This is a genomic window from Stenotrophomonas sp. YJH_SMC_80, assembly GCF_059372495.1.
The window spans coordinates 112,867-228,209 of the sequence record NZ_JCAFVP010000004.1; the positions used below are offsets into that span (position 1 = coordinate 112,867).

The window sequence follows — 115,343 nt, forward strand, 5'->3', positions numbered from 1 at the left end:
TGCGAGCAGGCCGGCAGCGAGAAGAACTGCCGCCGCCGCCTGGCCGGGCAGAAGTACCGCGTGCTGATGCAGTTCGGCGACCAGCTGGGCGACTTCGTGGAAGTGACCGCCAACACCAACGAAGGCCGTGACGCCCTGCTGCAGCAGTACCACGACTGGTTCGGCGAGCGCTGGTGGATGCTGCCGAACCCGACCTACGGCGGTTTCGAGCCGGCGCAGTTCAACAATGACTACAGCCAGTCGCGCCAGGCCCGCCACGACGCCAAGCGCGCAGCCCTGGACTACGCGCCGTGAGCCGCGCGCCGCTGCCGCTGCGCGATGACGAGCGCCTGATCTTCGCGCTGGACGTGCCTGACCGCGCGCAGGCGCTGGAGTGGGTCGACCGCCTTGGCGACAGCGTGGCGTTCTACAAGATCGGCATGGAACTGCTGGCGTCGGGCGAGTACTTCCAGGTGCTGGACGAGCTGGCCCGCCGCGACAAGCGCGTGTTCGTCGACCTGAAGTTCTTCGATATCCCGGCCACTGCCGCGGCGGTGATCAAGCGCCTGTCGCAGTGGCCGGTCAGCTACGCCACCATCCACGGCTGGCACCCGGCGATGATGGAAGCCTGCGCCGCCGCCAACAGCAGCGACATGCGCCTGCTGGCGGTGACCGTGCTGACCTCGATGGGCCGCCCGGACCTGGCGCAGATGGGCATCGACCGTGAACCGGTGGACGTAGTGGTCGAACGCGCGCTGGCCGCGCAGGCGGCCGGTATCGCTGGCGTGATCGCCTCAGGCCAGGAAGCCGGCCCGATCCGCGCCGCTACCGGCGCCGGGTTCTCGATCGTCTGCCCGGGCATCCGCCCCGGTGGCCCGGTCGGCGATGACCAGAAGCGTACCGTTGGCGTGGCCCAGGCCTTTGCCGATGGCGCCGATGCCATCGTGGTTGGCCGTCCGATCCGCCTGGCCACCGATCCGCAGGCCGCGGCCCGGGCCATCCAGCAGGAAATCGCGTCGGCGCTGGCTGCGCGCTGAGATTCCGTTGCGCAGGCTGCAGGCCCGAACGCCATCCCGACCCGCGCGGGATGGCGTTTCTGCATCCGTCCAGCAAGCGGTTGTGCCCGAATCGCCGCAAAACCTGCCGTAGATTTCATGGTCTCCATGCCAGGCATCAGGACGATCAATAAAATCAATAATTTAGGCCGCACTACGTGAAGTGTTGCCTTAACTTGAACGCCAGCGTAGGATCGCCGCCATCCGGTCCTCGGACCGGACATGTGCCACAACACTGTCCACCGGCCCTGCGCCGGTTTGAAGAGCCTGTGATCCCCGTGATCCCGGCTCTTTTTTTATTCCCATCAGTGACTTGCACAAGCAACAGCGGAAACCGTGACGTCCCGGCTTGCCGCTGTCACGTCACAGGCCGCAAGATGCGGACCGGTCCGGGGAGTCCGAGTGCATGAGCGTGGCAGTGCGAGGAAGGTCTGCGCGTGGATGGGGGCTGGCAGCCATGCTGCTGCTGGCCGTGGCGGCGTGTCGTGAATCGGCCCAGGACCCGGCCAAGCCGGCGGCCGAGCCGGTCGCGGCGGTGCAGGCCATGGCGCTGCGCCTGGCCGAGGACGATCTGGTCGGCTATGCAAAGCTGTCGGTGCCGCCCAGCCAGTACCAGCGCCTGCAACAGGCCTGGACCGAAGGCCACAGCCAGTGGCCGCTGACCGAACTGCCGCTGGGCGACCAGCTGCTGCCGATGCTGGCCGCACTGCGCAAGCCCAACGCCAGCGCCGAACTGCAGCGCAGCTTCGATCGCCAGCTGGCCGGACAGGCCGGCGCGGTTCGCCAGGCCGCGCAATCGATGGGCAACTTCGGTGTGCAGTACCTGCGCCACCAGAAGGGCTATACGCCTGGCCAACAGGCGCATTACATCGCCCTGGTCGAAACCCTGGCCAGCTGGGCGCAGGGTGCCCCGATCAGTGACCGGGCCCGCGCACGCAGCACCATCGCCGCGCTGGTCGGCGCCGCCAACAAGGTCGGTTTCGACGACGAAGCCGGCCTGCAGGCCGCGGGCATGGAAGGCAGCCTGGCGCAGCTGGCGCCGTTCATCCACACCCTCAAGGCGGTGCTGGGCAGCTACGGGCTGGGCGTGGACGACGCGTTGCGCAGCGTGCGCGGCGAACTGCTGTCGGTGGAAGGTGACAACGCCCTGGTACGCCTGCACTACGACCTCGCCGGTCGTGAGATGAGCCTGCAGCTGCCGCTGAGCCGCCGCGAAGGCCATTGGTACCTGACCCGCACCCTGGCCGATACCGACGCGCTGCTGCGCAAGGCCGATGCGGCCCGCGCCGCTGCGTCGCCGTCACCGGCTGAAGCCCCCGCCGAGGGTGGGGAAGCGGCAACGCCGCCGCCTAAGCCATAATGGCGCCGATGTCGAAACAGAACCCGCTGCCGTTCCCCGGCGAAGAATCCCAGTCGACGCCCGCCGATACGGTGCCGGCGTCCCCCTCGACCGGTACCGGCCCGAACCCGGTACCGCCGCCCGCGCACGCGCGTCCGGCCGGCCGACGCCCACTGTGGGCACGGTTGCTGGGCCGCCTGGTCGAGCCGTGGCTGTCGCTGAAGATCGAGCCGGAAGACCCGGGCCAGTACAACGATGGCCGCCCGGTCATGTACGTGCTGGAAGACTACGGCCTGTCCAACGCGCTGATCCTGGACAAGGCCTGCCGCCAGGCCGGCCTGCCGTCGCCGCTGGTGCCGCTGGCCGGTGACCCGACCGGCCGCAAGCGCGCCTACCTGGCGCTGTCGCGGCGCAGCTCCAGCAATTCGCTGATCCCCGAGCAGCGCGGTGCCAAGACCCATTCCGACTCGCTGGCCAAGGTCCTGCAGGCACATCGCGTGCGCGATGACCTGGACGTGCACCTGGTGCCGGTGTCGATCTTCGTCGGCCGCGCGCCGGACAAGCAGAGCGGCTGGTTCGCGGTGCTGTTCTCGGAAAACTGGGCGCTGGTCGGCCGCTTCCGCCGCCTGCTGGCGGTGCTGCTCAATGGCCGCAGCACCATCGTCCGCTTCGCGCCGCCGATCTCGCTGCGTTCCATCATCGACGAAGGCCTGGAGCCGGAACGCACGGTACGCAAGCTGCAGCGCGTGCTGCGCACCCATTTCCGCCGCATCCGTGAATCGGTGATCGGCCCCGACCTGTCGACCCGTCGCCTGCTGGTGGACCAGGTGCTGGCCGCCGAACCGGTGCGCGAAGCGATCGCCGCGCAGGCCAAGCGCGACAATTCGAAGACGGCCGATGCCTGGAAGAAGGCACACGCCTACGCCTGGGAAATCGCCGCGGACTATTCCAGCCCGGTGGTGCGCTCGGCCAGCTTCATGCTCAGCCACGTGTGGAACCGCATCTATGCGGGCGTGCTGGTGCACCATCTGGACAAGTTCAAGGCCGCCGCGCCGGGTCACGAAGTGGTCTACGTGCCCAGCCACCGCAGCCACATGGACTACCTGCTGCTGTCCTACCTGCTGTACGACCGTGGCATCGTGCCGCCGCACATCGTGGCCGGCATCAACCTGAACCTGCCGGTGGTCGGCACCCTGCTGCGCAAGGGCGGTGCGTTCTTCATCCGCCGCTCAATCCGTGGCAACGCGCTGTACTCGGCCGTGCTCAGTGAGTACGTCGCGCAGCTGGTGGCCGGCGGCTACTCGCTGGAGTACTTCGTCGAAGGCGGCCGCTCGCGTACCGGCCGACTGCTGCAGCCCAAGGGCGGCATGATCTCGATGACGCTGCGTGCGTTCCTGCGCCAGCCGCGCAAGCCGGTGCTGTTCCAGCCCATCTACATCGGCTACGAGAAGCTGATGGAAGGCGGCAGCTACCTGGACGAACTGTCCGGCCGGCCGAAGGAAAAGGAATCGATCTGGTCGCTGCTGTGGGGCATCCCGAAGGTGCTCAAGCAGAACTACGGCCAGGTGGTGGTGAACTTCGGCGAACCGATCGCACTGAACGACGTACTGGCCGAGAAGGCGCCGGAGTGGAAGGGCGAGGCGGTGTCCGAGGACGAGAAGCCAGCCTGGCTGTCGACCACGGTGGACACGCTGGCCGAACGCATCCAGGTGCGCATCAACGGCGCAGCTGACGTCAATCCGATCAACCTGCTGGCGCTGGCGCTGCTGTCCACGCCGAAGCACGCGATGGGCGAGGCCGACCTGATCGCGCAGATCGAGCTGTGCAAGACGCTGCTGGTCGAGATGCCGTATTCGGACCGGGTGACGGTGACCCCGCACTCGCCGGAGCGGATCATCGCCCACGCCGAGGAAATCAACGTCCTCACCCGCATCAAGCACCCGCTGGGCGACGTGCTCAGCGTCAGCGGCGATACCGCGGTGCTGCTGAGCTACTTCCGCAACAACGTGCTGCACCTGTTCACCGCCTCGTCGTGGGTGGCCTGCTGCTTCCAGAACAACCGCCGCATGAGCCGTACCGGCCTGGTCCAGCTGGGCCGCACGGTGTACCCGTTCCTGCAGGCCGAGCTGTTCCTGCCGTGGAGCGAGGACGAATTCGCACAGCGCATCGACCAGACCATCAACGTGTTCGTGCGTGAGGGCCTGCTGCAGAACGTCAATGACGACGACGGCGGCATCCTGGCGCGCAACACCGGGCAGACCGACGAGGTGTTCCGCCTGCGTGCGATCGGCCACTCGCTGCAGCAGGCCTTCGAGCGCTACTACATCGCCATTTCGGTGCTGGTGAAGAACGGCCCGGGCGTGCTGGGTGCGGCCGAGCTGGAAAGCCTGTGCCAGCAGGCGGCGCAGCGTCTGAGCCTGCTCTATGCACCGGCCGCGCCGGAGTTCTTCGACCGAACCCTGTTCCGCGGCTTCATCCAGAAGCTGCGCGAACTGCGCCTGGTGTGGCCGGACGAGAACAGCAAGCTGCTGTTCGACGAGCGTCTGGATGCCTGGGCCAAGGACGCCAAGTTCATCCTTGGCCGCGAGCTGCGCCACACCATCGAACGGGTCAGCCCGGAAGCAGCGCGCCCGGACGAGCCGGCGCCGCAGGATTGAAGGCAGCGCCGGGCCATGCGGTGGGTGTGGACCTTGGTCCACACCTTCCAGCCGTGCCAACCAGGGTTGGCACCCACCAGGACGGTCTTTAGGCCGGTTCGTCGGGAATCTGCAGGCTTTCCAGCCTGGCAATGCAGTCCTTCAACTGCAGCTTGCGCCGCTTCAGGCGCTTGGATTCCAGCTCGTCCTCGCCGTTGGCGGCCATGCGGGTGATCTGTTCATCCAGCAGGCGGTGCTCGGCGCGCAGGACGGCGAGGCGTTCGACAATCTCGGCGGGGTCGTAGGTATCCACGGCTTCGAGGATACACAGCGATGATGACCGCCGGGAGAGGGGAATCCCGACCCCCGGCCGTGGCCGCTCCGAGCCGTTAGAATGGAGCCCATGAGTGCCGTGATTTCCCTCCCCGATCCCCAGCCGCGCGCCACCCGCGATCCGCGCGTGGCCGAGCGCGAGCAGCACAAGCTGGCCAAGCGCCTGCGCCGCCAGGTCGGCGAGGCGATTGCCGACTTCGGCATGATCGAGGCCGGCGACAAGGTGATGGTCTGCCTGTCCGGCGGCAAGGACAGCTACACCCTGCTGGACGTGCTGCTGCAGCTGCAGAAGAAGGCGCCGGTGCCGTTCGAGCTGGTGGCGGTGAACCTGGACCAGAAGCAGCCGGACTTCCCCGAGCACGTGCTGCCGGAGTACCTGGCCGGGCTGGGCGTGCCGTACCACATCATCGAGCAGGACACCTATTCGGTGGTCAGCCGGGTCATCCCGGAAGGCAAGACCATGTGTTCGCTGTGCTCGCGCCTGCGTCGTGGTGCGCTGTACAACTACGCCGAGACCCACGGCTTCACCAAGATCGCGCTGGGCCATCACCGCGACGACATGGTGGCCACGTTCTTCATGAACCTGTTCCACCACGCCAAGCTGTCGGGCATGCCGCCGAAGCTGCGCAGCGATGACGGCAAGCATGTGGTGATCCGGCCGCTGGCCTACGTGCGCGAGAGCGACATCGTCGACTACGCGCAGGCACGCCAGTTCCCGATCATTCCCTGCAACCTGTGCGGCAGCCAGGAGAACCTGCAGCGCCGCCAGGTCGGCCTGATGCTGAAGCAGTGGGAGAAGGACCACCCGGGCCGCATCGAGCAGATCGCGCGCGCCATGGGCGAAGTCCGGCCCTCGCAGCTGGCCGACACCACCCTGTTCGACTTCATGGCGCTGGGCCGTCGCGACGACGCGCCGCTGCCTGACGCCCATGCCTGGCTGGCCGGTTCCACGGCCGACGCCGACGCAGATCCCGAGACGCCCACCGTTTAAGGTCGGTCGCCCTTCCTCTTTGCCATCCGGAATTCCATGTTCTTTCGCAACCTGACGTTCTTCCGTTTCCCGACCACCACCGATTTTTCCGAAGTCGACACGCTGCTGCCGCACGCCCTGCTCAAGCCGGTCGGCGCACTGGAAATGAATTCACGCGGCTTCATCTCGCCGTTCGGCCGCGAGGAGAAGGAACTGCTCTCCCACCGTATCGCCGAACACCTGTGGCTGACCGTGGGCGGCGAGGACAAGATCCTGCCGGCGGCGGTGGTCAACGACCTGCTCGAGCGCAAGCTGGAGGAGATCGAGGAGAAGGAAGGCCGCCGCCCGGGTGGCCGCGAACGCAAGCGGATGAAGGACGACCTGCTGCATGAACTGCTGCCGCGCGCCTTCGTGAAGTCCTCGCGCAACGACGCCTTCATCGACCTGCAGCACGGTTACGTGGCGGTGGATACCTCCAGCCGCAAGACCGGCGAGTACTTCATGTCCGACATCCGCGGCCTGCTCGGCAGCTTCCCGGCGATGCCGCTGAACGCCGAAGTCGCGCCGCGTTCGATCCTGACCGGCTGGATCGCCGGCGAGCCGCTGCCGACCGGGCTGAGCCTGGGCGAAGAGTGCGAGATGAAGGACCCGGTGGAAGGCGGCGCGGTGGTCAAGTGCCAGCACCAGGAACTGCGCTGCGACGAGATCGACAAGCACCTGGACGCCGGCAAGCAGGTGACCAAGCTGGCGCTGATCTTCGAGGACAACCTGTCCTTCGTCATCGGCGACGACCTGATCGTGCGCAAGCTGAAGTTCCTCGACGGCGCCCTGGACCAGCTGGAGCATGCCGACGAAGACGGCCGCCGCGCCGAGTTCGACGCCCGCTTCGCCCTGCAGAGCGCCGAGATCCGCCGTCTGTTCCTGTTGCTGGAAGAAGCCTTCAAGCTCAGCAAGGCTGACTGAACAGGCAGCCCGACGGCCGCCGGTCATCCGGCGGCCCGAAGCGGCGCTATGCTGGGCGCATGAGCCGTCTGCTGCGCCGCCTGATCAGCCCGACCCCGCCCGCCACCGTACAGCGCGACACCGTTCGCCTGCGCCTGGAGGATGCCGAGATCGAGGTACTGCGCGTGCGCGATCCGCGTGCGCGCCGCATCAAGCTGAGCGTGGACGAACGCGGCGCGCGCCTGACCCTGCCGCCGCGCGCAAGCCTGGTGATGGGCGAACGCTTCCTGGAACAGCACCGCGACTGGCTGGCACTGCAGCTGCGCCAGTACCAGGGCCAGGGCCTGCCGTCACCGCTGCAGCCGGGCGAAGACGGCGTGCTGCCCCTGCGCGGCGAACTGTTGCCGCTGCGCTGGCAGGAAGGCCGCTACGCGCGCCTGGAGATCGACGCGCATGGTGCCTGCGTGCAGTGGCCGACACGTGGTGGTGACGCCACCCTGCGTCGCCTGCTGCGCGAGTTCTACGAAGCACAGACCCGCGCCGACGTCGGCCGCTGGCTGCCGAAGTACCTGCCCACACTGCCGCGCGCACCCAGCCGCCTGCGATTGAAGGTGATGTCCTCGCAATGGGGCTCGCTCGCCCCCGATGGCAGCATGGCACTGGACCTGGCCCTCGTGCTCGGTCGTTCGGAAGCGTTCGAGTACGTGCTGGTGCACGAGCTCTGCCACCTGATCCAGCCCAACCACTCGCCCGCGTTCTGGCACGAAGTGGAACAACGCTTCCCCGCCTGGCGCGAACAGCGCGATTACTTCCAGCTCGAAGGGCGCCGACTGAAGGCGATGCTGCGGCAACTGCTATAGCGCGCGGGCGCTACAGCAGTTGCCCGCGCATTCTTCCTCTACCCCCGCCTTCGGCGCGCCCCTTCAACAGAAGGGGCTTTCCTCCAGAGAGTGGGCTGGGCAGTCGGGCAGGCTCGACGCTGCACAGAGTCTGCGCAGAGGATGAGCATTCCCCGCCCTGGCAACGCGCCATGGAGCGCGCGCAGCGCGCGACCCGCGCCTGCTCTTCTTTTCTTTCTTCCGTGGTGGGCACACCGGAATCGGTCCGTGGCCGGGCGGGGTGGGTTGCGCAGGGGCGTGAGCCGCATGGATGCGGCGACCGAGCTTACAGGGGTGAAGGCGCTTTGCTTGCGAAGCACTGCTTCGCAAGCGCCTGAACGCACAGCCGCCAGCGGCTGGGCCGGGCCCCGGAGGGGTACTTGCAGCGACCCCTGCGCAATCCACCCCGCCCGGCCAAGCACGGCTTTGCCTTCGGATACCACCCATCACGAGGGGCTCAGCCGTTGGCCGAAATCCTCACCTCGCCCGCAACGCCGCCGCCGCCGCCCAGCGCGCCGCCACCCGCGGCGCCGTAATGCACACCGCCTGGTCGGTCACCGTCGTCACCGCGCGCTCCAGCAGCTGGATATCCGCCTCATGCTGGCGCGCCACGTGCGGATCCTCGAAGAAGATCGCGCGCTGGCAGCGCCCTTCCAGTACCCGGTCGGCAATCTGCGCATCGCCGCCCATCGGGCCGCTCTGGTAGCGCGTCACCCAGGGCATATCGCTGGGCCAGCCACGGCTCCACGCCAGCTCGTTCAAGCGCTGGCCGGTGGTTCCGGTTGCCACCCGCTCACCGAACCGCGCCAGCACATCGAAGTGCTCATCGGCGAAGGCCAGCATCGCCGGCTTCATCGCGTCGTGCGCGATCAGCGCCAGCGTCTGTCCTTCGAACGCATGCAGGTCGTCGGCGCCAGCATCGGCAACCAGTCCGGCATGGATGCGTTCCACCTCGATCCAGTCGCGCGCGGTGGCCACGGTGGAAATGAAAGGCTTGCCGTGGATCACGCACTGCCGCTTCAGCGCCGTGGCTTCCGGAAACACCGAGGATGGATCGACCGGATCGATCAGGTAGACCGCGCCATCCAGTGTCCGATCCGGCCCCATGCCAACCACCTCGGCCACCAGCTTCATCAAGCCACCCTCGCGACCGTAGGGGTAGCGATGCAGGCCCGCGTATCCGGTCAGGAAGCCCTGACGCTGTATCGCGTCATGGGTGCGGCCGACCGCGTGCAGCGACACGCCCAGCTCGCGCAGGCCGGGTTCGCTGACGCGCAGCCAGCGGAACAGGGCGGCGCGCGCGTCGTGGTGATGGAGACGGTTGGCAGCCAGGCCGATGCGCATCGAATGCTCCGCAGATACGGGTGAAAGCGGCAGTGTATGTCGCCATTCACCTATCTTGGTGTTTTTACAACTTTCTTCATTGCGCCTCGTCCACGCGCCGCTAGCGTAAGAGGCAGCGGTACCGCTGCGCGGCCGTTCATTCCGCCCGCCAGAAGAGGATGCCCATCGTGAACGCCGCTGGCCTGCGTGCCGCCACCGCGGTCGTGGCCGGCCTGCTGTTGCCTGCCCTGGCCGCCGCTGCGGGTTGCAGGACGCCGCTGCGCATTGCCTGGCCCGCCGACCGCGCGCCGTTGTCCTCCAGCGAGCAGGGCCAGCCGCGCGGGCTCAGCGCGCAGTACCTGAAGCTGCTGGGCGCGCAGCGACCACTGCAGATGCAGCCATTGCCAACCGCCGCCATCGCTGAGGGAACGGTGCCGCCCGACGTCCAGGCACTGCTGGGCTGGTCGCGCTCGCAGTTGCCGACGGGGTGGGTGGCCAGTGCGCCCTACGTGCAGCTGCCACAGGTCATCGTGCGGCGCCGGGATGCATCGCCGGTGCTGGGCCTGGAGGCGTTGCGCGGAGGCACCGTGGCCAGTCCCGACCCGCTGTCGCTGGTCGGGGCGCTGACCGAACAGGCGTCTGGCGTGCAGCTGTTGCCCCCCGCCCCCATCGACGACGCCCTGTCACTGCTGGGCACGGGCCTGGTCGATGCCGTGGTCGCCAATCTTGGGGAGGTCGAGGCCGCGTTGCGCCACTATCGGGGCGAGCCGCTGGTAATCGCTGCGCCGGCCGGAATCGACGACGCGCCGGTGCTGGCCACCGTGCCCGCCTGCGCCGACGTCATCCCGGTGTTCGAGCGGGCCGTGTCGCAGCTGACCGCGAACGAACGCGAGGCGATCCGCACGTCCTGGCTGCCGAACCAGCCGCGACACCCGCCCTCTGCGTCCCCCCTGCGCTGGCTGGTGCCGGCCTCGCTGACCCTGCTGGCGCTCATGCTGGTGTACGCCTTCGGCTACTGGCGCGTGCATCGCGAGAGCGAGCGTCGCCGCGTGGCTGCGCAACGCCTGCAGGAGGTGACCTCGAACCTGCCAGCGGTGGTCTATCAGGTGCGTCGCTCTGCCACCGGCCACTACAGCTTTCCCCAGATCGCAGGCGACGTGCAGGCGTTGTTCGGAATCAGCGTGGAAACCGCCCTGATCGATCATCAGCGCCTGCTGGCTGCGGTTCATCCCGATGATCGCTCGCGGCTGATGGATACCGTCGACGCCGCTGCCCTGGCGCGGGGCCCGATCGATGTCACCTTCCGCACGCGCTCGCCACAAGGCTGGCGCTGGGTCCACTCGCATGGACGGCCGCTGTCCCTGGACAGCGGCGACGTCGAGTGGAGTGGCTACTGGATCGACGTAAGCGGAGTGCAGGCGCGCACCCATGCGCTGGCCGAGGCGCGCCGTGCGGCCGAGCAGGCAGCGCTGGCCAAGGCCCACTTCCTGGCAACCATGAGCCACGAGATCCGCACGCCGATGAGCACCCTGCTGGGCATGCTCGAGCGGTTGGAGGGCAGCGATCTGGATCATCGCCAGCAACAGGTGCTGGTGACCGTGGGTGATGCTGCCCAGATGCTGCGGCAGATCCTGGACGACGTGCTGCACAGCCAACGGCTGCAGGCACTGCCGCTGCAGCTGCGACCCACGAGCGTGGCGGCACTGGTGCGCGCGGTACAGCAGTTGCTGATGCCGGTGGCGGCCAGCCGGGGCCTGCATCTGCGGATCGAACTTGATCCGGAATTGCAGGCCGGATCGCTGGCCGATGGCCTGCGCCTGCGCCAGATCCTGTTCAACCTTGCCGGCAACGCGCTCAAGTTCACCGAGCATGGCGGCGTGGATCTGCAGGTGCAGGTGCTGCAGCAGCACGATCGCGGCCAACGTCTTCGCCTGCAGGTCAGTGACAGCGGGGTGGGCATCAGCCCGGAACGGCAACAGGCGGTGTTCGCTGCCTACACCCAGGCCGAGGCATCGACAACGCGCCGTTTCGGCGGCAGCGGCCTGGGCCTGGCGATCTGCCGTGAACTGGCTGCATCGATGGAAGCAGAACTGTGCCTGCGCAGCGCGCCAGGCAAGGGCACCACCGTGTGGCTGGAACTGGATCTGGACGCCTGTGAGTTGCCTGCCGAGGCATTGCCGCTTCCGGCAGAGGCGGCGCGGCCACTGTCGTCGGCCCGGGTGCTGGTAGCTGAAGATCACCCCACCAACCTGCACCTGCTGGAGCAGCGCCTGCATGATCTGGGTCTGCAGGTGCACGCCTGCGCCGATGGTCGCCAGGCCTTCGAGGCCTGGCAGGCGCGGGCGTTCGACCTGGTCATCACCGACTGCCACATGCCGCACATGGATGGCTTTGCCTTGGCACGGGCCATCCGCGCCGACGCCTGCGCGGTTCGCGCGCAGGTCCCGATCATCGCGCTCACGGCCAGCGCGCTGGATCGCACCCGCGAGGCCTGCCGCGAAGCGGGCATCGATCATTTCCTGGCCAAGCCGGTGGCGGCGCAGGAACTGCGGGGCTTGCTGGCCGTGCTGCTGGCGCCGGAATCAGTGCGCCAATAGGCGGATGATGCTGGCGGCGGCGTCGCGGCCTTCGGCCACGGCGGTCACCACCAGGTCGGCGCCACGCACTGCGTCACCGCCGGCGAACAGGCGCGGGTGCGCAGTCTGGAATGGCAGGCGGTCCTTGCCGCCAGCCACGATGCGGCCGTTGGACCGGCCTTCCACGCCGTGCTCGGCCAGCCACGCCGGCACGGTTGGCGAGAAGCCGAAGGCGATGATCACCACATCGGCCTCCAGCAGCGATTCGCTGCCGTCGATCGGCACCGCATTCTGGCGGCCATTGGCGTCGGGCTCACCCAGCCGGGTTTCGACCACGGTCACGCCGATCACCTCATCGTCGGCGCCGGCTTCGATCGACAGCGGCTGGCGGTTGAACAGGAAGCGCACGCCTTCCTCGCGCGCATTGGCCACTTCGCGCGCGCTGCCGGGCATGTTGGCTTCGTCGCGGCGGTAGGCACAGGTGACCTTGGCCGCGCCCAGCCGCACCGCGCTGCGCACGCAGTCCATGCCGGTATCACCGCCACCGAGCACCACCACGCGCTTGCCGTTGAGGTCGGGCAGGGCGATGCTGTCTTCCCAGCCGGCAATGGGCCGGCCCTTCGGATCATCGCCGCCGACGATGCGGCTGTTCTGCACCAGGAACGGCAGTGCCGGCAGCACGCCCTTCAGGTCCTGGCCGTCGAGGCCACCGTCGGTATAGCGGTAGGCACCGGTACCGACGAACACCGCATCGTGGCTGTCCAGCAGCTGCTGCACGCTGAGGTCACGGCCGATCTCCACACCGAGGCGGAACTGCACACCCATGCCCTCGAGCACTTCGCGGCGGCGGTGGATCACATCCTTGTCCAGCTTGAAGCTGGGAATGCCGAACTGCAGCAGGCCGCCGATCTGCTCGTAGCGGTCGTAGACCACGGCGGCAATGCCGGCGCGCGCCAGACGGTCGGCACAGGCCAGCCCGGCCGGGCCAGCGCCGATCACCGCCACGCTGTGGCCGGTCGGCTGCACCGCGCCCAGGTCCGGGCGCCAGCCCGTGGCCAGCGCGGTATCAACGATGTACTTCTCGACCGCGCCGATGGTGACTGCGCCGAATTCCTCCAGTGTGCAGCTGCCTTCGCACAGCCGGTCCTGCGGGCAGACCCGGCCGCACACTTCCGGCAGCGGGTTGGTGCTGTGGCACAGCGTGGCCGCTTCGTGGATGCGGTTTTCCTGCACCAGCTGCAGCCACTGCGGAATGGCGTTGTGCACCGGGCACTTCCAGCTGCAGTAGGGGTTGCCGCAGTCCAGGCAACGGCCGGCCTGGTACTGGGCGTCCTCCTTGCCGAACTTGCCGTACAACTCGCCCCAGTCGCCGGACGTGCGCAGTTCCACCGGAATGCGCTGCGGCATGGTGCGGGGCAGGTCGAGGAACTGGAAGGCGTGCTTGCGGCTCATGGCGGGCTCTGTGGTGTTTTGCGGTTGCCGGCCAGCGGCCGGCACTACGTGGTCCTGGGTTGCCGGCCAGCGGCCGGCACTACCGTTACGCGGCGCGTCGCAGGGTTTCGGTCAGCGACTCGATGCTGGCGGCCTTCGGTTTGACCAGCCAGAACTTGCCGATGTAATCGCGGAACTCGTCCAGGATCTGCTGCGCCCAGATGCTGCCGGTCAGCTCGCGGTGGCGGCCGATCAGGCGGTGCAGGTGCTGGCGGTAGTTCTCGAAGCCCTCGGCGGAGACGCGATGGATGTCGATCAGCTCGTGGTTGTAGCGGTCGACGAAATCGCGGTCCACGTCCAGCACGTAGGCCAGGCCGCCGGTGAAGCCGGCACCGAAGTTCAGGCCGACCTTGCCCAGTACCAGCACCACGCCATCGGTCATGTATTCGCAGCAGTGGTCACCGGCGCCTTCCACCACCGCCAGCGCGCCGGAATTGCGCACCGCGAAACGTTCGCCGGCACGACCGGCAGCGAACAGCTCGCCCCCGGTGGCGCCATACAGGCAGGTGTTGCCGATGATCGCAGTGCTGCGTGCCTCGAAACGGGCACCACGCGGCGGGCGCACCACCAAGCGGCCGCCGGCCATGCCCTTGCCGACGTAGTCGTTGGCTTCACCCTCCACTTCCAGGTGCAGGCCACCGACATTGAAGGCACCAAAGCTCTGCCCGGCGCTGCCGCGGAAGCGCAGTTCCAGCGGTGCCTCGGCCATGCCCTGGTTGCCGTGCGCGCGTGCCACCGCACCGGCCAGCCGGGTGCCGATGCTGCGGTCGGTGTTGTGGATCAGGAACCGATGCTCGCCACCGCGCTTGTGCTCGATGGCCGGCGCCAGCAGGCCATCCATCTGCGTGGCCAGGCTGTCCGGCGATTCGTACAGCCGCTGCGCGGCGCAGTGGCTGCCCTCGTAGCGGCTGTCGGCCAGCAGGCGCGACAGGTCCACGCGCACGCCGTCGCGCGGCGCAGCATCGATCTGGCGCAGCAGGTCGGTACGGCCGACGATCTCTTCCAGCGAGCGCGCGCCCAGGTAGGACAGCCAACCGCGCACTTCCTCGGCCAGCAGCCGGAAGAAGTTCTCCACGCGCTCAGGCTGGCCGGTGAAGTGGTTCTCGCGCAGGCGCTCGTCCTGGGTGGCCACGCCGGTGGCGCAGTTGTTGAGGTGGCAGATACGCAGGTACTTGCAGCCCAGCACGATCATCGGCGCGGTGCCGAAGCCGAAGCTGTCCGCGCCCAGCAGCGCGGCCTTGACCACGTCCAGGCCGGTCTTCAGGCCACCATCGGTCTGCAGCAGGGTGCGCCCGCGCAGGTCGTTCGCCAGCAGCGCCTGGTGCGCTTCGGCCACGCCCAGTTCCCACGGCACGCCGGCATAGCGGATCGAACTGACCGGCGAGGCTCCGGTGCCACCGTCTTGGCCGGAGATGGTGATCAGGTCCGCACCGGCCTTGACCACGCCGGCGGCGATCGTGCCCACGCCGGCATGGCTGACCAGCTTTACCGACACCAGCGCGGTCGGGTTGACCTGCTTGAGGTCGTAGATCAGCTGGGCCAGGTCTTCGATCGAATAGATGTCGTGGTGCGGCGGCGGCGAGATCAGGCCGATCCCGGGCCGGGCATAGCGCAGGCGCGCGATCAGTTCGTTCACCTTGTGGCCCGGCAGCTGGCCGCCCTCGCCGGGCTTGGCGCCCTGCGCGACCTTGATCTGCAGCACTTCGGCGTTGACTAGGTACTCAGCGGTGACGCCGAAGCGGCCCGAGGCGACCTGCTTGATCTTGCTGCGCTTTGCGGTGCCATAGCGGGCGGGATCCTCACCGCCTTCGCCGGAATTGCTGCGGCCGCCGAGGCGGTTCATGGCAATGGCCAATGCTTCATGTGCTTCCGGCGACAGTGCGCCCAGGCTGATCGCCGCGGTATCGAAGCGCGGGAACAGGGTACTGGCCGGAGCCACCTCGTCCAGCGCTACCGGCGTGGCCGCCGGCACCAGTTCCAGCAGGTCGCGCAGCGCCGACGGCGGCCGTGCATGCACGGCATCGCAGTACTGCTGCCAGGCACGCGGGTCACCGCTGCGCGCCGCGCGCTGCAGGGTGGTGACCACGTCCGGGTTGTACATGTGGTACTCGCCGCCGTGCACGTACTTCAGCAGGCCGCCCACGTCCACGTCCTGCTGCGCGTCCCAGGCCTGCGCGCACAGCTCGCGTGCGTCGGCATCCAGGCGCGCGAAGCCAGCGCCACCGATGCGCGAGGCCGTATCCGGGAAGCACAGGTCCACCACTTCCGGTTCCAGGCCGATGATCTCGAACAGCTGCGCGCCGCGGTAGCTGGCCACGGTACAGATGCCCATCTTCGAGATGATCTTCGACAGGCCCTTGTAGACACCCTTGCGGTAGCGGCGGCCGATCTGCGACTGCTCACCGCCCTTGCTCAGCTTGAGGATGCCACGGCGGCCCAGGTCGAACAGGGTCTGGTAGGCCAGGTACGGGTATACCGCGGTGGCACCGAAGCCGAGCAGGCAGGCCATGTGGTGCGGGTCGCGCGCGGTGCCGGTCTCGACGATGAGATTCACGTCGCAGCGCAGGCCCAGCCGCGACAGGTGGTGGTGGATGGCACTGGTGGCCAGCAGCGCGTGCACCATCGGCCGCCCGGCCACCGGGTAGCGGTCGGACAGCAGCAGCATCACCATGCCATCGCGCGCGGCCTGTTCGGCTTCGCTGCAGATGCGCTCGATGCCGGCGCGCAGGCCCTCGTCCTCGCTGTAGGACAGGTCGAGCAGACGGTTGGCCTGCACGTACTGCTCCATCTTCAGCAGCTGGCGCAGCTTGCGCTGGCTCAGCACCGGCGAGTTGAGGATGACGTGGTTCACCGTCTCCGGGCCGGCATGGAAGATGTTGGTCTCCTTGCCGAGCTGGGTGGACAGGGACATCGCGCAGTCTTCGCGCAGCGGATCGATCGGCGGGTTGGTGACCTGCGCGAAGGCCTGGCGGAAATAGTCGTACAGCGGGCGGCTGCGCTGGCTCAGCACGGCCATCGGCGTGTCATCGCCCATCGAGCCAGTGGCTTCCTGCTCGGTCTCGGCCAGCGGCCGCAGCACCTGCTCCACTTCCTCGCTGCTGAGCTGGTAGAGCTTGTGGTAGCTGCGCAGGGTCGCTTCGTCGAACGGCTCTTCCACCAGCGACGGGTCGATCAGTTCGGTCTGCAGGTAGGTCACGCCCTGCTGCAGCCACTGCTTGTACGGCGCACGGCCACGGTTGATGCGGTCCACCGCGTCGGAGTCGAGCAGGTCGCCGCGCTTGAGGTCGATCGCGATCATCTCGCCGGGGCCGAGCTTGCCCTTGCGCACCACGCGCTCGGTCGGCACTTCCCACACGCCGGCCTCGGAGGCGACCAGGAAGTGGCGGTCGGCGGTCAGCATCCAGCGCGCCGGGCGCAGGCCGTTGCGGTCGAGGGTGCAGACGGCGTAGCGGCTGTCGCAGGCAACGATGCCGGCCGGGCCATCCCACGGCTCGCTGTTGAGGCCGTGGAACTCGTAGAACGCGGCCAGGTCCGGGTCCTTGAACTCCAGCGACTGGGTGGCGGGCGGCACCAGGATGCGCAGCGCCTGGATCAGCTCCATGCCACCGGCGACCATCAGCTCCAGCATGTTGTCCAGGCTCTGCGAATCCGAACCGTGCATGGAGATGACCGGGTCGAATTCACCAATATCGAAGCGCGGCGTCTTCCACACCTTGCTGCGCGCCTGCGCCCAGCGACGATTGCCCTCGATGGTGTTGATCTCGCCGTTGTGGGCGAGCATGCGGAACGGGTGGGCGAGCGGCCAGCGCGGCAGCGTGTTGGTCGAGAAGCGCTGGTGGAACACGATCGCGCTGGAGGCCAGCTCGCGGCGCTGCAGGTCCGGGAAGAAGCGGCTGAGCTTGTCCGGCAGCACCATGCCCTTGTAGCTGATCGCATCCGGGGTGAGGGTGGCGACGTAGAAGTCGGCGTGTTCGCGCAGCTGCTGTTCGCTGCGGCGACGGGCCAGGAACAGCGCCAGTGCGAAGCCGGCATCATCCTGGCCAACCCCGGCATCGACGAACACCTGCTCGATGCGCGGCAGCGTGTCGCGCGCCAGTTGGCCGCAGACGCTGTCGTCGGTCGGTACCTCGCGCCAGCCAGCGACCTTGCAGCCCACCGCTTCCACCTGCGCCTGCAGCTGCGCGCGGCAGGCCTGCGCCGCGTCGGCGTCATGCGGCAGGAATACCAGGCCGGCGGCGAAACGCGCGGCGGTGGTGATGCCGGCTTCGCTGGCCAGCAGTTTCAGGAACGCATCGGGGCGGCGCAGCAGCAGGCCGCAGCCATCACCGGTCAGGCCATCGGCGGCGACACCGCCACGGTGGGTCATGCGCGAAAGCGCGGCGATGGCGGTATCAACCAACAGGCGCGATGGTTGATCGTCGAGCTGGGCGACCATGCCAAATCCACAGGCATCGCGCTCGGAGCGCGGGTCGTAAAGCCCTTGGCGGTTGCGGGGGGCCATCTCTACCTCGATGCGTATAGGGTTGGCGGCGACACTCGTCCCCGCTCATTCCCTGGAGCGCATCGTGAGGCCACCGGATGCCTCGACTAGATCACAGGTTGCTGCAACGCCGCAATACACGGTTGCAGGTGCAACGGAACGCGCCGGCAACCCAGTGCCGGCGCGGGGTCGAACTCAGCCGCAGCGCACGCCGCTGACGGCGCCCTTGTCGTCCACTTCGATGTTCAGGCGGTCGCCGAGGAACTCCATCGTGGCCACATCATTGGGCTTGAGCACGCGCACCTGGCTGGCACCTGCATCTTCCTGTGCCTGCTTGCCGAGGGCATCGGTGTAGGCCTGGCCGACCAGGCTCTGTACCTGGCTGGCATCGCAGGTGCCGACCGGCGGAGCCTCGGTGGCCTTGCCGGCGTCGTCGGCCGGCGCCTTGGCTGCTTCGGCGGCCTGCTGGGCGTGGGCGGTGGCCGAATCCTGTTCATCCAGCGCCGGTGCCTGGCAGGCGGTCAGGGCCAGCACGGCCGGCAGCAACAGGGCGGAGAGCGAACGGGCGCGAATCGGGAACGACATCATGACTCCGGAAGGGGTTGTGAAGACCCGAGCATAGCGGCGAACCGGCCCTCACGTGTTTGTCTTGTGTTATCGACAGGATCGCGGCATGGCGACGGCGACACTGGAGACATGCCAACTCCCTCCACCCCCGAACGACAGGCAGCGCGCGCGGCCGGCCTGCGCTATGTCGACGACACCCAGCCGGGCATCAGCCGGCGCCGCGCCGGCAAGGGCTTCAGCTACCGCGATGCTGATGGCCACGCGATACGCGACGCCACCACCCTGCAACGCATCCGCGCACTGGCGATCCCACCGGCCTACACCGCGGTGTGGATCTGCGCCCATGCCAACGGCCACCTGCAGGCCACCGGTCGTGATGCGCGCGGTCGCAAGCAGTACCGTTACCACCCCGATTGGGCCAGGGAGCGCGATGCCGGCAAGTTCGACCGCATCATCGCCTTTGGCGAGGCGTTGCCTACGCTGCGGCGGCGGCTGTCGCGGGATCTCAAGCGCCCCGGTTTCCCGAAGGAAAAGGTGCTGGCCATGGTGGTCGCGCTGTTGGCGGACACGCTGGTGCGGGTCGGCAATGAGACCTATGTGCAGCAGAACCGTTCGTTTGGACTGACCACACTGCGAAACCGGCATCTGGAGCTGCTGCGCGGTGGCCGCGTGCGCATGCGCTTCCGTGGCAAGTCCGGGCAGCTGCAGGAGGTCACCGTGGGCGACCGCAGGCTGGGGCTGCTGGTGCGGCGCCTGCAGCAGCTGCCGGGGCAGGCGCTGTTCCAGTACCGCGATGACGACGGTGCGCTGCAGCCGGTCGACTCCGGCGCGGTGAACGACTACCTGCGCGAGGTGATGGGCGAGGACTTCACTGCCAAGGATTTCCGCACCTGGGGCGGGACGGTTGCGGCGGTGCAGGCGTTTGCCGCCACCGAACTGCCGGAACCGGCCAGCCAGCGCGCGCTGGCGCAGGCGCAGCGTGCGGTGGTGTGCGAAGTGGCGTCGCTGTTGGGCAATACCCCGGCGGTGTGCCGCAAGGCCTATATCGACCCCTGCGTGTTCGCCGGCTGGGAGCGCGGCGAACTGGCCACGCTCGCCGGCCTGCGTGGGCCGCGCCAGTGGGAACAGGCGACCCTGCGCGTGCTGCGCAGGGCGCGCCGGCTCAGCCGCAGTAGATCGCGGTGATGTTGTTGGTACGGCCCTTTTCGATGGTCAGGCGGTCGCCGCCTTCGCTGGCCGGCGGCACCCGCGGGCCGTCGTGGCGCAGTACCCGTACGTGCAGGCTGTCGCTGTCCACCCGTGCGCGTGCGACGGTGGCGTCCGACGCGGCCAGGCCAAGTGCGCCGCGCACCCTGTCGCTGTGGCACTGGCCGGAAATCACACCGTCGATCGGCTGTACCTGGGCCACCGGTGTGCTGCTGCAGGCGGCGAGGGCAAAGCAGACGGCGGCGGTGGCGATGGCGTGTTTCATGGAGGCGTTCCTTGTGTGATTGCGTGCAGGGTGCGACGGCGCACGTGGTGGCGGAATGAATGCCGTGCACATCATGGACACGGCGCGCTCACTGCCGCTAACAGCAGGGGTGGAGACACTGCAGGAGCGGCGGATGCCGCCCCCGGTACTGCGGCGCATGCGCCCGGTAGTGCCGGCCGCTGGCCGGCAATCCCATTCCCCCCCGAGGAGACCTGCATGGCCACCACCAGGAAAACCCCCGCCCGCCGCAAAGCCTCACCCAAGGTGCGCAAAGGCAGCACTGCAACCAGGACCATCGCCGACCCCGCTCGCCCGCGCGTGGTGAAGACTGCAACCCGCAAGGCCGCCGCCAGCGATCCCCGCGCCGCCCGCGTTGCGGCACGGCAGCGGCGCCTGCAGGACCAGGAGAAGGCCAAGGACGCCCGCGCGGCCAAGAAGGCAACCAAGAAGGCAACAAAGAAGACCGCGACCCAGGCCGGAGCACGACGCCAGCCGGAGGCGATGCCGGCGCAGCAGCTGGCCAAGCCCGGGCACGAACACGAACTGGAGCTGGCGCCGCGTTTCCTTGCACCCGACTACACCGGCAGCGGCAAACTGCAGGGCATGCGTGCGATCGTCACCGGTGGCGATTCCGGCATCGGCCGCGCGGTGGCGGTGCTGTTCGCACGCGAAGGTGCCGACGTGGCCGTGCTGCACCTGGACGAGGCCGAGGACGCGGACATCACCCGCCAGCACGTGGAGCGCGAAGGCGGTCGCTGCGTGGTGATCGCCGGTGACGTGCGCGATCCGCGCTTCTGCGACAAAGCGGTGAAGCAGGTGGCCAAGGCGTTCGGCGGCATCGATATCCTGGTCAACAACGCCGCGTTCCAGCTGCACTGCGAGCGGCTGGAAGACCTGGAAGACGCGCACCTGCAGGAGACCCTGCAGACCAACATCGGCGGGTACATCCAGATGGCGCGCGCGGTGCTGCCGCATCTGGGCGAGGGCGCCAGCATCATCAACACCGGTTCGGAAACGGGAATCTTCGGCAGCAAGGCGCTGATCGATTACTCGGCGACCAAGGGCGCGATCCACGCGTTCACCAAATCGCTGGCCAGCCAGCTGCTGCCGCGCGGCATCCGGGTCAACTGCGTGGCGCCGGGGCCGGTATGGACGCCGCTCAACCCGGCCGACAAGCCGGCGCAGGACGTGGCGGAATTTGGCAAGGACAGCGACATGGGCCGGCCTGCACAGCCCGAGGAACTGTCGCCGGCCTACGTGTTCCTGGCCTCGCCGGCCTGTGCCAGTTACATCAGCGGGGTGATCCTGCCGGTGATGGGCGGGCCACGAGGGTGAACAGCACTACGGCGTGGCGTCTGCTGAACGGGGCTTCGCGCAGGTGTGTGGCGTGTGTCAACGGCTGCGCCGGTGCGGTGGGGTAGTCTGGACTCCCATACCGATCACGTTCAGGGAAAGATCATGCCGGAGATGGATATCAACGCAGCGGCCGATGAAGTCGTCGCCCTGTTGCGGCAGAACGATGCCCGTGGCGCGGCCGCCCGCCTAGAGGCCCTGCACAACGGCCAGAGTGCGGTGGTGCAGGAATCGCTGGATCGCTACATCGCGGCGCGGGGCGCCACCGAGCTTGAGGCGCTGCGACGGAGCGGTGGCGTATCCGCCACCGACGCGGCCACGGTCAACCCGATGCTGGATCGCCTGAGCGACGCGACGCGCCCACCGCGCATGCCCGACGCCGCGGAGACTGCGGGCCTGAGCCAGGCCCAGCAGTACGACGTGTATGGCAGCATCGTGGCCCAGCGCGGCAACGCCGCGGCGAACGATGCGATGGCCACGCAGGATCGCGTGGTGCTGGGGCTGCGCGACGAGAACCGCACCACCGAGGCGCGAGGGCGTGGTGTCTACGACGACCGCATCGTGGTGCTGTGGAAGGATGCGCAGGGCCACGGCCATGTGCGCGAGTTCAACCAGGCCACGACAGAACCGACCGCCCAGTACGACGGACACGCCAAGACCACGCCACGCAGCCCTGGCTTCGGCAACGTGGCGCCGCGTACCAAGACCGAGGGCGAGGACGTCAACGGCGACCGGGTCAAGGATCTTGGACGGTTGGGCGAAGGCACCACCGAGATGCGCGCGACCACGCATCCGCGCAACGGCCATCCCGATGAATTCGCGTTGCGCCCTTCGCAGGCGGCCATCACCGCTGGCGCTGGACGGGTGGAGCGCGACAGCAATGGCGATGGCTGGTTCGATGCGCGCGATACCCAGGGCGTGCAGGACCTCAACGACACCTTCAAGATCCATCGTGGCAGCCGGTCCAATACCGATTCGGCGGGCTGCCAGACCATCGGCGGCGGTGAGTACGACGACTTCGTGGCGACGGTACGCGGCACCCCCGGGCAGAACCGCTGGCAGTATGTGCTGACCTCGGTTGCGCCGGGCCAGGCGCGCGGGCTGGGACAGGACACGCCGCTCGCGGCCAATGACGATCCCCGGCAGCCGCAGCATCGCGACCATGCCCTGCAGCAGCAGATCAGCACGCACCTGCAGGCCTTGGGCGGGCGCTACGCCGAGCACGCCGATGACTACAGCCTGGTGATGCTGCGCGAAGCGAAGGCCGCAGGCATCACCCGGGTCGACCAGATCGTGGCCAGCAATCCCAGTGGCGGCCGCGCTGCGGGTGAGACACTGTTCCTGGTGCAGGGCAGTCCGGGCGATCCGGCGGCCGTGCGCGCAGGCGTCAACGCAGCCGAGGTGCGCGAGACTGCGGTGGAAACCAGCCTGCGCCAGCTGCAGCAGCAAGCGCGCGAACAGGGTGCGCCCGTGCCCGCGCCGGCACAGCAGCACGAAGCACCCGCGATGGGAGGACGTTGAAGGATGGTCCGTCTACCCTTGATGTCCGGTTTGCCGTGGGTGTTGCTGCTGGCGTGCAGCGCATGCGCACCCGCCGGGGAGCACACCGTGCCGGTCGCACCCGCTGCGAAGCCTGAGGCGAAACCGGAGACCTTGCCTGCGCAGGCAGGACCCACTGAACGCGGATTGCCTGCGTTACCGGAAGCTTCCGGCAGCGCCCATTCCGGCGGCCGCTACGCTGCGCTGCCCGAACCGGCCAGGCGGGTGCTGGCGCAGTTGAAGTGCAACGTGGAGAGTGCCGGCAATGCGCAGGTGCTTTCCATTCCCGCGCAGGGTGGCCAGCAGGATTTCATGGTCACCGATCGCAGCGGACCGCGTTTCCGCTACTGGATGCGCTCGTTCTCCAGCAGTGGCGGTACCACCGGGTATCTCGTGCAGCTGCAGGACTGCCCAGCAACCACCACGGGCATGCGCGCCTACATCGCGCAGGGAGCCGCACCGCTGCAGGATGTCACCGCGTCGTTGCTGGCGCAGGCCGAGCTGCCTGATGCGGCGACGATGACGGCTTACCAGGACAGGGGCGCGGGCGATCTGTTCGCCTTCATCGGGCAGCTGGACAAGGTGCCGGTGGTGCGCTGGGTGGCCGAAGCCGACCCCGAGCAGCCATTGGCCGACGCTGCGCGCAGCTTCGACCATGGCAATGCCATCCACGGCGGTTTCCTGCGCTGGAACCAGGATCACTTCGAAGTGGCCAGGACCGTGCCGGCCGGGCTATGGCCCTGCGATGACAGCCCGTTATTGCCGTGCAGGGGCGACCCGTTCGTGACTGGGCGTTGAGGCATCGCGCGCATAGAAATCGGCAATGCGTGGAATGAACTGCTGCGGATTGGCACCGACAAGATTGGTCAGCACCACCACCGCCACGCCGCGCTCGGGATAGACCACGAACGCCGAGCGCGCACCGCCGATACCGGCCACCTGAAGGTCGGGCGATGCGCGCAGTACCGGCCAGCCCCCCGCCCACGGGCCGGCACGGCCATCCGCCAGGCGCTCCGCGCTCCACATCCGCCGCAGGGCGGTCTCCGGCAGCAGGCGGCCTTCGGTCAGCGCGACCAGCCAGCGCGCGGTGTCGTCGGCGGTGGTGAGGATGCCGCCACCGGCCCACAGCGAAGGCGGTATGTCGTAGAACCAGTGCGACAGGCGGGACGGTGCATCCGCAGCGTCGGTGGCACGCGGGGCCAGGCTGTACATCGTCGCCGCATCGGGAATCAGGTCGTAGCTGTCGCCGAAGGTGGTGCGGGCCATGTGCGCGCTGCTGAACTGGCCGGTGGCGAGGAAACGTTCGTAGGGCATGCCGGATTGCTTCGCGATGATTCGTGCCAGCAGTACGTAGTTGGTCTGGTTGTAGGCGAAGCGCTGCCCGGGTTCGGCTTCGAGCGGCTGCGCAGTGACGGCCGCCCACGCCTGCGCTTCCGAGCCACCGCCCAGCAGTCCCTTCGCATCAAGGATGTCCGGAAGGCCGGAGGTATGCGCCAGCAGCTGGTGTATGCGTACGTCTCTCCACGCTGGCGGAAGGTCATCCAGGTAGCGCGAGGCCGGTGCGTCCAGATCCAGCTGCCCCTGCTGGGCCAGCTGCGCGGCGGCCACGCCGGTGAACGCCTTGGTGGCCGAATTGAGCGGGAAACGGGTGTCGCGCGAGGCAAGCACACCGTTCTCCACGTTGGCCAGCCCGTAGGCCTCGGACAACACCGTCTGCCCGTCCTTGACCACCGCGATCTGCAATCCCGGGATGCGCTGCTCCAGCATGATCTGGCGGATCAGGCGGCGGGTCTGGTCGTTGGCCTGGTCCTGGCTGGCAGAGACGGCGGCGAAGGGCAGTGCACTGATGAGCATGAGCAGGACTCGGAGCATTGGGCGGGACATGCGGAATTCCAGCGGGGCGTTGCGGATCGGATGCAGCGGGCGGGTCAAAGGTTTAAGCGCTCGGTGGTGCCTACCGTTCGTCGGCCCATGACTTCCGGGGGGTTGACTACAGCTGTCGTCAAGCTGACAGTGACGACACGTGTAGTCAAGGGAGTGGTGTCATGCGTGGCAAGACCATCGGGGACCAGGAACTGGCCCTGCTGCAGTACATCGATGAACATGCGCCGGCCACGGTCGGCGAGGTCGCCAGTGGCTACGGCGAGGCCCGCGGCCTGGCCCGTTCCACCGTGCTGACGATGATGGAGCGGCTGCGGGCGAAGGGGTATCTTCAGCGCCGGCAGCAGGACGGCGTCTACCGCTACCAGGCCACCCGTGGCCCGCAGAGCGTGCTGCAGGGTGCCGTGGCCCAGTTCGTCGACAACACCCTGCAGGGCTCGGTGTCGCCGTTCGTGGCCTACCTGTCGCAGCGCCAGCAGGTCAGCGACAACGAACTGGCCGAGCTGGAAGCGCTGGTCGCCCAACTCCAATCGCGTCGCCACGAGGGCTGAGCCATGGACACCACGATGCTGATTCCGATGCTGGAACGGTTGGGCTGGACCAGCCTGCAGACCGTGCTGCTGGTGGCGCTGGTGTACGGCCTGTGCCGCGCGCTGCCGTCGCTGTCGGCGGCGACCCGCTGCCGCCTGTGGTGGCTGGTCTCGCTGCAGGCCGTGCTCGGCCTGTTCTGGAGCCAGCCGTTGCAGTTGGCCTGGCTGCCGGCGCCGCAGGCGGTGGCGATGACCGCGACCGACGTGGCCGCTGACATCGTCTACCCGCTGGCCCCGGAGGCCTCCGCACAGTTGCTGGCCGCGATGCCGCTGCCCGCGGCCGAAGTACCGGCAGTTGCGTGGTGGGCAGTCGCACTGTCCGCGCTGTGGCTGTCCGGCGTGCTGGTGATGGCGCTGCGCACCTTCGGTGAGTGGCGCCGCTGCCGCGCACTGCTGGCTGCGGCGTATCCCTGCGAGGACGAAGCGCTGGTGCAGGCCCTGCAGCTGGCCTCCGATGCCCACGGCGTGCGCCGTGCGCCGCGGCTGTGGATGAGCACGCAGGTGGACGCACCGCAGCTGGTCGGGCCGTTCCGCCCGGTGCTGCTGCTGCCGGCCGGCGACAACGTCCTGCAGGGCGATGCGCTGGACCTGGCACTGACCCACGAACTGCAGCACCTGCAGCGCCGTGACCTGCAATGGGGCCTGCTGCCCGCGCTGGCCCAGCACCTGTTCTTCTTCCACCCGCTGCTGCGCCTGTCGGTGCGCGAATACGCGCAGGCCCGCGAGGAAGCCGTGGATGCGGCGGTGGTCGGCCAGCATGGCGCCAGCCGCCAGGCCTATGGCCGCCTGTTGCTGCAGCTGGGCGTGGCCCCGCAGCCGCATCTGGGCGTGGCCAGCGCCGCACCGAGCACCACCAGCCTCAAGCGTCGCCTGCTTTCGCTGCAGTCGCACCGGTCCTGCCCGCGTCTGCTGGCGGTGGCGCTGACCGCTGTGGTGGTGGTGGTGGGCGTGGCGCCGATGCGGCTGGTCGCAGCGCCGGTGCCGCCGGCCCCGCCGGCCCCGCCCGCACCTCCGGCCGCCCCGAAGGCCGTGGTGCCGCCCCCGCCGAAGGCTCCGGAAGCCCCGCCCGCACCAGCCTCGGCCGCGCGCGTTCCGGCCGAGCCGGTGGCTCCCGCACCGCCCGCAGAACCGGCCGATATGGAAGAACCCTCCGGTCCTGACGATGCCGATGTGGCCGATGTCGACGATGCCGCTGGCATGGATGAGGACCATGACGGCACGACCACCACCTCCTCCATCACGACCTACGGTCGCCTCGATCTGGGCAAGTCGCCCCGGGAGGCCTTCGTGCTGGTCGATGGTGATTCGACCTTCGCCAACGGCGGCATGGACGATGTGAGGGTGGCCCGCAGGCAGCTCGGCAAGGGCCCGGCGCTGTGGTTCCGCCAGGGCGACAAGCGCTATGTGGTGCGCGACCGGATGTTGATCCAGTCGCTGCAGCGCGCCTATGCCGGTGCGGCGGACCTTGGTCGCCAGCAGAGCGAACTGGGCCGCCAGCAGAGTGCGCTGGGCCGCCAGCAGGGCGACCTGGGCAAGCAGATGGGTGAGATGGGGCGTCTGCAGGGTGAAGAGGCGCGCCGCCTGGCACTGGCCGCAGCGGAGGCCGCGCGCAGTGCGATGGCCGCGCATGACATCAACCGCGAAGCGGCGGCCGAAGCGGCGAAGGCGGCGCGGGGCGCGACCAACGACGCGGCGGTTGCACGTGAGGCCGCACGTGAGGCTGCCGCCGAGGCGCGTCGTGCGATGCAGGAAGTGGACAACGAAACCGCGCGTGCCAGCCGCACCCGCGCCATGCAGCGCCTGGCCAGCCAGCAGTCTGAACTGGCCAGCCGCCAGGCGGCGCTGGGCAGCCAACAGGCCGCGTTGGGCGAGCGCCAGGCACGCGTGCACGCGCAGGCATCGCAGCAGGCGCAGCAGGTGATCGCGCGCGCACTGGCCAGTGGCAAGGCCGAGCGACTCTGATCGGTAGTGCCGGCCGCTGGCCGGCAATGGGGGGTGCCGGCAAGCGGCCGGCACTACCCTGGGAACATCAACCGCAGCTGGCGCGCTCGATGCGGTTCTGCGCATCCACCTGCACGGTCACGCGGTCCTGGCGGAAGTCCATGGTCACCGCCATGCCCGGCTTGACCACCCGTGCATTGCGCGCGCCGCTGTCAGCCACCAGTTTCTTGATCGTGGCTTCGTCGGCGGTCCTGCCGGTGAAGGCGTCCAGCGCCTCCGGTTTGCATTCGTGCGCGGCATCGGCCACGGGCGCTGGCGCGGGATCATGGGAGGTGCTGCTGCCGGCATGACTGCAGGCGGCCAAGGGCAGGATGGCGAGCAGGACCAGGGGATTGAGGCGCATCGTCGGGCTCCAGGCGTGGATGGTGGCGGCAGTGTCGCCGCTGCCACCGTCAGGCCGCGTCAAGGCCTATTGCCCGACCAGCGCCAGCGTCTCGCGCTCGCGCTGCTCCTCGTGCACCAATCGTTGCAGCAGCAGGGCCAGCGTCACCACATCCTGATGGTTGTGGTCGGCCACCCGGCGCAGGTTCACCGCGTCGCCGCCGCGCAGGAAGCGCAGCCATGCGCCCGGCGCTTCCGAGCCGGGCAGGTCGTCCTCGCGCACTACGCGCAGCAGCTGGCGCTCGATGGTGGACAGCCTGCAGTTCTCCCAGGTGCCGCGATAGCGGCGACGGGTGGGGTAGAGCAGGTCCACATGGTCCAGCGCGGTGATCGGATCGCGTTGGCGCGCCAGCCGGTAGCGCGCCTTCAGCAGCGGCGCATCGTAGCTGCGGCCGTTGTAGCTGCAGAACACGGTGGAGGGCTGCAGCCAGCTGGCGAAGGTGGCCAGCATCGCGTCCTCGGCGGCCATGGTCGACATCAACAATTGGCGGATGCGCAGGCCTTGGCCACGTTGCGGGCACACGTGCCAGTCGGCGGCGCCGATCATGAAGGCACGCGTGCCGGTGCCACCGGCCAGGCCGGTGGTCTCGGTATCGAAGAACAGCAGGTCGCGCGCAGCTACGTGCTGGTCCTCGCGCTTGGCGAAGGCCAATGACAGCGGGGCGGTCGGGATTGGTTGCGGCTGCAGCGATTCGATCAGGAACAGGCCCGGCGCGATCTCCTCGCCGGGCAGCTGACGATCCCGCGCGCTGGCGCGCGCCGGCGCGGCTCCACCGCGCGAACGCAGGCCGAGCAGGCGATGCAGACCGCCCACTTCCGGCCGACGCAGCGGTGCGGGTGCCGGTGTGGAGACCGCAGCGCCGGTCGGCTTGTGGCGGATCTCCTGTTCGACCCAGGCGAACACCGAACGTTCGGCCGGTGGTTGCCGCGCATCGTTCGCGGCCACGGGTGCCGGTGGCGCAGGGGGCAGGTCCGGCGCGGCCGGTGTGCTCGCCTTCGGGTCGCCGGCCTGCCGGCGCAGCAGGCGCAGCTTGTCCAGGCTCAGGCTCACGGTGCCAGCAGCTCCATCGGGTCGCGCGTGGTCACCACCACGTCGGGCACGTGCTGGCAGGCGTCGGCATCGAACAGGTCGAGCACACGCAGCGCCAGCGCGCGCGGCGAAGTCTCATCGTCTTCCTGCGCGGCCAGCACCGGGCCCACGCAGGCCGGGCAGCCGGCCCTGCAGTCGCAGCGCTGCACCAGTTCGCGCGCGCGCTGCACCAGTTCGGCCTGGCGCTGCCACAGCGGTTCGCTGAGGCCGACGCCGCCGGGGAAGTTGTCGTACAGGTACACGGTGGGCACGAACTCCTGCAGCAGCTCCACCCCACCGGGATCGCCCTCGCTGCCGCGCAGCTGGCCGCGGCCGCTCTGGTCGGCGATCGCGAACCAGGAACCATCGCCGTTGCCCACCGACTTCTGCAGGTCGCGCGCATCGGCCATCACCGCCACGGTGGCGACGATGTGCAGTGCATACGCGGCGCCGAGGAAGCCATCCAGCGCATCCTGCTTGCTGGCGAACGCGCGCAGCAGCAGCGCCTGCGGCAGCTGCCACCACACCGCAGTGGTGTGCAGTTCCTGGTCGGGCAGGTTCACCGGTCCGTAGCCGATGTTCTCGTGGGTGTAATAGCGGATCTTCTTGTAGCCGGCCACGCGGCGCACCACGTGCACTTCGCCATGATGCGAATCGCCACGGCCGGCCACGCCGCCATCGAAACGGTCCAGCACCTTGAGCTTGGTGAAGTCGATGCTGTCGGTGTAGTAGTCCACATGCGTGCGGGTGACGTAGGCCTTGCGGCCGTCCCAGTCCAGCGTCTCCACCTGGTACGGCGTGGACTGCACCATGTGGATGGCGCCCTCGTACAGGGTGAGCGCGGCGGCGGAATAATCGACCTCGGCGATGATCTGCTGGCGGCCATCGCTGCGGTCGACCACCACGAAGTTGCCGTCGGCCACCGCACGCAGGCTGACCGCGTTGGCCGGATAGCTGTCGGCGATCCATTCCCAGCGCTCGCCTTCGCGGTGGATCACTTCTGTCTCTGCCAGCGCTTCCAGGAACACTTCCGGATCGATCGGGCCGAAGCCATCGCCGACCCGGAACGGCAGCTCGAAGGCCGCGCAGCGGATATGGTCGAACAGGATCAGCGGCTGGTCCGGCGCGATGCGCGCGTGCTCGGGCGAGGCCTCGGCGAAGAAGTCCGGGTGGCGAACCACATACTGGTCCAGCGGCTGCGAGCTGGCCACCATCACTCCCAGTGCGGGTTGCTGGCGGCGGCCGGCGCGGCCGAAGCGCTGCCAGGTGGCCGCCACGCTGCCGGGGTAGCCGTTGAGGATGACCACGTCCAGGCTGCCGATATCCACGCCCAGTTCCAGTGCCGACGTGCTGACGATGCCGTCGATGTTGCCGGCACGCATCGCGCGCTCGGTCTCGCGCCGCTCGGTGGGCAGGTAGCCACCGCGGTAGGCGCGGATGCGCGGCGGCTTGCGCGGGTCGTGGTCGAAGATGTCCTTCAGGTACTTGGTCAGCACTTCCACCATCAAACGTGTCTGCGCGAACACCAGGGTCTTCAGCCCGGACTTGATCGCGATGCGCGCGATGCGGTTGCTCTGTGAGCGCGCCGAGGCGCGCAGGCCCAGGTCCGGATTGATCACCGGCGGGTTCCACAGCAGCACCTGTTTCGGCCCGCTGGGCGCACCGGATTCAGTGATGGCAGTCACCGGGGCCTCGATCAGCGCCTCGGCATGCGCCTGTGGGTTGCCGATGGTGGCCGAGCACAGGATGAACTGCGGTTGCACGCCGTAGAACGCGCAGATGCGCTTGAGCCGGCGCAGCACGTTGGTGACGTGGCTGCCGAACACGCCACGGTAGGTGTGTACCTCGTCGATGACGATGTAGCGCAGGTTCTCGAAGAACTGCGCCCACTTGGTGTGATGCGGCAGGATGGCCTGGTGCAGCATGTCCGGGTTGGACACCACGATGTCGCCATGCAGGCGGATGGCCTGTCGTGCATCGCCGGGCGTGTCGCCATCGAAGGTGAAGGCCTTTACGCCCAGATCGCCGGCGCGGTTGAGTTCCAGCAGCTCGGCCACCTGGTCCTGGGCCAGTGCCTTGGTCGGGAACAGGTACAGCGCCTTGGCCTTGTCCTGCATTGCCGCGCTGACCACCGGCAGGGTGTAGCACAGCGACTTGCCGCTGGCGGTGGGGGTGACGATGGCCACGTGCTCGCCGCGCTGGCTGGCCTCCCAGGCTTCGGCCTGGTGGCTGTAGAGCTGTTCGATGCCACGCGCCTTCAGGGCGGCGGCCAGGGCCGGCGGTACCGACCCGGGAATGGGCGCATAGCGGCCTTCGCGGCCGGGAATGGCAAAGCTGCCGGTGATGCGGTCCTGGTAGCGGCGCTGCAGGCGCGCGCTGAGCAGGGCGCCGTCGCGGGCGGGCAGGCCGTCGCGCGTGGCGAGCTTCTGCTCGGCATCGGCGGTGCGCTTGGCGAGTTCGTAGGCCATGGAAGATGGAGCCGGGACGGATTGCGAGGGGTCACATGGCACCACACTCACGTCTCAGGATGTGAGACACCGCACACGGAGGGCGTGAACCGTTCAGTGCCCGCGTCCCGTAGCGTCGCCGCATCTCCCCTGGCTGAACAGCTGCCGGTGCAGCAACGAAATCTGAAGCCGGCATCCGTATCCTTGGGCGCTGGACGCAACCAACAGGTGGATGGCTGTGGCACGACGTGGAACGCAGGGAGCCCTCCTGGCCGGCATGCTGCTGGCCGGCATCGCGCAGGCGCAGCAGGCCACGCCGGTGGCGGTGCCCGATCCGGCGCCCGTTCCCCCGGTGGATGCTTCGGCGGCAACCACCGCACCGATCTCCACCGCTCTGCCGCAGGACAACGTCACCACCCTCGGCGAAGTGCGTGCGCTCAAGCCGGAAGACGAGCCGCTGGATCTCTACCGCTTCAAGAACCCGGTGAAGTTCGGCGACAACCGCTTCAGCCGTGACTGGAGCGAACCGCCATCGCCGGAGCAGGTGAGCATGGGCGGCGGCTACATCATGATGGGCGTGGTCAAGGGTGTGATGGCGGCGGCCAAGGGGATCAACAAACTCACCGGCGGGCCTTCGCAGATCCAGGCCGCGGTGGCGCGGCCACCGCCGGAGCTGAGTGCCGAACAGCAGCAGCGTGCGCTGCGGTTCTCCCAGGAGCAAGGTGCGGGTGATGCGTCGCCGGTGAAGTAGGCCGGTATATCCTGCCGGCTTCCCCACCAATAGTGCTGCCATGTTCCTGCGTTCGATCTGCCTGATGGCCGCGTTGCTGCCGGCCTCCGCCTTCGCTTCCGGCATCGCCGATGACGGCGCCTGCCGCAATGGCGCGTTCCCGTCCGAACAGAGCCGATTCGCACTGGCGCGGGTGGTCGATGCACCGCGCCTGTACCTGCTTGGCGACATGGACGGCTGCCCGGCCAAGGGCGAACCGGCCTGCCGACAGCGCAGCTATGTGGTCAACGGCGATACGGTGGTGACCGGGCGCGACCTGGGCGCTTATCGCTGCGCGTTCTTCCCGAACAGGGTGGGTGGCAGTGCCGGCTGGGTGGACCGCAGCAAGCTGCAGCCATTGCCGGTGGCCGTGCCGTCGCTGCAGGACTGGGCGGGCAACTGGAAGGACGGCGACAACGGCCTGCGCATCACCGTGCAGGGTGGGCAACTGCATGTGGAGGGGGACGCCTACTGGCCCTCCGCCAACCCCACGCCGGAGCAGCGTCCCTACGGACCGAACATGGGCCAGGTGGAAGCGCGCGCCGCGCCGCGCGGTGCCGACGTCGAGTTCGTCGAGGATACCTGCAAGGTGCGCGTGCATTCGCTGGGCGAGGTGCTGATCGTGGCCGACAACAGCGAATGCGGTGGCATGAACGTGCGCTTCAACGGCGTGTACCGGCGCGCCAGCAAGCGTTGAAGGACGCCTGACGGAGGGGGTCAGAGCCCTTTCGCGGGCGAAAGGGATCCGACCCCGGGTCAGCGCCGCCGTTCCAGCCACCACAGCAGCGATGCACAAAACACGAACGCCAGCCACCACGGCCAGCGCGAGCCCGGCACGGGCTGCATCACCGACGCGTTCGCCGACGTGCTGGAGGCCAACGCCTGCGTGGTCGCATCGAGCATTGCCTGCCGATGCAGTGCAGGTGCGTCCTTCGGGTCGAATGCATAGCGCCAGACGATACTGTCGCCATGCTGCAGGCGCTGCCAGCCTGCCTCACGTGGCCACCAGCCGGCGCAGCGCAGCGCCGACGTTGCACCATCGGCGATCAGCGGCACGCTGTCGCCACGCGGGTTGAAGGCCTGCAGCGGCGCCTGCACGCCGCACAGCGCCTGCCGTTCGCCTGCCCAGCTGATGGGCTGTGGTGACCACAGCGCATCACCGCTGCCCTGCGCGCGTGCCAGCGTGGCAACCACGTCGCTCCACAGTTCGCCGTGGCGGTCATCGCGGCCTGCCAGCACCCAGCGCCAGCTGTCGGTCAGCGGCAGCTGGCCGATGCGGCCCTTGCCGACCGCGCGCCAGCCGCCGACGGCCTGGCCGCCCCGATCGTGCAGCAGCGCGTTGCTGCCCGGCGCCTGCAACGCCAGTGCTTCCAGCGAAGGCAGCGCGGCACTGTGCGAGCTGCGGTCGGCCTCTTCGCCGTAGCCGGTCGGCAATGTGCCAGCGGCGAGCGGGCCACGGCGTGCGGCGAGGACCGCGCTTTCGCCATCGCCGGGAAGTTTGAGGGGGTGGCTGCTGCCATCACCCTGCACTGGCAGGCCCAGATCGCGAAGGCGTTGCCGCGCGCTGGCCGAAGGTGCGCCCGCACTGCGCACCAGCACGCCCAGTCCATCGCGCAGCGCCTGGCGCACGGCGGCCAGCTGGCCCGCACTCAATGCCGCCAGGCTGCGCTCGTCCAGCAGCAACAGATCGCTGCGCGTGAGCGATGCTGCATCGATCGACACCGCGCCATCGCCGATGCTGAGTCCGGCCCCGGTATCCGCCTGCACCTGCACACGGATGCCTGCATCGGCTGCCCAGCGCCGTAGGTACTTCAGCTCTGGACCCGGCGCGCCGGCGCGCACCAGCAGGCGCAGCGGTGCGGACGGCAGGGTCTGCTGCGGCACCGGTACGCTGTCCACCACATGGCCGTCGGCATCGAGCAGGCGCAGCTGGAACACGCTGCGGCCTTCGGCGCGGGCGACACCACTCAGCTGCACGCGGCCGTCGTCGGCAACCTCCGTGCGATCGACCACGCTGTCGGCCGGGTCGAGCAGTTCGGCCTTCGCCTTGGCCGCGCCACGCGCCTGTGCCTGCACGTCGAAGCGGGCACCGGGTGCGACATCGGCCGGCGGCTGCAGCGCGATCCAGCCGCGCGGCTCCGGTGCAGCCTGCCAACGCACATCCGGCGGCAGCAACGCGTCGCGGTCACGTGCGACCAGGCCCGCACCGACCAGCGTCAGCGTGGCGGCCGGATGCTGGCGCAGCGCGGTGGCCAGGTCGGGTACGCGCTGTGCGCCGGGCACATCGGCAGCTTCCGGCAACAGCAACAGCGGGCCTTCGCTGGCCGGGAGTGCGCCGGCCTTGCCCGCATCGACGCCAAGCACGACCAGCCCGCCTGCGGGCTGCTGGCGGGTGGGGGGCGCCAGACAGAAATACAGCAGCGTGGCGACGACGATCTGCAGTGCGATCACGACCCACCGGCGGCCGGGGTGCGCAGTGTCCGCACGCAGCTGGCGCACGCTGGCGATGACCACGATCAGAGCGAGTACCGGTGCAATCCACAGGTTCACAGCGGAGGCGTTCATGGCTGCGCCTCCAGCGCGTCGAGGTAGCGCTGGCCCATCGCATCGGCGGCACTGCGCCGCATCGCCTGTGGCAGCGGACGCTGCAGCGCCCGCCACAACTGTGCGCGCAGGCGCTGGCGGCAGTCGCCGCAGTCGGGCTCGATGCGCATCTGCTCGATGGCCGCAGCCAGATCGAGTGCATCGGGCAGGTAGGCGGCGTTGCGCTGCTGCCAGGCCGCCAGCGCATCGAGATCCGGTGCGCCGTTGTCATCACCGAGGCGTTGCCAGGCTTCAACGATGGCCGGATCCGGCGGGGTTCGCGCGGCCAACGGCAGTTCACGACTGGCCAGTCCGGCGCGATCACCGCCCAGCCGGCGGCTTTCATCGATGGGTGGCAGCTCCGGCCCGACCCGGGCCAGGTAGATGCGCTCGGCCTGCTGCACCTGCTTGATGAAGCCCAGCGCCTTGTAGGCAAATGGCAGCGCCTGCTCCGGGCGGCCCTGGCGCAGCTCGCCTTCGGCCGACCACATCTGGTCCAGCGCGGCCTTCAACGTGGCGCGGGTCTGCGGATCGAGCAGGGTGGTCGCCTCGGCGTGGTCATGGGTGTGCCCGTATTCGGAAAGCACGTCGGTCTCGCTGCCGAACACCGGCGGGATATCTGCGTTGGCTGTACTGCCATGATCGTGGCCATGGTCGTCTTGCGCGCCGGCCTGCGCGCCATGGTCGTGTTCGTGATCGTCGTTGTGGCCGTCTGCGGTCGGCGCATCGCTGGTGGGCAGGTCGCTGGTCGGCGGCGGCTTCGGCGCACCTTCGCTTTCCTCGCCCAGGAACTGGCCGTAGCGCAGGCGCAGGATGCGCTGGTCGACACCGATCGCATCGCTGCGCTTCACGAAGTCCTCGGCGGCCAGGCTGCGTCGCTGCCGGATCAGCGCTTCGGCATCGATGATGATCTGCCGCTGGCTGCGGAAGTACGCAGGCAGGGTCTTCTTGATGCGGCCCTCGAGCTCTGCACCGAGCGCGACTTCGGCGCTGGGCAGGCGCAGGATCACGCTGCTGCTGCGCCCGGTCTGCGGGGTGGGTGCATGATTGTCGCGTACCTCCAGCTGGGCGATCACATCGTTGCCAGGCTGCGCGCCCAGCGCAGCCAGATCAAGGGTGTGGGCGAAACGCCGCGCGGTGGCTTCGCCGCTGCCGGCAAGCGTGACGCTGCGCTTCACGAAGGTGATGTTCTCACCGCTGCCCTGGGTAGTGGTGATCGACAGCGTTGCCTGCGCCGCGACACCGTAATCGTCGCTGGCCTCGAAGCGCAGTGCCCACTGCCGTTGCCCCGGCGTGCCCAGCACCAGGCTGGCCGTGGGCTCCAGTACGCGCACGCTGGGTGCACGGTCGGCCACCACATCGAGCCGATGCAGGCGGGTCTCTGCCAGCGCCGGTTCGCTCACCACGCGGTACAGCAGCGGCATACGTGCCACATCCTGCGCCTGCCACTGTCCTTCGCGCTCGCTCAGTGGCAAGCGGCGACCATCGTGGAACTGCAGCCACGCCTTGTCCGGGGCGCGGTCGAAGCGCAGGGACCAGGACAGCCGGCTGTCGGCGGCAACCTTCGCATCCAGCGCATTCTGGGTGAGCGTGGCCTGGCCGGTATAGGCCGGCGCGTCGATGCGCAGGCGGGTGGACTGCAGGCGCAGCGGGCCCGCAGCAGCAGCGCTGCCAGGCACCGGCGTGCGGACAGGCACGGAGCCGGGGCCGGAACGTGGCCAGCCGAATGCCAGCACAACAATGGCCAGGCCTGCGATCCAGCACAGCGCCAATGCCCCACGCGGCCAGCGTGGACGCAGCTCCGGCATCGCGCGTTCCAGCATGGCCAGCACATGCACACGCTGGCGCTGCTGCAGCGGATTGAGCGTGGCGGCGTCGGCGAACAGCAGATCGGCACTGTCCTCGCTGGCACCGCTGCCATCGAGCTGGCGCTGCAGCCACTGCCGGTCCAGTTGGCGGGCACGCGCAGTGGCGAAGGCCGCACACGCGAGCAGACTGACCGTGCCGACGACGCAGGCGATATCGAAGCCTGCAAGACGCAGGGCCAGCACCGTGGCGGCCAGCGCCCATGGCAGGCCCAACAGCAGGGTGATGAGCGCACGGCGGCGGCGTGCGCGTTGCCAGGCGTGCTGCAGGGTGTTCATGCGGCCACCCTGCGCCGGGCGCTGCTGGCCATCCAGCGTTCCAGCGCGAACAGCAGCACGACGGCCAGCAACAGCCAAGGCGTGGGCTCACGCAGCGGTGGTGGTGCAGCAGGCAATGCAGCCCGCTGCGGTGCCTGGTCACGTGCATCGCCCAGGCGCGGGGCCGTAGGCGGCTGCAGCGCCAGCAGCAGGGCACGTGGCAGGCGCGGATCGCGCAGCGCAGGGTTGCTGGCGGCATTCCAGCCACCCGGCAGCGCCAGCAGATAGCCGTGGCCGATGCGTTGCTGCCACAGCAGCGGTGCGCCCTCGGCATCGCGCAGCAGGATGCTGGCGCTGGCAGCAGGCTTGCCGGCAGTCAAGACACGACCGCCGCCGCGCAGCCACGCCTGCCAGTTCGCCGGCAGTGCATCGCTGCGGCTCCATACGCCGATCTCACCGCGCTCCGGCAGGGCATCCGCCGGCAGCGGAGCAAGCGGTGCCTGCACGCCCCACGCGCGCTGCAGTGCGTTCAACCAGCGCTGGGCAGTGGCCGAAGCATCGCTGTGCACGCGCAGGCGCGGCGACGTCGCGGCACTCGGTTGCGCAGTGACCGGCATCGGCTGCGTGTGCCACTGCACGTCGCGCGACAGCTGCAGGCGGGCACCATCCAGGCCGGGCAGGGGATCGGGAACGTGCACGGTCAATGCGGTGCCGACGGGCAGCTGCGCGTCCAGTTCGCGCAGCAGGCTGGGCAGGGAGGCGGTTGATGCAGGGGGTGCCTGATCAATGGCGGGGAAGCCGGGTGCCAGCCAGTGCCAGTTGCCATCCTCGGCCGTTCCACGCAGGGTCGTAGCATCCAGTCCCGGCGCTACCACGGTCCATGCAGCGGGAGGCGCCGTCGGGCCAGTCAACACAGGTCGTGCCAGCAGCAGGGCCAGTGCGGCCAGCAACAGCAGGCGCACCAGCAGCAACGGCCAGTCATCGAAGCGGATGCGCTGGCGTGGCCGGATCTGCGCGCGCAGCCAGCGCAGCGCGGCGAAATCCAGTGGCGTGTACGGATGGCGGCGGGCCAGGTGGATCAGCAGCGGCAGCAACCCTGCAGCGAGCGCGGCCAGGCCGAGCGGGAACAGCAGGGTCATGCATCGCCCCCACGGCCAAACAGCGCCTGCAGCGCCTGGTCCAGCGGCTGGTCGAGCCAGCCGGTGGCACTGGCAATCCCGTTGGCCTGCAGGCGCGCATGCAATGCGCTGCGTGCGTCGGCGAAGCGCTGCAGGTAGTCAGCGCGGATCGCCGCGCCATCGCCCAGCAGTTCCTCGCCGGTCTCCGGGTCGCGGAAGCGGTGGCCGGCGTCGAACGGGAAGTCGCGCTCGTCGGCGGTGAGGATCTGCAGCAGTGCCACTTCGCGGCGCGCGCTGGCCAGTTGTTCCAGCAGCACGATGCCGGCATCGTCGAAGCCATCGCCGATTGCCAGCAGCAGGTCGCCCGGGCGCACGCGCTCCCACAGCGGCCGAAGGCGATCGGCCGCAGGCCAGGCGCCGCGCGCCTGCAGGGCATGCAGTTGCAGATGCACGCGATCACGCTGGCGTGCGCCGTTCGCCGCGGGGACCAGCTGCAGGCCATCGCCATTGATTGCCAGCAGGCCGAAACGGTCACCCTGCTGCAAGGCCAGCTCAACCAGGCACGCGGCCACGCCGCGCATATGGTCCAGACGCGAGTGCTGCGGTGCCGCGCGATCCGCCTGATTGGCCGAAGCGGTGGCGTCTAGCAGCAGCCAGACCGTGATCGGGCTTTCCCGTTCGGACTCGCGCACGAAGAAGCGGTCCGAGCGTGCATACAGCTTCCAGTCGATCTGGCGGAGTTCGTCTCCCGGTTCGTAGGCACGGTACTGGGCGAATTCGAGGCCGGCACCGCGGCTGCGGCTGGCGTGCTGGCCGATGCCACTGGCACCGCTGGCCAGGCGCGGCCGCAACCGCAGCAGGCGCAGGCGCGCACGCAGTTCCGGCGGCAGGGTCAACGGCGTACCTGCGTTCACGCGTGGCTCAACCCGGGAAGGGCACGGCCTGCAGCAGCGCGGCGACCACGTCGTCGGCACGCTTCTGCTCGGCCTCGGCGGCGAACGACAGCAGCAGGCGATGGCGCATCACCGGCGCGGCCAGCACCTGCACGTCCTCGCGGGTGGCGGCGAAACGGCCCTGCAGCAGTGCGCGTGCCTTCGCTGCCAGCACCAGCGACTGGCCGGCACGCGGGCCGGCGCCCCACTTCACCCATTGGTTGATCGCCGCCGGAGCACCGTCGCCGGGCCGGCTGGCGCGCACCAGGCGGGTGATCCAGGCCAGCACATCCGGGCTGACATGCACCTGGCGCACCGCGGCCTGCAGCGCGATCACCGCGTCGGCATCCATCACCTTCGGCACCGCGTCGGTGGCACCGCCGGTAGTCTGTTCCAGGATCTGCCGTTCCTCGTCTTCGCTGGGGTAATCCACCAGCACGTGAAGCAGGAAGCGGTCCAGCTGCGCTTCCGGCAGCGGGTAGGTTCCGGCCTGCTCGATCGGGTTCTGCGTGGCCAGCACGAAGAACGGCGCGGGCAGCGCGTAGGTGGTACCAGCGTAGCTGACCGTGCGTTCCTGCATCGCTTCCAGCAGTGCGGCCTGGGTCTTGGGCGGGGTGCGGTTGAGTTCGTCGGCCAGCAGCAGGTGGGTGAAGATCGGGCCCTGCTGGAAGCGGAAGTGGCGATGGCCGGTGCCGTGGTCTTCCTCCAGCAGCTCGGTACCGAGGATGTCGCTGGGCATCAGGTCGGGGGTGAACTGCACGCGCCGGAACTGCAGCTCCAGTGCCTGGCCGAGCGAGCGCACCAGCAGGGTCTTGCCGAGCCCGGGTGCGCCTTCCAGCAGGCAGTGGCCGCCGGCCAGCAGGCCGATCAGCAGCTGCTCGACCACGGCGTTCTGGCCCACCACGGCGCGTGCGAGCGCGGCGCGCAGCTCATCCAGGCGCGGCAGCAGGGAATCGAGGTCGGGGGAGGTCATGGGCGTGCAGGTCCTATCAGTTGTTCAACGCGTACATCACGATGTTGACGCCGAAGCGGGTGTTGTCTTCGGCCAGGAAGCGCTTGTTGCGCCAGTCGTAGTCCCACTCGCAGCCGTAGTCCTTGTTGCTGTACAGCAGGCCCAGGCGGCCGTCGACCTCGATGCCCTTCAGGTAGTCGTGCACCAGGTCGTCGCCCCAGCCGTTGAGTTCGAAGCTGGTGGCAGGCGGGCCATCCGGGAAGCGGAAGAAACTGCGGTACAGCGGGTGGCTGTTGGGCAGCTTCTGCAATGCCCTGGGCCCGAACAGGCGACCCATCTGCGCCTCGAACGAGGTAGCGAACAGGCCGTCGATATCGTGGTTGCAGTCGTCGACGAAGACGAAGCCGCCATTGCGCACGTAGCGCACGAAGTTCTGCCGCTCGGCGGCGTTGAACTCCACCAGCGTGTGCCCGGCCAGGTAGCAGAACGGCGCTTCCAGCATGCGTGGGTCGGCCAGCGCCACCACGTGTTCCTGCGGGTCCACGCGCAGCGAGGTGTAGTCGATCAGCGAGGTGATCAGGTTGGACGGCATGCGCGCGTCCACATCCCAGTCACCGGAGTCGTACTGAAGGCGGGTGAACCAGAAGTCGTAGCGCGAACTGCGCGGGCCTGCCTGTGCCCAGGCTGGCAGCGCCGCCGCCGAAGCGGCAGCGGCCAACCAGCGCAGGCAGGCCCGGCGATCCATCAGACCGCGTCGGACAGCGAAGTGAAGGTGAAATCGCGCAGCTTCATCGGCGGGATCATCATCACGTAGCTGGATTCATCACCGGCCACGCGCACCGGCTTGCCCAGCTCTTCGATGTTGTTGAGCATGATCACCGGCGATTCGTTGAAGCGGAAGTTCTTCACCGGATGCTTGATCTGGCCGTTCTCGATGTAGAAGGTGCCGTCGCGGGTCAGGCCGGTCAGCAGCACGGTCTGCGGATCGACCATGCGGATGTACCAGGTGCGGGTGACCAGGATGCCCTTCTGGGTGCCGCGAACCAGTTCGGCGGTGCTCTTGTCGCCACCGCTCATCAGCAGGTTGCCCGGCGACGCCTTGGCGGTCTTGCCCTGCTTCTGCGCCCAGAAGCGCGAGTAGTCCAGGTTGGCGATCCTGCCGTTCTCGATGATCGCCATGCGCTCGCGGGGCAGGCCCTCGTTGTCCCAGGGCAGCACCGGTGCGTCCGGGTGCCACGGGTCGGCGATCATGGTCACGCGCGGGTCGTAGACCTGCTCGCCCAGCTTGTTGCCGCCGCCCTTCTTGGACAGGAAGCTGCGGCCCTCATCGGCCGAGCGTGCGCTGAAGAAATTCATCATGAAGCTGATCAGGCCGGCCGCCGCAGCCGGCTCCAGGATCACCGTGTACTTGCCCGGTTCCAGCGCTTTGGCTTCGGCCGACTCGGTGGCCTTGCGCATGGCGATGCGGATGTCCTGGTCCGCCTTGAAGTCAGCCGCATCCTTCAGGTTGCGGCCGACCCAGCCCGAACCACGGCCATCCTCGGTGCGCACGGTGCAGGTGTAATTGAAGTTGGTGGTGCGCTGGTAGGCGAAGTTGCCGTTGCTGTTGGCGGTGGCCTGGAAGCCCTGGCCGTCTTCGAGGAAGCCGGCGGCGATCAGGCCATGGCCACGGCACGGCGCGATTGAATCTGCGGCAACCTTGGCACGGAACGCCGGATCGATCGCGGCAGTGGATTCGCTGAAGGTGGGGCTGGCGCGGTAGCTCTGCTTGCCGATGGCCGGCATGAACTCCGGGTTTTCCGGGGCCAGGCGGGCCAGGTCTTCGGCACGGCGCACCACGCGTTCCAGCGCGGCATCGTCGAACTCGTTGATCGAGGCCGTGCCGACGCGCTTGCCGAAGGCAACGGTGACCGCCAGTTCGGTGTTGTCGACGATGCCGCTGGTGGAGACATTGTTCAGTGCGAAACGGATGTTGCCGTCGATCGCGCCGGCCAGCACGGCGGTGCATTCGTCGGCCTTGGACAGGGCGATGACCTTGTCGAGGATGGCCTTGGCCTGGGCTTCGGTGAAGATACTCATGGTGTAAGGGCTCCTGACCGATCAGCCGAGGCTGCGTGCGGTGTTGATGACGTTGATGCCGTTGAAGCGCGCGGTGGACGAACCGTGCGAGACCGCCGAGACCTGGCCCGGCTGGCCCTTGCCGTCGAAGAACGAACCGCCCAGGCGGTAGTCACGCTCGTCGGCCACGGCGGTGCAGGCGTTCCAGAACTCCGGCGTGCGGATCTGGTAGGCCACGTCTTCCAGCATGCGGGTGATCTGGCCGTTCTTGATCTCGTAGAACAGCTGGCCGCCGAACTGCGCGTTGTAGCGCTGCTGGTCGATCGAGAACGAACCATCACCGATGATGTAGATGCCGTTCTCCACGTCCTTGATCAGGTCCGGCACGCTCAATGGCTTCTTGCCCGGTGCCATCGACACGTTGGCCATGCGCTGGAACTGCACGCTGGACCACGAGTCGGCATAGCAGCAGCCGTCGGATTCGGTCTTGCCGAGGATGTGGGCCTGGTCGCGGATGGTCTGGTAGTCCACCAGCTTGCCGTTGCTGATCAGGTCCCAGCGCTTGCACTTCACGCCTTCATCGTCGTACGCCACCGCGCCGAGGCTGCCCGGCTGGGTCTTGTCGGCGAAGATGTTGACCAGTTCGCTGCCGTACTGGAAATGCTGTTCGCGCTTGTCCAGGGTGGCGAAGCTGGTGCCGGCGTAGTTGGCTTCGTAGCCGAGCACGCGGTCCAGTTCCAGCGGATGGCCGATCGATTCGTGGATGGTCAGCCAGGTATGCGACGGGTCGAGCACCAAGTCGTACTTGCCCGGCTTCACCGACGGTGCCTTCAGCTTTTCCTGCGCCTGCCTGGCAGCGGCGATGGCGTCTTCCTTCATGTCGTAGGAAGAACTGTAGTTGACCACGCCATTGGGGCCGACCACCTTGCCTGCGGCGGCGCCATCCAGGTACTCGTAGCCCAGGCCCATCGGCGAGGACAGGCCCGAACGGGTGCGGAACTTGCCGCTGGACTTGTCGATGGCGGTGACCGTCATCGGCGCCCAGATACGGTGCACGTCCTGGTCGATGTAGGAGCCGTCGGTGGAGGCAAAGTACTTCTGCTCGTTGACCAGGAACAGCATCGAGTTGACGAAGCTGGCACCGGCGCCCATTGCGGCGGCGTTGACGTCCAGCAGCAGGCCGACCTTGTCCTTGATCGGCACCTCCATCGCATTCTTGCGGATCGGCGTGCGCCAGCTCACCTCACCGACGCCCGGCGCCTTGGCCAGCTGCACCGGCGCGGTCTGCACGCCGGCATTGGCCTTGGCGATCGCCGCCGCCTGCTGCGCGGCCTTGGCCACATCGCCCGTACCCAGCGCATTGGTGGCGGCAAAGCCCCAGGCACCGTTGACGATCACGCGGATGCCCACGCCGGTGGACTCGGTGTTCACCACGTTCTGCACCTTGTCCTCGCGGGTGATCACGAACTGGCGCAGGTAACGGCCGATGCGCACGTCGCAGTAGGTGGCGCCGGCCTGGCGGGCGGCGGCCAGCGCCGCATCGGCCAGGCGCTTCTTCAGCCCCAGGTCCAGCGAGCTCTGCAGCTGTTCGGCGGCGATCACCTTGCCGAAGAAGGAGGGCACGATCAGCCCGCCCGCGGTAAGCCCGGTCAGGGCCAGGAAGTCACGTCTTTGCAAGGCTGCTCTCCATGTCGAAGGATGGGTGGCTCAAGCGCCGAGACTGCGCGCGGTGTTGATGATGTTGATGCCGTTGAAGCGGGTGGTGGACGAACCGTGCGAGACCGCCGAGACCTGGCCGGGCTGGCCCTTGCCGTCGAAGAAGGAACCGCCCAGGCGGAAGTCGCGTTCATCGCAGATGGCGGTGCAGGCATTCCAGAATTCCGGCGTTCGGATCTGGTAGGCCGCATCCTCGACCATGCCGGCGATCTTTCCGTCCTTGATCTGGTAGTACAGCTGGCCGCCGAACTGCGCGTTGTAGCGCTGCTGGTCGATCGAATACGAACCGCGGCCGTGGATCCAGATGCCGTTCTCCACGTCCTTGATCATGTCCTCGACGCTGAGCGGCTGCTTGCCCGGCGCCAGCGAGACATTGGCCATGCGCTGGAACTGCACGCTGGACCAGGAATCGGCGTAGCTGCAGCCATGCGATGCATCGCGGCCGAGGATATGGGCTTCATCGCGGGTGGCCTGGTAATCGACCAGGATGCCGTCGCGCACCAGGTCCCAGCGCTGGGTCTTTACGCCTTCGTCGTCGTAGCCGACCGCACCGAGGCTGCCCGGCTGGGTCTTGTCGGCGAAGAAGGTGACGATGTCGCTGCCCCAGCGGAAGCCGGCATCGCGCTTGTCCAGTGTGGCGAAGCTGGTGCCGGCGTAGTTGGCTTCGTAGCCGAGCACGCGGTCCAGCTCCAGCGGGTGGCCGACGTTCTCGTGGATGGTCAGGAACAGGTTGGACGGGTCCAGCACCAGGTCGTACTTGCCGGGCTTTACCGACGGCGCCTTCAGCTTCTCGCGCGCGTGGCGGGCGGCCGCGATGGCGTCCTCGACCGGGTCGTAGGAATCGCGGTAGGCGGTGATGCCGCCGGGCAGCTGCACCTTGCCACTCGCATCGCCATCGAGGAACTCGTAGCCCATGCCCATCGGCGAGGACAGGCCGGCGCGGGTACGGAACCTGCCGCTGGCCTTGTCGATGGCGGTGGCGGTGAACGGTAGCCAGATGCGGTGGATGTCCTGGTCGATGAACGAGCCGTCGCTGGAGGCGAAGTACTTCTGTTCGTTGACCAGGAACAGGGTGGAATTGATGTAGTCGGCACCCGCATTCAGCGCGGCGGCGTTGAGCGCCAGAAGCAGTTCGACCTTGTCCTGGATCGGCACCGCCATTGCGTTCCTGCGGATCGGGGTCTGCCAGCGCACCTCGCCGACCGACGGCGTCGGCGCCAGCTGCACCGGCCGGGTCTGGATGCTGGCGTTGGCGCGTGCGATCGCGGCCGCCTGCTCGACTGCGGCGCGCACGGCGGCCTCGGTCTGCTGATGGGTGGCGGCGAAGCCCCAGGCGCCGTTGACGATCACGCGCACGCCCACGCCGGACGACTCGCGGTTGGTCACATTGCCGACCTGGTGTTCGCGGGTGATGACCGACTGGTTGAGATAGCGGCCGATGCGGACATCGCAGTAGCTGGCCTTGGCGGTGCGTGCGGCGGCCAGCGCCACGTCCGCGAGGCGCCTGCGCTGGGCGGTATCGACCGGGGCGAGCAGCTGCTCGGCGGCGATGGCACGGGAATGCGGCAGCAGCAGGCCCGCCAGGCCCAGACCGGAAAAAGCCAGGAACTCACGTCGTTGCACAGCGTTTCTCTCTCTCGCTTGCGTGCGGTTGGCAATGGGCCGGACCGATCACGTCAACTCCTCGACTTTCGCCAGCGCGGGGCGTGGGGACAAGTGACTGCAGTCATGGTTGGGAGGGTTTCGGCAGGGCTTGCAGCCCTGCACCTGCTCAATGCAACGGCCAAAGCCAGAGCCAGAGCCAGAGCGGCATTCCGTGGGATGGCGGGGCGGTGTGGGTGGGCAGGACACGCCGTAAACCCGTCCCTGGGGGCTCGATGGCGCCATCCATGGCGCCAACGGTCCTGCCCACCCACACCGCCCCGCCTCTGACAGCTGGCCGGTGGCTGTTGGTGGATGCCGACCGTTGGTCGGCACATCTGTCAGATATCGAATGAAATTCGGGGTCAGATCCGTTTTCCTGCGGAAAACGGATCTGACCCCAATGCGGTTCCGGCAGATCGCGGAAATCTGTCGAAGGCGGGGTGGGTCCGGTTGAGGGGGCGTGAGCCGCATGGATGCGGCGACCGAGCTTACATGGACGTACTTGCAGCGTCCCCCTCAATTGGGCCCACCCCGGCATCCCACGGAAAGCCCGCTTTTGACGTTGCTCTGGCTCCGGCTCCGGCTCCTGCGGGTGCAGGGCGCAGCCCTGCCGAGCAACACCCCCTCGTGCACAATGGGGCCGACCCCGCCCGGACCCCGTCCTGATGTCGAGCAAGCCGTATTCAGAAGCCTGCGAGCGCAACCGCGAACCCATCGCCACCGCACTCGACCCGTGGATGGGCGACCGCCGTCGGGTGCTGGAGATCGGCAGTGGCACCGGCCAGCATGCGGCCTTCTTCGCCGAGCGCTGGCCGTGGCTGCGCTGGCAGCCCAGTGATCATCCGGACCATCTGCCCGGCATCGAGGCCTGGCGTGCGGAGGCCGCGCTGCTGAACCTGTTGCCGCCGCTGGCGTTGCAGGTGGAACTGCCACCGGCGCCTGGGCTCAGCCTGCCACAGGGCAGCACGTTCGACGCCGCATTCAGCGCCAACACGCTGCACATCATGAGCTGGGAACACGTGCAGGCACTGTTCGCGGCGCTGCCACCGGTGCTGCGTCATGGTGCGCTGCTGGCGGTGTATGGCCCGTTCAACTACGGCGGCCGTTACACCAGCGACAGCAACGCGCAGTTCGATGCCTGGCTGAAGGCACGTGATCCGCGCAGCGGCATCCGCGATAGCGAAGCGGTGCAGGCGCTGGCCGCCGACCACGGATTCACCCGACTGGGGGATGTGGCGATGCCGGCCAACAACCGCCTGCTGCTGTGGCGGCTGGGCTGAACCGCCGGTAGTACCGGCCGCTGGCCGGCAACCGATTGCCAGGAGGGATGCCGGCCAGCAGCCGGCACGACCATCAGGCCACCTGCACGATGTGCAGCGCCTTCGGGTTGCGCCACTGCGCCAGCAGGGCAGCCTCGCGCGCCTTGGCCTGTTCGTAGTGCGCTTCCTTGACGTGGCCGAAGCCGCGGATGTGCTCGGGCACGCTGGCGATCTCCACCGCCAGGGCCAGGCGGCCGTCCTCCAGGCCATCCAGCAGCAGCTGCACGGTGGCTTCGTAATCGGCGATCAGCTGGCGCTCCATGCGCCGCTCTTCAGTACGGCCGAATACATCCAGGCGGCCGCCACGCAGGAACTTCAGCTTGGCCAGCAGGCCGAAGGCCTTGAACATCCACGGGCCGTATTCCTTCTTCAGCAACCGGCCCTGCTCGTCCTTCTTCGCGAACAGCGGCGGCGCCAGGTGGAAGCGCAACTGGTAATCGCCCTCGAACTGCTGCTGCAGGCGGCGCTGGAAGTCACCGCTGGTGTACAGGCGGGCCACTTCGTACTCGTCCTTGTAGGCCATCAGCTTGAACAGGTAGCGGGCGACGGTCTCGGTCAGCGCAGTGGAACCGCCGATGCGCCCGGCCTCGGTGGCGCGCACGCGTGCCACCAGATCACGGTAGCGCTTGGCATAGGCAGCGTCCTGGTAATCGACCAGGAAGGCGGCGCGACGCTCGATCATTTCGTCCAGCGAACGCGACAGGCGTGCGTCGTCCAGCGGCAGGAATGCCACGTCGCCACCGTGCGAGGGCAGGCCACGCAGCTCGCGTTCGTCGCCGGTGTTGCGCGGTGCCGCGGTCGCACCCCATTCATTGCCTTCCCACTCGCCCGGCGGCAGCGGGTGCAGCGGGCCGGGGGTGGACTCGGTATCGGTGTGGCGGTTGCGCACCAGGCCGGCGGCCTGCTGCACGGCCTGCGGGTCGACCACGGCCAGGCGGCCCCAGGCAAAGGCCTGCTGGTTCATCGCCACGGCGGCGCCATTGAGTTCGATGGCGCGCATCAGCGACTCGAACGACAGCGGCACCAGGCCCTGCTGCCAGGCGTAGCCGAGGATGAACAGGTTGGCGGCGATGGCATCGCCCAGCAGCGCGGTGGCCAGCTGGGTGGCATCGAGCAGCAGCGGCTCCTGGCCGCCCAGGGCTACGCGCACACCGGCGATGATGTCGGCGGCGGGGAACTGCATGTCCGGACGGGTGGTGAACGTGCCCGGCATCGCTTCGTAGGTGTTCAGCACCACCTGCGAACGGCCGGCGCGCACCTTCGAAAGCGCCCAGTAGTCGTTGAACACCACCATGTCGCAGCCCAGCACCAGGTCGGCTTCACCGGCGGCGATGCGCACGGCGTGGATGTCATCCGGGCGGCGTGCGATGCGGATGTGCGTGGTCACCGCGCCACCTTTCTGCGCCAGGCCGGTCTGGTCGAGCACGGTCGCGCCCTTGCCTTCCAGGTGGCCGGCCATGCCCAGCAGTGCACCGATGGTCACCACGCCGGTACCGCCGACGCCGGTGATCAGGATGTTCCAGGGCTGTTCCAGGGTGCCGCGGATGGTCGGTGCCGGCAGGTTGTCCAGCAGGGTGGAGGCGTCGCGCTTGCTGCCCTTGCGTGGCTGGCCACCGTGCACGGTGACGAAGCTCGGGCAGAAACCATTCACGCAGGAATAGTCCTTGTTGCAGTTGGACTGGTCGATCTCGCGCTTGCGCCCGAACTCGGTTTCCTTCGGCAGCACCGACACGCAGAAACTCTTCTTGCCGCAGTCGCCGCAACCCTCGCAGACCAGCGAATTGATCAGCACCCGCTTCTGCGGATCTTCCAGCTTGCCGCGCTTGCGGCGGCGACGCTTCTCGGTGGCGCAGGTCTGTTCGTAGATCAGGATCGAAACACCCTTCACTTCGCGCAGGCGCTTCTGCACCTCCTCCAGTTCGCTGCGGTCGTGGAACTCCACGTCGCTGGGGAAGTGCTCGCGCTGGCCGGTCCACTTGCCGATGTTGTCCGACAGCACCACGATGGTGTGGATGCCTTCGGCGCGCATCTGCCGTGCGATGTCGGGCACGCTCAGCGGGCCGTCCACCGGCTGGCCGCCGGTCATCGCCACCGCGTCGTTGTAGAGGATCTTGTAGGTGATGTTGACGCCGGCCGCGACCGCCTGGCGGATCGCCAGCGAGCCGCTGTGGAAATAGGTGCCGTCGCCCAGGTTCTGGAACACGTGCGGGGTATCGGTGAACGGCGCCTGCCCGGCCCAGGTCACGCCTTCGCCGCCCATGTGGGTGAAGGTGTCGGTGCTGCGGTCCATCCAGGTCACCATGTAATGGCAACCGATGCCGGCCAGTGCCCGCGAGCCTTCCGGCACCTGGGTGGAGGTGTTGTGCGGGCAGCCCGAGCAGTAGTGCGGCACGCGCGGGAAGCTGGCGCGCGGCAACGCAAGCTCGGCTTCCTTCTGCTGCATCCACTGCAGGCGTTGTTCAATGGATTGGTTGTTGAAGAACTTCTGGATGCGGCGGCCGATCACGCCGGCAATGGTGGCCGGGGTCAGTTCACCGGTGGACGGCAGGATCCATTCGCCACTCTCGTCGTACTTGCCGACGATGGACGGGCGCTGGCCCCAGCTGGCCGGCCAGTTGAAGAACTGTTCCTTCATCTGGCGCTCGATGAAGGCACGCTTCTCCTCCACCACGATGATGTCTTCCAGCCCCTGCGCGAAGCGCGCGATGCCCTGCGGTTCCAGCGGCCAGGTCATGCCGACCTTGTACACGCGGATGCCGATGTCGGCGCACGCGGCTTCGCCCAGGCCCAGGTACTCCAGCGCCTGCAGCACGTCCAGGTAGCTCTTGCCGGTGGTGACGATGCCCAGCCGCGCGCGCGGCGCATCCATCACCACCTTGTCGATGCCGTTGGCGCGGGCAAAGGCCTGCGCGGCCTTCACCGCATAGCGGTGCAGGCGCATTTCCTGGTCCAGCGGCGGGTCCGGCCAGCGGATGTTGAGGCCACCCGACGGCATCTCGAAGTCTTCCGGCAGCACGATGCGGCGCGCCATCGGATCGACCTGCACCGACGCCGACGATTCCACCGTCTCGGCGATCGTCTTGAAGCCGACCCAGCGGCCGGTATAGCGGCTCATCGCCCAGCCCAGCAGGCCCATGTCGAGGATGTCCTGCACGCCGGCCGGGTTCAGCACCGGCATCATCGCGCTGACGAACTCGTCCTCGCTGCCATGCGGCAGGGTCGAACTGCGGCAGGCATGGTCATCGGCGGCCAGTGCCAGCACGCCACCATAGCGCGAGGTGCCGGCCGCATTGGCATGCTTGAACACGTCGCCGCAGCGGTCCACGCCCGGTCCCTTGCCGTACCACATGCCGAACACGCCCTGCACGTTGGCGCCGGGGAACAGGTTGGTCTGCTGGGTGCCCCATACCATGGTGGCGCCCAGGTCCTCGTTCAGGCCGGGGGTGAACTTCACCTTGGCCGCTTCCAGATGCTTGCGCGCGCGCCACAGTTCCAGGTCGAAGCCACCCAGCGGGCTGCCACGGTAGCCGCTGACGAAGCCGGCGCTGTCGATGCCTTCGGCGGCGTCGCGCAGGCGCTGCATCAGCGGCAGCCGCACCAGCGCCTGCACGCCACTCAGGTAGATCCGCCCCTCGTTGCGGGTGTACTTGTGGTCGAGCGTGTAATCACGGTCGAGCAGGTCGGCGGAGGAGGGCGAAGTGAGTTGCGCGGTACTGGTCATGGCTGGCCCGGTAGGATCGGCTGGCACCGGCCGCGTGCGGGCACGCGGCGGGAAAGGCGCGAATTGTAGCAGCGGGGCCGTGGTGGGCCCGGCACTCGCGCCCGCGCCGCTGCTGGGGTTAGGATCGGGGCGAGAGAGGGAGGCTGCGGTTGTGCAGCCTGGGGAGAAGGGATGTCAGTTCCAGGAAAGATCCTGGCCAGCGTGCTGCTGGCCTCGGGAGCGGCCACGGCGTGGGCCGCGCCGGCCATGCCGGCACCACAGGAGTTCTACTTCGACAGCGACCTGGCGGCGGCACCGATGGTGGCGATGCAGGGCGAGGGCGATGAGCTGGTCACCCAGCTGGTGAGGTTGCGCGAGCGCGGCCGGCGCGCGGTGGAAGCCACCGTGCAGCTGGCTTCGGTGGCCAGCACCCAGGGCCGTGCCGAGCTGGCCGACCAGCTGTATGGCGAGGCCCTGAAGGAGGCGCCGGCACAGAGCAGCGCGGGCCGCAGCGTGCGTTGGAACTATGGCTGGGACCTGCTGCGCCAGGGCAAGCCGGATGCGGCGCTGGAGCAATGGTTGTCGTCGGCCGGCAATGCGCGCAGCAAGCCCAGCTGGGTGCCACCCACGTACGCGCTGGCCCTATGGCGGATGGGGCAGAAACAGGAGGCCGTGCAGTGGTATGCCGCAGCAGTGCGTACCGAGCCGTCGCAATGGAGCACCAGTGCCAATTACGCGCAGCTGCTGCCGCAGTGGCGCGAGGATGAGCGCGCGTCGTTGGCCGAAGTGCAGCAGGCCTGGGCGGCGGCCCCGCCTGCGTGGCCCTGAGGAAGGGGTTCGGCCGGGTTCACGGCGTCCCCCGCGAATCCACCCCGCCCGGCCAAGCGTGGCTTTTGATGTTCACAGCCAACCAGCCGCCACGAGGGGCTGCGCCGTTCGCTGGAAACCTCAATCGTCCGCGGAAACCGTCCGCCCCGACGCCCATGCCCGCAGTGCCTCCACCTGCTCGGCCATCAGCACCGACAGCGGTCGCGTCGCACGGATCTCGTTCATCAGCAGCTCGGTATCCAGTGGCCGCCCTTCGGCGTGCGCCGCATACAGCCCGGCCACGATCGCCTGCTCGATCTCCGCGCCGGAGAACCCGTTGGCGGCAGCCGCCAGCGCGGGTAGTGCGAAGTCGTCGGCATTGAGCTGGCGCCGACCCAGGTGCAGCCGCAGCAGTTCCACGCGCACCTCCGGCGAAGGCAGGTCAACGAAGAAGATCTCGTCGAAGCGGCCCTTGCGCAGCAGCTCGGCAGGCAGCTCGTGCACCTGGTTGGCAGTGGCCACGACGAACACCGGTGCCTTGCGCTCGGCCATCCAGGTCAGCAGATGGCCCAGCACGCGGCGTGACACGCCACCGTCCTCGCCACCGCTGGCCAGGCCCTTCTCGATTTCATCCATCCACAGCACGCAGGGCGCCAGCTGCTCGGCCGAGGCCAAGGCCTGGCGCAGGTTGGCCTCGGTCTCGCCGTGGTACTTGTTGTACAGCGCGCCCACGTCCAGGCGCAGCAGCGGTACGCCGAAACCGGCGGCGGTGGCCTTGGCCAGCATCGACTTGCCGCAACCCTGCACGCCCAGCAGCAGCATGCCGCGCGGTGGGTCCAGCCCGGCCGGTGCGGAGCCAGCGATGAACGCCACACGCCGCTGGTTGATCCAGCGCTTGAGCCGGTTGGCGCCGGCCACGTCGCCGAACCGCGCGCTGTCATGCTCGAAGAACAGGTGGCCGCTGCGGTTGAGCAGCTCGAACTTCAGCCGTGCCAGCTGCGGCAGGTCGTCGTCGCGCAGCGCGCCGTCGGCGTAGATCAGCTGCCGGGCGATGCGCCGGGCATCGACCAGGCTCAGGCCCTGCAGGTTCTTCAGGATCTTCTTCACCGCCTCGCTGTCGACTTCGACGCGGCGGCCGCCGTGTTCGCGGGCGTAGGCATCGGCCTCCTCGCGCAGCATCTTCAGCAGGGCGTTGGCATCGGGCAGGCGCGGGTTGAAGCGGACCGCCAGCGCTTCCAGCTCGGCCGGCAGTTCGACCTTGGCGCCGATCAGCACCAGCACGTGCGGTTCGCTGTGGCGGCGCTGGATCAGGTCGCGCAGGGCGCGCTGGTGGCTGGCATAGCCCAGGTAGGGGTGGAAATCGAGCAGCAGGTAGACCCCGCGCTGCCCGGCCTGGCGGATCATCTGCAGGGCCGCGCTGGCGTCGGGTGGCCCGGCCGGCGGATCTTCGCTGTCCAGGTCGATGCGGCGCAGGCCCTCGGTGATCGACCACCGGTGCAGCGCCCGCCAGACGTGCATCAGCGTCTGCCGGAACAGGTCGACGATGCGACCCTCGTCCTGGGTCTCGATCACGATCAGGGGGGTGTTGGCGCGGATCAGTGCGCTCAGGTCCTGCAGCTCGCTCATGCCGGTTCGATCCTTCGGGGGCGCCACGATAGCAAAGGGATGGCCGCAGGTTCAGCGCGGTGCTACCTCCCGTCACCACCGCCGGTGTACGCTCGGGGCACGTACCCGGAAGCGAGGCTGGCATGAAGACGATCCTGGTGGCCGGTTCCAAGGGCGGGGTGGGCAAGACCACCGTCGCCACCCACCTGGCCGCGTACGCGGCATTGCAGGGCAGGGCCACGGTGATCGCCGACGCCGACCCTCAGGGCTCCAGCACCCGCTGGGCGCAACGGCGGGCCGGGCTGGAAAGCGCGGTGCTCCCCATTGATGTGTATCGGAAGAAGCAGTGGGCGCAGAAGCTGCCCGATGGCACCGAAACCGTCACCATCGACGCACCGGCGGGCGCGTTGGCCGACGATATCCCCCATTTCCTTGACGCTGCCGACGCGGTGGTGGTGCCGGTGCTGCCCTCGGCGCTCGACATCGAAGCCATCGTCGGCTTCCTCAACAGCCTGGCCCAGAACCCGCGGGTGCACAGCCGCAAGCTGCCGGTGGGGCTGGTCCTCAACCGCACCAAGCCCTGGACCCAGACCTCGCAGCAGGCGTTGCAGATGCTGGCCGAATGGCCGTACCCGGTGGTCGCGCAGCTGCGTGACAGCCAGAGCTACGTGGTCATGACCGGCCTCGGCCGCAGCCTGTTCGACTACCGCTCGGCCCAGGTGCGGGAGCATCAGGCCGACTGGGAGCCGCTGCTGTCCTGGCTCAAGCTTTGATGCCTGCGTCACTCTTCCTGCTGCATCCTCTTCTTCATGGAAACCCGCGATGCGTGAACTGATCCTGCTGCGCCATGCCCATGCCGAACCGGCTACCCCCGGCCAGGCCGACCTCGACCGGCCGTTGTCGCCGGTGGGGCTCGCCGAAGCCGAAGCCGCCGGCAAGTGGCTGAAGGAGAACAACCTGCTGCCGGACTGCGTGCTGTGCTCACCGGCGCGGCGTACCCGCGAAACCCTGGAAGCCGTGCTCGGCACCATCGGTTACGTGGAAAAGCGCCTGGAAGACCGCATCTACGAAGCCACCCCCGGCACCCTGGCGGCATTGGTGGACGACCGCCGTGATCTCGACCGGGTGCTGATCGTCGGCCACAACCCGGGCCTGGAGCGGCTGGTGGCGTTGATGACCGAGGGCACCAGCAGCGACTACCGCGGCATGCCGCCGGCCGGCATCGCCGTGCTCGGCTTCCCGCGCGAGGCCTCGATCGAGCCAGGCGTGGCCAGCCTGAACGCATTCTGGTGGCCGTGATCCGATGAGCCTGGCGCGGCGCAGCCGCTATCTGCTGCCCGCGCTGCTGGCACTCGGCCCGGCCTGGGCGGCCGTGCCCACGCCGACCACCCTGCCACCGGTGGTCGCCGAAGCGCACCGGGTAATGCGCCTGGATACCCAGCGTTCGCAGATCGGCTTCGAGGTGCGCACCCGTTTCGGGCAGCGTATCGAAGGCCTGTTCCCGCACTTCGAAGGGCGCATCGAGATCCTCTCCGACGGCCGCCACCAGGTGCACCTGAAGATGTTCACGCGCTCGGTCGAGATCCCCGGCAAGGCGCGCTATACCGGGTGGATGCGCGGCGAGGAGTTCTTCGATGCCGGCCGCCATCCGGTGGTCGAGTTCGACTCGCTGCCGTACTGGCCGGAAACCGTGGAGAGCGGTGGCGACATCAACGGCCGGCTGACCCTGCGCGGGATCAGCCACCCCGAGACACTGAAGGTCGAGAAGGCGGAGTGCGCCCGACCCGGCTATGATTGCGACGTCGTCAGCCGCGGTACCGTGCAGCGAGGCCGGTATGGCATGGACAGCTGGCAGCTTGCCTTGAGTGACCGAGTGACTTTCGTATTGCGTGCGCGCCTGAGCGAGGCGCCGAAACCGTGAACCTCCTGCTGCGTGTACTGGCGCTGGCAACCGTGTTGCTGGGCAGCGGTTGTGCATCGCTGTCGAATGCCGAGCGCGACCGCGCCGAGGCAATTGCCGTGCAGGCACGTTCGACCGTGGTCGACTGCCAGCGTGCAGACCGCTGTGCACAGGATTCGCCGCTGCGGGCGCTGGCCGGCCGGGCGTTCACCGAATCCACCCCGGAACGACCGCGCCACTACGCCACCCTGCTCGATGAGGGCGAGGGCGCCCTGGTCGCACGCCTGAACCTGCTGCGCAGCGCCACCCGCAGCATCGACCTGCAGACCTACATCTTCGACAAGGACGACAGCGCCCGTCTGGTCATCGACGAACTGCTGGCCGCATCGCGGCGCGGGGTGAAGGTGCGGCTGCTGATCGACCAGCTCTCGGCGATCTCCGACCTGCAGATCCTCGGCGCCCTGTCCGGCGCCCACCAGAACTTCCAGCTGCGGGTCTACAACCCGACCTTCGGCAAGGCCCGGCTGAACTACTTCGACTATGCCGGCAGCGTGCTGTGCTGCTTCCGCCGGTTCAACCAGCGCATGCACAACAAGCTGCTGGTGATCGACGATGCGATCGGCGTGGTCGGTGGCCGCAACTACCAGGACGACTATTACGACTGGGACCGCGAGTACAACTTCCGCGACCGCGATGTACTGATCGCCGGCCCGGAAGCACGTGCGATGGCGGCCAACTTCGACGCGTTCTGGCGCGCACACCGCAGCGTGCCGGCCGAGCGCCTCAACGACGTGGGCCGCACGTTGCTGCGCGAGGGCGTGCCAACGCTGCCGCCGGCCAGCTTCCGCCGCCCGGAACGGGTACAGCGGGTCAGTGCCGAAGCCAACGACACCGAGTTCGTCACCCGTTCCTTCGTCGATACCGCGCTACCGGTGGCTTCGGTGCGCTACGTGGCCGATCTGCCACGCAAGCATCGCCGCGAGAAGGCCGATGCACCGCTGGCCGGCCAGCATGTGACCGAGCCCCAGCTGGATGCGCTGATCGCCAGTGCGCAGAAGGAAGTGATCCTGCAGACGCCGTACCTGGTACTGTCCAAGCCGGCGCAGAAGCTGTTCCGTGAACTGCGCAAGCGCCCGCAGCCACCGCGCGTGGTGGTGTCCAGCAACAGCCTGGCGGCGACCGACAACCCGATCGTGTATGCGTTGTCGTACAAGTACAAGCGGCGCAACATGCGCGAACTGGGCTTCAACATCTTCGAATACAAGCCGTTCCCGCTGGACGCGCCGGTTGACTACCGCAACCTGTTGCCCGACCCGATCGCTGCGCCCGGGGGGGAAGACGAGGGCGGTCGCAATCCGCTGATCGGTGGCAGTGCTGCCGGCAGCAACGCACGCGGTGGCAGCAGCAGTGGTTCGGATGCCGGCAGCAGGCAGGGCCCGTTGAATCGCCACAGCGATGGTGCCTACGACAACGCACGCGCACGCCGTCGCGCCGCCGGCAGCGAGGTGGAAACGCGCCTGCTGCGCACCGAGACGCGGCCGTCGTTCCTGGGCAGCAAGGCGGTCAACAAGCCGTTGCCGGTCACCCGCAAGGGCGCGCGCATGGGCCTGCACGCCAAGTCGCTGGTGGTCGACCGCCGCATCGGCGTGGTCGGCACCCACAACTTCGATCCGCGCAGCGAGAACTACAACACCGAAGGCGCGGTGATCATCGACGACCCGGTTTTTGCCGAGGAACTGGCGCAGAGCATCCTGCGTGACATCCACCCACAGAACTCCTGGACGGTGGCGCCACGGGCCAAGCCACCGGTGCTGTCGGGGCTGAACTACAGCGTCGGCAAGGCCTCCGAAGCGCTGCCCATCCTTGATTTCTGGCCCTGGCGCTACGCCACCGACTACGAGTTCAAGCCCGGCCCGGAGTGCCCGCAGCCGCTGCCGCGGCAGGATCCTGATTTCCATCGCTGCTACGCCGCCGTCGGCGACTTCCCCGAAGTCAACGTCGGCCCGAAGTGGCTGCTGGTGCGCATGCTGACCGCATTCGGCGCCGGTCTCGTTCCCATCCTCTGAAGGTACCCGCATGGCCCAGGTGTTCCGCGAAGCCGTTTCCATCGAGCAGCTCAACGCGCTCAGCCGCAACACGGCGATTGAATCCCTGGGCATCGTCTTCAGTGCCGCCGGCGAGGACTGGCTGCAGGCCACCATGCCGGTGGATGAGCGCACCCGCCAGCCCTACGGCATCCTGCACGGCGGTGCCTCGGTGGTGCTGGCCGAGACCCTGGGCAGCAGCGCCGGCAACCTGTGCGTGGATACCGGCAAGCAGGTCTGCGTGGGCCTGGAGATCAATGCCAACCACGTGCGTGCCGTGCGCTCGGGCACGGTCACCGGCACCGCCCGCGCGCTGCACGTCGGCCGCAGCACCCAGCTGTGGGAGATCCGCATCGAGGACGAGCAGGGCCGCCTGGTATGCATCTCGCGGCTGACCCTGGCGGTGGTGGCTGCCGGTCACGGCTGAGCCCCCCTGGCGCTCGTTGACGGCAGCGGAACCCAGCGTTCCCCGCCGATTGCCCCGGTCGATGGCGGTTATGGCCTAAATCGGCTGGCAGCGATGACGGCCCTCCGGTATCGTGCGCGGATGACTTCCCCCACTCCGGCCCCCCGTGGCGGCGTGGCGCGTGTGTGCCGTTACCTGTACCGCGTACCGCTGCTGTTGGTCCACATCATCGTGTTCCTGCCGCTCATCCTGATCGGCATGCTTCCGCCGTGGGGCGAACTGCGCGTGGGCGAGGCGACCTTCGGCGCCAAGGTGGTCAACTGGTGGCAGGGCGGGCTGATGTGGATCTTCGGCTTCCGCCTGGTGCAGGTCGGCGCGCCGCTGCCCGGTGCCGTGCTGTTCGTGGCCAACCATGTCAGCTGGGTGGATATCTGCATCCTGCACAGCCAGCGCATGATGGGCTTCGTCGCCAAGCGCGAGATCGCCAGCTGGCCGCTGGTGGGTTGGCTGGCCGCGCGCGGCCAGACCATCTTCCACCAGCGTGGCAACACCGAATCGCTCGGTGGCGTGATGCAGGTGATGGCCGACCGCCTGCGCGAGGGCAAGGCCGTGGGCGTGTTCCCGGAAGGGCGGACCCGCGGCGGTCACGAAGTGGGCCCGTTCCACGCCCGCATCTTCCAGGCCGCGGTCGAGACCGGCGTGCCGGTGCAGCCGGTGGCCCTGGTGTACGGGGCGAAGGGCGACGCGCAGACCATCGTCGCGTTCGGTCCGAACGAGAGCTTCTTTGCCAATTTCCTGCGCCTGCTCGGCGAGCCGGCGCGACGTGCGGAAGTGCACTTCCTGGCGCCGATCGGTGCACAGGACCTGGAAGGCCGTCGGCGCATCGCGGAAACCTCGCGCGCGCGCATCGTGGCGGCCATGAGCGCCGGGTGAGGCTGCGGTGGCCCTGATCCCGCCACCTGTCCTGGACGCCGGTACGCCGACGCTGCATGCGGCTGACTATCAGCCGCCGCGCTGGCTGCGCAATCCGCACCTGCAGTCGATGCTCAGCTCCAGCCGCATGCGCCTGCAGCGCGGCCTGCTGCTGCTGGCGGCCACCGGTGCGGTCAGCGAAGAGCTGATCCTCGATGGTGGTGATGGCGTGCGCCTGCAGGGCTGGCACAGCCATGTCGAAGGCCGCGAGCCCAAGGGCATCGCGCTGCTGCTGCATGGCTGGGAAGGCAGTGCCGAATCCAGCTACATGCGCATGGCCGCCGCGCGCATGATCGAGCAGGGCTTCGACGTGGTGCGGCTGAACTTCCGCGACCACGGCAACACCCATCACCTGAACCCCGGCATCTTCCACTCCAATCTCATCGATGAAGTGGTGCACGCCGCGGGCGATATCGCCCAGCGCTGGCCGCAGCTGCCGCTGGTGGCCGCCGGTTATTCGCTGGGTGGCAACTTCGTGCTGCGCCTGGCCCTGCGCGCGCCGGCGGCCGGCGTGCCGCTGCTGCGCGTCGCCTCGGTGTGCCCGGTGCTGGACCCGGCGCTGACGATGGAGAGCATCGAGAACGGCCCGGCGATGTACGACTGGTACTTCCGCCGCAAATGGGCCGGCTCGCTGCGCCGCAAGCGCGATCTGTTCCCCGAGCTGAGCGACTGCGACGACCGCGTGCTGAAGCTGGACATCCGCGCGCTGACCGCCTGGCTGGTCGAGCGCCACACCAGCTTCGGTTCGCTGCAGGCCTATTTCGACGGCTACTCGATCGCCGGCGACCGCCTGTCGTCCCTGCAGGTACCGGCCGACATCCTGATGGCGCAGGATGACCCGGTGATTCCGTACGCGACCTTCAGCAACTGGCAGCTGCCGGGCCAGGCGCGCCTGGAAACCGCCTGCTGGGGCGGCCACTGCGGGTTCATCGAAAACTGGCGCGGCGACGGCTTCTCCGAGCGCTGGGTCGCCCAGCGCCTGCAGCGGGTCCTGCAGGCCTGAACCGGCGACAGCGCGCAGCCCGCTACAATGCGGCTTTGCACTTGAACCGGACTGCCATGCAAGACCAGATCATCCAAGCGTTGCGCCAGAACCAGGCCGACCAGGCCGTGCAGCTGGCCCAGGCGTGGACCCGTGACGAACCCGGCCAGGCCAACGCCCACCGCTGGCTGGCGCTTGCGCTGCAGCAGCAGGGCAACGCCGAGGAGGCGATGGAGGCCCTGCAGCAGGCGCTGCGGCTGGCCCCGGACGACGCCCAGCTGCACCTGCAGCATGCCGGCCTGCTGCTGGCACTGCGCCAGTTCGAGGGTGCCGACGAAGCACTGGTGCGCACCACCGGCCTCGATCCGAACTCGTTCTCCGCCTATCTGATGCAGGCGCACCTGGCGATCGGCCGCAATGACTTCGACGAAGCGCAGCGCATCTCCACCCTGGCCGCGCGCGTGGAGCCGGACCATCCGGAACTGCTGACCATCGACGGCATGGTTGCACTGCGCCGCGGTGACGCCGACCGTGCACTGGCGCTGCTGTCGGCTGCCAGCAAGGCACTGCCGGACGATACCCGCGTGCTGTACGCGCTGGGCTTTGCCTACCTGGGCAAGGACATGCTGGCGTTTGCAGAGCAGTCGTTCCGCCGCGTGCTGGAACTCAATCCGTCGCTGTCCTCGCTGCATGGGCTGGTGGTGCAGCTGGCACTGCGCCAGGGCAACGTACCGGCCGCCGCCGAAGCGATGCAGGTGGCCCTGCAGCAGCCGGAGATGGACGTACCGTCGATGCGACGCCTGGCGGGTGAACTGTCGCTGCGCAATGGCCAGCCGCTGCAGGCCCTGGACTACCTGCTGCCGCTGCTGGAGACGCAGCCGGAAGACCGCCAGGTGCTGCAGCTGCTGCTGATGTCATGGCAGCGCCTGGGGCGCGAGGATGAAGCGCGTGCACGCCTGGATGCGGTACTGGATACCAATGACCAGCTGCACGATGTGTGGCTGGCACGCCTGGCCATCGAGCAGGTGGGCAGCGAAAGCGCCGTGACCGCGGTCGAGCGCTGGATGGCGGCGATGCCCGCGCATCTGCCGGCCCTGGAGGCGCGCCTGCGCCTGCATGACATGGCCGGCGAACATGCTCAGGCCGAAGCGATCGCCGAACGCATCGTCAGCCTGGAACCGGGCCGCGTCAGCGGCGAGACCCGGCTGGTCGAAGGCCTGCTGCAGCGCGATCCCGCCGCCGCCGTGGCCCGCGTGCAGGCGCTGATCGAGCTGGCGCCGGAAGAGCATCGCGCCGACCTGCGGACGTGGATGGGCGAGATCCAGGACCGCGCCGGGCAGCCGCAGGACGCCCTGCGCACCTGGCTGTCGCTGCAGGCTGACCAGGCGCCGCAGCGCTTGCCACTGCCGCCACAGGCCAAGTCCCCGCCGAGCTGGCCGGACAAGGGCAGCATCGACGGCGATGCCAGCTCCGCGCCGATCTTCCTCTGGGGCCCGCCGGGTTCGGGCGTTGAGCGGGTGGCGACCGGCCTGGCTGCTGCCAGCCCGGTGCTGCGCAGCGACCGCTACACCAACACGCCGCCCGATGATGCGTTCCAGAACTACAACACGCTGCAGGACCTGGCCTCAGGCGTGCTGACGCCGGAGCGGCTGGTGCAGCGCTGGCGTGAACAGCTGCCGGCACGTGGCCTGCAGAGCGACACCGTGATCGACTGGCTGCTGTGGTGGGACAACGCCCTGCTGTGGGCGCTGCGCCCGCAGCTGCCGCAGGGCCGCCTGGTGCTGGTGCTGCGCGACCCGCGCGACATGCTGCTGGACTGGGTGGCCTACGGTGCCGCCGCGCCGCTGGCGATGACGTCGCTGGCCGAAGCCAGTGAATGGCTGACCCGCGCGCTGACCCAGATCGCCACGCTGCATGAGGACGACCTGTACCCGCACGTGCTGCTGCGCATCGACCAGATCGGCAACGATCCGCAGGCGATGGCCGAACTGCTGGGCCGCCTGTTCGAGCGGCCGATGCCGCCGGCGGCACAGCTGGGAGCCCCGCGCCTGCCGGCCGGCCACTGGCGCAACTACCGCGACGTGATGAGCGCCGCCTTCGCCCAGCTCACCCCGGTTGCGGTGCGTCTGGGTTACCCGGAAGAGTGAGGAGAGTCCGATGCAGTTGACCAGCCACAGCCTGACCAACGGCGCACCGATCGATCGTGAGTTCGCCGCGGGCGACGCCAACGGTTTCGCCCCGGACCGCAACCCGCACCTGGCCTGGAGCGGGGCGCCGGCCGGCACCCGTTCGTTCCTGCTGGTATGCGTGGACCCGGACGTACCGACCGTGCCGGAGACGGTTGGTCGCAGCGACATGAGCGTGCCGCGCGACCAGCCGCGCTGCGATTTCGTGCACTGGGTGATGGCCGATATCCCGGCCACGGTGCAGGAGATCGCCGCTGGCAGCTGCAGCGACGGCTTCGTGGTGAAGGGCAAGCCCGCACCCGCCGGCCCGGCCGGCAGCCGCCAGGGCCTGAACGACTTCACCGGCTGGTTCGCGGGCAACCCGGACATGGCCGGTGATTACCTGGGCTATGACGGCCCGTATCCGCCGTTCAACGACGAGCGCATGCACCGCTATTTCTTCCGGGTATTCGCGCTGGACGTGGCGTCGCTGGACCTGCCGCAGCGCTTCACCGCCGCCGACGCGTACCGCGCCATGCACGGCCACGTGCTGGCCGAAGCCGCACTGCACGGCACCTACACGTTGAACCCGGCGCTGGGCTGAGCAGCACACAGGGTAGAGCCGGCCGCGGGCCGGCTGCTGCAGGCAACGGCGGCAACACAGGGAAGATGCCGGCCAGCGGCCGGCGCTACCTTCCATCCGCTTGCAGCGCCGCCGGTTCGAACACTGCGGTGTCGCCCCTCGCGTTGCGCAGCACCAGCGCGCCGCGGTCGTCAAGCGCAAGCGTCGGTGCCGAGCCTTCGCCGTGCATCAGCTTTCCGGCGATCTTCTGCTGCGTGGGCAGTCTCTGATCGACGCATAGCGCTGTGGTCTGCACGCCGTTGCGCAGGATCAGCAGGTTGCCCTGCAGCCGGTACTCGTTGCTGACGTGGTTGCACAGGTTCAACTCGCTCATGAAACCGGACTGGAAGCGCAGTGTGTAGGGCGCGCGACCGCGGACGAACAACGCGTCGATGCGCTTTCCTTGCGCGTTGGTGGCACGCACCAGTTGCCACAGGTGCGCTTCAAGCTGATCGGTGCTGGGCGTGCTGGCAGCGGCCACATTCGCGGACATGACGAGCAGCGCAGCAATGATGAGGACGGGGACGTGCTTCATGCCGATCTCCCGATGCATCCGGTAGTGCCGGCCGCTGGCCGGCCGCATCCGTGTGTTGGCAGTGCCGCGCAGGGCAGCCGGCCAGCGGCCGGCCCTACCGACCATGAAGAAGGGCGGCCTCTCGGCCGCCCTTCCATCGTTTTATTTCTTCTCGATGGCCGACTCGACCACCATGTCCAGCACGTACGCCTGCGACGGCGCATCGGCCGGCGGGTTCTTCACCTCGTAGCGCTTCACGCGCACCACGTTGCGCACGCCGTCTTCGTGGGTGTAACCCTCGATGTTGCCGTAGAAGTTCTCGAACTTGCCCGGCTCGCCCTGCTTCAGGCCCTTGTCGTCGAACTTCACTTCGCGCACCTGCAGGCACTGGTAGTCCGGGATCAGCGGGTGCGAGCACTTCTCGGTCTTCGCAGCCACTTCCAGGAACACGGTTTCGCCGGCGCCGCCGTAGCGGGTTTCAGCGGTCGGTTCCGGGTTGAACACCAGCACGTCGCCCTTGGCGGTGGTCAGGGTCAGCTTGCCATCGGCATCCTGCTCGGCCTTCAGCTCGCCCTGCAGGCGGCTCGACACGGCCTCGTCCAGCGCCATCAGCGCCTTGTCGGTGCAGGCCATCATGGTCGACGCCATCGCGCTGACGCTCAGCTTGCCAGCGTCGAAGGTGTAGCCGCCGCCCATGCGGTTGCAGGTGTTGCTGACCGACAGGCGGCCCTCAGCGAAGTCCAGGGTGACCGGCTTGTCTTCGCGGGCGAACAGCGCGTCGATGCGCTTGCCGTCGGCGCCGGTGGCCTGCTGCAGCAGCCAGTGCTGGCTCTGCAGGCGCTGCGCATCCAGGTGCGCCAGCGTCTGCTGGTCTGCTGCCTTGGCCGCGGCCGGGGCCACGTCGTCGCCGCCGGTGCCGGCCGGTGCCGGGGTCTGGCTGCAGGCGGCCATCAGGGCCAGCGGGAGGAGCAGGGTGAGCTTGCGGTTCATGGTGATTCTCCTTGGGGAACCGTGGGGGAAACGGGGTAGGGCCGGCAACGGGGTTGCCATGCCCCGGTGCTGTTCAGCTGCCGGACGGCAGCCACAGCAGCAGCGCCGCGCCCAGCGCGATGCGGTAGATGGCGAAGGCGGTGAACCTGTGCGACTTGATGTAGCCCATCAGCCACTTCACTACGACGAAGCCGGTGACGGCCGCGGCAAGGAAGGCCACGCCCACCTCGGTCCAGTTCTCGCTGCCCAGCTGCCCGGCCCTGGCCATCTCCAGGAAGGTATAGGCGCTGGCGGCGAACATGGTGGGGATGCCGACCAGGAACACGAACTCGGCGGCGGCGGCGCGGCGGCTCAGGCCCAGCAGCATGGCCAGGAAGATGGCCGAGGCCGAGCGCGAGGTACCCGGGAACACGCCGGCCACCACCTGCGCCAAGCCCACGCCGATCGCCACTGTCCAGGTCACCTGGTCGCGGTCGGGCAGGCGCGCGGTGTAGGCCTCCACCAGCAGCATCCAGACGCCACCGATGATCAGTGCCCAGGCCACCGGGCTGACCGTCTCCGGCAGCGACCAGCCGGCCTTGCGCACGACCAGGCCGACCACTGCGGTGACCAGGAAGGCGGCGCCCAGCTTGAACACGTACTCACGGTTCTCGCGTTGGTTGAAGCCGGTGGCCAGCTGCAGCAGGCGCTGGCGGAACACCAGCACCACCGCCACGATCGCACCGGCCTGGATGACGATGTTGAAGAAGTCCGAACGGGCGCCCAGCCAGTGCTGGGCGATGAGCAGGTGGCCGGTGCTGGAGATCGGCAGGAATTCGGTCAAGCCTTCGAGGATGCCCAGCAGCAGGGCGGAGAGCAGGTCGGACATGGACGGTGCGTGCACGCGCGGCGGAAGGAAGAAGGTCGAGAGGATAGACGATCACCGCCGCACCAAACGGGTGCGTCTGGTGCTGGGTGCACCCGTTTGGTGCGCGCCGTTCTGCACCGCCACGGAGCACCCTTTTTGAAATCAATGACTTGCGGCCTGCGAAAAGTTGGCACGGTCGTTGCTGTACCTCAGCAGGCATTCATCCCCATCCGAGGTCGTACCGATGTCCGTGGAAAACGTTGAGAAGCTGATCAAGGACAACCAGATCGAGTTCGTCGATCTGCGTTTCGTGGATATGCGTGGCGTCGAACAGCACGTCACCTTCCCGGTCAGCATCGTCGAACCGTCGCTGTTCGAAGAAGGCAAGATGTTCGATGGCAGCTCGATCGCCGGCTGGAAGGGCATCAACGAGTCGGACATGGTGCTGCTGCCGGATACCGCCAGCGCCTACGTCGACCCGTTCTACGCCGATCCGACCATCGTGATCAGCTGCGACATCCTCGACCCGGCCACCATGCAGCCGTATGGCCGTTGCCCGCGCGGCATCGCCAAGCGCGCCGAGGCCTACCTGAAGTCCTCCGGCATTGCCGAAACCGCGTTCTTCGGCCCGGAGCCGGAATTCTTCATCTTCGACTCGGTCCGTTTCGCCAATGAAATGGGCAACACTTTCTTCAAGGTCGATTCCGAAGAAGCCGCCTGGAACAGCGGCGCCAAGTACGACGGCGCCAACAGCGGTTACCGTCCGGGCGTGAAGGGTGGCTATTTCCCGGTTCCGCCGACCGACACCCTGCACGACCTGCGCGCCGAGATGTGCAAGACCCTGGAACAGGTCGGCATCGAAGTGGAAGTGCAGCACCACGAAGTGGCCACCGCCGGCCAGTGCGAGATCGGCACCAAGTTCAGCACCCTGGTGCAGAAGGCCGACGAACTGCTGCGCATGAAGTACGTGATCAAGAACGTCGCGCACCGCAACGGCAAGACCGTCACCTTCATGCCCAAGCCGATCGTCGGCGACAACGGCAGCGGCATGCACGTGCACCAGTCGCTGTCCAAGGGCGGCACCAACCTGTTCTCCGGTGACGGCTACGGTGGCCTGAGCCAGCTGGCGCTGTGGTACATCGGCGGCATCTTCAAGCACGCCAAGGCCATCAATGCCTTCGCCAACTCGGGCACCAACAGCTACAAGCGCCTGGTGCCGGGCTTCGAAGCGCCGGTGATGCTGGCCTATTCGGCCCGCAACCGTTCGGCATCGTGCCGCATTCCGTGGGTCTCCAACCCGAAGGCGCGCCGTATCGAAATGCGCTTCCCGGACCCGATCCAGTCCGGCTACCTCACCTTCACTGCGCTGATGATGGCCGGCCTGGACGGCATCAAGAACCAGATCGACCCGGGCGCACCGAGCGACAAGGACCTGTACGACCTGCCGCCGGAAGAAGAGAAGCTGATCCCGCAGGTCTGCTCCTCGCTGGACCAGGCGCTGGAAGCGCTGGACAAGGACCGCGAGTTCCTGAAGGCCGGTGGCGTGATGAGCGATGACTTCATCGACGGCTACATCGCGCTGAAGATGCAGGAAGTGACCAAGTTCCGCGCGGCCACCCACCCGCTGGAATACCAGCTGTACTACGCCAGCTGACCGGATGCGATGGCGGTGGGTTTCCCCCTCCCACCCGCCGCCATCGCTTCCGTTTTCGCGGCTGGGGAGCCGCAAGGCGGGCGCAGGCCCGCCGTTGTAGAGCGGACTGTCAGTCCGCTGCATTGGAACGTGGGCCTTTGGCCCGCTTATCCAGGGGCAAGAGAGAGACCGGATACGCGACCAGGGCCGCCCTCCCTCCCGCGTCGGTCGTGCAAGGAGAGAGGCACGGCCGTCCCGGCCCTGTACGTGTCCGGTGCAACAGCCACGGTCATCATCCTGATGACCCGTGGTTGCCTGATGCCAACGCGCGCTGGCGCGCTGGCCCCATCCACCATCGGGACATGCGCATGAAACTGATCTCCGCCATCATCCGGCCGTTCAAGCTCGACGAGGTCCGCGAGGCCTTGTCCGACGCAGGCGTGTCGGGCATTACCGTGACCGAAGTGAAAGGCTTCGGCCGCCAGAAGGGCCACACCGAGCTGTATCGCGGCGCCGAGTACGTCGTCGATTTCCTGCCCAAGATCAAGATCGAAACCGTAGTCACCGACGAGCGTGCCGATGCGGTGATCGAAGCGATCCAATCGTCGGCAGGCACCGGCAAGATCGGTGACGGCAAGATCTTCGTCACCGCCGTCGAACAGGTCATCCGCATCCGCACCGGCGAAATCGGTGCCGACGCGCTGTAACCCCCTTCCGGAGACTCCCCCATGAAGATGCGCCTTCTCACCGGGTGGCAAGCCCGGTTCCATATCGTGTGCCTGTTGATGCTGCTGAGCGCGCTGGCCGCGGGTGCCTGGCCGGGCAATGCCCACGCCCAGGCGCAGGTGTCGCCGCTGCCGAGCGAAAGCGTGGCCGTTGAGCCGCTGCAGGACCCTGCAGCTGCAGCCGCTGCGCCGGCCGTGGCCGAAGCGGCCGCCGCCTATGATCATGGCGACGTGGCCTGGATGCTCACCTCCACCCTGCTGGTGCTGCTGATGGTCGTGCCGGGCCTGGCCCTGTTCTACGGCGGCCTGGTGCGTTCGAAGAACGTGCTGTCGGTACTCAGCCAGATCCTGGTGGTGTTCTCGCTGGTGCTGCTGCTGTGGGTGGCCTACGGCTACAGCGCGGTGTTCAGCGCGGGCAATCCGTTCTTCGGTTCGTTCACCGAGTTCGCCTTCCTCAAGGGCTTCACCCCCGAGTCGGTCGGCAACACGCCGATCAAGGGACTGCCGGACTATCTGTTCGTCGCGTTCCAGTCGACCTTTGCCGGCATCACCACCGCGCTGATCGTCGGTGCCTTCGCCGAGCGCATCAAGTTCCGCGCGGTGCTGCTGTTCTCGGCGCTGTGGTTCACCCTCAGCTACATTCCGATGGCACATATCGTCTGGGGTGGCGGTTACCTGGGCGAGCTGGGCGCGATCGATTTCGCCGGCGGCACCGTGGTCCACATCAATGCGGGCGTTGCTGGCCTGGTGGCTGCCTGGTTTGTCGGCAAGCGCCTGGGCTACGGCCAGACCGCGCTGAAGCCGCACAACGTGCCGTTCACCTACATCGGCGCGATGCTGCTGTGGGTGGGCTGGTTCGGCTTCAATGCCGGTTCCGCTGCCGCAGCCGATACCGTGGCCTCGCTGGCCTTCCTCAACACCGTGCTGGCCACCGCCGCCGCCGTGCTCGGCTGGACGCTGGTGGAAGCAATCAGCAAGGGCAAGCCATCGGCACTGGGCGCTGCTTCGGGTGCGGTGGCCGGCCTGGTCGGCATCACCCCGGCATGTGGCACGGTCGGCCCGCTCGGCGCGATCGTGATCGGCTTCGTTGCCGGCGTGGTCTGCGTCTGGGGCGTCACGGGCCTCAAGCGCCTGCTGAAAGTGGACGACACCGCCGACGTGTTCGGTGTGCATGGTGTCGGCGGCATCGTCGGCGCGATCCTTACCGGTGTGTTCAGTGCACAGTCGCTGGGGGGTACCAAGGCGGATCTGGATATCGCGCACCAGGTCTGGGTGCAGGTGGTCAGCGTCGGCCTCACCGTGGTGTGGTCGGCGTTGGTGACGACGCTGATCCTGCTGGTAGTGCGCAGCGTGGTCGGCCTGCGCGTGACCGAGGAAGCAGAGCGCACCGGCCTGGATGTCACCTCGCATGGTGAGTCGGCTTACGAGGCCTGACGGGCTTCACGGTTTCAAAGGTACCCCGCCACTGCTGCGTCGCCTGCAGTGGCGGGGGCCGGGCACAGGTTTCCCCAGTGCCGCAGGCATCTGTCGGCGTACTGGCGGACCTGCGCTGGGTCGGGTGTAGATCCGGGGCGCCGCCCGCTGGCGGAACGCCGTCCGTCGGACATCACATTTTGCCCGGATGGGCTGGGCCGGCGGCAGTTTGCCGGCTCTGTTTCCTGCCACGCGATTCCCTTACAGTGCTGCCTCTTCCAGCCGCATCTTCGTCGGTCTGGCAGCCATCTGCAGGGAACAGGACATCGTGGAACAGGGACGTAATGTACGCAGCCGCGCGTTGCACTGGCGGTTGTCCGTGGGCGTGGCACTGGCCATCGCCGGCTTCCAGGCACCGGCCGGGGCGCAGGTCGTGTCACCGGAGCAGGAGCTGCTCCGGCAGCAGGAGCGCGAACGCGCGCTGCGCGAACAACAGGAAGCCACGCCGGATGTCCGGCTGCAGCCGGCTACTGAAGACCTCGGCCATCTGCCGGTGGACGAATCACCCTGTTTCACCATCAACCGCATCGAGCTGCAGGGTGACCAGGCCGACCGCTTCCGCTGGGCACTGGCGGCAGCCGATCCGCGCAGCGACCCCGCCACCGGGCGCTGCCTGGGTACCGCCGGCGTGGACATCGTGATGAAGCGCGTGCAGAACGCGATCATCGAGCGCGGCTACGTCACCACCCGCATCCTGGCCGCACCGCAGGACCTGAAGACCGGCATCCTGACGCTCACGGTCGTCCCGGGCCGCGTCAATGCCATCCGCTTTGCCGACGGCGCAGGCCGCACCCCCGCCCTCTGGAACGCGGTGCGGGTGGCACGCGGCGAAGTACTGAACCTGCGTGACATCGAACAGGCGCTGGAAAACCTGCAGCGCGTGCCGACCGCGCAGGTGGACATCCAGATCGCGCCCCCGGCCGATGGCGCGGCGGCCAAGCCGGGCGAGAGTGATCTGGTGATCAGCTGGCAGCAGGCGCGCCTGGTACGGGTCAACCTGACCCTGGACGATGCCGGCAGCCAGTCCACCGGCAAGATGCAGGCCGGCACCACGGTGTCGGTGGACAACGCGGCCGGCCTCAGCGACCTGTTCTACATCAACGTGGGCAGATCGGTGTTCAACGGCAGCGAGCGTGGCACCGACAGTTGGGCAGTGCATTACAGCGTGCCGCTGGGCGGATGGCTGCTGGGCGCCAACGCCAGCAACTTCGACTATGAGCAGACCGTTGCCGGCGCATTCGAGAATTACGTCTACAGCGGCTCCAGCCGCAACGCCGAGCTGCGCCTGACGCGCATGCTGTTCCGCAACGCGCGCGCCAAGACCAGCATGTACGCGCGCGGCTGGTACCGCGAATCGGACAACTTCATCAACGATACCGAGATCGAAGTGCAGCGCCGCCGCATGGCGGGCTGGGAACTGGGCCTGGGCCACCGGCACTTCATCGGCAAGGCGACGCTGGATGTGAACCTGGCATACCGCAAGGGGACCGGCGCCTTCAACGCGCTGCGCGCACCGGAAGAGGTCTTTGGCGAAGGCACGGCGCATGGCCGCATCTTCACCGCCGATGCGCAGCTGGTCGTGCCGATGCAGTGGGGCCGCCAGAGCCTGCGCTACACCAGCAGCTGGCGTGCGCAGTGGAACCGCTCGCCGCTGGTACCGCAGGATCGGTTCTCGATCGGTGGCCGCTACACCGTGCGTGGCTTCGATGGCGAAATGTCGCTGACCGGCGAGCGCGGCTGGCTGCTGCGCAATGAAGTGGGCGTACCCCTGGGCAGTGGCGTGGAGGCCTACGTCGCGGTCGATCACGGCCGCGTCGGCGGTCCGTCCACGGCCCGGTTGCTCGGCGACCGGCTCACCGGTACCGCGCTCGGCCTTCGCGGTGGCACCCGCCACATCAACTGGGATGCCTTCGTCGGCAGCCCGTTGTCCAGGCCGCGCGGCTTCCAGACCGCCTACACCACGTTCGGAATGAACATGGGCGTCTCGTTCTGACGCCTGCGCATGGCCGGCCTGCGCTGCCTGCAGCGCGGCCAACACGATGCGGTACCGCGCAGCCCGCTGCGCACACCACCCAACAGCACCGAAAGGAATCAGCGCCGTGAACAAAGTCTACCGTCTGGTCTTCAACCGTACGCTCGGGGTCATGCAGGTTGCGTCCGAGCTGGTCAACGCCGCGCACGGCGGTGCCGACAATCGTGAAGGCCGCACGGTCGGCACCCTGCGACCGATCAGTTTCGCGTTGTGGCTGGTGCTGGGCTGGGTGGGGCTGGTGCAGCCGTTGTCAGCGCAGCAGGCGCCGGCCGACCCGGGCCGCATCGCCGCCGACCCGGGCGCGCCGGCAAACCAGCGCCCGACGGTGATCACCTCGGCCAACGGCACGCCACAGGTCAACATCACCACGCCCAGTGCGGGCGGGGTGTCGCGCAATACCTACCAGCAGTTCGACGTCGGCCAGCAGGGCGTGATCCTCAACAACTCGCGCGGCGAGGTGCAGACCCAGCTGGGTGGCTGGGTGCAGGGCAATCCGTGGCTGGCCACGGGCACCGCACGGGTCATCCTCAACGAGGTCAACAGCAGCAATCCCAGCCACCTCAATGGCTATGTGGAGGTGGCCGGTGCGCGGGCGCAGGTGGTCATCGCCAACCCGGCCGGGATCCAGGTCAATGGCGCGGGCTTCCTCAACGCCAGCCGGGTGACCCTGACCACCGGCACGCCGATCGTCAGCAATGGCGTGCTGGAAGGCTATCGCGTGGAAGGTGGCAGCATCGGTGTCGGTGGCACGGGCCTGGATACCAGCCGCGCCGACTACACCGACATCATCACCCGTTCGCTGCAGGTCAATGCCGGCATCTGGGCCAACCAGCTGCAGGCCAGCCTGGGCAGCAACGTGGTCAGTGCCGACCACAGCAGCGTGCAGCAGCAGAAGCCTACGTCCGCCGCGCCCACCTTCGCGCTGGATGTGGGCGCGCTGGGCGGCATGTATGCCAACCGCATCTGGCTGGTCGGCAATGAACATGGCGTGGGCGTAAGCAATGCCGGCAAGCTCGGTGCCCAGGCCGGCGAGCTGGTGGTCACCGCCGACGGCCGGCTGCAGAATACCGGCGCGATGCATGCGCAGCAGGACCTGCGCATCGACGCCAGCGCGGGCATCGCCAATGCCGGCACGCTCAGTGCCGAGCGCGAGCTGCGCGTGCAGACCCCGGCAGATGTCGACAATAGTGGCGGCACGCTCAATGCGCGACGCATCGAAGTGAATGCCGATGCGCTGCGCAACCGCGGCGGCAGCATCGAACAGCTTGGAACGCAGGCGCTGCAGCTGCAGGCCGCCGACCTCAGCAACCTGCAGGGCCGCATCGGCACCGTGTCCAGCGTTTCGCCAGGCACCGGCACCGGCGGCACCGGCACCCCGCCGGGTACGGGTACGCCAGGTACCGGTACGCCAGGCACAGGTACCCCCGGCACTGGCACTCCCGGCACCGGCGGCGGCACCCCGCCGGTCACGCCGCTTCCGCCGCTGGCGGCCGGTGTGCTCAACATCGCAGGAACGCTGGACAACGACGGCGGCCGCATCGAAGCCAGTGGCGACCTGCAGCTCAGCGCCCGCAACAGCCTGGACAACAGCGACGGCACGCTGGGCGCAAGCACCCTGCAGGTGCAGGGACAGGCGCTGCGCAACATGCGTGGCACCCTGCAGGTCCAGGGCGCGGCCAGCGCGCAGGTGCAACAGCTGGACAACAGCGGCGGCCGCATGACCTTCGCCCGTGGTTTCAAGTTGAAGGCGCAATCGGCAATCAATCGCGGCGGCAGCCTTGCCCACGGTGGCAGCGCCGAGACGACCTGGATGATCGGCCAGGTCGACAATAGCGAGGGCAGCATCTCCAGCAATGCCACGCGGCTCGGCCTCGACATCGGCACCCTGGTCAACACCCGGGGCAGCATCAACCACGCCGGCAGCGAGGACCTGCTGCTGCGTGCGGAGGTACTGGATGGCGTGCAGGGCAGCATCGCCACCGCCGGCGCGGCAGACCTGCAGCTGGGCCGCGCCGACCACCGTGGTGCGCAGCTGGTCGCCCGCCAGCTCGGCCTGAGCGCACAGGACTTCGACAACCGCGGCGGCCGCGTGCTGTCCACGGGGCTGCAGGCCAGCACGCTCAACGTCCGCAATCACCTGGACAACAGCGACGGTGGCCTGCTGGCCAGCAATGCCGACCTGCAGATCGATGCAGCGTTCTTCGGCAATGCCGGCGGCACCGTGCAGCAGGCGGGCGCTGGCAACCTGCGCATCACCACCGCCAGCCTGCAGGGCCAGGGCGGCACCGTTCTCAGCAACGGCACCCTGCAGCTGCACGGCGATACCCTGAACCTGCGCAATGGCACCACCGCCGCGCAGCGCATCGACGTGCGCGCCGGCGACCTGACCACCGCCGGCGGCACGCTGACCTCGACCGGCGGCGATGCCCTGCAGCTGCAGGTATCGCGCACCCTGGACAACAGCGGCGGCACCGTGGGCGCCAATGGTGCGCTGGACATCAACAGCGGCATCCTCATCAACGACGGCGGCAAGCTGATCGCCGCAGGCACCGGCACCAGCCACATCCACGCCAGCCAGCGGCTGCAGAACCAGCGCGGCCTGCTGTCCGGCAATGGCGATCTGCAGATCAAGACCGATGGCCTGCTGAACGAGAGTGGCAGCATCGACCATGCCGGCACCGGCACGCTGCAGATCGACGCGACCACCGTGCAGGGAGCTGCTGGCAGCATCGCCAGCAATGGCCTGCTGCAGTTGAGTGGGCAGCAGCTGGACCTGCAGAAGGGCAGCACCCGCGCCCGTGACGTGAAGATCACGGCCACCGGCCTGGACACCAGTGGCGGCAGCCTGTTGTCACTGGGTAACAACGCGATGCAGCTGCAGGTGCAGGGCCTGCTGCGCAACGACGGCGGCAGCATCAGCGCCAATGGCGCGCAGCAGATCCAGGCGGGTGCGCTGTCCAACCGCGGCGGTGCGCTCAATTCGGCGGGAACGGCAGCTTCGCAGATCCAGGTCGACGGCACGCTCGACAACAGTGGCGGCAGCATCGCCAGCAATGCCGCCCACCTGCAGCTGAAAAGCGGCGGGCTGGTCAATGCCGGCGGTACCCTCAGCCATGCGGGCAGCGACGGCCTGGTCATCGACAGCGGGCGCCTGGACGGAGCAAAGGGACAGATCGCCACTGCCGGCGCCCTGCAGCTCACCGCGGCCGAGGTCGATCACCAGGGCGCGTCGCTGGCTGCCGCGCAGCTGGACATCTCGGCGACCGGGTTCGACAACCGCGGTGGGCGCATCATCGCCACCGGCACCGGTGGCAATACGCTGCGCGTGCAGGGCACGCTGGACAACGGCAATGGCGGCACCCTGGCCAGCAATGGCAACCTGGATATCCACGCGCGTACCTTCGGCAATGCCGGCGGAACCGTGCAGCAGGCCGGATACGGCAGCCTGGTCATCACCACGCAGGACCTGACCGGCGCCGGTGGCACCCTGCTCAGCAACGGTTCGCTGGAGCTGCAGGGCGACACCCTCGATCTGCGCAACGGTACTACCACCGCGCAGCGCATCAGCATCGATAGCGACACCGTGATCACCGCCGGTGGCCAGCTGAGTGCGCTGGGCACCCAGGCGCTCCAGCTGCAGGCCCGTAGGCTGCTCGACAATACCGGCGGAACGCTGGGCAGCAATGGTGCGGTCGATGTGCACGCAGGCCGCTTCGTCAACGACCATGGCAAGTTGATTGCCGCCGGTGATGCTGCATCCGCAATCCGCGCCGCGCAGCTGGAGAACCGCAGCGGCGCGATCTCCGCCAACGGCAACCTGCGCATCGAAGCGCAAACGCTGTCGGGCCAGGGCGGCAGCATCGGTGCCGCCCGCGCGCTGTCACTGCAGGGCGGGTCATTGGATCTCCGCGGCGGCAGCGTGGCGGCCGAGCAGCTCGATATCGTGGCCGGCAGCCTGGACAACAGTGCGGGTGCGCTGCGCGCTACGGGCAGTGGAACGCTGGCGATGCAGATCAGCGGTCGCTTGGCCAACGACGCCGGCACCATTGCCAGCAACGGTGCCCAGCACATCGAAGCCAGTGAGCTCTCCAACCGTGGCGGCACGCTCAGTTCGGCCGGCAGCGCGTCCACTGAGCTCCGCATCGACGGCCTGTTCGACAACAGCAACGGCATGCTGGCCAGCAATGGTGCGGCGCTGAAGATCGACGCCGGCAGCATGGCCAACGTCAAGGGCACGCTCAGCCATGCCGGCAGCCAGGGCCTGCTGCTGCGCACCGGGCAACTGGATGGCCAGGGCGGCACCATCGCCAGCGCAGGCGGCATCACCCTGCAGGCGGGCAGCGTGGACCATCGCGGCGCCACCCTGCAGGCCGAGCACATCGCGCTGGACGCACAGTCATTCGACAACCGGGCCGGCAAGGTCATGGCGACTGGTGCAGAGGGCAGCCGGATCGACGTGGTCGGCAGCCTGGACAACGGTGAGGGGGGCCTGCTGGCCACCAATGGCGACCTGGGCATCCAGGCGGCGGTGTTCGGCAATGCCGGCGGCACCGTGCAGCACGCCGGCGAAGGCGTGCTGTCGATCAACGCCGGAACGCTCAACGGTACGGGCGGCACGCTGGTCAGCAATGGCAGCCTGCTGCTCAAGGGCACCACCACCGACCTGCGCACGGGTGTGACCTCGGCCAAGCGGATCGAGGTGGATACCGGCACCCTGATCACCGCCGGCGGCACGCTCACCGCGACCGGCAGCGACACGCTGCGGCTGAGCGCGCGCGAACGCATCGACAACAGCGGTGGCACCGTATCCAGCAACGGTGGGCTGGACCTGCGCAGCGCCGCGCTGGTCAATGCTGGCGGTACGCTGCAGTCCGCCGGTACGGCGGCCAGCCAGCTGAACATCGGCCAGAACCTCAACAACCGTGGCGGTCGCATCCTGGCCAACGGCGGACTCGGCATCACCGCCGGCAGCATCGACAACCAGGGCGGCACGCTGCACAGCGCTGCACGCCTGGTGGCAAAGGCCGATGGCCTGCTCGACAACAGCAACAAGGGTGTCATCGCCAGCGGTGCGGGCATGCGCGTGTCAGCGGCTTCGCTGGACAACCGCACCGGCAGCATCGAGCAGGCGGGCGACAGCCTGTTGCAGATCGATGCCGACACGCTGCAGGGTCATGCCGGCCGCATCGTCAGCAATGGCGAGCTGCAACTGAAGGGCGAGACCATCGATCTCAGTGCGGGCACCATGGCCGCGCAGCAGGTCAGCGTCGAGGCCGGCCAGCTGGACAACACGGCGGGCACGCTAACCGCTACCGGCAACCAGGCGATGTCGCTGCAGGTACGCGGCGCGCTGGGCAATGACGGCGGCACCATCGCTGCCAACGGTGCGCAGCAGATCAGCGCCGGTTCGCTATCGAATGCGGGCGGTACCTTAAGTTCGGCAGGTACGTCCGACAGCCGGATCACCGTCACCGGCCGTTTCAACAACGGCGGCGGCACCCTCGCCAGCAATGCCGGCAATCTGCGTGTCGATGCCGGGCAACTGGTCAATGCCGCGGGCAGCATCGTCCATGCAGGGAAGGGCGTATTGACCGTACAGGCCACCCAGCTGGACGGCGCCGGCGGCAGCATCGCCACGGCAGGCGGATTGCAGCTGGATGCGGTGGCCGTGGACCATCGAGGCGCCACCCTCACTGCCGATCACTTCGCCCTCAACGCCGACCGCTTCGACAACCAGAACGGCAAGCTGCTGGCGACGGGCACGCAGGCCAGCACCGTGCAGGCCACCACGTCACTGGACAATGGCGGCAACGGCCTGATCGCCATCAATGGTGACCTGACACTGACCAGTGCAGTGTTCAGCAATGCCGGCGGCACCGTGCAGCAGGCTGGCACCGGCATGCTGGCCATCAACACACACACCTTGAATGGCCAGGGCGGCAAGCTGCTCAGCAATGGCGCCCTGCAGTTGACCGGCGAAACCACCGACCTGCGTGACGGCACGCTGTCGGCTACCCGCATCGCCGTGGATACAGGCACGCTGCTCAACGCGGGCGGTTCGATCATCGCCTCTGGCAGCAATGCACTGAAGGTGTCCGCGCGCGACAGGCTGGACAACAGCGGTGGCACGCTTGCCGGCAATGGCACGCTGGATCTGCGCAGCGCTCAGCTGCTCAACAACCGGGGCACGATCCAGGCTGCCGGCGGCGGTATCAGCACCCTGGCGATCACCCACGCGCTGGAGAATCGCGGTGGCCGCATCCTGACCACAGGAGACGCCACCCTCATCGCAGGCGCGTTCGACAATCGCGGCGGCATCGTGCACAGCGATGGCAGCAGCGCATTGACCGTGCGCGTCGACGGCCTGCTCGACAACAGCGACAAGGGCACCCTGTCTGCCGGAGGCGCACTGCTGGCCGAGGCACAGTCCATCAACAACGATGGTGGCACCGTGGCTTCTGGTCAGGACATGCAGCTGACCAGCGCCGATGCGCTACGCAACCAGGGCGGCCTGGTCCAGGCCGGCAAGCACCTGCAGGTCTCGGCCAGCGGCCTGAACAACAACAGTGGCCGGATCATCGCCAACGACCTGCAGCTGGATACCCGCGGCCAGGCGCTGGAAAACCGCAGCGGCATCATTGCCAGCCTTTCCGGAAACGCAGAGCTGCGCAGCGGTGCCCTGGACAACACAGGCGGCCTGCTGCAGTCGGCGGCAGCCCTCAGCATCAACACCGCCGGACAGCGGCTGATCAACGCCGGTTCCAACGGCAACGGCATTGTCAGCAGTGGCACGCTGCAGATCCGCAGCGGCGATCTGGACAACCGTGGTGGCGCGGTGTCCGCCAAGGCCGGTGCCGACGTGCAGGCCATCGACATCGACAACAGTGGCGGCGGCTCGCTGGTGAGTGCGGCCGACCTGCTGCTGCGCGCGCAGCAGCTGGCCAACACCGGTGGCAGCGTGACCGCCGGTGGCAATGCCGACATCAGCTTGCAGGGCGCGCTGCTCAACAGTGGCGGCCTGGTGGCCGCGACCGGCCGCCTCGACCTGCAGGCCGGCCGTGTCGACAACCGCAATACGCTCAGCCCGGGCAATGGTCCTGCACTGGGGTTGCAGGGCAAGACCCTGCAGGTGACCACCAGCAACCTGGACAACCAGAACGGCCAGGTGATTGCCGACAACCTCGTGCTGCAGGTGAACCAGCGCCTGGACAACAGCGGTGGCCTGGTGTCGGCGGCGCTGGGCTCTGATGTCCGCGCCGATACCCTGGTCAACAGCGGTGGCACCCTGGTGGCCGGCAGGCAGCAGACCCTCCGCACCCGCGAGATCATCGGTGATGGCCGGCTGATGTCGCAGGGTGACATGACTCTGGAGCTGGGCCAGAGCCACACCAACCGTGGCGAGATGGTGGCCAACGGCACGCTGAGCCTGTCCATCCAGGGCAACCTGGACAACACCGGCAAGCTGGCCGGCGCCAACGTCAACATCAATGCGGGCAACATCACCAACGCCTCCACCGGCGAGATCAGCAGCATCGGCCTGACCCGCCTTGCAGCGGGCGGCGCACTGGTCAACTACGGCCTGCTGGACGGCAACGTCACCCATATCACCGCTGCGACCGTCGACAACATCGGCAGCGGCCGCATCTACGGTGACCGGGTCGCCATCCAGGCGGGCTCGCTCAACAACGTGGCAGCCAACATCGGTGGCGTGGACCGTGCAGGTACCATCGCTGCGCGCCAGCGCCTGGACCTCGGCGTCGGCACGCTGACCAACAGCGGCAAGAGCCTGATCTTCAGCGATGGCGACGCCGCCATCGGCGGTGGCCTGAACGGTCTGGGCGCGGTAGGCAGCGCGCAGAAGGTCGACAACATCGGCTCCACCATCGAGGTCAGCGGCAACCTGGACCTGTCCGCGCTGGCGGTGAACAACATCCGCGAGAACGTGGTCGTGGAGAAGGTCACCACCGTGCATGCACCGGTGCGGCTGGAACAACCCGGCTGGTTCAAGAACGCCAACAACAACAACCGGGATTTCCGCGCTACCTCGAATTACCAGCCGTATGAGATCTACTACCTCAACCCGGCGGACATCCTCGAAGACACCCCCTATGTCACTCCGGATGGCCAGCAGATCCGCAAGGCGGTGATCCGGCTGTCCAGCAACACCAGCGCCTATGCGTTCGCCCGCGGTGGCGTGCATGGCGCACGCGCGTCACGTGAGCGCCTGAGCGTGCAGGACGGCACGGTCACGATCTACTACGTCAGCCGCGCCGACAACCGCAACAATCCCGATCAGCTCGGCGCAGGCGCGGAAGATCCCTTCCGCGATCTGTCCACCCGTGGTCCGGGGTCGCCGCCGATCGAGTACGTGACCGATACCCTTCGGTACAGCAACGCCTATGGCACCTGCACCACGACTTGCGTGCAGATCATCACCTATCCGGACTATGACAATCCGGAAGCGACGCTGATCAACATGCAGCGTCACCCGCAGGAGACCAGCGGCAACGAGAAGACCCGCATTGCCACCCGCACCACCGTGGAAGACGTTGTGGTTTCGGCAGGAAACAACGCCGTGATCAACGCGGGCGGCAACATGCGGATCAGCACCGATCGGCTGGAGAACCGTTTCGCCAACATCGCCGCGGGTCGCGCCCTGGCCATCGTCGGCCTGAACCGCGATCAGTCCGAGGTGATCAATGCTGCCGAGCAGCTGACCCGTACCAGCACTTTCGACAACCAGTCCATCACCTACGGTGGCTCCTCCAGCCGCTGGAAGGCGGCACCGATCACCGAGAAGACCGGCGCGCTGGGTTCGTCGATAACCGCCGGTGGCAAGCTCACCATCGATGTCGGCAACCTGCGCAACGACAACAACGGGGGCAGCAACCCCAACGCCGGTGGTGGCAAGGGCACCGCGCAGCTGGATACCAACGGCCGCGGTGCAGGTGCGGTCGGCCCCGGCGCGGGCAGCGTGCAGGGGCCCGGCCAGAGCACAGGACAGGGTGCCGGCAGCGTGGACGCACAGGGGCCGGGCACCGCTGGCGCGGCGCAGGGCGCCAACGGTGGCCATCAGCAGGCGGTCGCCCAGACCGACGGCGTGCGCGCGGACGCGGCGGGTGCCCAGGGCCCCGGCCAGGCCGGCAACGCCGGGGCGGGTGCTGGCACGGCGCAGGACATCAATGCCGCCCAGGCCGGGCAGGCCAATGCCAACGGCCCGGCGGCGGTGCGCGCCGGAGAGCATGCCGGCAGTGGTGGCAATGCCGCAGTGGATGGCAAGCAGGCCACGACGACAACCGGTGCTGATCCGCGCGTGGTGATCACCACCAGCCCGAATGCCAGTGCACCCACCGCCAGCCTGTTCAATGTGGACGCCAACCGTGGCAACCACATCGTGGAAACCGACCCGCGCTTTGCCAGCTATCGCGATTGGCTCAGCTCGGATTACCTGCTGCAGCGGGCAGGCTTCGAGCCCTCGCAGACGCAGAAGCGCCTGGGCGACGGCTTCTACGAGCAGAAGCTGGTGCGCGAGCAGATCGGCGAACTCACCGGCCGTCGCTTCCTTACCGGGCACGCCAGCGACGAAGAGCAGTACCGCGCGCTGCTGGAGGCCGGCGCCACGGTCGCCAGCGAATGGGGCCTGCGTCCCGGCGTGGCGCTGACCGCCGAGCAGATGGCACGCCTGACCAGCGACATCGTCTGGCTGGTGGAAAAGGACGTCACCCTGGCCGATGGCTCGGTGGTGCGCGCGCTGGTGCCGCAGGTCTACCTGCGGGTGATGCCGGGCGACCTCGGCAACGACGGCGCCCTGCTGGCCGGCGCGGAGGTGGACGTCAAGCTGCGCGGCGACCTGGTCAACAGCGGCACGATTGCCGGCCGGCAGCTGGTCAGCATCGATGCCGGCAACATCCGCAACCTGTCCGGCGGCCAGATCAGCGGTGCGCAGGTGGGCCTGTCGGCGCGCCAGGACATCGACATCATCGGCACTACCGTCAAGGCCACCGATGCCATTGCATTGAAGGCCGGTGGCAACATCACCGTGGCCTCGACCACCTCGGAATGGAAGGACCAGGGCGACCGCCTGTCGCAGCAGAAGACCACGCTGGATCGCGTGGCCGGCCTGTATGTCACCAACCCCGGTGGCGATGGCGTGCTGTCGGTGGTGGCCGGCGGTGATATCGGCCTCAAGGCAGCGGAGATCCGCAATGCTGGTACCCACGGCATCACCCAGCTGGTTGCCGGTGGCAACCTGGAACTGGTTGCGCAGACGCTGGGCCAGAGCAGTGCGCTGAACCACGACAGCCGCAACCACACCAGCAACAGCCAGACCACGCATGCGGTGACGTCGATTGAGGGCGCTGGCGATGTGGTGCTGGCGGCGGGCAAGGACATCAACCTGGCCGCAACCCGCATCAAGACCGATGGCGGCATGGCCCTGCAGGCCGGTGGTGACATCAACAGCCAGGTGCTGATAGACAGCCGCAGCAGTGATTTCAGTGCCGGTGGCAAGCGCAGTTCGCTGCAGATCAGCCAGAGTGACGAGACCGCGCGTGGCAGCCAGTTGCAGGCTGGCGACAATGTAGTGCTGAGAGCGAACCGCGATATCAACCTGACTGCCACCCAGGTTGCCAGCTCGGATGGCACGCTGAGTGTGGCGGCCGGTCGCGACGTCAACCTGCTTTCGGCCAACGAAACGCATGACTTCAGCCTGGACAGCTACGACAAGAAAAAGAAGACCCTGTCGAGCACCACCACCACCCGCCACGCCGAGAGCAGCGACAGCTACGCCATTGGCACCGGCCTGATGGGCGAGAGCGTGAGCGTCACCGCCGGCCGCGATCTGACCGCCGTAGGCGCGGTGGTTGATGCCACCGGCACAGTGGTCCTCGGTGCGGGCAACAATGTGCTGATCACTTCTGCGGAAGACCATCACAGCAGTGAGTCCAGCGAGAGCAGGAAGAAGTCCGGCTTCACCGGTGGCTTCTCCAATGGAACTGCTTCGATCGGCTACGGCAGCTCGAAGAACAGCAGCAGTTCTGCCGAGAAGTCGACCACTCAGGTCGGCTCCGCCATCGCCTCGCGCGAAGGCAGCGTGCTGATCAACGCCGGCAACCAGCTGACGATCGCCGCGTCCGACGTGGCCGCAGGCAAGGACCTGACCCTGGTCGGCAAGGACATCAACCTGCTCGCCCGCCAGGATACGGTGGATACGCAGGCCAGCCAGTCGAGCAAGTCCAGCGGGTTCTCGGTGGGCGTCACCTACGACCCGGCCAAGGCGTACCGCACTGCACGCGACAACGCCACCGAAGGCATGGCCGACAGTGGCACGATGATGGGCCGGATCACGCGTACCGCTGAAGGCGTAGCGGCCGGCGTGTCGGCGGCCGTGCTGCCGGCGATCACGGCCGGCAGCCAGCGCTCGAACAGCAACCAGAGCCACTCCACCAGTGACGCCCGGGTCAGCAACCTCAATGCTGGCGGCAATCTCTCGCTGATCGCCAATGGCGGCTCGATCACCAGCCAGGGTGCGCAGATGACGGCCGAGGGCAATGCTGTCCTGCTGGCCACCAAGGACATCGTGTTCGATGTCGCGCACAACACCGAGCGCAGTGACAGCGACAGCCGGGGCAAGGGTTGGGGTATCGCCACCAACTCCGCCGGTCTGCCGTTTGGCACCAACAATTCGCGCAGCGAGGGCGCCGGCCAGAGCGATACCATCACCGGCACACAGCTGTCGGTGGGTGGCGGTGTACGCATGGCCACCACCGAGGGCGATATCAGCCTGACCGCCGCCAGCATCGCGGCGGAAAAGGACGTCAGCATCCGCGCTGCGGGCGACCTGACGATCCGTAGTGGGCAGGACACGGTCAGCAATGCCAACCGCTCGGACAGCAAGGCGATCGGCACTGTGCAGATCTCCGATACCGAGAAGTTCTCCGGCTGGCATCGCGAGAATCATCGCGATGACAACGCGCAGGTCTCACAGGTGGCCAGCACCGTCGGCAGCCTCGGCGGCAACGTCAACCTCACCGCAGGTGGCAAGTACACGCAGAGCGCCAGCAATGTGGTGGCAGCGAAGGACGTGGACATCACCGCTGCCGAGATCGAGCTGCTGACCGCTGACGAAAGTGGTCACTACTCGCAGAGCGACAAGGACCTGAAGATCGGTGCCTTCGCGCGGGTGAAGTCGCCATTGATCGATTTGCTCAACAATGTCGACGCCGCCCGCAAGTCCGACGACCGCCTGCAGAAGATGCAGGGCCTTGCCGCTGGTGCCAATGCCTATCAGGCCGCCAGTGCCATCTCCAGCATGGCCGGCAAAGGCGGAGGCGGGGCATTGCTCAGTGCCGAGGCCGGCGTCGGGTTCAAGACCTCCAGCAGCAATGCCGACGGCAACAGCCAAGTCTCGCGCGGCTCCACCATCCAGGGGGGTGGCAACGTCAACCTGACCAGCACCCAGGGCGACATCCACGTGGTGCAGGGCAATCTGAGCGCGGGCAACACGCTCAGCCTGGATTCGGCTGGTGACATCCTGCTGGAAGCAGGCAAGGCGCATGTAGCCGACCGCAGCAAGAGCAGCAACGCCGGCGCCGAGGTCGGCGTGGGCGTTGCAGTGGGCGCGCAGACCGGCGTGTACGTTTACGCCGAAGCCAGCGTCGGCAGCAGCAAGTCCAACGCCGAGAGCAGCACCTGGCAGAACACCACGCTGACCGGCAAGAACATCTCGATGAAGGCCGAGGGCGATACCACTCTCCGTGGCGCGACCGCCACCGCCGACCGCATCGACGTGAAGACCGGTGGCACGCTGACCATCGAATCGCTGCAGGACATCGCCGAGAGCATGTCCAAGAACAGCCAAGTGGGCGGTCGCGTGCAGGTGTCGTTCGGTACCGCATGGAATGCTGACGGGTATGCCAGTGCGGGCAAGGCCAACGGCAGCTATCAGGGTGTTGGCCAGCAGAGCGGCCTGTTTGCCGGCAATGGCGGGTACCACGTCGATGCAGGTCACGTGAACCTGTTGGGCGGCGCGATTGCCAGCACCAATGCGGGCAACAGTGAACTGACTGCGGGCTCGTTGACGTTCACCGACCTGCAGAACCACATGGACTACAAGGCCACGTCGGGCAGCATCAGTGGTGGCTTCGGCAGCAGCGGCAAGGGCCCGACGGACAAGGGTGTGGGAGCGGTTGAGCAGCTGCAGGGTATCGGCAGCAACATCAAATCCGGAACGTTCGGCAGCGTGGATGGTGTCGCGTTCGGCGGTGGACTGCCGATGCATGAAAGTGGCAGCGACAGCTCAAGCACGCGTGCAACACTGACCGAGGGCAATATCACCATTGGCGACAGGAAGACCACGGCGGCCGAACTTGGTGTCAATACCGATGCTGCAGCGGCACACCGTGCGCTGGAGGCGATGCCGGATGCCAACAAGATGCTGGCCGACCAGCAGGCGCTGGCGAACGCAGCAAGCACGGTTCTTGCCACCAGTAAGCAGATCGCATCGGACATTGGCAGCTACGGGATCAACAAGATCACCGATGCCTACCTGGAGGGTAAGAGCGCCGCAGAGAAGGAGACCTTTGCCAACCTCAGTCCCAAGGACCAGTACACCGCCCTTGCAGGCTTTGACAGCTCTTACCCTGATGCGCTGGTCACGCAGCAGAAGTGGGCACCCGACGGTACCTATGGCCGTGCGCTCAACGCGGTCTCCAACGCGCTGGTCGGCGGCGTGGCAGGGCAGGCAGGTGGTCAGGTCATCTCGAACACACTCGCGCCCTACGCCGCTGAGCTGATTGGAAAGACATTCGATCCCAACAAGCAGAGCGCCGTCCCCAGTGAGGCGATGCAGATGCTCTCGCATGCGCTTCTGGGCGCGCTGCTTGCGGAGGCGAATGGGGGTTCGGCGGGTGCCGGAGCCGCTGCTGCCGGAGGGGGTGAACTGGCAGCCAAATTCCTGGGTGACTACTACGCGCGGCAGAATGGCGGGCAGCTGACTCCGGAGCAGGAACAGCAGATCAAGGCATTGGGCCAGGCGGTCGGCGCGATGGCAGGGGGGATTGGTGGAGACGGAGCCATGGGTGCGGCGTTGGGAGCCACCATCGCCAGGAACTCCGTCGAGAACAACTACCTGAATCATGCCGAGCGCATGCAATTCCTCGACGCCATGCTGAGCTGCATGAAGAGCGGGGAGCGTTGCGGCGAACAGAAGGAGCTGGCAGCACTGTCGGACGCGCGCAATGCGGCACTGATTGCTGCATGTACCGCGGCTCCCGATTCGCCTGCCTGCCGCGCAGAGCAGACGAAGCTGGGTGACGCCTATTGGTCACTTACCCAGAATGACTCCACCTATCTGCGATGGATCAAGGACAATGGCCTTGATCTGGCCCAGGCGGCACTGACGAAGGGCAATGGTGGCCAGGTCGCCTCCGATCTGCTGACGCATACGTCCTCGCTGGATGCACGTTACAAGATCACCTGTGCAGCGGCAGGGCGCTGCGATCCATTCACCGCCGGCATGCTCGCGTTGAATGGGAAGACACAGGAGGCGGCAGCCAACGCGGCACTGAATCTGCTGTTCGACAAGGTGGGCTCGGGAGCTGGCGTGGTGACCAACGCGGGTGGAATGGTCATGGACATGGCGAAGATGAATGCCATCTACATGTCCATTGAAAGCACCAAGCAGGCCTTGAACGACTTCCAGCGCATCGGCGAAATTGGCGGCTGGGGTGTCGTGAAGGAAAAGGGTGCCGGCGCCTGGTCGTCCATTTCAGGCTACTTCGGGAACGGCTGGGATGCGGCGACCTACGAGCTGGGCCTGAACCAGAAATGGAACCTGGCCGATGTGGCCGCAAACGGCTTCACCAAGGGTGACATGGGGCTGGACGTCGCATTGGCCGTGGTCAGCTTGGGTGATGTCACCGCGATGCGTGCGGCCGCGAAGGCCAGGAAGCTGGCGGCGTTGGAGAGGGAGGTCGCAACGAATGGCGTGGAAGGTGCGAAGCCAGCAGTCGGCGTCAAAGATGGAACGCCTCATTCAGATGCACCATCAGGCGATGTCATCGGCAAACTTGAGCCGGGCAACCCAAGTAGTTCAAGTCTCCCGCGTTTCGGGGATAGGCTGCTTATTGACCAGGGACAGCTTCCCACCTGTGGGCCGACTTCTTGTGCAATGGTGCTGGATACCGCCGGTAAAAAGGTGGACCTGGGCGCCATTATCATACAGTCCAATGTAAGAGCTGAAGGGACCACTATGCCTGCCTTGGCCCAAGTCCTAAGAAACAACGGGCTTTCTTCAACCAGAAGGGCGTCGGTCACTATTGAAGAGCTCGCGAAAGCAACAGCGAAGGGTGATCCTGCAATCGTTAGAATGAGCTTGGATCGAGGAGGTCATGCTGTTGTCGTGGACGGTGTTACGATGAGGAACGGGCAATATGTAGTTGCCATACGTGACCCTGCAATGGGCAGGCAGTATTTCACGCCCATTGATGAGTTTAAAAGAAAATTCTCTGGCGAAGCAATTATTACTAGTAAATAGGTGATATTTAATGTCTGATGGTTTCGAAAAATTCTCTTGTATTGATTTTCCGGCTCTGTATGGAAGCGTTGTATCGTTGAGGGCTTTTCTGGTTGTTCGTGGTAGGGAATGCTTTCTGGTAGATAGTCGTGATCATCAATTTTCTGATCTTAGGGTGGAGGTGAGTTCACCTGGTCTCGAAAGATTGCTTGATGAGGCCGTGGGAGGATGGGTTGGTGGTGTTGCCTCATACTTTGATGAGATCCTCATTTCGGGAGTAGTTCGCGAAGGGACGACCCGGAGAGACCTTGCGTCCATTGCGGAAATTTCAAGGCTTACGCTTTTTAGGGATGAATTGGTATTTGAAGTGATAGTTTAATGTCAGCTGTTTGCGGGTACTAATTGGTACTTTAGGGTCTGATTGAAATTATGGATTTTTTATTATTTTGGTTGTTATTGGGGGCGGGGCTGTGGCTGGTGTCGGGCAGGCTTTTCTGCGTGCAATTGTTCCTCTGGACTCGTGCAGGTCATTAGGCGAATTTTGACTGTCGAATATCCGGTTTCAGGGCCAAGGGGTGTCTGGACGATCGGCGCGCTGCGCCGAACCACGGCTGCGGTCCATGGTTACAATCTGCCCATGATCAGCCCCCGCCTTCTGGCTTCCACACTGCTGGCACTGGCCCTGGCGGCCTGCACCGCCACCGCGCCCGTGCAGCACAACCCGCTCGCCACCTGGGTGCCATCACCCAACCAGAACGCGCGCACGCCGGTCATCATCGTCATCCACCACACCGAGCAGAAGTCGGTGCAGCAGAGCCTGCATACGCTGCGCACGGCCAACAGCGGTGGACCGGTCAGTGCACATTACCTGGTCGGCGCCGATGGCCATCGCTACCAGCTGGTCGCCGATGAGCGCCGCGCCTGGCATGCGGGCGCGGGGCGCTGGGGCACCATCACCGATCTCAACTCGGCCTCGATCGGCATCGAGCTCGACAACGATGGCCGCAGCCCGTTCAGTGCGGCGCAGATCGAATCGCTGATCGTGCTGCTGCGCGATCTCACCACGCGTCTGAACATTCCGCCGCGACAGGTGATCGGCCATGCCGACCTGGCGCCGACGCGCAAGCAGGATCCGAGCCGCTTCTTCCCTTGGCAACAGCTGGCCGAGGCTGGCTTCGGGGTATGGCCGCGCGCCGCCGACGGCGCGGCACCGGAAGGCTTCGACGCGTGGAATGCGCTGGCCCGCTTCGGCTATCCACTGGACAACCGCGAAGCCACCGTCGCCGCCTTCCACCGCCGTTTCCGTGGCCGCGACGACCTGCCGAAGACGCTGGATGCCGAAGACGCGCGCATCCTGTACTCGCTGCTGCTGCAGACGCCGTGACCCCGCGCATGAACGCTTGACCCCGCGCCGGGTTGCCGCCCAGCGGCCGGCCCGCCACCATGGCGGCATGATCGATTCCGCCACCTTCTTCAAGCGCAGGCACTGCATCCTGCTGGCAGCGGCCGTGCTCGCCGGTTGCGCCACCACCGCCCCCCGCACCGGATCTGAAGTGCCGACGCCGGTCACGCCGCCCGCGGCCACCTATGCCAAGGCTGCATGGAGCGCATTGCCCCCGGTCTCCGATACCGATCTGCAGGCCGGCTTCGTTGCCTGGCGCAGCAGCTGCACCCGCCTGAAGAACGATGCGGTCTGGGCCAAACCCTGCGCCACCGCCGTAGCGGTGTCAGACAAGGACCCGGCCGCGATCCGCCAGTTCCTGCAGCGCGACCTTGATGTCTATGCGCTGCGTGCCGGTGGCCACCAGGCCGACGGACTGATTACCGGCTACTACGAGCCGATCTATGCCGGCAGCCTGACCCGCACCGACAAGGCGACGGTGCCGGTCTACGGCACTCCCGATGATCTGGTGGTGGTGCAGCTGGAGAGCCTCTACCCGGAACTGAAGGGCAAGCGCCTGCGCGGTCGCGTCGAAGGCAAGGTGCTCAAGCCCTATGACGACGCCGGCACCATCGCGTCCAAGGGCGCCAACGCCCCGGTGCTGGCCTGGCTGACCGACCCGATGGACCTGCAGCTGCTGCAGATCCAGGGATCCGGCCGCGTGCGCCTGGCCGATGGCAAGCAGGTGCGTCTGGCCTATGCGGAACAGAATGGCCACCCCTACCGCGCCATCGGGCGCTGGCTGGTGGACCAGGGCCAGCTGAAGAAGGAAGACGTCACCATGGACGCGATCCGCGCCTGGGCACGGGCCAATCCCGCGCGTGTGCCGGAACTGCTGCGCAGCAACCCCAGCTACGTGTTCTTCGTGCGCAACCCGGACAGCCCGGAAGGCCCGCGTGGTTCGCTGAACGTGCCGCTTACCGCCGGCTACAGCGTGGCGGTGGACCGCAGCGTGGTGCCGCTGGGCAGCCTGCTGTGGCTCTCCACCACGCGCCCGGACGGCACCCCGGTGGTGCGCCCGGTGGCCGCGCAGGACACCGGCGGCGCCATCGCCGGTGAGGTGCGCGCCGACCTGTACTGGGGCAGCGGGGATGCCGCCGGCAAGCTGGCCGGCGACATGAAGCAGAAGGGCAATATCTGGATGCTGTGGCCGAAGGGCGTGCCCCTGCCGAACTGAACCAGCAGGGGGTCGGATCCCTTTCCAAAGGGAAGGGCTCTCACCCCGGATGCCTGATAATGGCGCCATTCCGAACTTTCCGGCCGCGCCTGCGGCCAGGACCCCTGCAATGACCTACGCAAAGCACAACGCAAAACCCGGCGCGAAATCCGCCGCAAAGAAGTACTACAAGCACTGGGCCGAATCGGGCCTGGGCAAGGGCAACGTGCTGATGGAAGCCCGTGGCGAGAAGATCGTGCGCCAGGTGGAAATCTACGGCACCAGGATGGTCTGGGCCGACGAGCACGCCCACAGCGATGACCGCTTCCTGCTGGCCGACCAGCCAGTGTCGTTCCTGGATTTCGACGAAGATGACGAGATCAGTGCGCGCGAGTTCGAAAGCGCCTGGAAGAAGGCGCGGGAAGCCACCGGCTACCCGGTGTAATCCCAGCCCCCGGCACCCGCCCTTGTAGCGCCGAGCCTTGCTCGACGCTGCAAAAGCGGGCATGTGAAATGTTATATGATTACATTTCACCGCAGCCGCCCCTTCCCATGAAGACTCCCACCCTTGTGGCCGCCCTGGCGGCCGCGCCGCTCGCCCCTGAAGCTTTCGCACAGTCCGCCGATGCCGCGCTCACCCTCGGCAAGGTGCAGGTGCACCAGCACGGCGAAGGCCAGCTCAGTGCGCACCAGGTGCTGACCTCGGTGGACGTCCTGGGTGCAGACCAGATCGAAAACCGCAATGTCTCGCACAGCTGGGAACTGCTCGGGCAGATGCCCGGCATCCAGCTCACCGAAACCCGGCAGGGCGCCGAATCGGGCAAGGTCAGCTTCCGCGCCTTCAACGGCGAGGGCTACCTCAACGCCATCAAGACCCTCATCGACGGCATCCCCAGCAACGTCAACAGCGGCAACCAGCGCTTCATCGACATGCTGTTCCCGCTGGACATCAGCTACATCGAAGTGGTGCGCGGGACCAACGACCCGCGCTATGGGCTGCACAACATCGGTGGCAACGTGAACTTCGGTACGCGCCAAGGCGGCAGCTACACCGATGCGCGCCTCGCCTACGGCAGCTACAACACCCGTGATGCACAGCTGGCGGTTGGCCGCGAAGCCAATGGCTTCGCGCAGAACTATTTCGTCGGCACCCAGGCCAGCGATGGTTATCGCGACCACGACACCTCCAGGAAGTACTCGCTGGGCGGCAAGTGGTTCTTCGGCACGCTGGACGAAGGGCTGCGCGTGGGCCTGACCGCGCGCGCCTATCACCATGAGGCCGACGAACCCGGCTTCATGACCGCCGAGGAACTGCGCACGCACCGCCGTGGCAGCGAGCTGCGCAACGGCAACGACGGTGATGACCGCGACATGCGCCAGCTTGCCGCGCACCTGGATATGAAGCTGTCCGACGCACTCACCTTCGGCACGCGGCTCTACTACAACCGCTATGAAGACGACCGCCGCGTGACCTTCAGCGATCTGCCCACCGGCAACCTGCCGCGTCAGCGCCGCGTGTGGGATGAGCGCCAGACTGGCCTGCTCAGCACGCTGACCTGGCAGGCCAGCCCCGCGCTTACTGTCGAGGGCGGCCTGAACTACGAGCAGCAGGACAACGGCTATATCCGCGAGCGCTACGCCTACGCCGAACCGACCGATTACAGCCAGCCGCCGGCGCGCGTGCAGAACGACGACCGCCACAGCTTCGACAACTGGGGCGCCTACGTGCAGGCCATCTACCGGCCCGCCGAGGCGTGGAAGATCGTGCCGGCCTATCGTATCGATCGCTTCAGTGGCAGCACGCACCTGATGAACGGCGTCCGCGGACGCCTGCAGGACTACGGCACCATCGGTCAGCCCAAGCTGAGCGTCATCCACAGCCTGGGCCAGACCACCCACGTCTACGCGAACTGGGGCCGCACCTTCCAGGTACTGACCGGGTCCACCGCGCCGGCCTACCTCACCCCCGGGCAGGCACCGATGCAGCCGTCCACCAACACCGGCATGGAGCTGGGCCTGAAATTCCAGCCGTTTGCCGGCAGCCAGGCACGCCTGGCGGTGTGGCAGCAGGACGCGGAAAACGAGGTATCCAACATGCCGGCCACCGGCACCACGGTCACCCTGGGCAAGACCCGCCGACGCGGCGTGGATGCGCAGCTGAGCCTGCAACTGGGCGACGACTGGACGGTATGGGCCTCGCACGCCTACCAGGAAGCGAAGATCACCCGCGACGACCGCGATGCCGGCATTTCCCTGCAGGGCCGCGAAGTGGCTGCCACCCCGCGCCATATCAGCAATCTGGGTGTGGATTACCGCGCCGCTGATGCGCTGCGGCTGGGCCTGCAGGCGCGTGTACAGGGCGATTACTATCTGGAAGAACGCAACGTGGCCGGCAAGTTCGGTGGCTTCGCCGTGCTCGACCTCAGTGCTGCCTATCAGCTCACCCCGCGTTTCAGCGTGGACCTGCAGCTGAAGAACGTCACCGGCCGCCAGTACGCCTACGCCTGGTACGACAGCTTCTTCTGGGACAGCGCCCGCCCGATGTTCTCGCCGGCCCCGGGCCGCAGCGTGTTCGTCGGCCTGAACATGAAGCTGTAACCGGCCACGCATCTGGTAGTGGTCGAGCTTGCTCGACCTGCGGCAGGGGTCAGAGCCCTTTCCTGACGGAAAGGGATCCGACCCCGGACCCCGCAGCGCAAGGGGTCAGATCCCTTGCCGCGCGGAAAGGGCTCTGACCCCACACCAGCGTTTTGCACTACATTGGTGCAATGTCCGACCCCGCACCCCCGCCGTCCCTCGATGCCCTGGGCACGCCGCTGGCCTGGGCCGGGGCCGATGGCTGCATTGCCGGCTGCAATCCGGCCTTCGCCCGCTGGCTGGGCGTCAGCGTTCGGCGCCTGCTGGGTCGGCCATTGGCCGCCTTGGAAGTGCAGGGCGAGGCGTTGGCCCATTTCCTGGCCCGTGACGAGCGCGACAGCCTGCGCCTGAACCGGCTGGCGCTGGCGGTGCCCGGCGAGGCGCCGCGCTTCGCCGAGGGCTGGATGAGCCGCCGCGACGATGGCGGCTGGCTGCTGGAGGCGCATCCGGTCGATGAGTTCCCAGGACTCGATCCCACCCAGGCGCTGCCCAGCGCGCTCAGCGCGGCGCTGAAGGGCCTGGCCCACGAGCTGCGCAACCCGCTGGCCGGGCTGAAGGGCGCGGCCCAGCTGCTGGCCCGCCGCGCGGCGCAGCGCGACGCCAGCGAACGTGAGCTGATCGAACTGATCGGCTCGGAGATCGAGCGCCTCAACGGCCTGCTCGACCAGCTGCTGTCGCCGGCCCCGGCGGCGCCCCACGCCGAACTGAACATCCATGCCGCGCTGGAGCGCGTGCTGCGCCTGGCCGAGAGCGAAGCCGGCTGGGCGGTGCGCCTGCAGCGCGACTACGACCCCAGCATTCCCGAATTCCATGGTGACGCCGACCGCCTCACCCAGGCGGTCTGGAACCTGGTGCGCAACGCGATCCAGGCCGGCGCCGGCAACATCACCCTGCGTACCCGCGTGGAGCATGGCGTGCGCATTGCCGAGCAGCTGCACACGCTGGCGTTGCGCCTGGAAATCGCCGACGACGGCCGTGGCGTTCCCGAGGAACTGGCTGAACACCTGTTCCTGCCCTTGGTCAGTGGCCGTGCCGAAGGCACTGGCCTGGGCCTGGCGCTGGCCCAGCAGGTGGCGCGCGAGCATCGCGGCACGCTGACCTACCGCTCGCGCCCGGGCCATACCGTGTTCACTCTGCTGCTGCCGATCGTCAGCGGCGCTGCCCCGGCCGAGGAGGCCCCGCGCGATGTCTGAGTCTTCTTCGTCCCCGCAGCGCATCTGGGTGGTCGATGACGATCGGGCCGTGCGCTTCGTGCTGTGCACCGCGCTGCGCGAGGCGGGCTACCAGGTCGTCGATTTCGACAGCGCCGCACCCGCCCTGCAGGCGTTGAGCGAAGGCCCGCCACCGGCGCTGCTGTTCACCGATGTGCGCATGCCCGGCGACGATGGCCTGGTGCTGCTGGACAAGCTCAAGGCCGCGCTGCCGCAGCTGCCGGTGGTGGTGATGTCGGCCTATACCGATGTAGCCAGCACGGCCGGCGCGTTCCGCGGTGGCGCGCATGAATTCCTGTCCAAGCCGTTCGATCTGGACGATGCGGTGGCACTGGCGCAACGGGTGCTGCCGGCCGTCGCCCCGGCATTGGCGGCGGCCACACCTGCGGCCGAAGCGCATAGCGACCAACCGCCGCAACTGGTGGGCGATACCCCGCCGATGCGCGCGCTGTTCCGCGCCATCGGTCGCCTGGCGCAGGCACCGCTGGCGGTGCTGATCACCGGCGAGACCGGCACCGGCAAGGAGCTGGTGGCCAATGCGCTGCATCGCGAATCACCGCGCGCGCAGGGGCCCTTCGTCGCGCTCAATACCGCTGCAATCCCGTCCGAGCTGCTGGAAAGCGAGTTGTTCGGCCACGAAGCCGGCGCCTTCACCGGCGCGCAGCGCCGCCATATCGGCCGCTTCGAGCAGGCCGATGGCGGCACACTGTTCCTGGATGAGATCGGCGACATGCCGCTGCCGTTGCAGACCCGGCTGCTGCGCGTGCTGGCGCAGGGCGAGTTCTTCCGCGTCGGTGGCCGTGAACTGATCCGCGTCGACGTGCGCGTGGTCGCCGCCACCCACCAGGACCTGGAAGGGCTGGTTGCACAAGGAAAGTTCCGCGCCGACCTGCTGCACCGCCTCGACGTGGTGCGCCTGCAGCTGCCACCGCTGCGCGAGCGCCGCGAGGACATCGCACAGCTGGCCAGTACGTTCCTGGCCGCCGCCGCGCGCAAGCTGGATACACCGCCGAAGCGCCTGACCGCGGCCGCACTGCAGGCGCTGCGCGAACACGACTGGCCGGGCAACGTGCGCGAACTGGAAAACGTGTGCTGGCGGATGGCGGCGTTGGCGGCCGCCGACACCATCGGCGTGGCCGACGTCGATACCGCGCTCAACCGTACGCGCGGTCGTCGCAGCAGCACCACCAGCGCCGATCCAGGGCAGTGGGAAGCGCTGCTGGCCGAATGGGCACGCCGTCAGCTGGCCGAAGGCGTGGAAGGGCTGCACGCGCAGGTGCGCGAGCGGGTCGACCATGCGCTGCTGGAGGCCGCGCTGCAGATCACCCATGGGCGCCGCGCAGAAGCCGCTGCCCGCCTCGGCCTTGGCCGCAATACCCTTACCCGGAAGCTGGGCGCCGGGCGCCGCCGCGGGGGCCATTGAACGGCCCCTGCACGCGATCCTCGCGCCCGCTTGCCGAACCGTTGATCGTTCATGGACGATGCAACGCTTAGTGTCATCTGCAAGGAGTCCTTGATGCGTCTGTCCTTTGCCATCCTGCCGTTGTCCGCCGCCGTGCTGCTGTCTGCCTGTGGCAGCGCGCCGAAAAAGACCGAACCTACTCCGCCGCCGCCGACCGTGGTCAGCGCAGCGAAGCAGGGCGAGGCCAATCTTGCGCCGGCCTCGGCCAGCATTGTCAGTGGCCGCATCGCACTGATGGTGGAGCCCGGCGGTATCCACATCACCGGCCTGATCGGTGGCCTGCAGCCGATGCAGCAGGCCGGCTTCCACATCCACGAGCGCGGCGACTGCAGTGCGGTGGATGCCAGCAGTGCCGGCAATCACTTCAATCCCGGTGGCGCTGCGCATGGCCGCGCCGGCACCGGCAAGCACCACCTGGGCGACATGGACAATCTGCGTGCCGACGCCCAGGGCCGCGCCAACGTCGATATCCACCTCAAGGGCGTTACCCTTGGCGGAGGCGCCGCCACCGATATCGCCGGACGTGCACTGGTCGTGCATGCCAACGCCGACGACTATCGCAGCCAGCCCGCCGGCAACGCCGGCGTCCGCATCGCCTGTGGCGTGATCCGGGTTGTCCGCTGATCACTGCAGGCATCATCCAGGGAGAGATTCCATGCGCTTGATCCACACTTCGCTGTTCGCAGCCATTGCTGCGCTGGGCCTGGCGGCCTGCAACCAGCAGCCGGCCGCGCCGCAGGCTGAAACCCCGCCGGCCGCGCCGGCCGACGGTGCTACCACCGAACCGGCTGCAACGCCGGCCCCGGCGGCTGCACCGGCTGCCGATGCTACGGCCAGCGCCGAGCTGGCACCGACCCAGGGCAACGAGACCAAGGGCAGCGTCACCTTCAAGGTGGTCGATGGCAAGGTCCACGTGACCGGCCAGATCAGCGGCCTGAAGCCGGGCAGCGAGCACGGCTTCCACATCCACGAGAAGGGCGACTGCAGCGCCCCGGACGGCATGAGTGCCGGTGGCCACTTCAACCCGGGCAAGCAGGACCACGGCAACGTCGCCACCGATCCGCACCACGGCGGCGACATGCCCAACATCAAGGCCGACGACAAGGGCGTGGCCACCATCGACGGCCCGGTGTCGAGCAACGTCAACATCGGCAAGGGTGATGACTTCGACATCATCGGCCGTGGCCTGATCGTCCACGCCGATGCGGATGACTACAAGACCCAGCCGACCGGCAACGCCGGCGCGCGCCTGGCGTGTGCGGTGATCCAGAAGGCGCCGTAAGCGCGCTCCTGCTGGAAACGGAGAACACCGGCAGAAGCCGGCGTTTTTCTTGATCGGTCGTGCCGGCCGCTGGCCGGCAATCGTAGATCCGGATGTTGCCGGCCAGCGGCCGGCACTACCCGTCTTCAGCGCGCCAGCAGCTCGCGTGCGTCCTGACCGGCCTCGCAGTGCACGAACAGCACCGGCACGCCATGCGCTTCCAGCACGGCGGCCATCTGCCGCTGGCGCATCAGGAACTGCTCGTAGATGCCCTTCAGGCGGTCGCAATCGTTCTTGCCGTGATCGTAGTGCGCGCACCAGCCGGCCGGATCGAACAGCGCCATGCGTGCTTCGCCATGCGTGTAACGCAGCAGCGGCTCGGGCGCGGCGTTGAGCCATTCGTCTTCACCGGGGGCCATGATTGCGGTCTCGATCAGCGGCCACAGTGCGGCCAGGCCCTGGTTGTCGTACTGCATCGACATCATCGCGGCCAGATCATTCACGGTGAAATAGCGCGCGTGCTCGATGCGGGCACCGAAGGTGTTCTGCGCCATCAACGCAGTGTCGGCATGGGCCATGCCGTTGGCCAGCAGCGTGTCTTCCAGCGCCTCGGCCACCGCATTGGTCGTCGCCACGTCGCTGCCGGTCAGCAGGAACGGCACCACGCGCAGGCCACCGCCCACCAGGCTGGCATCGGCCTGGAACGGTAGCGGCACGTCGCCCTGGGCGTCGGTACCAAAGGCCAGCAGGCGCGGGCCCTGGTTGCGGCCCGGGGCACGCATCTGCAGTTCTTCCAGGCGGCGATGGATCGGCCAGCCCGGGCGCAGCACTTCGGCCGGGTCGAAATGGGCGGCGGCGAACACCAGGTCCAGCTCGGCCACCTGCGGCACCAGCTTGGACAGGTCGCGGCCGACGCGATCGGCCAGTTCACCGGCCTGTTCGGCGCTGAGTACCGCCTGGCGGGGGATTTCGCCGCCGGCCAGTTCCAGGGCCAGCACGCCAAGGGCATTCATCGCGGGGTCGGGTTTGCTCATGGTTCCACGGTTGGCCCATCACAGGGCGGCAGCTACACTTGGCTCCATTATGCCTGCTCCGCCGTGCAGGCCATGTTGCAGACACCCTCATCCATGCCAGGTATCTCCATGCCCAACGCTCGTCCCGTCGCCATCCTCGGTGGCGTCCGCATTCCGTTCTGCCGCCAGAACACCGCGTATTCGGATGTCGGCAACCTCGGCATGTCGGTCCGTACGCTGGGCGCGCTGGTCGAACGGTTCGGCCTGCACGGCCAGCAGCTGGGTGAAGTGGCGATGGGTGCGGTGATCAAGCACTCCAGCGACTGGAACCTGGGCCGTGAAGCCACGCTGTCGTCCGGCCTGTCGCCGCTGACCCCGGGCATCACCCTGCAGCGCGCCTGTGGCACCTCGCTGGACAGCATCATCACCGTCGCCAACAAGATCGCGCTGGGCCAGATCGAATCGGGCATCGGCGGCGGTTCGGACACCACCTCCGACGTGCCGATCGTCTACGGCAAGAAGCTGCGCGCGCGCCTGCTGGCCGCCAACCGTGCCAAGAGCACCGGCGACAAGATCCGCGCGCTCACCACCGGCTTCAAGTTCTCCGAGCTCAAGCCCGAGTTCCCGGGCGTGGCCGAGCCGCGCACCGGCAAGAGCATGGGCGACCACTGCGAGGACATGGCCAAGGAATGGAACATCTCGCGCGACTCGCAGGACGAGTGGGCGGTGTCCTCGCACAAGAAGCTGGCCGCTGCCTATGAGCGCGGTTTCTTCAACGATCTGATCGCACCGTTCCGTGGCGTCGAGCGCGACAACATCCTGCGTCCGGATACCTCGCTGGAAAAGCTGGCCACGCTGAAGCCGGCCTTCGACAAGGTCTCCGGCCGTGGCACCCTGACCGCCGCCAACTCCACGCCGCTGACCGATGGCGCCGCCGCGGTGCTGCTGGCCAGTGAAGAGTGGGCGCGTGCGCACGGCCATGAGCCGCAGGCGTACCTGCGCGATGCGCACGTCTCTGCGGTGGACTTCGTGCATGGCGAAGGCCTGCTGATGGCACCGACCGTGGCCGTGCCGGAGATGCTCAAGCGCAACGGCCTGACCCTGCAGGACTTCGACATCTACGAGATCCACGAGGCCTTCGCTGCACAGGTGCTGTGCACCCTGCGTGCGTGGGAGAGCGAGGATTACTGCCGCAACCGCCTGGGCCTGGATGCGCCGATGGGCCGTATCGACCCGGACAAGATCAACCTGCTGGGCTCGTCGCTGGCTACCGGCCACCCGTTCGCCGCCACCGGTGCACGTGTGATTGCTACCGCAGCCAAGCAGCTGGCCGAACGCGGCGGTGGCCGCGCGCTGGTGTCGATCTGCACCGCCGGCGGCATGGGCGTGGTGGCGATCGTCGAACGCTGATCGCATTCATCGAACAAAAAAACGCCGCCCATCGGGCGGCGTTTTTTTGTCCGGTGGATGCCGACCGTTGGTCGGCATGGTGCGGGAAGCATCCACGCATGGCGTGGATCTATTGGGTGGGTGCCGACCGTTGGTCGGCACGCCTCACGGCAACCGCGGGTTGCCGAACTCGTCGCGCTCTTCATTGGCGTCATACACCGGCGGCTGCACCGCGATCGGCTGCTCTTCCACCGTGGCACGTAGCGGCGCCTCGCTGCCGCGCACCAGCGCCACGCTGTCCTCGCCGCGCTGCAGTCGCAGCGCATTGGCCAGGCACTGCGCGGCCAGCGCGTGCTCGCCACGCTGTGCGAACAGCTCACCCAGTGCCTCCCACGCCGGGGCACCGGCGCCCGCAGCGATGGCCTCGTGCAGGAACGTATCGGCGGCATCCCACTGCTGCTGGGCCAGGGCCACGCGGCCCTGCGCCAGATGCAGTGCGGCCGAGCCATCATGCACATTGCGCCAGCGCGCCAGGTTGGCCTGGCGGGTGGCCAGGCGCTCGGCCGGCAGGCGGCCGTACAGCGCCACCAGTTCGTCGTCCCAGCGCTGGTCCAGCGCCTGTTCCAGCGCCAGCAGCGCCGGCTCATCCCAGTTCAGGGCCACCGCGCGGCTGGCATAGGCGCCCACCACGTCCGGGGTCGGCCGCAGCGCCTTCGGCGTGGCTTCCCACTGTGCGGCCAATGCGTTGACGTCGGCCGCTTCCAGCAGCGCCTGTGCGGCCAAGCGGGCTTCCAGTTCGCTGTTTGATTCGGCCGGCAGTACCTTGCTCTGGCGCAGCGCACCCAGCTGGCCATAGGCCTCGTGTGCGCGGCCGGCACGCGCCAGCGCTTCGGTACGCAGCCACAGGCCGCGCGGCGGCAGCGGCTGGATCGCCGCCACGTCCAATGCATTGATCGCATCCACCGGCAGATCGCGCGCCAGCAGCTGTTCGGCGCGCAGCAGTGCCTGCAGGGTGGCATCGCTCTCGCCAAGACGCTGCAGCAGCGCTTCACCGGCGGGGCCGTCGGCACGTGCCTGTGCGCTGCGCACGGCATTGGCCAGCGCCACCGCGCTCACTTCCGGGTCCTTGGCAGCGCCATCCAGCAGCTTCTCGGCACGCTGCCACTGGCCGTGCTCGTAGGCCTGCAGGCCGTCGATCAGGCGCACCCGGCCCTGCTTGCGGCGGTAGCGGCCCCAGGCGCGGAACGGTGCGGCAATCAGGCTCCACAGCAGCCACAGCACCAGCACTGCGATCACCGACAGCAGCGCCACCTTCGGCAGGTTGCTGTGGTAGTCGTAACCGCCGTAGCGCAGGGTCACTTCACCGAAACGGTTGAGGTCATCGGCGCCGAGCCATTGCGCGGCCACCACGCCGATGGCCACCGCCAGCAACAGCACAACCAGGGATTGCAGGGGTTTCATGCGGGATTACCTCCGGTCGGTCTGGGTGCGCAGTTGCTGCAGGGTGCTGCCAAGCACGGTGTTGCTGGCCTGCAGCGGAAGCTCGCGCAAGGCCTTCAGTTCAGCACGTTGCGCGCGCAGGGCCGGTGAATCCGGCCAGCGCCGCTGTGCCCAGTGCTCCACGCGTTCCAGTGCGGTATCGCGGCCCGTGCGGTCGCCGCGTTCGATCGCGGCGCGCGCCAGGGTCAGTTCCAGCTGCAGGGCGTCGTCGGCATTGCGACGTTCGGCGGCGGTCAGCGGGCCATTCTGGCGGCTCGGGGTGATGTCCACGAACGGGGCCAGCGTCGATTGCCACCACGGTTTTGCGGTGTCGGTCGCAGCGTTGCCGGTCACCTGCGACGGCAGCCCCTGCAGTGCCCTGGCCAAGGCATCCAGCCGCTGCAGCGACTGCACGCGCGGGCCGGCGCCCAGCGCATCGAGTGCATCGCGCTCCTGCACCAATGCCTGGCGCAGGTTCAGGCCATCGCTGTCGGGCAGATCGGCCAGCGCGGTGGCGGCCTGTGCATACAGGCGGCGCGCGCCTTCCACGTCGTCGGCATAATTCAGCCGTTGCGCCGCCTGGGTCAGCAGCAGTTCGGCCTCATCGCGCTGTACCGCCTGGCGGCCCTGGTTGGCGCTGTCGGCCAGCTTGGCCAGGTTCTCTTCCAGCAGCGCACTGCGCTGCGAAAGGCCCAGCATCTCGTCGCGCAGCACGCGGTTGGTGGTCGCCGCATCCTGCAGGCGCTGGCTGGTCGCGCGCTGGTCGCGGCGCAGTGCATCCAGCGTCGCCTCCAGGCCCTGCAGCTGCACGGCCATGGTCTGTGCCTGCGCTTCCTGTTCGTGCTGTTGCTGCTGCCAGACGTACCAGCCGGCATAGCCGCCCACGCCAAGCACGACCACCCCGGCCAGCGGCAGCAGCCAGCGCGCGGGGCGACGGGGCGGGGAAACGGGCGGAGTCTCGTTCATGGGGCTTCCTTGTCGGCAACGTCGCCGGTCAGGATCCGGCAGGCCGCGTTGTGCACAGCATCACTGTTGCCGACCACAGCGGCAAGCGTGACCCACGTCCCTGTTCAGGTCGCTGCCGGGACGGTGAGCGTGGCGTGTGCAGCGGCCACCAGCTGTGCCGTGGTGGGCCCGGCCGCGCGCACCACGCGCTGCAGCCCCAGTGCATGCGCCTGATCGCCCAGCCGTTCGCTGGCCACGACGACGGTGGCCTGGGTCTGCAGGCGTTGCTGCAATGCCGGCGGAAGCTGCTGCCAGAAATGCTGCAGCGCTTCGCCACTGCTCACCGCCAGCACCCACGGCTGCGCTGAATGCGCCAATCGAACCAGCGTGCGGGGCGACAGGCGCAGCAGGCGGCGCTGGTAGACATCGGCACGTTCGATCGTGGCGCCTGCGGCCTGCAGGTGTGCAGCAATCAGCCCGCGTCCGCCGGGCGCGGTGACCAGGCCGATGCGCAGGCCCCGCGCCTCGGCCAGCACCGGCAGCGCCAGCAGGCCCTCGCTGTCCATCCGTTGCGGTGCATGCACCTCGCCGACGCCCTGCGCCCGCAGTGCGCGCGCGGTGCCTTCGCCCACGGTCAGCCACGGGCTGCGTTGCGCCTCGGCCAGTGGCAGCAGGGTGGCGGCCGCGGTCACGGCGGCCGGGCTGGTGAACACCACCCGATCGCAGTTCAGCGCGCGTTGCAGCTGACGCACCACTGGCATGCCGTTCAAGCGCTGCAGGCGCCAGGGTGGCAGGGCCACCACATGCCCGCCCAGCCCAGCAACGGCGCGGCGCAGTGCGGAATTCTGGCCCTGCGGTCGCAGCGAAATGAAGGTCCAGCCCGGCTCGGAACCGGCGGCGCCAGTGGGTATCGTATGGTCGGCCATTGCCTGCATTATGCGGGCCCTTCGTTGTCGTGGTCTCTGCTCCGATGTCCGTTGATGCTCTGACTTCCTCGCTGGCCGCCCTGCAGGACGTGCTGGACTGCATGCCGGCGGTGCGCGCCATGCAGATCCAGCTCGACGGCTATGCCGATGGCGTGCTGCGCATCACCGCGCCGCTGGCCGCCAACGTCAACGACAAGGGCAACGCCTTCGGTGGCAGCCTGGCCTCGGTGCTGACCCTGTCCGGCTGGGCGCTGGTCAGCCTGCGCCTGCGCCTGGCCGGCCACGATGCCGAGGTCTACGTGGCCGACAGCAACCTGCGCTACCTGGCCCCGGTCTACGAAGACCTGCACGCCCACGCCGAAGCGGCCGAGGCCACCGGCTGGGACGCCTTCCTGAACACCTTCCGCCAGCGCCGCAAGGCCCGCATCAGCATCATCGCCACCCAGCCCGGTGCCGATGGCAAGCCTGCCGCAGAGTTCAGCGGTCGCTTTGTTGCCTTCGCCAAAGGGTAGGATGGCAGGCTGACGTTCTGGGGAAACCACCGATGCGCCGCCTCATCCAGTTCCTGATGTGTTCCCTGCTGCTGGTCAGCGCCGTGGCTTCGGCCGACGACCTGAGCCGCAAGCAGCGCAAGCTGCTGGAAGAGACCCAGATCGCCTACGGCGCCACCATCCGCTGGGGCAGCATGGACGATGCCATCGGCTATCTGGACCCCAAGCTGCGCAAGGAAAAGCCGCCCACCGAGTTCGAGCTCAACCGCTACGCGCAGCTGCGCGTGTCGTCCTACCGCGAGCGCAGCAGCGCGGCGCTGGAAGGCGGCCTGGTCGAGCGCCGGGTCGAAATCGGGGTGATCAACCAGAACACGCAGGCCGAACGCACCGTGATGGTGGTCGAGCGCTGGCGCTGGGATCCGGAGGCCAAGCGCTGGTGGCAGACCGCCGGCCTGCCGGACCTGTGGAAGGGGCAGTGACGGGCCGCGTCCGGCTTGTGCGACAATCGGCGCCCGCTTAATCGACCCGTGACCTGAGTGAATTACGAAGAGTTGCTGGCCTTTGCAGGCCGAAACCCGATGCTGTCCGCGGCCCTGGTCGGCCTGACCGTGGCCATCATCGTCACCGAGATCCGCCGCCTGTTCCGGGGCTTCAAGGGCATCAAGCCCGCCGAACTGACCCAGCTGATGAACGCGGGCGGCACGGTGGTGGTCGACCTGTCGGCCAGCGGTGACTTCGAGAAGGGCCACATTGCCGGCAGCCGCAACGCCCAGGCCAGTGCCTTCGGCCCGGACCACAAGCTGGTGGCCAACGCCAAGCAGTCGCCGGTGGTGCTGGTGTGCCGCAGCGGCAACGCTTCGGAAACCGCCGCCAAGGCGCTGAAGAAGGCCGGCTTCGAGAAGGTTTACGTGCTCGACGGCGGCATTCCCGCCTGGCAGCAGGCCGAGCTGCCGCTGGTCAAGGGCCGCAACTGATTGCCGCAGGTGGCGGATCCGGCCTTGTATGGGCCTGATCCCGCCCCCATCGCAGTAATTCGACCATCGTTTTCATTGCATTCATTGGAGTTACTGGAAATGTCCGAAGAGATCACCAACGGCGCTGCTGCGCCGGTCGATGCCGCCACCGGCCCCGCTTTCACCGTCGAGAAGATCTACGTCAAGGACGTCTCCTTCGAGTCGCCGAACGCTCCGACCATCTTCAATGACCAGGTGCAGCCGGAGCTGCAGCTGAACCTGAACCAGCAGGTGCAGCGCCTGGGTGAGAACGCCTTCGAAGTGGTCCTGGCCGTGACCCTGACCTGCCAGGCCGGTGAGCGCACCGCCTACGTGGCCGAAGTGAAGCAGGCCGGCGTGTTCGGCCTGGTCGGCCTGGACCCGCAGTCGATCGACGTGCTGCTCGGCACCCAGTGCCCGAACATCCTGTTCCCGTACGTGCGCCAGCTGATCAGCGACCTGATCCAGGCCGGCGGCTTCCCGCCGTTCTTCCTGCAGCCGATCAACTTCGAAGGCCTGTACGCAGAAACCCTGCGCCAGCGCCAGGAGCAGGGCGACGCACCGTCGCTGGCTGACTCCGAGCCGGCTGGCAACGCCTGATTCCTGCCGCGACGTCACGGATGAGCACTACCGCTGACAAGATCGCCGTGCTTGGCGCCGGTTCCTGGGGAACCGCGCTGGCCAGCCTGCTCGCACGGCACGGTCATCCGACCGTGCTGTGGGGGCGCGATGCTGCCGTGGTCGAAGCCATCGACCAGCGCCACGAGAACCCGCGTTACCTGCCGGGCATCCCGCTGCCGGACAGCCTGCGTGCCACCACCGACCTGGCGTCGGCGGTGGAGGGCGCGGCCTGGATCCTGGTGGTGACCCCCTCGCATGCCTTCGGCGAAACCGTGCGTGCGCTGGCGCCGCTGCGTCCTGCCGGTGCCGGCGTGGCCTGGGCCACCAAGGGCTTCGAACCCGGTTCGGGCCGCTTCCTGCATGAAGTGGCGCGCGAAGTGCTGGGTGAGGACGTGCCGCTGGCCGTCGTCACCGGGCCGTCGTTCGCCAAGGAAGTCACCCAGGGCCTGCCGACCGCGATCACCGTGCACGGCGACGTGCCCGAGTTCGCGCAGACGGTGGCCGAGGCGATGCATGGCCCGGCGTTCCGCGCCTATACCGGCGACGACATGGTCGGTGCCGAGCTGGGCGGCGCGATGAAGAACGTGCTGGCCGTGGCCACCGGCGTGGCCGATGGCATGCAGTTGGGCCTCAACGCCCGTGCCGGCCTGATCACCCGTGGCCTCAACGAGATGCTGCGCCTGGCCGCTGCCATCGGTGCCAAGCCGGAAACGCTGATGGGCCTGGCGGGCCTGGGCGATCTGGTGCTGACCTGCACCGGCGACCTGTCGCGCAACCGCCGGCTGGGCCTGGCCCTGGGCCGTGGCCAGACGCTGCAGGATGCCGTGCGCGAAATCGGCCAGGTGGTCGAATCGGTGCAGACCGCCGACGAAGTGATGCGACAGGCGCGCCGCCATGGCATCGACCTGCCGATCTCCGACCGCGTGCGTGCCGTGCTGCATGGCGAGCAGACGCCGGAAGAAGGCCTGCGCGCATTGCTGGCGCGGGAACAGAAACCGGAGTATCCGGACACGCTGTTCAAGTGAATCGAAAAACCCCGGCCCAGTGCCGGGGTTTTTTCATCAGGGAGTACACGCGGGTGCCGGACGGGAGACAGGCTTTGGTGGGTGCCAAGCTTGCTTGGCATCATGCGCGCTGCATATCCACGCATGGCGTGGATCTACTGCAACGCCGATCACCGCGCCCGTGGCGGCGCGCTGGTGTTATCCATGTCCGAAAAGATCAACCACGGCCCATCACTCACGCGCTTCAACGTGAGCGTGAACTTGCCGGTATCGCCCACGTTGTTGCCGTAGCTGTACGCACCAATGATGTAGCCCGTATTCCCCTCCACCGCATACGCCAACGCACGCAGCCGCAACGGACTGCTGCCCTGGCCGCCATATGCGGCCTCGATTGCGCTGCGGCCGCGCACCGGCGGCTGGTTGCTCTGCAGCACAAAACCATCCTCGGCGAACAGCGCAGCCAGTGCCTTGGCATCACCCGTGCGCCACGCCTGCTCGTAGTCGCGCAGTACACGGTCCAGCGATGCGGGCAGCGCGATATCGGGAAGCGGCTGTGCGGGCTTCGCGCCTTCTGCATCGTGGGCAATTGCCGGCGATGCCATCAGCAGGGCACTGCAGAAGATCATGGCGAGTCGTGTGCGGCGCATGCGTCCAGGCCCTGGAGATGATGGGAAGGCTTCAGACGCATCCTAGCGCGCCGCTGGTTAGAATCATGCGGCCGCCGATTTGGTGGATGCAGCGCAGATCAGACAAGGACACGGAATGAAGATGCGAATCACAGGGATGGCGATGATGGCCGCGCTGCTGGCAGCCTGCGGACAGGCACCGGAGAAGACTGGCGAGACTGCACCTGCTGTGGCGCCGGCACCGACCACCGAAGCACCGGCCGCCGCGGCGACGGTGGTCGAGAAGGAACCGTCCGCCGAAAACGGTGTGGACCCCTCGGTGTGGGACAACGAAGGCGAACCGGAAGACCCGAGCGCCGGCGGGGAACTCACCTGCGCGGACAACCCGCTGGCGACGCATTTCTTCACCCTGGTGGGCGGCAATACCGTGGACGACTGCGGCCGCAAGGATCCGAAGGTGCTGGCCGCGTTCAACGCCCTGATGAAGAACACGGCCGCAGCCGAATCCGCTGACAAGGAGATTCCATCGCTGCGCGAACGCCTGTTGAGCGGGCCCAGCGGTCCTGGCGAACTGGTAGTGCTGCAGGGTGAGCCGTGGTGGTTCTACACCGCCTGCCAGGCCCACGACTGCCCCGGCACGGCGTTGGCGATGTTGTATTCGCCCGATCAGTCGAAGATGGTTGGCCGTCTTACCGCGCGCTGCCGTGTATGGTGGCTGGGCGAGCCGACGGCGGAACAACGTGCGCAGATCGAACAGCGCCAGCCACTGCAGGATGCCGCGTTGAAGGAAGACAGCGCACTCTGCGAGTGATGTGGCGCGCGCCGCAGCGCCGGGCCGTGCCCGGCGTTGCAGTGAGCGTTGTTCCCCGTATCACCCTTCCGGCCGCATGCGTGCGCTGACCTGTGCTGTCAGCGACAGACTGACCATCATCAGGCCCTCCATCACACGGTCGCCCACGTACTCCTCGTCGGGTCCGTTCTGGCGCACGCGCTCGGCAGCATCAGCATTTCCAGCGCCACTCGCATGCCGGTCAATGCGCAATCCGCGTCGGCCAAGGCCATGCGGCGGCCGGGCATCTGATGACGTTCCGGCCAGGGCTGGCCGTCGGCGGCGGCGCCCTTGCCGATGCGGTCGAGCGTGGCGATGAAACCGTGCGGATCGTGCGGGTGCAGTGCTTCCGAGGGCGCGTCCGCGTTGGCGGGCACGTACTGCGCGCGCAGGCGGGAGGATTCGGGTGTGCTCATGGCAAGGGCTCCGTGCAGGACAGACGGTAACCGCCACATAGAGGTGGCGGGCGGAGACGTGGCTCGAAAACCGGGAGATCACGAACAAGACCGGCAGGCGCAAGGCCTCCACGCTCCGCCCGCCATAGCCGGCAGACGGAATGCCAGCCGGCGCCACGCGGGGTGACGCCGGCTGGCAAGCGCAAACAACGTTCGTGATCTAACGGGTTTTCGAGGCCCGGCCACCCATTTTCCGGCGGCCCACCATCTGTACCGCCGTCGCTGCGCAACGCCAATCAGAAGAGTTGCATTCAACGCTGGATCAAAGACGCTTTTGGCATTTTTGCATGCTGTTAAGCCGTCGCAGACGCAGGCGCCGCAACGTCCGTAGCGGCATGAGGAATATGCGACATGGGTCGAAGTTGATGACGTGGCGTACGGGTACCCCACCAGGCCGATGACGACAGTGCGGGGCGAAGAACGCAAATCGACTTCGGCGCACTCCGGTGTGTCAGTGCTCTTCGCGTCTCTCGTACCAGGCTTGAGTACGGTTCACGATCCGCACCACAGACAACATGACCGGCACCTCGATCAGTACACCCACCACCGTCGCCAGCGCAGCCCCCGAGTGCACGCCGAACAGTCCCACCGCTGTGGCCACAGCCAGTTCGAAGAAGTTGCTGGCGCCAATCAGCGCTGAAGGGCCGGCCACGCAATGCGCCACGCCCAAGCGGCGGTTGAGCAGGTAGGCCAGGCCTGAAGTGAAGTAGACCTGGATTAGGATCGGCACTGCAATCAGTGCAATCACCAGCGGTTGCTTCACGATCTGCTGGCCCTGGAACCCGAACAGCACCACCAGCGTCAGCAGCAGCGCTGACAGGGACAGCGGTCCCAGCCTTCGAAGCGCACGCTGCAGGCCCGCCTCGCCGCTGCGCGAAAGGATCCAGTGCCGCAGCAGGGCGGCCACCAGCACGGGCACCACAATGTAGAGACCCACCGACAACAGCAGCGTGTCCCACGGCACAGTGATCGCTGACAGGCCCAGCAACAGCGCCACCACCGGTGCGTATGCGACCACCATGATCGCGTCGTTCAACGCCACTTGGCTCAGGGTGAAGTTGGCATCGCCGCGGCACAGGTTGCTCCAGACGAACACCATGGCAGTGCAGGGCGCGGCTGCCAGCAGGATCAACCCGGCGACGTAGCTGTCGATCTGCCCCGCCGGCAACCAGTCCGCGAAGGCATGGCGCAGGAACAGCCAGCCCAGCAGCGCCATCGAAAACGGCTTGACCGCCCAGTTGATGAACAGTGTCACCCCGATGCCCTTCCAGTGCTGCTGCAACTGGCGCATTGCGCTGAAGTCGACCTTCAGCAGCATCGGGATGATCATCAACCAGATCAGGGCGGCAACCGGCAGATTGACCTTGGCGATTTCGGCCGAGGCCAACTCCGCGAAAGCAGCGGGTAGGAAGTGGCCCAGCAGCGTGCCGACCGCAATACAAAGCCCGACCCAGAGCGTCAGGTAGCGCTCGAACAGATTCATGCGGGAAGTCACGGCATGCGATCAGTTGGCGGCAGCTGTCCGATCCGATCCAGCGTTTGCTGCAGCGTCTCGCGGTCGGACCACAATGATGCAGGCAGTGTGAGCAGCGCACGCAGCCGCGCCTTCACGATGGCATGGGCCAGCGCGAAGGCTGCGGCCTTGTCGGCATCGCTGCCTGCCACGGCCGCCGGATCGGGCAGGCCCCAGTGGCTGCGGACGAAGTCACCGAACACCACAGGGCAGGCTTCCGCTGCGGCTGCATCACACACGGTGATCACCAGAGCCATCGGTGCTGCATCCACGAACTCATCCCACGACTTGCTGCGCAGCCCTTCAATGGGCATTCCTTCGGCCTGCAACTGGGCCAGCGCGAAGGGGTTGATCTGGCCATTGGGCTGGCTGCCCGCACTGAATGCGCTGAAGCGATCGCCGCCCCATGCACGCAGGGTGGCTTCGGCAAGCACGCTGCGGGCGCTGTTGCCGGTGCAGAGGAACAGGACATTGCGGGTCATGGAGCAATTGCCTTGAGAGGAGAGGATCTGTGTGGGGTCAGCCCTTGCAGGCGGGCGCCGTGGGCATGCATTGCCCGGTTGGCGAGCCCGCGCAGCAGTTGTGCGTCAGGTACTCGATCAAGCCGTTCATCGCATCGAAGTTGGCGCGGTAGCAGACATGGCGACCCTGGCTTTCGCTCTCCACCAGGCCGGCCTGCACCAGCTCCTTCAGGTGGAAGCTGAGCGTGGCTGGGGGCACCTGCAGGGCCGTGGCGATGTCGCCCGCCATGCGACCTGCCGGGCCAGCCTCCACCAGCAGGCGGAAGGCAGCCAGGCGGGTGGCATGGCCCAGAGCAGTCAGGGCAGCAATTGCATTCAACGTTTCCATATTTCTAGAATAATCGAATGAATAAGCCCATCACAAGCCCCCATCTACCGAATCTGGTAGACGCCTCGCTGCCCCAGCCCGATCACCACCAGCTCGCTGCGGCAGATCCGGGACCGCCACGCATCCTCCTGCTCTACGGCTCGCTTCGGCCGCAGTCGTTCAGTCGCAAGCTGGCGCTGGAAGCCGAGCGATTGCTGCGTCACCTGGGGTGCGAGACCCGCGTGTTCGATCCGCATGCGCTGCCCATGCTGGACAGCGTGCACCCGCACCACCCTGAAGTGCAGCGACTGCGCGAATGGTCGCAGTGGTCGGAAGGCCAGGTCTGGGTCAGCCCCGAGCGGCATGGCACGGTCACCGGCGTGTTCAAGAACCAGATCGACTGGTTGCCGCTGGAAGATGGCAGCGTGCGGCCCACGCAGGGCAGGACGCTGGCGCTGCTGCAGGTGAGTGGCGGCTCGCAGTCGTTCAATACGGTCAACACGTTGCGCGTGCTCGGCCGTTGGATGCGCATGCTGACCATCCCCAACCAGTCGTCAGTGGCCAAGGCCTGGCAGGAATTCGATGACGACGGCCGGATGAAACCCTCGCCGTACTACGATCGGGTGGTGGATGTGATGGAAGAGCTGGTGAAGTTCACGCTGCTGACGCGTGGCAGGACGGACTACCTGGTGGACCGTTACAGCGAGAGGAAGGGCGATGCGCATGCCGCTGCATTGGCGCGGGCGGCGGGCGCTGCGGCTTCCTGACTTCCAGTACGCAAACGCTTTCCACTACCCACTTCTACTTGCTTGCGCGCCGCGCGCCTTTCTCGTCTTCGTCCTTCGCATCGCCACGGCTCTGCGCGAACTCCGGGAACGTCTTCGCGATCGAATCCTTGTCCGGCAGGATGTAGAACACACCGCCCTTCTCGAACGTGGACTGCACGATCTGCTCGTAGAACGCGGGCGAGACGTTGATGCAGCCGTGGGTGACGCGGTTGTCGTCCGGCGTCGGCGTTGCCAGCCGTTGGGCGCGTTTCTCTTTCGGGGTGCCTGGCGGCAGCGGGTGCATCGAGACGGCGGAATCGTAGTCCACCCACAGCACGCGCCCGGCATCGTCGGAGGGGCCGTAGCCACCAATGAAACGGCCGGCAGGGGTGGTGCGGTCATGGCCGGGAATCGCGCTCAGTGCGAGCTTGGCAACACCAGGGGCCGAGTGATCACCGATGGCCGAACCGAACAGCGCCGGTGCCGCGCCGCGCAGCTTACCGTCGCCGCCGAAGATCAGGACCTGCGCGGCGGCCTTGTCCATGATTGCGAACGGGTAGCCCTGGTTGTCCTTGCTGGCAACCACCCAGCCGGCCAGCTCGATCACTGTTTCGGACACGCTCTGGTCGGGTGGAAGTTCATCAACGGCAGCAATTCGCTGTTCAGGCGCTTCCTTGTCCTTGCCCTTGGCGCTGGCTGCGCCGCTGCACGCAACGGCCAGTGCCATCGCCAGTGCGGCATGGAGGACGCGGCGTGCAGGGGAGGAGGAGGTACGAATGGGACGGCTCCTTGCAATGCAATCCTGGGTGGAAGGATGCCAGTGGCCGGCGAAGGCCACTGGTTCCCGATACAGAGGTGGAGCAATTCAAAGGATGAGGGAGCTATCAGCCGCGCGGCTTGCGACCGGCCGGTGCCCTTTCAAGCTGCTGTACGCGGCCTTCGATCTGGTCCAGACGCTGGTTGGCCTGCTGCGCCGACTGGTTGGCGGACTCGGCACTCTGGGCAGCGCCCTGCACCTTTACGTCGAGCTGATCGAGGCGCGAGTTGATGGTTGCGAACTCGTCCTTGTAGGTGGCGCAAGCGCCGAGGCTTACGGTGGCCACGATGGCGACGGTGATGGCGCGTGCTGCGTTGATGTGCTGCTTGGTCAGTTTCATTTCCAACTCCCTCCTTCGTCTGGGGAAGCTGGAATATAGCGGCGTTTGTTCCCGGCGCTAGCCCGTGCTTTCAGCTGGAATTTGAGTACGTGGATGGGCTGTGAAGGCCTGTAGATCAACAAACCTTAACAAGCGGGATCAAGCGAACTGATCTGCATCGGCGAAGCGCCTTGTGCCTGTTAAACGTTACCCATTCACCTGCATGAAGCCGGCATCACGGCATGCGCGTCTGCGTGCTTTCGCCTACTCCGCACGCAGGTTGCCATCCACTTGCTTCCAGCAGCGCCGCAGCGTTCCCGGGCTGGACATCCAGCAGTTCGGCGACGCCGCTGCGCGTGTCGGCCGCGCGCGCAACATAGGCATGGGCGATGCGATAGCCGATCCAGTAGCCGAGATCTCCGCGGCGCGTATCGTCGCCGGGACCGTTGTACAGCCACCTTGAAAGATCGGTACCCATGCTGTCCTGCAGGAACGCACGCTCCAGCGCACACTCGCGACCCTGCGTCCAACGCTGCAGATGCGCGTTGGCCGGTTGCCCGGAGATCCGTTCGGCCACGTATTCGGCGCCCCCTTCCAGCAGGGTCTGATAGAGCAGGGTGGGCTGCTCGATGTCCACGCGTGCACCGGGCTGTTGCACGTGCACATACTCATGCGCGATCAGATGCACGAAGCGGTCACCTACGTCGGTCTGCATCCAGTCGGCGTTGCACAGTGCTTCCAGTCCGATGACCACACCTGCTTCGGTAGTCACGCCACCACTGTTGCCGCGGCCCACCAGTACGGTGACCGGGGGAAAGCGCGCAGACGGCAACAGGGCGCCAAGTCGATCGACGGCAGCGGCGACGCGCGTGCGGATCGATGGCAATGCGGTCGCGCAGGTTCTCGCTTTCGCAAACAATGCCGGCTTGTCCTGGATGGCCCTGGCCAGCCGCTCCATCGAGCCGATACGGCGGTCGGTGAAGCTGCGCAGGGCATCCGTACCCGCATCCAGATAGCCGTGTTGCAGATCATCGGCGCTTGGGCGCCCTTGGTTGGCGTCCAGCACCTTGAAGAAGCGCGTGACATCGTCTGTCTGTACGACGATGTGCCTGGCAGAAACGATGCGCTCAGCGGCCTGTGCCTGCAGTAGCACAACCGGCGAGGCGATCAGGATCAGAGCCCGCATCAAGCATCGAGCGTGGTGCGCGCAAGAAGCCGACAGCGGTCCCATGCGGAGTTCCCTGAACGCCAGCCTTATTTATACACCAGTCAGTTCAATATTCAGGGTTGATTAGACCCCCTAACGGATAATTCACACCTGTCGACCGCCTCTTCTCTCTCCCCCTCCCGGGAGGCGGCCGACGAAACCAAAATAATTAAAGGTGTGTCCCGATGAACAAGAATTCGCTGCTCGCCCTGGGTCTTCTGGCTGCTCTGCCGTTCGCTGCATCGGCAACCGATGGCCTGTCGTACAACTACGTTGAAGGCGGCTACGTGAACACCGATGCCAAGGGCGGCGACGCCGACGGCTGGAAGGTGAAGGGTTCCGTGGCGGTGCACCCGAACTTCCACATCTTCGGCGACTACAGCGCGCAGGAGACCGACAAGTTCAAGAATGACGTCGACCAGTGGCGCATCGGCGCCGGCTACAACTACGGCATCGCACCGAACACCGACCTGGTGGCTCGCGTTGCGTACCAGAAGTTCGACATGAAGCATGGCCTGGACTTCAACGGCTACTCGACCGAAGTTGGCGTGCGCACCGCGTTCAACCCGTACGTGGAAGGCTACGTGATGGCCGGCTACGAGGACTACACCAAGAAGCACGGCATCAACCCGGACGGCGAGTTCTATGGCCGTGTCGGCGCCACCGCCAAGTTCAACCAGAACTGGGGCCTGAGTGGCGAAGTGAAGCTGGCCAAGGCCGGCGACCGCGAGTGGTTCGTGGGCCCGCGCTTCACCTGGTAACAAACGCCTGTCGTTAGTGCGTGTTGTGCTGGCGTGTGACTCTCTCTCTCTCCCACACGCCAACCGAAGCCCGGCCTCGCGCCGGGCTTCACTTTTATGGGCCCCGTGGCGCCACAATGCGGCATGGGCGACCCTTCCTCTCTTGCAGGCACCGGCACGACCTACCAGGAGCATCTGGCGCCTGCGCCGCTGCGCGGCCACTTTGGCCAGCTGTGGCAGAGCCAGCTTCCTGCCGATGCCGATGGGCACATCACCGTATTGCCCGATGGCTGCGTGGATATCCTCTGGCGCGACGGTGCGCTGTTCGTCGTCGGCCCGGACCGCGTGGCCGCGCACCCGGCGCTGGCACCCGGTGCGCAGGTGCTGGGCGCACGCTTCCGTCCCGGCCAGGCATTGGCCGCGCTGGGCCTGCCCTTGGCCGCGATCATCGGCCAGGCCGTGCCACTGGCCGACCTGAAGGGCGCGTGGGTGAACAAGGCGGCGGCCTCCATCGGCGACACCGCGCCTGCACAGCGCCTGCAGCGAATGGCGAACTGCCTGCAACAGCACATGGGTGCGGCCGCGCTCGATACGCCGGCGCAGCGCGCCCATGTCCTGTTCCAGGCGCTCGCCGCGGGTAATGCCACGCTGGATACGCTGGCGGCGCACTTGGGCCTGAGCCCGCGCAGCTTGCGGCGTTTCAGCCAGTCGCAGTTCGGCTACGGCGCCAAGACGCTGGAGCGGATCCTGCGGCTGCAACGTTTCCTGCGCCAGAGTCGCGCGCTGCCACTGCATTCGTTGGCGATGCTGGCCGCTGATGCCGGCTATGCCGACCAGGCCCATCTCAGCCGCGAGGCGCGTGAATTGGCGGGCATGACCGCCAGCGAGCTGCGCCTGGAGTGGGGACAATGATGGCCGTTTTGTTCAAGACCACTGTGCTGCATTGATCGATGCTGGGCTCCCACCACGGAGCCACGCCATGAATCCTGCCGCGCCCCACGATGCCGAACGCCGCATCGACAACATCGAACTCAACGTCGCCGACATCGCCCGTAGCAAGCGCTTCTACGGCGAGGTGTTCGGCTGGCATTTCACGGACTACGGCACGGCCTACACCGAGTTCGACGACGGCCGTCTGAAAGGTGGCTTCGTGGCCGACGCGCCGGTGCGTGCCCACGGGGGGCCGCTGGTGATCCTCTACTGCGCGGACCTGGCCGATGCACAGCAACGCGTGATCGCCGCCGGTGGCGAGGTGGTGCAGGCGGTGTTCGCCTTCCCGGGTGGTCGCCGCTTCCACTTCCGCGATCTGGATGGCTACGAACTGGCGGTCTGGAGTGATGTGGATTGAGGCCTTCGTAGCTTCGCCGGTGGACGGAACGAGAACCGCTCCGTCCCCGGTCAGGCGGTTCCGCTATGATCGCCCGCACATCGCCACACGCGATGCGTCCGCCTCAAGCCAGCAGGAACCGCCGTGAACTCCCAGCCCGCACCGATCACCGCCGTCAACCACACGCTCGACAACGAGCCGCAGCAGATCACCGCGCCACTGACCCATTCGGCGGCGTTTCTGGTGCTGAAGGTGAAGGATGACGAGGCGTCGATCGCCAAGGCACGCGAGGTGCTGGCCAGCACCGACGACCTGATCAAGAACACCGCCATCCGCGAGATCGAACGCACCTTCACCTGCAACGTGGCCATCGGCCACCGCGTGTGGAAGCCGCTGGTGGGCACCACGCCGCCGCGCGAGTTGCAGCCGTTCCGCGAGATCAAGGGCGCGACCCATACCGCTGTGTCCACGCCGGGCGACCTGCTGTACCACATCCGTGCACGCACGATGGATCTGATCGTGGCGTTCGAGCGCAACCTGCTGATGGCCTTTGGCGATGCGGTGGAGACGGTCGATGACGTGGCCGGCTTCCGCTATTTCGATGGCCGCGACCTGCTCGATTTCGTTGACGGCACCGCCAACCCGGAAGGGCTGTCACTGCCGGAAGCCACCATCGTGGGCGAGGAAGACCCGGAGCATGTCGGCGGCAGTTACGTGGTGGTGCAGAAGTACCTGCACAACCTCGATGCCTGGCGCGCCCAGAAGACCGAAGCGCAGGAAGCGATCATCGGCCGCACCAAGCACGACAACATCGAGCTGGACGATGCGCCGGCCGATGCGCAGAAGTCGCACAAGACGCTGTGCACCATCGAGGATGCCGACGGCGAGCACGAGATCCTGCGCGACAACATGCCGTTCGCCAACCCGGGTCGCGGCGAGTACGGCACCTACTTCATCGGCTACACGCGCCGCCTGTGGGTGATCGAGAAGATGCTCGAGCGCATGTTCATCGGTAATCCCGCACCGCTGCATGACCGCATCCTAGATTTCTCCACCGCCACCACCGGCGTGACCTTCTTCGCGCCCTCGCGCAAGGTGCTGGCCGACCTGGGCGACTGATCGCGGCTCTCGTCCTTGCGCATGCTACTGGCCGCTCTGTTCCAGTAGATCCACGCCACGCATGGCGTGGCTCTACTGTGCCGCCATCTGCCTGTCATCTACCGCGCCGACCATCAGCCGTTGGATGAGAGCGCAGGGGCGGGCGATGGCGATGGCAAGAAACACAACCGGTGCACGCCGCTGGTGGCGGCCACTGGCCGCGTTGTTCGGTGCGCTGGCACTGGGGAGTGCCGCAGTGTCCGCACAGGAAGCCCCTGCGCACTGGATGGCCTATGCCGCCGCCGTGGGGGGGCAGCTGCAGCAGCGCCTGCAGCAGGAGCAGGACCCGCAGGCGCAGCGCGTACTGGAATGGCTGCAGGCACATCCGGACACGCCGACGCCGTTGCCGGTGAGCGTGTGGATCGCGGCGGATGGCCGCATTTCGAAACTGGAATTCGACAGCTTGGGTGACGCCCAGGTCGATGCTGCCCTGCGCGCGACCCTGCAGAGTGCACCCCTGCAGGCCGCGCCACCGGCCGACATGCGCCAGCCGCTGCGGCTGGGTTTGGTGCTTACCCAGTAGATGCACGCCATGCGTGGATGTGTTGGGTAGATGCCTACCTTGCTCGGCAGGCGCGCGCCAACCAAGGTTGGCGACTACCGGTGGCCCAGCCACGTATGGCGTGGCTCTACCGGGTTGCCACCTGTGGCTCGCGAGCGGCGGCGCTCCATGCGCGCAGGCCGAACACGGCCAGGCCGAGGAAGAACACGTACAGCGCGGCGGTCACGTGCAGCGACTTGAACAGGTACGCACCCACATAGACCACGTCCACTGCGATCCACACCCACCAGCAGGCCACGTGGCGGCGGGCCTGCCACCATTGCCCGACCAGGCTCAGACCGGTCAGCAGCGCATCCAACCACGGCAGGGCAGCGTCGGTGAAGCTGTGCATGGCTGCACCCAGCGCCACGCCACCGCACAGGCCGATGGCCAGGTCGCGCAGCAGCGTGCCGCGTGCCAGCGGCACGATGCGGATGCTGCCCTCATCGGCGGCATGCTGCCGCCAGTTGAGCCAGCCATAGACCAGAAAACCACCGAAGGCGATCTGCAGCAGGGTGTCCGAGTACAGCTTGGCCTCGGCGAACACCAGGCCATACAGCGCCACCGACAGCAGGCCCACCGGCCACGCCGCCAGCCGGCGCCGGGCCATCAGCCAGACGCCGAGGATGCTGCACAGTGCGGCGGTCCACTCGAGCATCACGCCGCTCACAGCGCGAACGTCACCGACAGGCGGGCCTGTCG

Annotated in this window: 91 protein-coding genes and 1 pseudogene (2 of these 92 only partly in view); 54 read left to right on the forward strand and 38 right to left on the reverse strand. The window is 67.6% G+C overall.

Annotated features, from left to right (window positions below; translation table 11 throughout):
- The 4 genes from AC5P99_RS08850 to plsB form a co-directional block, all read left to right on the forward strand.
- Window positions 1-294: the 3' portion of a 5'-nucleotidase, lipoprotein e(P4) family gene (locus AC5P99_RS08850; RefSeq protein ID WP_021202272.1), read on the forward strand. The gene continues 630 nt to the left of window position 1, outside the view; 294 of the gene's 924 nt are visible here — the last part of the coding sequence; its start codon lies off the left edge, out of view; it ends in the stop codon at window positions 292-294.
- Window positions 291-1,016 (forward strand): orotidine-5'-phosphate decarboxylase, encoded by a 726-nt coding sequence (gene pyrF, locus AC5P99_RS08855; RefSeq protein ID WP_049449742.1) that lies wholly within the window; start codon window positions 291-293, stop codon window positions 1,014-1,016. Before AC5P99_RS08850 ends, pyrF begins: the two co-directional genes overlap by 4 nt.
- Window positions 1,017-1,440: 424 nt before the next feature.
- On the forward strand, window positions 1,441-2,394 hold the full coding sequence (locus tag AC5P99_RS08860) for a hypothetical protein (protein ID WP_049449743.1): 954 nt from the start codon (window positions 1,441-1,443) through the stop codon (window positions 2,392-2,394).
- Entirely contained in the window at window positions 2,394-5,030 is a 2,637-nt protein-coding gene (gene plsB, locus AC5P99_RS08865; protein WP_005407500.1) for a glycerol-3-phosphate 1-O-acyltransferase PlsB, read from the forward strand. The genes AC5P99_RS08860 and plsB overlap by 1 nt, the downstream gene beginning before the upstream one ends.
- Window positions 5,031-5,118: 88 nt before the next feature.
- On the opposite strand, the gene AC5P99_RS08870 is transcribed toward plsB, so the two are convergent.
- Window positions 5,119-5,322 carry a YdcH family protein gene (locus tag AC5P99_RS08870; protein WP_279702770.1) on the reverse strand — a complete coding sequence of 68 codons (204 nt, stop codon included), beginning with the start codon at window positions 5,320-5,322 and terminating at the stop codon, window positions 5,119-5,121.
- Window positions 5,323-5,412: 90 nt separating this feature from the next.
- Here AC5P99_RS08870 and ttcA point away from each other — a divergent pair, with 90 nt between their 5' ends.
- From ttcA to AC5P99_RS08885, 3 genes are read left to right on the forward strand one after another with little or no spacing between them, the layout of a single operon-like run.
- The gene (gene ttcA / locus AC5P99_RS08875; RefSeq protein ID WP_049449744.1) at window positions 5,413-6,333 is read left to right on the forward strand and encodes a tRNA 2-thiocytidine(32) synthetase TtcA; all 921 of its coding nucleotides are present in this window, start codon (window positions 5,413-5,415) and stop codon (window positions 6,331-6,333) included.
- Window positions 6,334-6,369: 36 nt separating this feature from the next.
- Window positions 6,370-7,275 (forward strand): recombination-associated protein RdgC, encoded by a 906-nt coding sequence (locus AC5P99_RS08880; RefSeq protein ID WP_005411825.1) that lies wholly within the window; start codon window positions 6,370-6,372, stop codon window positions 7,273-7,275.
- A gap of 59 nt (window positions 7,276-7,334) precedes the next feature.
- Complete coding sequence (locus AC5P99_RS08885) at window positions 7,335-8,114, forward strand: M48 family metallopeptidase (protein ID WP_049449745.1); 780 nt, start codon at window positions 7,335-7,337, stop codon at window positions 8,112-8,114.
- A 495-nt stretch (window positions 8,115-8,609) separates the two neighbouring features.
- Here the strand turns inward: AC5P99_RS08885 and AC5P99_RS08890 are convergent, their stop codons facing one another.
- Window positions 8,610-9,476: a methylglyoxal synthase gene (locus tag AC5P99_RS08890; protein ID WP_149500590.1), complete on the reverse strand. Its 867-nt coding sequence runs from the start codon at window positions 9,474-9,476 to the stop codon at window positions 8,610-8,612.
- Window positions 9,477-9,643: 167 nt separating this feature from the next.
- On the opposite strand from AC5P99_RS08890, the gene AC5P99_RS08895 reads away from it, so the two are divergent.
- Window positions 9,644-12,052: a response regulator gene (locus AC5P99_RS08895; protein WP_495213059.1), complete on the forward strand. Its 2,409-nt coding sequence runs from the start codon at window positions 9,644-9,646 to the stop codon at window positions 12,050-12,052.
- On the opposite strand, the gene AC5P99_RS08900 is transcribed toward AC5P99_RS08895, so the two are convergent.
- The 3 genes from AC5P99_RS08900 to AC5P99_RS08910 form a co-directional block, all read right to left on the reverse strand.
- On the reverse strand, window positions 12,038-13,483 hold the full coding sequence (locus AC5P99_RS08900) for an FAD-dependent oxidoreductase (RefSeq protein WP_005407507.1): 1,446 nt from the start codon (window positions 13,481-13,483) through the stop codon (window positions 12,038-12,040). The genes AC5P99_RS08895 and AC5P99_RS08900 overlap by 15 nt on opposite strands.
- A gap of 85 nt (window positions 13,484-13,568) precedes the next feature.
- Entirely contained in the window at window positions 13,569-18,023 is a 4,455-nt protein-coding gene (gltB, locus tag AC5P99_RS08905; RefSeq protein WP_495213060.1) for a glutamate synthase large subunit, read from the reverse strand.
- 174 nt (window positions 18,024-18,197) lie between these two features.
- Window positions 18,198-18,587 carry an I78 family peptidase inhibitor gene (locus AC5P99_RS08910; RefSeq protein ID WP_005407509.1) on the reverse strand — a complete coding sequence of 130 codons (390 nt, stop codon included), beginning with the start codon at window positions 18,585-18,587 and terminating at the stop codon, window positions 18,198-18,200.
- Window positions 18,588-18,698: 111 nt separating this feature from the next.
- Here AC5P99_RS08910 and AC5P99_RS08915 point away from each other — a divergent pair, with 111 nt between their 5' ends.
- Window positions 18,699-19,754, forward strand: coding sequence for a DNA topoisomerase IB (locus AC5P99_RS08915; protein ID WP_049449748.1), 1,056 nt, complete (start codon window positions 18,699-18,701; stop codon window positions 19,752-19,754).
- Here the strand turns inward: AC5P99_RS08915 and AC5P99_RS08920 are convergent.
- A complete protein-coding gene (locus AC5P99_RS08920) occupies window positions 19,732-20,040 on the reverse strand; it encodes a putative periplasmic lipoprotein (protein WP_005407511.1) in 309 nt (102 codons plus the stop codon). The genes AC5P99_RS08915 and AC5P99_RS08920 overlap by 23 nt on opposite strands.
- A gap of 216 nt (window positions 20,041-20,256) precedes the next feature.
- On the opposite strand from AC5P99_RS08920, the gene AC5P99_RS08925 reads away from it, so the two are divergent.
- The 3 genes from AC5P99_RS08925 (at window position 20,257) to AC5P99_RS08935 (ending at window position 23,730) form a co-directional block, all read left to right on the forward strand.
- On the forward strand, window positions 20,257-21,375 hold the full coding sequence (locus AC5P99_RS08925; protein ID WP_495213061.1) for an SDR family oxidoreductase: 1,119 nt from the start codon (window positions 20,257-20,259) through the stop codon (window positions 21,373-21,375).
- Between the two features lie 123 nt (window positions 21,376-21,498).
- Window positions 21,499-22,914: an XVIPCD domain-containing protein gene (locus AC5P99_RS08930; protein WP_049460843.1), complete on the forward strand. Its 1,416-nt coding sequence runs from the start codon at window positions 21,499-21,501 to the stop codon at window positions 22,912-22,914.
- A 3-nt stretch (window positions 22,915-22,917) separates the two neighbouring features.
- On the forward strand, window positions 22,918-23,730 hold the full coding sequence (locus AC5P99_RS08935; RefSeq protein WP_169447944.1) for an SPOR domain-containing protein: 813 nt from the start codon (window positions 22,918-22,920) through the stop codon (window positions 23,728-23,730).
- Here AC5P99_RS08935 and AC5P99_RS08940 read toward each other — a convergent pair.
- Entirely contained in the window at window positions 23,689-24,786 is a 1,098-nt protein-coding gene (locus AC5P99_RS08940) for a serine hydrolase domain-containing protein (RefSeq protein ID WP_169447945.1), read from the reverse strand. The genes AC5P99_RS08935 and AC5P99_RS08940 overlap by 42 nt on opposite strands.
- Window positions 24,787-24,977: 191 nt before the next feature.
- Here AC5P99_RS08940 and AC5P99_RS08945 point away from each other — a divergent pair, with 191 nt between their 5' ends.
- Both AC5P99_RS08945 and AC5P99_RS08950 read left to right on the forward strand, forming a co-directional pair.
- Entirely contained in the window at window positions 24,978-25,364 is a 387-nt protein-coding gene (locus tag AC5P99_RS08945; protein ID WP_005407516.1) for a BlaI/MecI/CopY family transcriptional regulator, read from the forward strand.
- Between the two features lie 3 nt (window positions 25,365-25,367).
- The gene (locus AC5P99_RS08950; protein ID WP_169447946.1) at window positions 25,368-27,365 is read left to right on the forward strand and encodes a M56 family metallopeptidase; all 1,998 of its coding nucleotides are present in this window, start codon (window positions 25,368-25,370) and stop codon (window positions 27,363-27,365) included.
- A 67-nt stretch (window positions 27,366-27,432) separates the two neighbouring features.
- Here AC5P99_RS08950 and AC5P99_RS08955 read toward each other — a convergent pair whose 3' ends face one another.
- From AC5P99_RS08955 to AC5P99_RS08965, 3 genes are all read right to left on the reverse strand, one after another.
- On the reverse strand, window positions 27,433-27,747 hold the full coding sequence (locus tag AC5P99_RS08955; protein WP_012478704.1) for an I78 family peptidase inhibitor: 315 nt from the start codon (window positions 27,745-27,747) through the stop codon (window positions 27,433-27,435).
- A gap of 66 nt (window positions 27,748-27,813) precedes the next feature.
- A complete protein-coding gene (locus tag AC5P99_RS08960; protein ID WP_049449751.1) occupies window positions 27,814-28,836 on the reverse strand; it encodes a ribonuclease H-like domain-containing protein in 1,023 nt (340 codons plus the stop codon).
- Window positions 28,833-31,322, reverse strand: a complete 2,490-nt coding sequence (locus tag AC5P99_RS08965; RefSeq protein WP_049449752.1) for a DEAD/DEAH box helicase — start codon at window positions 31,320-31,322, stop codon at window positions 28,833-28,835. Before AC5P99_RS08965 ends, AC5P99_RS08960 begins: the two co-directional genes overlap by 4 nt.
- Window positions 31,323-31,533: 211 nt before the next feature.
- Here AC5P99_RS08965 and AC5P99_RS08970 point away from each other — a divergent pair, with 211 nt between their 5' ends.
- Window positions 31,534-32,052: a hypothetical protein gene (locus AC5P99_RS08970; RefSeq protein WP_088435522.1), complete on the forward strand. Its 519-nt coding sequence runs from the start codon at window positions 31,534-31,536 to the stop codon at window positions 32,050-32,052.
- A 40-nt stretch (window positions 32,053-32,092) separates the two neighbouring features.
- Window positions 32,093-32,767 carry a hypothetical protein gene (locus tag AC5P99_RS08975; RefSeq protein WP_088435523.1) on the forward strand — a complete coding sequence of 225 codons (675 nt, stop codon included), beginning with the start codon at window positions 32,093-32,095 and terminating at the stop codon, window positions 32,765-32,767.
- Between the two features lie 59 nt (window positions 32,768-32,826).
- On the opposite strand, the gene AC5P99_RS08980 is transcribed toward AC5P99_RS08975, so the two are convergent.
- From AC5P99_RS08980 to AC5P99_RS09020, 9 genes are read right to left on the reverse strand one after another with little or no spacing between them, the layout of a single operon-like run.
- Window positions 32,827-34,635, reverse strand: coding sequence for a hypothetical protein (locus AC5P99_RS08980; protein WP_495213062.1), 1,809 nt, complete (start codon window positions 34,633-34,635; stop codon window positions 32,827-32,829).
- Window positions 34,632-36,797, reverse strand: a complete 2,166-nt coding sequence (locus AC5P99_RS08985; RefSeq protein WP_123959329.1) for a hypothetical protein — start codon at window positions 36,795-36,797, stop codon at window positions 34,632-34,634. The genes AC5P99_RS08980 and AC5P99_RS08985 overlap by 4 nt, the downstream gene beginning before the upstream one ends.
- A complete protein-coding gene (locus AC5P99_RS08990) occupies window positions 36,794-37,915 on the reverse strand; it encodes a BatA domain-containing protein (protein ID WP_049449755.1) in 1,122 nt (373 codons plus the stop codon). Before AC5P99_RS08990 ends, AC5P99_RS08985 begins: the two co-directional genes overlap by 4 nt.
- Window positions 37,912-38,808 carry a DUF58 domain-containing protein gene (locus tag AC5P99_RS08995; protein ID WP_049449756.1) on the reverse strand — a complete coding sequence of 299 codons (897 nt, stop codon included), beginning with the start codon at window positions 38,806-38,808 and terminating at the stop codon, window positions 37,912-37,914. Before AC5P99_RS08995 ends, AC5P99_RS08990 begins: the two co-directional genes overlap by 4 nt.
- Window positions 38,809-38,815: 7 nt before the next feature.
- A complete protein-coding gene (locus AC5P99_RS09000) occupies window positions 38,816-39,799 on the reverse strand; it encodes an AAA family ATPase (protein ID WP_049449757.1) in 984 nt (327 codons plus the stop codon).
- Between the two features lie 16 nt (window positions 39,800-39,815).
- Entirely contained in the window at window positions 39,816-40,523 is a 708-nt protein-coding gene (locus tag AC5P99_RS09005) for a DUF4159 domain-containing protein (RefSeq protein WP_005411842.1), read from the reverse strand.
- Window positions 40,523-41,857 carry a TldD/PmbA family protein gene (locus tag AC5P99_RS09010; protein WP_049460822.1) on the reverse strand — a complete coding sequence of 445 codons (1,335 nt, stop codon included), beginning with the start codon at window positions 41,855-41,857 and terminating at the stop codon, window positions 40,523-40,525. Before AC5P99_RS09010 ends, AC5P99_RS09005 begins: the two co-directional genes overlap by 1 nt.
- Before the next feature lie 21 nt (window positions 41,858-41,878).
- Window positions 41,879-43,513, reverse strand: coding sequence for a TldD/PmbA family protein (locus AC5P99_RS09015; protein WP_274849987.1), 1,635 nt, complete (start codon window positions 43,511-43,513; stop codon window positions 41,879-41,881).
- Between the two features lie 30 nt (window positions 43,514-43,543).
- Window positions 43,544-45,175 (reverse strand): TldD/PmbA family protein, encoded by a 1,632-nt coding sequence (locus tag AC5P99_RS09020; RefSeq protein ID WP_049449760.1) that lies wholly within the window; start codon window positions 45,173-45,175, stop codon window positions 43,544-43,546.
- Between the two features lie 686 nt (window positions 45,176-45,861).
- On the opposite strand from AC5P99_RS09020, the gene AC5P99_RS09025 reads away from it, so the two are divergent.
- Complete coding sequence (locus tag AC5P99_RS09025; RefSeq protein WP_049449733.1) at window positions 45,862-46,476, forward strand: DUF938 domain-containing protein; 615 nt, start codon at window positions 45,862-45,864, stop codon at window positions 46,474-46,476.
- Window positions 46,477-46,549: 73 nt separating this feature from the next.
- Here the strand turns inward: AC5P99_RS09025 and AC5P99_RS09030 are convergent, their stop codons facing one another.
- The gene (locus AC5P99_RS09030; protein WP_495213063.1) at window positions 46,550-50,236 is read right to left on the reverse strand and encodes an indolepyruvate ferredoxin oxidoreductase family protein; all 3,687 of its coding nucleotides are present in this window, start codon (window positions 50,234-50,236) and stop codon (window positions 46,550-46,552) included.
- A gap of 171 nt (window positions 50,237-50,407) precedes the next feature.
- Here AC5P99_RS09030 and AC5P99_RS09035 point away from each other — a divergent pair, with 171 nt between their 5' ends.
- Window positions 50,408-51,043 (forward strand): tetratricopeptide repeat protein, encoded by a 636-nt coding sequence (locus tag AC5P99_RS09035; RefSeq protein ID WP_495213064.1) that lies wholly within the window; start codon window positions 50,408-50,410, stop codon window positions 51,041-51,043.
- A gap of 120 nt (window positions 51,044-51,163) precedes the next feature.
- Here AC5P99_RS09035 and AC5P99_RS09040 read toward each other — a convergent pair whose 3' ends face one another.
- Entirely contained in the window at window positions 51,164-52,648 is a 1,485-nt protein-coding gene (locus tag AC5P99_RS09040) for an AAA family ATPase (protein ID WP_164221895.1), read from the reverse strand.
- Between the two features lie 122 nt (window positions 52,649-52,770).
- On the opposite strand from AC5P99_RS09040, the gene AC5P99_RS09045 reads away from it, so the two are divergent.
- The 9 genes from AC5P99_RS09045 (at window position 52,771) to AC5P99_RS09085 (ending at window position 61,740) form a co-directional block, all read left to right on the forward strand.
- Complete coding sequence (locus tag AC5P99_RS09045; protein ID WP_495213065.1) at window positions 52,771-53,400, forward strand: nucleotide-binding protein; 630 nt, start codon at window positions 52,771-52,773, stop codon at window positions 53,398-53,400.
- 49 nt (window positions 53,401-53,449) lie between these two features.
- Window positions 53,450-53,926 carry a SixA phosphatase family protein gene (locus AC5P99_RS09050; protein ID WP_005407539.1) on the forward strand — a complete coding sequence of 159 codons (477 nt, stop codon included), beginning with the start codon at window positions 53,450-53,452 and terminating at the stop codon, window positions 53,924-53,926.
- Between the two features lie 4 nt (window positions 53,927-53,930).
- Complete coding sequence (locus AC5P99_RS09055) at window positions 53,931-54,548, forward strand: YceI family protein (protein ID WP_005407540.1); 618 nt, start codon at window positions 53,931-53,933, stop codon at window positions 54,546-54,548.
- Window positions 54,545-56,593, forward strand: coding sequence for a phospholipase D family protein (locus AC5P99_RS09060; protein ID WP_123959331.1), 2,049 nt, complete (start codon window positions 54,545-54,547; stop codon window positions 56,591-56,593). The genes AC5P99_RS09055 and AC5P99_RS09060 overlap by 4 nt, the downstream gene beginning before the upstream one ends.
- A 10-nt stretch (window positions 56,594-56,603) precedes the next feature.
- The gene (locus AC5P99_RS09065) at window positions 56,604-57,038 is read left to right on the forward strand and encodes a hotdog fold thioesterase (RefSeq protein WP_005407542.1); all 435 of its coding nucleotides are present in this window, start codon (window positions 56,604-56,606) and stop codon (window positions 57,036-57,038) included.
- A 120-nt stretch (window positions 57,039-57,158) separates the two neighbouring features.
- Window positions 57,159-57,950: a lysophospholipid acyltransferase family protein gene (locus AC5P99_RS09070; RefSeq protein WP_024956258.1), complete on the forward strand. Its 792-nt coding sequence runs from the start codon at window positions 57,159-57,161 to the stop codon at window positions 57,948-57,950.
- 52 nt (window positions 57,951-58,002) lie between these two features.
- Complete coding sequence (locus AC5P99_RS09075; protein WP_024956257.1) at window positions 58,003-58,992, forward strand: YheT family hydrolase; 990 nt, start codon at window positions 58,003-58,005, stop codon at window positions 58,990-58,992.
- A 56-nt stretch (window positions 58,993-59,048) separates the two neighbouring features.
- Entirely contained in the window at window positions 59,049-61,118 is a 2,070-nt protein-coding gene (locus AC5P99_RS09080) for a tetratricopeptide repeat protein (RefSeq protein WP_099604818.1), read from the forward strand.
- A gap of 10 nt (window positions 61,119-61,128) precedes the next feature.
- Window positions 61,129-61,740: a YbhB/YbcL family Raf kinase inhibitor-like protein gene (locus AC5P99_RS09085; protein WP_005407546.1), complete on the forward strand. Its 612-nt coding sequence runs from the start codon at window positions 61,129-61,131 to the stop codon at window positions 61,738-61,740.
- An 85-nt stretch (window positions 61,741-61,825) separates the two neighbouring features.
- Here the strand turns inward: AC5P99_RS09085 and AC5P99_RS09090 are convergent, their stop codons facing one another.
- From AC5P99_RS09090 to AC5P99_RS09100, 3 genes are all read right to left on the reverse strand, one after another.
- Window positions 61,826-62,311, reverse strand: a complete 486-nt coding sequence (locus AC5P99_RS09090; protein WP_495213066.1) for an META domain-containing protein — start codon at window positions 62,309-62,311, stop codon at window positions 61,826-61,828.
- Between the two features lie 123 nt (window positions 62,312-62,434).
- On the reverse strand, window positions 62,435-63,262 hold the full coding sequence (locus AC5P99_RS09095) for an META and DUF4377 domain-containing protein (protein ID WP_088436478.1): 828 nt from the start codon (window positions 63,260-63,262) through the stop codon (window positions 62,435-62,437).
- Between the two features lie 73 nt (window positions 63,263-63,335).
- A complete protein-coding gene (locus tag AC5P99_RS09100; protein WP_111203124.1) occupies window positions 63,336-64,130 on the reverse strand; it encodes an undecaprenyl-diphosphate phosphatase in 795 nt (264 codons plus the stop codon).
- 223 nt (window positions 64,131-64,353) lie between these two features.
- On the opposite strand from AC5P99_RS09100, the gene glnA reads away from it, so the two are divergent.
- The 14 genes from glnA (at window position 64,354) to AC5P99_RS09170 (ending at window position 94,675) form a co-directional block, all read left to right on the forward strand.
- Window positions 64,354-65,763, forward strand: coding sequence for a type I glutamate--ammonia ligase (gene glnA, locus AC5P99_RS09105; RefSeq protein WP_005407550.1), 1,410 nt, complete (start codon window positions 64,354-64,356; stop codon window positions 65,761-65,763).
- 347 nt (window positions 65,764-66,110) lie between these two features.
- Window positions 66,111-66,449: a P-II family nitrogen regulator gene (locus AC5P99_RS09110; protein ID WP_004134334.1), complete on the forward strand. Its 339-nt coding sequence runs from the start codon at window positions 66,111-66,113 to the stop codon at window positions 66,447-66,449.
- Window positions 66,450-66,470: 21 nt separating this feature from the next.
- Window positions 66,471-67,901 carry an ammonium transporter gene (locus AC5P99_RS09115; RefSeq protein ID WP_099605661.1) on the forward strand — a complete coding sequence of 477 codons (1,431 nt, stop codon included), beginning with the start codon at window positions 66,471-66,473 and terminating at the stop codon, window positions 67,899-67,901.
- Window positions 67,902-68,208: 307 nt separating this feature from the next.
- Complete coding sequence (locus AC5P99_RS09120) at window positions 68,209-69,933, forward strand: ShlB/FhaC/HecB family hemolysin secretion/activation protein (RefSeq protein WP_329755827.1); 1,725 nt, start codon at window positions 68,209-68,211, stop codon at window positions 69,931-69,933.
- Window positions 69,934-70,039: 106 nt separating this feature from the next.
- Window positions 70,040-85,507, forward strand: coding sequence for a hemagglutinin repeat-containing protein (locus tag AC5P99_RS09125; RefSeq protein WP_495213067.1), 15,468 nt, complete (start codon window positions 70,040-70,042; stop codon window positions 85,505-85,507).
- Between the two features lie 10 nt (window positions 85,508-85,517).
- The gene (locus tag AC5P99_RS09130) at window positions 85,518-85,865 is read left to right on the forward strand and encodes a hypothetical protein (RefSeq protein WP_123959339.1); all 348 of its coding nucleotides are present in this window, start codon (window positions 85,518-85,520) and stop codon (window positions 85,863-85,865) included.
- A 258-nt stretch (window positions 85,866-86,123) separates the two neighbouring features.
- The gene (locus AC5P99_RS09135; protein WP_049449259.1) at window positions 86,124-86,870 is read left to right on the forward strand and encodes an N-acetylmuramoyl-L-alanine amidase; all 747 of its coding nucleotides are present in this window, start codon (window positions 86,124-86,126) and stop codon (window positions 86,868-86,870) included.
- A gap of 67 nt (window positions 86,871-86,937) precedes the next feature.
- Entirely contained in the window at window positions 86,938-88,104 is a 1,167-nt protein-coding gene (mltA, locus tag AC5P99_RS09140; protein WP_049449553.1) for a murein transglycosylase A, read from the forward strand.
- Between the two features lie 109 nt (window positions 88,105-88,213).
- Entirely contained in the window at window positions 88,214-88,528 is a 315-nt protein-coding gene (locus tag AC5P99_RS09145; RefSeq protein WP_049423150.1) for a hypothetical protein, read from the forward strand.
- A 107-nt stretch (window positions 88,529-88,635) separates the two neighbouring features.
- Window positions 88,636-90,681, forward strand: coding sequence for a TonB-dependent receptor (locus AC5P99_RS09150; protein ID WP_049449261.1), 2,046 nt, complete (start codon window positions 88,636-88,638; stop codon window positions 90,679-90,681).
- Between the two features lie 170 nt (window positions 90,682-90,851).
- A complete protein-coding gene (locus AC5P99_RS09155) occupies window positions 90,852-91,913 on the forward strand; it encodes a two-component system sensor histidine kinase NtrB (protein ID WP_005411862.1) in 1,062 nt (353 codons plus the stop codon).
- A complete protein-coding gene (ntrC, locus tag AC5P99_RS09160; RefSeq protein ID WP_012478733.1) occupies window positions 91,906-93,354 on the forward strand; it encodes a nitrogen regulation protein NR(I) in 1,449 nt (482 codons plus the stop codon). The genes AC5P99_RS09155 and ntrC overlap by 8 nt, the downstream gene beginning before the upstream one ends.
- Before the next feature lie 93 nt (window positions 93,355-93,447).
- Window positions 93,448-94,017 carry a superoxide dismutase family protein gene (locus AC5P99_RS09165; RefSeq protein WP_005407586.1) on the forward strand — a complete coding sequence of 190 codons (570 nt, stop codon included), beginning with the start codon at window positions 93,448-93,450 and terminating at the stop codon, window positions 94,015-94,017.
- 31 nt (window positions 94,018-94,048) lie between these two features.
- The gene (locus tag AC5P99_RS09170; RefSeq protein WP_005411864.1) at window positions 94,049-94,675 is read left to right on the forward strand and encodes a superoxide dismutase family protein; all 627 of its coding nucleotides are present in this window, start codon (window positions 94,049-94,051) and stop codon (window positions 94,673-94,675) included.
- Window positions 94,676-94,800: 125 nt separating this feature from the next.
- Here the strand turns inward: AC5P99_RS09170 and AC5P99_RS09175 are convergent, their stop codons facing one another.
- Entirely contained in the window at window positions 94,801-95,688 is an 888-nt protein-coding gene (locus AC5P99_RS09175; RefSeq protein ID WP_005407588.1) for a hypothetical protein, read from the reverse strand.
- 93 nt (window positions 95,689-95,781) lie between these two features.
- On the opposite strand from AC5P99_RS09175, the gene AC5P99_RS09180 reads away from it, so the two are divergent.
- Window positions 95,782-97,077, forward strand: coding sequence for an acetyl-CoA C-acetyltransferase (locus AC5P99_RS09180; protein ID WP_088435804.1), 1,296 nt, complete (start codon window positions 95,782-95,784; stop codon window positions 97,075-97,077).
- Between the two features lie 144 nt (window positions 97,078-97,221).
- Here the strand turns inward: AC5P99_RS09180 and AC5P99_RS09185 are convergent, their stop codons facing one another.
- The 3 genes from AC5P99_RS09185 to AC5P99_RS09195 all read right to left on the reverse strand — a co-directional run bounded on the left by AC5P99_RS09185 (window position 97,222) and on the right by AC5P99_RS09195 (window position 100,415).
- The gene (locus AC5P99_RS09185; protein ID WP_012478739.1) at window positions 97,222-98,517 is read right to left on the reverse strand and encodes a heme biosynthesis HemY N-terminal domain-containing protein; all 1,296 of its coding nucleotides are present in this window, start codon (window positions 98,515-98,517) and stop codon (window positions 97,222-97,224) included.
- Between the two features lie 6 nt (window positions 98,518-98,523).
- Window positions 98,524-99,501, reverse strand: coding sequence for a uroporphyrinogen-III C-methyltransferase (locus AC5P99_RS09190; protein ID WP_049449273.1), 978 nt, complete (start codon window positions 99,499-99,501; stop codon window positions 98,524-98,526).
- A 104-nt stretch (window positions 99,502-99,605) separates the two neighbouring features.
- Entirely contained in the window at window positions 99,606-100,415 is an 810-nt protein-coding gene (locus tag AC5P99_RS09195) for a uroporphyrinogen-III synthase (protein WP_108269931.1), read from the reverse strand.
- A 35-nt stretch (window positions 100,416-100,450) separates the two neighbouring features.
- Between AC5P99_RS09195 and AC5P99_RS09200 the strand changes: the two genes are divergently transcribed.
- From AC5P99_RS09200 to AC5P99_RS09220, 5 genes are all read left to right on the forward strand, one after another.
- Complete coding sequence (locus tag AC5P99_RS09200; RefSeq protein ID WP_005407593.1) at window positions 100,451-100,918, forward strand: YiiD C-terminal domain-containing protein; 468 nt, start codon at window positions 100,451-100,453, stop codon at window positions 100,916-100,918.
- Between the two features lie 32 nt (window positions 100,919-100,950).
- Complete coding sequence (locus AC5P99_RS09205; protein ID WP_005407594.1) at window positions 100,951-101,376, forward strand: hypothetical protein; 426 nt, start codon at window positions 100,951-100,953, stop codon at window positions 101,374-101,376.
- 57 nt (window positions 101,377-101,433) lie between these two features.
- Window positions 101,434-101,871: a rhodanese-like domain-containing protein gene (locus AC5P99_RS09210; protein ID WP_005411869.1), complete on the forward strand. Its 438-nt coding sequence runs from the start codon at window positions 101,434-101,436 to the stop codon at window positions 101,869-101,871.
- 99 nt (window positions 101,872-101,970) lie between these two features.
- A complete protein-coding gene (gene secB / locus AC5P99_RS09215) occupies window positions 101,971-102,489 on the forward strand; it encodes a protein-export chaperone SecB (protein ID WP_005407596.1) in 519 nt (172 codons plus the stop codon).
- A 20-nt stretch (window positions 102,490-102,509) separates the two neighbouring features.
- Window positions 102,510-103,535, forward strand: coding sequence for an NAD(P)H-dependent glycerol-3-phosphate dehydrogenase (locus AC5P99_RS09220; protein WP_005407597.1), 1,026 nt, complete (start codon window positions 102,510-102,512; stop codon window positions 103,533-103,535).
- A gap of 149 nt (window positions 103,536-103,684) precedes the next feature.
- Here the strand turns inward: AC5P99_RS09220 and AC5P99_RS09225 are convergent, their stop codons facing one another.
- The gene (locus AC5P99_RS09225) at window positions 103,685-104,140 is read right to left on the reverse strand and encodes a YybH family protein (protein WP_049449279.1); all 456 of its coding nucleotides are present in this window, start codon (window positions 104,138-104,140) and stop codon (window positions 103,685-103,687) included.
- 136 nt (window positions 104,141-104,276) lie between these two features.
- On the opposite strand from AC5P99_RS09225, the gene AC5P99_RS09230 reads away from it, so the two are divergent.
- Window positions 104,277-104,951, forward strand: a complete 675-nt coding sequence (locus tag AC5P99_RS09230; protein WP_049449282.1) for an Ivy family c-type lysozyme inhibitor — start codon at window positions 104,277-104,279, stop codon at window positions 104,949-104,951.
- Window positions 104,952-105,011: 60 nt separating this feature from the next.
- Here the strand turns inward: AC5P99_RS09230 and AC5P99_RS09235 are convergent.
- From AC5P99_RS09235 to AC5P99_RS09250, 4 genes and pseudogenes are all read right to left on the reverse strand, one after another.
- Window positions 105,012-105,385: pseudogene (locus AC5P99_RS09235) on the reverse strand (hypothetical protein).
- A gap of 490 nt (window positions 105,386-105,875) precedes the next feature.
- The gene (arsB, locus tag AC5P99_RS09240) at window positions 105,876-106,907 is read right to left on the reverse strand and encodes an ACR3 family arsenite efflux transporter (RefSeq protein WP_329755833.1); all 1,032 of its coding nucleotides are present in this window, start codon (window positions 106,905-106,907) and stop codon (window positions 105,876-105,878) included.
- Between the two features lie 8 nt (window positions 106,908-106,915).
- A complete protein-coding gene (locus AC5P99_RS09245) occupies window positions 106,916-107,419 on the reverse strand; it encodes an arsenate reductase ArsC (RefSeq protein ID WP_329755835.1) in 504 nt (167 codons plus the stop codon).
- A 37-nt stretch (window positions 107,420-107,456) separates the two neighbouring features.
- Window positions 107,457-107,786 carry an ArsR/SmtB family transcription factor gene (locus AC5P99_RS09250; protein ID WP_495213068.1) on the reverse strand — a complete coding sequence of 110 codons (330 nt, stop codon included), beginning with the start codon at window positions 107,784-107,786 and terminating at the stop codon, window positions 107,457-107,459.
- A gap of 17 nt (window positions 107,787-107,803) precedes the next feature.
- Here AC5P99_RS09250 and arsH point away from each other — a divergent pair, with 17 nt between their 5' ends.
- Window positions 107,804-108,532, forward strand: coding sequence for an arsenical resistance protein ArsH (gene arsH, locus AC5P99_RS09255; RefSeq protein ID WP_049402850.1), 729 nt, complete (start codon window positions 107,804-107,806; stop codon window positions 108,530-108,532).
- A 34-nt stretch (window positions 108,533-108,566) separates the two neighbouring features.
- Here the strand turns inward: arsH and AC5P99_RS09260 are convergent, their stop codons facing one another.
- The 3 genes from AC5P99_RS09260 to AC5P99_RS09270 all read right to left on the reverse strand — a co-directional run bounded on the left by AC5P99_RS09260 (window position 108,567) and on the right by AC5P99_RS09270 (window position 110,854).
- Window positions 108,567-109,259, reverse strand: coding sequence for a L,D-transpeptidase family protein (locus tag AC5P99_RS09260; RefSeq protein WP_049402849.1), 693 nt, complete (start codon window positions 109,257-109,259; stop codon window positions 108,567-108,569).
- Window positions 109,260-109,416: 157 nt separating this feature from the next.
- Window positions 109,417-109,689, reverse strand: coding sequence for a hypothetical protein (locus tag AC5P99_RS09265; RefSeq protein ID WP_005407606.1), 273 nt, complete (start codon window positions 109,687-109,689; stop codon window positions 109,417-109,419).
- 214 nt (window positions 109,690-109,903) lie between these two features.
- Window positions 109,904-110,854 carry a DUF2268 domain-containing putative Zn-dependent protease gene (locus AC5P99_RS09270; protein WP_088435799.1) on the reverse strand — a complete coding sequence of 317 codons (951 nt, stop codon included), beginning with the start codon at window positions 110,852-110,854 and terminating at the stop codon, window positions 109,904-109,906.
- A gap of 206 nt (window positions 110,855-111,060) precedes the next feature.
- Between AC5P99_RS09270 and AC5P99_RS09275 the strand changes: the two genes are divergently transcribed.
- The 5 genes from AC5P99_RS09275 (at window position 111,061) to AC5P99_RS09295 (ending at window position 114,623) form a co-directional block, all read left to right on the forward strand.
- Complete coding sequence (locus AC5P99_RS09275; RefSeq protein WP_005411880.1) at window positions 111,061-111,636, forward strand: OmpO family porin; 576 nt, start codon at window positions 111,061-111,063, stop codon at window positions 111,634-111,636.
- 123 nt (window positions 111,637-111,759) lie between these two features.
- A complete protein-coding gene (locus AC5P99_RS09280) occupies window positions 111,760-112,527 on the forward strand; it encodes a helix-turn-helix transcriptional regulator (protein ID WP_329755836.1) in 768 nt (255 codons plus the stop codon).
- A 67-nt stretch (window positions 112,528-112,594) separates the two neighbouring features.
- Window positions 112,595-112,963: a VOC family protein gene (locus AC5P99_RS09285; protein ID WP_049449296.1), complete on the forward strand. Its 369-nt coding sequence runs from the start codon at window positions 112,595-112,597 to the stop codon at window positions 112,961-112,963.
- Between the two features lie 123 nt (window positions 112,964-113,086).
- Window positions 113,087-114,061 (forward strand): Dyp-type peroxidase, encoded by a 975-nt coding sequence (locus AC5P99_RS09290; protein ID WP_495213069.1) that lies wholly within the window; start codon window positions 113,087-113,089, stop codon window positions 114,059-114,061.
- Between the two features lie 145 nt (window positions 114,062-114,206).
- Window positions 114,207-114,623, forward strand: coding sequence for an energy transducer TonB (locus AC5P99_RS09295; protein ID WP_088435797.1), 417 nt, complete (start codon window positions 114,207-114,209; stop codon window positions 114,621-114,623).
- A gap of 106 nt (window positions 114,624-114,729) precedes the next feature.
- On the opposite strand, the gene pnuC is transcribed toward AC5P99_RS09295, so the two are convergent.
- Window positions 114,730-115,299: a nicotinamide riboside transporter PnuC gene (pnuC, locus tag AC5P99_RS09300; RefSeq protein WP_005407614.1), complete on the reverse strand. Its 570-nt coding sequence runs from the start codon at window positions 115,297-115,299 to the stop codon at window positions 114,730-114,732.
- Between the two features lie 8 nt (window positions 115,300-115,307).
- Window positions 115,308-115,343, reverse strand: partial view of a TonB-dependent receptor gene (locus AC5P99_RS09305; protein ID WP_495213070.1) — the 3' portion only. 2,154 nt of this gene lie beyond the right edge of the window; only the last 36 of its 2,190 coding nucleotides appear in the window; its start codon lies beyond the right edge, outside the window; it ends in the stop codon at window positions 115,308-115,310.

Coding starts and splice junctions, on each gene's coding strand:
- AC5P99_RS08860 (WP_049449743.1), top strand. CDS start 1,441: ATGAGCGTGGCAGTGCGAGGAAGGTCTGCGCGTGGATGGGGGCTGGCA.
- plsB (WP_005407500.1), top strand. CDS start 2,394: ATGGCGCCGATGTCGAAACAGAACCCGCTGCCGTTCCCCGGCGAAGAA.
- ttcA (WP_049449744.1), top strand. CDS start 5,413: ATGAGTGCCGTGATTTCCCTCCCCGATCCCCAGCCGCGCGCCACCCGC.
- AC5P99_RS08880 (WP_005411825.1), top strand. CDS start 6,370: ATGTTCTTTCGCAACCTGACGTTCTTCCGTTTCCCGACCACCACCGAT.
- AC5P99_RS08885 (WP_049449745.1), top strand. CDS start 7,335: ATGAGCCGTCTGCTGCGCCGCCTGATCAGCCCGACCCCGCCCGCCACC.
- AC5P99_RS08890 (WP_149500590.1), bottom strand. CDS start 9,476: ATGCGCATCGGCCTGGCTGCCAACCGTCTCCATCACCACGACGCGCGC.
- AC5P99_RS08900 (WP_005407507.1), bottom strand. CDS start 13,483: ATGAGCCGCAAGCACGCCTTCCAGTTCCTCGACCTGCCCCGCACCATG.
- gltB (WP_495213060.1), bottom strand. CDS start 18,023: ATGGCCCCCCGCAACCGCCAAGGGCTTTACGACCCGCGCTCCGAGCGC.
- AC5P99_RS08910 (WP_005407509.1), bottom strand. CDS start 18,587: ATGTCGTTCCCGATTCGCGCCCGTTCGCTCTCCGCCCTGTTGCTGCCG.
- AC5P99_RS08915 (WP_049449748.1), top strand. CDS start 18,699: ATGCCAACTCCCTCCACCCCCGAACGACAGGCAGCGCGCGCGGCCGGC.
- AC5P99_RS08920 (WP_005407511.1), bottom strand. CDS start 20,040: ATGAAACACGCCATCGCCACCGCCGCCGTCTGCTTTGCCCTCGCCGCC.
- AC5P99_RS08925 (WP_495213061.1), top strand. CDS start 20,257: ATGGCCACCACCAGGAAAACCCCCGCCCGCCGCAAAGCCTCACCCAAG.
- AC5P99_RS08930 (WP_049460843.1), top strand. CDS start 21,499: ATGCCGGAGATGGATATCAACGCAGCGGCCGATGAAGTCGTCGCCCTG.
- AC5P99_RS08935 (WP_169447944.1), top strand. CDS start 22,918: ATGGTCCGTCTACCCTTGATGTCCGGTTTGCCGTGGGTGTTGCTGCTG.
- AC5P99_RS08940 (WP_169447945.1), bottom strand. CDS start 24,786: ATGCTCATCAGTGCACTGCCCTTCGCCGCCGTCTCTGCCAGCCAGGAC.
- AC5P99_RS08945 (WP_005407516.1), top strand. CDS start 24,978: ATGCGTGGCAAGACCATCGGGGACCAGGAACTGGCCCTGCTGCAGTAC.
- AC5P99_RS08950 (WP_169447946.1), top strand. CDS start 25,368: ATGGACACCACGATGCTGATTCCGATGCTGGAACGGTTGGGCTGGACC.
- AC5P99_RS08955 (WP_012478704.1), bottom strand. CDS start 27,747: ATGCGCCTCAATCCCCTGGTCCTGCTCGCCATCCTGCCCTTGGCCGCC.
- AC5P99_RS08965 (WP_049449752.1), bottom strand. CDS start 31,322: ATGGCCTACGAACTCGCCAAGCGCACCGCCGATGCCGAGCAGAAGCTC.
- AC5P99_RS08970 (WP_088435522.1), top strand. CDS start 31,534: ATGGCTGTGGCACGACGTGGAACGCAGGGAGCCCTCCTGGCCGGCATG.
- AC5P99_RS08975 (WP_088435523.1), top strand. CDS start 32,093: ATGTTCCTGCGTTCGATCTGCCTGATGGCCGCGTTGCTGCCGGCCTCC.
- AC5P99_RS08980 (WP_495213062.1), bottom strand. CDS start 34,635: ATGAACGCCTCCGCTGTGAACCTGTGGATTGCACCGGTACTCGCTCTG.
- AC5P99_RS08985 (WP_123959329.1), bottom strand. CDS start 36,797: ATGAACACCCTGCAGCACGCCTGGCAACGCGCACGCCGCCGCCGTGCG.
- AC5P99_RS08990 (WP_049449755.1), bottom strand. CDS start 37,915: ATGACCCTGCTGTTCCCGCTCGGCCTGGCCGCGCTCGCTGCAGGGTTG.
- AC5P99_RS09000 (WP_049449757.1), bottom strand. CDS start 39,799: ATGACCTCCCCCGACCTCGATTCCCTGCTGCCGCGCCTGGATGAGCTG.
- AC5P99_RS09005 (WP_005411842.1), bottom strand. CDS start 40,523: ATGGATCGCCGGGCCTGCCTGCGCTGGTTGGCCGCTGCCGCTTCGGCG.
- AC5P99_RS09010 (WP_049460822.1), bottom strand. CDS start 41,857: ATGAGTATCTTCACCGAAGCCCAGGCCAAGGCCATCCTCGACAAGGTC.
- AC5P99_RS09025 (WP_049449733.1), top strand. CDS start 45,862: ATGTCGAGCAAGCCGTATTCAGAAGCCTGCGAGCGCAACCGCGAACCC.
- AC5P99_RS09030 (WP_495213063.1), bottom strand. CDS start 50,236: ATGACCAGTACCGCGCAACTCACTTCGCCCTCCTCCGCCGACCTGCTC.
- AC5P99_RS09035 (WP_495213064.1), top strand. CDS start 50,408: ATGTCAGTTCCAGGAAAGATCCTGGCCAGCGTGCTGCTGGCCTCGGGA.
- AC5P99_RS09040 (WP_164221895.1), bottom strand. CDS start 52,648: ATGAGCGAGCTGCAGGACCTGAGCGCACTGATCCGCGCCAACACCCCC.
- AC5P99_RS09045 (WP_495213065.1), top strand. CDS start 52,771: ATGAAGACGATCCTGGTGGCCGGTTCCAAGGGCGGGGTGGGCAAGACC.
- AC5P99_RS09050 (WP_005407539.1), top strand. CDS start 53,450: ATGCGTGAACTGATCCTGCTGCGCCATGCCCATGCCGAACCGGCTACC.
- AC5P99_RS09055 (WP_005407540.1), top strand. CDS start 53,931: ATGAGCCTGGCGCGGCGCAGCCGCTATCTGCTGCCCGCGCTGCTGGCA.
- AC5P99_RS09065 (WP_005407542.1), top strand. CDS start 56,604: ATGGCCCAGGTGTTCCGCGAAGCCGTTTCCATCGAGCAGCTCAACGCG.
- AC5P99_RS09070 (WP_024956258.1), top strand. CDS start 57,159: ATGACTTCCCCCACTCCGGCCCCCCGTGGCGGCGTGGCGCGTGTGTGC.
- AC5P99_RS09080 (WP_099604818.1), top strand. CDS start 59,049: ATGCAAGACCAGATCATCCAAGCGTTGCGCCAGAACCAGGCCGACCAG.
- AC5P99_RS09085 (WP_005407546.1), top strand. CDS start 61,129: ATGCAGTTGACCAGCCACAGCCTGACCAACGGCGCACCGATCGATCGT.
- AC5P99_RS09090 (WP_495213066.1), bottom strand. CDS start 62,311: ATGCATCGGGAGATCGGCATGAAGCACGTCCCCGTCCTCATCATTGCT.
- AC5P99_RS09095 (WP_088436478.1), bottom strand. CDS start 63,262: ATGAACCGCAAGCTCACCCTGCTCCTCCCGCTGGCCCTGATGGCCGCC.
- AC5P99_RS09100 (WP_111203124.1), bottom strand. CDS start 64,130: ATGTCCGACCTGCTCTCCGCCCTGCTGCTGGGCATCCTCGAAGGCTTG.
- glnA (WP_005407550.1), top strand. CDS start 64,354: ATGTCCGTGGAAAACGTTGAGAAGCTGATCAAGGACAACCAGATCGAG.
- AC5P99_RS09110 (WP_004134334.1), top strand. CDS start 66,111: ATGAAACTGATCTCCGCCATCATCCGGCCGTTCAAGCTCGACGAGGTC.
- AC5P99_RS09115 (WP_099605661.1), top strand. CDS start 66,471: ATGAAGATGCGCCTTCTCACCGGGTGGCAAGCCCGGTTCCATATCGTG.
- AC5P99_RS09130 (WP_123959339.1), top strand. CDS start 85,518: ATGTCTGATGGTTTCGAAAAATTCTCTTGTATTGATTTTCCGGCTCTG.
- AC5P99_RS09135 (WP_049449259.1), top strand. CDS start 86,124: ATGATCAGCCCCCGCCTTCTGGCTTCCACACTGCTGGCACTGGCCCTG.
- mltA (WP_049449553.1), top strand. CDS start 86,938: ATGATCGATTCCGCCACCTTCTTCAAGCGCAGGCACTGCATCCTGCTG.
- AC5P99_RS09145 (WP_049423150.1), top strand. CDS start 88,214: ATGACCTACGCAAAGCACAACGCAAAACCCGGCGCGAAATCCGCCGCA.
- AC5P99_RS09150 (WP_049449261.1), top strand. CDS start 88,636: ATGAAGACTCCCACCCTTGTGGCCGCCCTGGCGGCCGCGCCGCTCGCC.
- AC5P99_RS09155 (WP_005411862.1), top strand. CDS start 90,852: ATGTCCGACCCCGCACCCCCGCCGTCCCTCGATGCCCTGGGCACGCCG.
- ntrC (WP_012478733.1), top strand. CDS start 91,906: ATGTCTGAGTCTTCTTCGTCCCCGCAGCGCATCTGGGTGGTCGATGAC.
- AC5P99_RS09165 (WP_005407586.1), top strand. CDS start 93,448: ATGCGTCTGTCCTTTGCCATCCTGCCGTTGTCCGCCGCCGTGCTGCTG.
- AC5P99_RS09170 (WP_005411864.1), top strand. CDS start 94,049: ATGCGCTTGATCCACACTTCGCTGTTCGCAGCCATTGCTGCGCTGGGC.
- AC5P99_RS09175 (WP_005407588.1), bottom strand. CDS start 95,688: ATGAGCAAACCCGACCCCGCGATGAATGCCCTTGGCGTGCTGGCCCTG.
- AC5P99_RS09180 (WP_088435804.1), top strand. CDS start 95,782: ATGCCAGGTATCTCCATGCCCAACGCTCGTCCCGTCGCCATCCTCGGT.
- AC5P99_RS09185 (WP_012478739.1), bottom strand. CDS start 98,517: ATGAAACCCCTGCAATCCCTGGTTGTGCTGTTGCTGGCGGTGGCCATC.
- AC5P99_RS09190 (WP_049449273.1), bottom strand. CDS start 99,501: ATGAACGAGACTCCGCCCGTTTCCCCGCCCCGTCGCCCCGCGCGCTGG.
- AC5P99_RS09195 (WP_108269931.1), bottom strand. CDS start 100,415: ATGCAGGCAATGGCCGACCATACGATACCCACTGGCGCCGCCGGTTCC.
- AC5P99_RS09200 (WP_005407593.1), top strand. CDS start 100,451: ATGTCCGTTGATGCTCTGACTTCCTCGCTGGCCGCCCTGCAGGACGTG.
- AC5P99_RS09205 (WP_005407594.1), top strand. CDS start 100,951: ATGCGCCGCCTCATCCAGTTCCTGATGTGTTCCCTGCTGCTGGTCAGC.
- secB (WP_005407596.1), top strand. CDS start 101,971: ATGTCCGAAGAGATCACCAACGGCGCTGCTGCGCCGGTCGATGCCGCC.
- AC5P99_RS09220 (WP_005407597.1), top strand. CDS start 102,510: ATGAGCACTACCGCTGACAAGATCGCCGTGCTTGGCGCCGGTTCCTGG.
- AC5P99_RS09225 (WP_049449279.1), bottom strand. CDS start 104,140: ATGATCTTCTGCAGTGCCCTGCTGATGGCATCGCCGGCAATTGCCCAC.
- AC5P99_RS09230 (WP_049449282.1), top strand. CDS start 104,277: ATGAAGATGCGAATCACAGGGATGGCGATGATGGCCGCGCTGCTGGCA.
- arsB (WP_329755833.1), bottom strand. CDS start 106,907: ATGAATCTGTTCGAGCGCTACCTGACGCTCTGGGTCGGGCTTTGTATT.
- AC5P99_RS09245 (WP_329755835.1), bottom strand. CDS start 107,419: ATGACCCGCAATGTCCTGTTCCTCTGCACCGGCAACAGCGCCCGCAGC.
- AC5P99_RS09250 (WP_495213068.1), bottom strand. CDS start 107,786: ATGGAAACGTTGAATGCAATTGCTGCCCTGACTGCTCTGGGCCATGCC.
- arsH (WP_049402850.1), top strand. CDS start 107,804: ATGAATAAGCCCATCACAAGCCCCCATCTACCGAATCTGGTAGACGCC.
- AC5P99_RS09260 (WP_049402849.1), bottom strand. CDS start 109,259: ATGGCACTGGCCGTTGCGTGCAGCGGCGCAGCCAGCGCCAAGGGCAAG.
- AC5P99_RS09265 (WP_005407606.1), bottom strand. CDS start 109,689: ATGAAACTGACCAAGCAGCACATCAACGCAGCACGCGCCATCACCGTC.
- AC5P99_RS09270 (WP_088435799.1), bottom strand. CDS start 110,854: ATGCGGGCTCTGATCCTGATCGCCTCGCCGGTTGTGCTACTGCAGGCA.
- AC5P99_RS09275 (WP_005411880.1), top strand. CDS start 111,061: ATGAACAAGAATTCGCTGCTCGCCCTGGGTCTTCTGGCTGCTCTGCCG.
- AC5P99_RS09280 (WP_329755836.1), top strand. CDS start 111,760: ATGGGCGACCCTTCCTCTCTTGCAGGCACCGGCACGACCTACCAGGAG.
- AC5P99_RS09285 (WP_049449296.1), top strand. CDS start 112,595: ATGAATCCTGCCGCGCCCCACGATGCCGAACGCCGCATCGACAACATC.
- AC5P99_RS09295 (WP_088435797.1), top strand. CDS start 114,207: ATGGCGATGGCAAGAAACACAACCGGTGCACGCCGCTGGTGGCGGCCA.
- pnuC (WP_005407614.1), bottom strand. CDS start 115,299: ATGCTCGAGTGGACCGCCGCACTGTGCAGCATCCTCGGCGTCTGGCTG.